The organism is Streptomyces telluris (assembly GCF_024519335.1).
Classification (GTDB): Bacteria; Actinomycetota; Actinomycetes; order Streptomycetales; family Streptomycetaceae; genus Streptomyces; species Streptomyces telluris.
In genome coordinates, this window is the sequence record NZ_JANIID010000004.1 from 57672 (window position 1) to 173014 (window position 115343).

At 73.4% G+C, this 115343-nt stretch carries 95 protein-coding genes and 1 tRNA gene (2 of these 96 cut by a window edge); 60 read left to right on the forward strand and 36 right to left on the reverse strand.

Going from position 1 to position 115343, the window contains the following annotated elements; translation table 11 throughout:
• The 5 genes from NQU55_RS06435 to NQU55_RS06455 all read right to left on the reverse strand — a co-directional run.
• Positions 1 to 2283, reverse strand: partial view of a beta-ketoacyl [acyl carrier protein] synthase domain-containing protein gene (locus tag NQU55_RS06435; RefSeq protein ID WP_256789991.1) — the 5' portion only. The gene continues 561 nt to the left of window position 1, outside the view; the window shows 2283 of its 2844 coding nt (coding positions 1-2283); its start codon is at positions 2281 to 2283; the stop codon falls past the left edge of the window.
• A 142-nt stretch (positions 2284 to 2425) separates the two neighbouring features.
• On the reverse strand, positions 2426 to 3154 hold the full coding sequence (locus tag NQU55_RS06440) for an AfsR/SARP family transcriptional regulator (protein ID WP_168094783.1): 729 nt from the start codon (positions 3152 to 3154) through the stop codon (positions 2426 to 2428).
• 364 nt (positions 3155 to 3518) lie between these two features.
• Positions 3519 to 4256, reverse strand: a complete 738-nt coding sequence (locus NQU55_RS06445) for a response regulator (RefSeq protein WP_168094784.1) — start codon at positions 4254 to 4256, stop codon at positions 3519 to 3521.
• 167 nt (positions 4257 to 4423) lie between these two features.
• Positions 4424 to 5737 carry a sensor histidine kinase gene (locus tag NQU55_RS06450; protein ID WP_168094785.1) on the reverse strand — a complete coding sequence of 438 codons (1314 nt, stop codon included), beginning with the start codon at positions 5735 to 5737 and terminating at the stop codon, positions 4424 to 4426.
• Positions 5738 to 5763: 26 nt separating this feature from the next.
• Complete coding sequence (locus tag NQU55_RS06455) at positions 5764 to 7782, reverse strand: MMPL family transporter (protein WP_168094786.1); 2019 nt, start codon at positions 7780 to 7782, stop codon at positions 5764 to 5766.
• 435 nt (positions 7783 to 8217) lie between these two features.
• On the opposite strand from NQU55_RS06455, the gene NQU55_RS06460 reads away from it, so the two are divergent.
• The gene (locus tag NQU55_RS06460; protein ID WP_308402203.1) at positions 8218 to 9117 is read left to right on the forward strand and encodes a DMT family transporter; all 900 of its coding nucleotides are present in this window, start codon (positions 8218 to 8220) and stop codon (positions 9115 to 9117) included.
• Positions 9118 to 9503: 386 nt separating this feature from the next.
• Positions 9504 to 10022 (forward strand): inorganic diphosphatase, encoded by a 519-nt coding sequence (locus NQU55_RS06465; RefSeq protein WP_256789993.1) that lies wholly within the window; start codon positions 9504 to 9506, stop codon positions 10020 to 10022.
• Positions 10023 to 10035: 13 nt separating this feature from the next.
• On the opposite strand, the gene ssgD is transcribed toward NQU55_RS06465, so the two are convergent.
• Together ssgD and NQU55_RS06475 are read right to left on the reverse strand one after the other, a co-directional pair.
• Complete coding sequence (gene ssgD, locus NQU55_RS06470; RefSeq protein WP_168091666.1) at positions 10036 to 10449, reverse strand: spore wall synthesis regulator SsgD; 414 nt, start codon at positions 10447 to 10449, stop codon at positions 10036 to 10038.
• A 309-nt stretch (positions 10450 to 10758) separates the two neighbouring features.
• The gene (locus NQU55_RS06475; protein ID WP_168091662.1) at positions 10759 to 11949 is read right to left on the reverse strand and encodes a sensor histidine kinase; all 1191 of its coding nucleotides are present in this window, start codon (positions 11947 to 11949) and stop codon (positions 10759 to 10761) included.
• 143 nt (positions 11950 to 12092) lie between these two features.
• Between NQU55_RS06475 and NQU55_RS06480 the strand changes: the two genes are divergently transcribed.
• Positions 12093 to 13172: a WD40/YVTN/BNR-like repeat-containing protein gene (locus NQU55_RS06480; protein ID WP_168091661.1), complete on the forward strand. Its 1080-nt coding sequence runs from the start codon at positions 12093 to 12095 to the stop codon at positions 13170 to 13172.
• Between the two features lie 27 nt (positions 13173 to 13199).
• On the opposite strand, the gene NQU55_RS06485 is transcribed toward NQU55_RS06480, so the two are convergent.
• Positions 13200 to 13499 (reverse strand): YciI family protein, encoded by a 300-nt coding sequence (locus NQU55_RS06485; protein WP_168091660.1) that lies wholly within the window; start codon positions 13497 to 13499, stop codon positions 13200 to 13202.
• Positions 13500 to 13543: 44 nt separating this feature from the next.
• On the opposite strand from NQU55_RS06485, the gene NQU55_RS06490 reads away from it, so the two are divergent.
• The 7 genes from NQU55_RS06490 (at position 13544) to NQU55_RS06520 (ending at position 21797) form a co-directional block, all read left to right on the forward strand.
• Positions 13544 to 14263, forward strand: coding sequence for an endonuclease V (locus NQU55_RS06490; RefSeq protein ID WP_168091659.1), 720 nt, complete (start codon positions 13544 to 13546; stop codon positions 14261 to 14263).
• A 138-nt stretch (positions 14264 to 14401) separates the two neighbouring features.
• A complete protein-coding gene (locus tag NQU55_RS06495; RefSeq protein WP_168091658.1) occupies positions 14402 to 15337 on the forward strand; it encodes a dihydrodipicolinate synthase family protein in 936 nt (311 codons plus the stop codon).
• A gap of 98 nt (positions 15338 to 15435) precedes the next feature.
• Positions 15436 to 15813, forward strand: coding sequence for an MmcQ/YjbR family DNA-binding protein (locus NQU55_RS06500; RefSeq protein WP_168091657.1), 378 nt, complete (start codon positions 15436 to 15438; stop codon positions 15811 to 15813).
• A 204-nt stretch (positions 15814 to 16017) separates the two neighbouring features.
• Positions 16018 to 17157 carry a CaiB/BaiF CoA transferase family protein gene (locus tag NQU55_RS06505; protein ID WP_168091656.1) on the forward strand — a complete coding sequence of 380 codons (1140 nt, stop codon included), beginning with the start codon at positions 16018 to 16020 and terminating at the stop codon, positions 17155 to 17157.
• Positions 17154 to 18296, forward strand: coding sequence for an acyl-CoA dehydrogenase family protein (locus NQU55_RS06510; RefSeq protein WP_168091655.1), 1143 nt, complete (start codon positions 17154 to 17156; stop codon positions 18294 to 18296). The genes NQU55_RS06505 and NQU55_RS06510 overlap by 4 nt, the downstream gene beginning before the upstream one ends.
• A gap of 45 nt (positions 18297 to 18341) precedes the next feature.
• Positions 18342 to 19559, forward strand: a complete 1218-nt coding sequence (locus NQU55_RS06515; RefSeq protein WP_168091654.1) for an acetyl-CoA C-acetyltransferase — start codon at positions 18342 to 18344, stop codon at positions 19557 to 19559.
• Between the two features lie 75 nt (positions 19560 to 19634).
• A complete protein-coding gene (locus tag NQU55_RS06520; RefSeq protein WP_168091665.1) occupies positions 19635 to 21797 on the forward strand; it encodes a 3-hydroxyacyl-CoA dehydrogenase NAD-binding domain-containing protein in 2163 nt (720 codons plus the stop codon).
• A gap of 49 nt (positions 21798 to 21846) precedes the next feature.
• Here the strand turns inward: NQU55_RS06520 and NQU55_RS06525 are convergent, their stop codons facing one another.
• Together NQU55_RS06525 and NQU55_RS06530 are read right to left on the reverse strand one after the other, a co-directional pair.
• A complete protein-coding gene (locus NQU55_RS06525) occupies positions 21847 to 22569 on the reverse strand; it encodes a MerR family transcriptional regulator (RefSeq protein ID WP_168091653.1) in 723 nt (240 codons plus the stop codon).
• Between the two features lie 164 nt (positions 22570 to 22733).
• Positions 22734 to 24245, reverse strand: a complete 1512-nt coding sequence (locus NQU55_RS06530) for a M1 family metallopeptidase (protein ID WP_256789996.1) — start codon at positions 24243 to 24245, stop codon at positions 22734 to 22736.
• Positions 24246 to 24433: 188 nt separating this feature from the next.
• On the opposite strand from NQU55_RS06530, the gene NQU55_RS06535 reads away from it, so the two are divergent.
• Both NQU55_RS06535 and NQU55_RS06540 read left to right on the forward strand, forming a co-directional pair.
• Entirely contained in the window at positions 24434 to 26392 is a 1959-nt protein-coding gene (locus NQU55_RS06535) for a Xaa-Pro dipeptidyl-peptidase (RefSeq protein WP_256789997.1), read from the forward strand.
• A 98-nt stretch (positions 26393 to 26490) separates the two neighbouring features.
• On the forward strand, positions 26491 to 28128 hold the full coding sequence (locus NQU55_RS06540; RefSeq protein ID WP_168091651.1) for an ABC-F family ATP-binding cassette domain-containing protein: 1638 nt from the start codon (positions 26491 to 26493) through the stop codon (positions 28126 to 28128).
• A gap of 114 nt (positions 28129 to 28242) precedes the next feature.
• Here NQU55_RS06540 and NQU55_RS06545 read toward each other — a convergent pair whose 3' ends face one another.
• A complete protein-coding gene (locus tag NQU55_RS06545; protein ID WP_168091650.1) occupies positions 28243 to 30642 on the reverse strand; it encodes a Tex family protein in 2400 nt (799 codons plus the stop codon).
• Positions 30643 to 30789: 147 nt separating this feature from the next.
• Positions 30790 to 31665 carry an SCO6745 family protein gene (locus tag NQU55_RS06550; protein WP_168091649.1) on the reverse strand — a complete coding sequence of 292 codons (876 nt, stop codon included), beginning with the start codon at positions 31663 to 31665 and terminating at the stop codon, positions 30790 to 30792.
• A gap of 123 nt (positions 31666 to 31788) precedes the next feature.
• On the opposite strand from NQU55_RS06550, the gene NQU55_RS06555 reads away from it, so the two are divergent.
• Entirely contained in the window at positions 31789 to 32769 is a 981-nt protein-coding gene (locus NQU55_RS06555) for a GlxA family transcriptional regulator (protein WP_168091648.1), read from the forward strand.
• Positions 32770 to 32865: 96 nt separating this feature from the next.
• Entirely contained in the window at positions 32866 to 33516 is a 651-nt protein-coding gene (locus NQU55_RS06560; protein WP_168091647.1) for a DJ-1/PfpI family protein, read from the forward strand.
• A gap of 72 nt (positions 33517 to 33588) precedes the next feature.
• Here the strand turns inward: NQU55_RS06560 and NQU55_RS06565 are convergent, their stop codons facing one another.
• Positions 33589 to 34383, reverse strand: coding sequence for an enoyl-CoA hydratase/isomerase family protein (locus NQU55_RS06565; RefSeq protein WP_168091646.1), 795 nt, complete (start codon positions 34381 to 34383; stop codon positions 33589 to 33591).
• A 252-nt stretch (positions 34384 to 34635) separates the two neighbouring features.
• Here NQU55_RS06565 and NQU55_RS06570 point away from each other — a divergent pair, with 252 nt between their 5' ends.
• Positions 34636 to 35133: an ATP-binding protein gene (locus NQU55_RS06570; RefSeq protein WP_058042604.1), complete on the forward strand. Its 498-nt coding sequence runs from the start codon at positions 34636 to 34638 to the stop codon at positions 35131 to 35133.
• On the opposite strand, the gene idi is transcribed toward NQU55_RS06570, so the two are convergent.
• The 3 genes from idi to galE all read right to left on the reverse strand — a co-directional run bounded on the left by idi (position 35108) and on the right by galE (position 37899).
• Complete coding sequence (gene idi, locus NQU55_RS06575; RefSeq protein ID WP_168091645.1) at positions 35108 to 35719, reverse strand: isopentenyl-diphosphate Delta-isomerase; 612 nt, start codon at positions 35717 to 35719, stop codon at positions 35108 to 35110. The two genes, NQU55_RS06570 and idi, sit on opposite strands and share 26 nt — an antisense overlap.
• Before the next feature lie 56 nt (positions 35720 to 35775).
• On the reverse strand, positions 35776 to 36723 hold the full coding sequence (locus tag NQU55_RS06580) for a cation diffusion facilitator family transporter (RefSeq protein ID WP_058042606.1): 948 nt from the start codon (positions 36721 to 36723) through the stop codon (positions 35776 to 35778).
• Between the two features lie 177 nt (positions 36724 to 36900).
• Positions 36901 to 37899, reverse strand: a complete 999-nt coding sequence (gene galE / locus NQU55_RS06585) for a UDP-glucose 4-epimerase GalE (protein WP_168091644.1) — start codon at positions 37897 to 37899, stop codon at positions 36901 to 36903.
• 289 nt (positions 37900 to 38188) lie between these two features.
• Between galE and NQU55_RS06590 the strand changes: the two genes are divergently transcribed.
• From NQU55_RS06590 to NQU55_RS06670, 17 genes are all read left to right on the forward strand, one after another.
• Positions 38189 to 40030, forward strand: coding sequence for a DUF5941 domain-containing protein (locus NQU55_RS06590; protein ID WP_168091663.1), 1842 nt, complete (start codon positions 38189 to 38191; stop codon positions 40028 to 40030).
• Entirely contained in the window at positions 40027 to 40764 is a 738-nt protein-coding gene (locus NQU55_RS06595) for a phosphocholine cytidylyltransferase family protein (protein WP_256789999.1), read from the forward strand. The genes NQU55_RS06590 and NQU55_RS06595 overlap by 4 nt, the downstream gene beginning before the upstream one ends.
• Positions 40752 to 41813: an iron-containing alcohol dehydrogenase family protein gene (locus tag NQU55_RS06600; RefSeq protein WP_256790000.1), complete on the forward strand. Its 1062-nt coding sequence runs from the start codon at positions 40752 to 40754 to the stop codon at positions 41811 to 41813. The genes NQU55_RS06595 and NQU55_RS06600 overlap by 13 nt, the downstream gene beginning before the upstream one ends.
• Entirely contained in the window at positions 41791 to 42576 is a 786-nt protein-coding gene (locus NQU55_RS06605; RefSeq protein WP_168093769.1) for a CDP-alcohol phosphatidyltransferase family protein, read from the forward strand. Before NQU55_RS06600 ends, NQU55_RS06605 begins: the two co-directional genes overlap by 23 nt.
• Positions 42573 to 43478 carry a glycosyltransferase family 2 protein gene (locus NQU55_RS06610; RefSeq protein WP_168093768.1) on the forward strand — a complete coding sequence of 302 codons (906 nt, stop codon included), beginning with the start codon at positions 42573 to 42575 and terminating at the stop codon, positions 43476 to 43478. The genes NQU55_RS06605 and NQU55_RS06610 overlap by 4 nt, the downstream gene beginning before the upstream one ends.
• A 78-nt stretch (positions 43479 to 43556) precedes the next feature.
• Complete coding sequence (locus tag NQU55_RS06615) at positions 43557 to 44492, forward strand: ABC transporter permease (RefSeq protein WP_168093767.1); 936 nt, start codon at positions 43557 to 43559, stop codon at positions 44490 to 44492.
• A complete protein-coding gene (locus NQU55_RS06620; RefSeq protein ID WP_168093766.1) occupies positions 44485 to 45285 on the forward strand; it encodes an ATP-binding cassette domain-containing protein in 801 nt (266 codons plus the stop codon). Before NQU55_RS06615 ends, NQU55_RS06620 begins: the two co-directional genes overlap by 8 nt.
• Before the next feature lie 463 nt (positions 45286 to 45748).
• A complete protein-coding gene (gene hpnC, locus NQU55_RS06625) occupies positions 45749 to 46624 on the forward strand; it encodes a squalene synthase HpnC (RefSeq protein WP_372504648.1) in 876 nt (291 codons plus the stop codon).
• Positions 46621 to 47571, forward strand: a complete 951-nt coding sequence (gene hpnD, locus NQU55_RS06630; RefSeq protein WP_168093764.1) for a presqualene diphosphate synthase HpnD — start codon at positions 46621 to 46623, stop codon at positions 47569 to 47571. Before hpnC ends, hpnD begins: the two co-directional genes overlap by 4 nt.
• Before the next feature lie 82 nt (positions 47572 to 47653).
• A complete protein-coding gene (gene hpnE / locus NQU55_RS06635; protein ID WP_168093763.1) occupies positions 47654 to 49105 on the forward strand; it encodes a hydroxysqualene dehydroxylase HpnE in 1452 nt (483 codons plus the stop codon).
• A gap of 116 nt (positions 49106 to 49221) precedes the next feature.
• Positions 49222 to 50241 carry a polyprenyl synthetase family protein gene (locus tag NQU55_RS06640; protein ID WP_206329511.1) on the forward strand — a complete coding sequence of 340 codons (1020 nt, stop codon included), beginning with the start codon at positions 49222 to 49224 and terminating at the stop codon, positions 50239 to 50241.
• 117 nt (positions 50242 to 50358) lie between these two features.
• A complete protein-coding gene (gene shc, locus NQU55_RS06645; protein WP_168093761.1) occupies positions 50359 to 52392 on the forward strand; it encodes a squalene--hopene cyclase in 2034 nt (677 codons plus the stop codon).
• Positions 52392 to 53042, forward strand: a complete 651-nt coding sequence (locus tag NQU55_RS06650; RefSeq protein ID WP_168093760.1) for a phosphorylase family protein — start codon at positions 52392 to 52394, stop codon at positions 53040 to 53042. Before shc ends, NQU55_RS06650 begins: the two co-directional genes overlap by 1 nt.
• Before the next feature lie 5 nt (positions 53043 to 53047).
• A complete protein-coding gene (gene hpnH, locus NQU55_RS06655; RefSeq protein ID WP_168093759.1) occupies positions 53048 to 54070 on the forward strand; it encodes an adenosyl-hopene transferase HpnH in 1023 nt (340 codons plus the stop codon).
• Between the two features lie 5 nt (positions 54071 to 54075).
• Positions 54076 to 55242, forward strand: coding sequence for a flavodoxin-dependent (E)-4-hydroxy-3-methylbut-2-enyl-diphosphate synthase (ispG, locus tag NQU55_RS06660; RefSeq protein WP_256790013.1), 1167 nt, complete (start codon positions 54076 to 54078; stop codon positions 55240 to 55242).
• 77 nt (positions 55243 to 55319) lie between these two features.
• Positions 55320 to 57248, forward strand: coding sequence for a 1-deoxy-D-xylulose-5-phosphate synthase (dxs, locus tag NQU55_RS06665; protein WP_168092619.1), 1929 nt, complete (start codon positions 55320 to 55322; stop codon positions 57246 to 57248).
• Entirely contained in the window at positions 57245 to 58660 is a 1416-nt protein-coding gene (locus NQU55_RS06670) for an aspartate aminotransferase family protein (RefSeq protein WP_168092620.1), read from the forward strand. Before dxs ends, NQU55_RS06670 begins: the two co-directional genes overlap by 4 nt.
• A gap of 91 nt (positions 58661 to 58751) precedes the next feature.
• Here the strand turns inward: NQU55_RS06670 and NQU55_RS06675 are convergent, their stop codons facing one another.
• The gene (locus NQU55_RS06675; RefSeq protein WP_256790014.1) at positions 58752 to 59558 is read right to left on the reverse strand and encodes a tyrosine-protein phosphatase; all 807 of its coding nucleotides are present in this window, start codon (positions 59556 to 59558) and stop codon (positions 58752 to 58754) included.
• 210 nt (positions 59559 to 59768) lie between these two features.
• Here NQU55_RS06675 and NQU55_RS06680 point away from each other — a divergent pair, with 210 nt between their 5' ends.
• Complete coding sequence (locus NQU55_RS06680) at positions 59769 to 60560, forward strand: SGNH/GDSL hydrolase family protein (RefSeq protein WP_058042624.1); 792 nt, start codon at positions 59769 to 59771, stop codon at positions 60558 to 60560.
• A gap of 88 nt (positions 60561 to 60648) precedes the next feature.
• On the opposite strand, the gene NQU55_RS06685 is transcribed toward NQU55_RS06680, so the two are convergent.
• Positions 60649 to 61134, reverse strand: coding sequence for an ATP-binding protein (locus tag NQU55_RS06685; protein WP_079110191.1), 486 nt, complete (start codon positions 61132 to 61134; stop codon positions 60649 to 60651).
• Between the two features lie 130 nt (positions 61135 to 61264).
• Here NQU55_RS06685 and NQU55_RS06690 point away from each other — a divergent pair, with 130 nt between their 5' ends.
• From NQU55_RS06690 to NQU55_RS06700, 3 genes are all read left to right on the forward strand, one after another.
• Positions 61265 to 62131 carry a Sco1979 family transcriptional regulator gene (locus NQU55_RS06690; RefSeq protein ID WP_168092621.1) on the forward strand — a complete coding sequence of 289 codons (867 nt, stop codon included), beginning with the start codon at positions 61265 to 61267 and terminating at the stop codon, positions 62129 to 62131.
• Positions 62132 to 62134: 3 nt separating this feature from the next.
• Positions 62135 to 62392 carry a DUF397 domain-containing protein gene (locus NQU55_RS06695; protein WP_058042627.1) on the forward strand — a complete coding sequence of 86 codons (258 nt, stop codon included), beginning with the start codon at positions 62135 to 62137 and terminating at the stop codon, positions 62390 to 62392.
• A 97-nt stretch (positions 62393 to 62489) separates the two neighbouring features.
• The gene (locus tag NQU55_RS06700; RefSeq protein ID WP_168092622.1) at positions 62490 to 63323 is read left to right on the forward strand and encodes an SAM-dependent methyltransferase; all 834 of its coding nucleotides are present in this window, start codon (positions 62490 to 62492) and stop codon (positions 63321 to 63323) included.
• On the opposite strand, the gene NQU55_RS06705 is transcribed toward NQU55_RS06700, so the two are convergent.
• Entirely contained in the window at positions 63320 to 63901 is a 582-nt protein-coding gene (locus NQU55_RS06705) for a carboxymuconolactone decarboxylase family protein (RefSeq protein ID WP_168092623.1), read from the reverse strand. The two genes, NQU55_RS06700 and NQU55_RS06705, sit on opposite strands and share 4 nt — an antisense overlap.
• 151 nt (positions 63902 to 64052) lie before the next feature.
• Between NQU55_RS06705 and NQU55_RS06710 the strand changes: the two genes are divergently transcribed.
• Entirely contained in the window at positions 64053 to 64700 is a 648-nt protein-coding gene (locus tag NQU55_RS06710) for an alpha-ketoglutarate-dependent dioxygenase AlkB family protein (RefSeq protein ID WP_168092624.1), read from the forward strand.
• A gap of 300 nt (positions 64701 to 65000) precedes the next feature.
• Complete coding sequence (locus tag NQU55_RS06715; RefSeq protein WP_168092625.1) at positions 65001 to 66176, forward strand: MBL fold metallo-hydrolase; 1176 nt, start codon at positions 65001 to 65003, stop codon at positions 66174 to 66176.
• 147 nt (positions 66177 to 66323) lie between these two features.
• Here NQU55_RS06715 and NQU55_RS06720 read toward each other — a convergent pair whose 3' ends face one another.
• A complete protein-coding gene (locus tag NQU55_RS06720; protein ID WP_168092626.1) occupies positions 66324 to 69545 on the reverse strand; it encodes an amidohydrolase family protein in 3222 nt (1073 codons plus the stop codon).
• Between the two features lie 246 nt (positions 69546 to 69791).
• On the opposite strand from NQU55_RS06720, the gene NQU55_RS06725 reads away from it, so the two are divergent.
• Positions 69792 to 69865, forward strand: a tRNA-Pro gene (locus NQU55_RS06725).
• A gap of 39 nt (positions 69866 to 69904) precedes the next feature.
• Here NQU55_RS06725 and NQU55_RS06730 read toward each other — a convergent pair.
• The 7 genes from NQU55_RS06730 to NQU55_RS06760 all read right to left on the reverse strand — a co-directional run bounded on the left by NQU55_RS06730 (position 69905) and on the right by NQU55_RS06760 (position 76115).
• Complete coding sequence (locus NQU55_RS06730; RefSeq protein ID WP_168092627.1) at positions 69905 to 71026, reverse strand: PP2C family protein-serine/threonine phosphatase; 1122 nt, start codon at positions 71024 to 71026, stop codon at positions 69905 to 69907.
• 85 nt (positions 71027 to 71111) lie between these two features.
• Positions 71112 to 71516 (reverse strand): FAD-dependent monooxygenase, encoded by a 405-nt coding sequence (locus NQU55_RS06735; protein ID WP_277355337.1) that lies wholly within the window; start codon positions 71514 to 71516, stop codon positions 71112 to 71114.
• A gap of 65 nt (positions 71517 to 71581) precedes the next feature.
• Complete coding sequence (locus tag NQU55_RS06740) at positions 71582 to 72022, reverse strand: DUF2834 domain-containing protein (protein WP_168092628.1); 441 nt, start codon at positions 72020 to 72022, stop codon at positions 71582 to 71584.
• Positions 72009 to 73568 carry a flavin-containing monooxygenase gene (locus NQU55_RS06745; RefSeq protein ID WP_256790018.1) on the reverse strand — a complete coding sequence of 520 codons (1560 nt, stop codon included), beginning with the start codon at positions 73566 to 73568 and terminating at the stop codon, positions 72009 to 72011. Before NQU55_RS06745 ends, NQU55_RS06740 begins: the two co-directional genes overlap by 14 nt.
• A complete protein-coding gene (locus tag NQU55_RS06750) occupies positions 73565 to 74467 on the reverse strand; it encodes a 1,4-dihydroxy-2-naphthoate polyprenyltransferase (protein WP_168092630.1) in 903 nt (300 codons plus the stop codon). The genes NQU55_RS06745 and NQU55_RS06750 overlap by 4 nt, the downstream gene beginning before the upstream one ends.
• Positions 74464 to 75204 carry a bifunctional 2-polyprenyl-6-hydroxyphenol methylase/3-demethylubiquinol 3-O-methyltransferase UbiG gene (gene ubiG / locus NQU55_RS06755; RefSeq protein ID WP_256790021.1) on the reverse strand — a complete coding sequence of 247 codons (741 nt, stop codon included), beginning with the start codon at positions 75202 to 75204 and terminating at the stop codon, positions 74464 to 74466. The genes NQU55_RS06750 and ubiG overlap by 4 nt, the downstream gene beginning before the upstream one ends.
• Positions 75205 to 75371: 167 nt before the next feature.
• Positions 75372 to 76115, reverse strand: coding sequence for an AraC family transcriptional regulator (locus NQU55_RS06760; protein ID WP_168092514.1), 744 nt, complete (start codon positions 76113 to 76115; stop codon positions 75372 to 75374).
• 54 nt (positions 76116 to 76169) lie between these two features.
• Between NQU55_RS06760 and NQU55_RS06765 the strand changes: the two genes are divergently transcribed.
• Positions 76170 to 77426, forward strand: a complete 1257-nt coding sequence (locus NQU55_RS06765) for an MFS transporter (RefSeq protein WP_168092515.1) — start codon at positions 76170 to 76172, stop codon at positions 77424 to 77426.
• Between the two features lie 93 nt (positions 77427 to 77519).
• Here the strand turns inward: NQU55_RS06765 and NQU55_RS06770 are convergent, their stop codons facing one another.
• Positions 77520 to 78311 carry a helix-turn-helix transcriptional regulator gene (locus tag NQU55_RS06770; RefSeq protein ID WP_168092516.1) on the reverse strand — a complete coding sequence of 264 codons (792 nt, stop codon included), beginning with the start codon at positions 78309 to 78311 and terminating at the stop codon, positions 77520 to 77522.
• Positions 78312 to 78665: 354 nt separating this feature from the next.
• On the opposite strand from NQU55_RS06770, the gene sbnA reads away from it, so the two are divergent.
• The 14 genes from sbnA to pcaB all read left to right on the forward strand — a co-directional run bounded on the left by sbnA (position 78666) and on the right by pcaB (position 95607).
• Positions 78666 to 79649 carry a 2,3-diaminopropionate biosynthesis protein SbnA gene (sbnA, locus tag NQU55_RS06775; RefSeq protein WP_168092517.1) on the forward strand — a complete coding sequence of 328 codons (984 nt, stop codon included), beginning with the start codon at positions 78666 to 78668 and terminating at the stop codon, positions 79647 to 79649.
• Positions 79646 to 80704 carry a 2,3-diaminopropionate biosynthesis protein SbnB gene (sbnB, locus tag NQU55_RS06780; RefSeq protein WP_168092518.1) on the forward strand — a complete coding sequence of 353 codons (1059 nt, stop codon included), beginning with the start codon at positions 79646 to 79648 and terminating at the stop codon, positions 80702 to 80704. Before sbnA ends, sbnB begins: the two co-directional genes overlap by 4 nt.
• Positions 80701 to 82428, forward strand: coding sequence for an amino acid adenylation domain-containing protein (locus NQU55_RS06785; protein WP_168092519.1), 1728 nt, complete (start codon positions 80701 to 80703; stop codon positions 82426 to 82428). Before sbnB ends, NQU55_RS06785 begins: the two co-directional genes overlap by 4 nt.
• Positions 82425 to 83639, forward strand: coding sequence for an acyl-CoA dehydrogenase family protein (locus NQU55_RS06790; protein ID WP_168092520.1), 1215 nt, complete (start codon positions 82425 to 82427; stop codon positions 83637 to 83639). The genes NQU55_RS06785 and NQU55_RS06790 overlap by 4 nt, the downstream gene beginning before the upstream one ends.
• A gap of 384 nt (positions 83640 to 84023) precedes the next feature.
• Entirely contained in the window at positions 84024 to 84596 is a 573-nt protein-coding gene (locus NQU55_RS06795) for a hypothetical protein (protein WP_168092521.1), read from the forward strand.
• Positions 84597 to 84642: 46 nt separating this feature from the next.
• Entirely contained in the window at positions 84643 to 84876 is a 234-nt protein-coding gene (locus NQU55_RS06800; protein WP_058042642.1) for a hypothetical protein, read from the forward strand.
• Positions 84869 to 85624 carry a thioesterase II family protein gene (locus NQU55_RS06805; protein WP_168092522.1) on the forward strand — a complete coding sequence of 252 codons (756 nt, stop codon included), beginning with the start codon at positions 84869 to 84871 and terminating at the stop codon, positions 85622 to 85624. The genes NQU55_RS06800 and NQU55_RS06805 overlap by 8 nt, the downstream gene beginning before the upstream one ends.
• Complete coding sequence (locus NQU55_RS06810) at positions 85614 to 86477, forward strand: PAS domain-containing protein (protein ID WP_168092523.1); 864 nt, start codon at positions 85614 to 85616, stop codon at positions 86475 to 86477. The genes NQU55_RS06805 and NQU55_RS06810 overlap by 11 nt, the downstream gene beginning before the upstream one ends.
• 154 nt (positions 86478 to 86631) lie before the next feature.
• The gene (locus tag NQU55_RS06815; protein WP_168092524.1) at positions 86632 to 87978 is read left to right on the forward strand and encodes a nitrate/nitrite transporter; all 1347 of its coding nucleotides are present in this window, start codon (positions 86632 to 86634) and stop codon (positions 87976 to 87978) included.
• Positions 87979 to 87988: 10 nt separating this feature from the next.
• Complete coding sequence (locus NQU55_RS06820) at positions 87989 to 90073, forward strand: molybdopterin oxidoreductase family protein (RefSeq protein ID WP_206329242.1); 2085 nt, start codon at positions 87989 to 87991, stop codon at positions 90071 to 90073.
• Positions 90070 to 91578, forward strand: coding sequence for an FAD-dependent oxidoreductase (locus tag NQU55_RS06825; protein WP_256790028.1), 1509 nt, complete (start codon positions 90070 to 90072; stop codon positions 91576 to 91578). Before NQU55_RS06820 ends, NQU55_RS06825 begins: the two co-directional genes overlap by 4 nt.
• Before the next feature lie 58 nt (positions 91579 to 91636).
• Positions 91637 to 92170, forward strand: a complete 534-nt coding sequence (gene ssuE, locus NQU55_RS06830) for an NADPH-dependent FMN reductase (protein WP_168092525.1) — start codon at positions 91637 to 91639, stop codon at positions 92168 to 92170.
• Between the two features lie 39 nt (positions 92171 to 92209).
• Entirely contained in the window at positions 92210 to 94174 is a 1965-nt protein-coding gene (locus NQU55_RS06835; protein ID WP_168092526.1) for an FAD/NAD(P)-binding protein, read from the forward strand.
• Positions 94171 to 95607 carry a 3-carboxy-cis,cis-muconate cycloisomerase gene (gene pcaB / locus NQU55_RS06840; protein ID WP_168092527.1) on the forward strand — a complete coding sequence of 479 codons (1437 nt, stop codon included), beginning with the start codon at positions 94171 to 94173 and terminating at the stop codon, positions 95605 to 95607. Before NQU55_RS06835 ends, pcaB begins: the two co-directional genes overlap by 4 nt.
• Positions 95608 to 95694: 87 nt before the next feature.
• On the opposite strand, the gene NQU55_RS06845 is transcribed toward pcaB, so the two are convergent.
• On the reverse strand, positions 95695 to 96366 hold the full coding sequence (locus NQU55_RS06845; protein ID WP_256790031.1) for a hypothetical protein: 672 nt from the start codon (positions 96364 to 96366) through the stop codon (positions 95695 to 95697).
• A gap of 238 nt (positions 96367 to 96604) precedes the next feature.
• On the opposite strand from NQU55_RS06845, the gene NQU55_RS06850 reads away from it, so the two are divergent.
• Together NQU55_RS06850 and NQU55_RS06855 are read left to right on the forward strand one after the other, a co-directional pair.
• Positions 96605 to 98653, forward strand: coding sequence for an NADPH-dependent 2,4-dienoyl-CoA reductase (locus tag NQU55_RS06850; protein ID WP_168095482.1), 2049 nt, complete (start codon positions 96605 to 96607; stop codon positions 98651 to 98653).
• A gap of 53 nt (positions 98654 to 98706) precedes the next feature.
• Positions 98707 to 99255, forward strand: coding sequence for a PadR family transcriptional regulator (locus NQU55_RS06855; protein ID WP_168095481.1), 549 nt, complete (start codon positions 98707 to 98709; stop codon positions 99253 to 99255).
• On the opposite strand, the gene NQU55_RS06860 is transcribed toward NQU55_RS06855, so the two are convergent.
• Genes NQU55_RS06860 through NQU55_RS06875 form a run of 4 tightly spaced genes read right to left on the reverse strand, consistent with a single transcriptional unit; the run spans position 99218 to position 109585 of the window.
• A complete protein-coding gene (locus NQU55_RS06860) occupies positions 99218 to 100267 on the reverse strand; it encodes a DUF6114 domain-containing protein (protein ID WP_256790118.1) in 1050 nt (349 codons plus the stop codon). The two genes, NQU55_RS06855 and NQU55_RS06860, sit on opposite strands and share 38 nt — an antisense overlap.
• On the reverse strand, positions 100267 to 100881 hold the full coding sequence (locus NQU55_RS06865; RefSeq protein WP_168095480.1) for a DUF6230 family protein: 615 nt from the start codon (positions 100879 to 100881) through the stop codon (positions 100267 to 100269). Before NQU55_RS06865 ends, NQU55_RS06860 begins: the two co-directional genes overlap by 1 nt.
• Before the next feature lie 14 nt (positions 100882 to 100895).
• Positions 100896 to 102011 (reverse strand): SDR family oxidoreductase, encoded by a 1116-nt coding sequence (locus NQU55_RS06870; protein WP_256790034.1) that lies wholly within the window; start codon positions 102009 to 102011, stop codon positions 100896 to 100898.
• Positions 102008 to 109585 carry a type I polyketide synthase gene (locus NQU55_RS06875; protein ID WP_256790035.1) on the reverse strand — a complete coding sequence of 2526 codons (7578 nt, stop codon included), beginning with the start codon at positions 109583 to 109585 and terminating at the stop codon, positions 102008 to 102010. Before NQU55_RS06875 ends, NQU55_RS06870 begins: the two co-directional genes overlap by 4 nt.
• A gap of 307 nt (positions 109586 to 109892) precedes the next feature.
• Between NQU55_RS06875 and panD the strand changes: the two genes are divergently transcribed.
• The 4 genes from panD to NQU55_RS06895 all read left to right on the forward strand — a co-directional run bounded on the left by panD (position 109893) and on the right by NQU55_RS06895 (position 113783).
• Positions 109893 to 110264 (forward strand): aspartate 1-decarboxylase, encoded by a 372-nt coding sequence (panD, locus tag NQU55_RS06880; protein WP_168096149.1) that lies wholly within the window; start codon positions 109893 to 109895, stop codon positions 110262 to 110264.
• 293 nt (positions 110265 to 110557) lie between these two features.
• Complete coding sequence (locus tag NQU55_RS06885; protein WP_256790036.1) at positions 110558 to 111709, forward strand: L,D-transpeptidase family protein; 1152 nt, start codon at positions 110558 to 110560, stop codon at positions 111707 to 111709.
• A gap of 339 nt (positions 111710 to 112048) precedes the next feature.
• Entirely contained in the window at positions 112049 to 113071 is a 1023-nt protein-coding gene (locus NQU55_RS06890; RefSeq protein ID WP_168095302.1) for a terpene synthase family protein, read from the forward strand.
• Between the two features lie 85 nt (positions 113072 to 113156).
• Complete coding sequence (locus tag NQU55_RS06895) at positions 113157 to 113783, forward strand: trimeric intracellular cation channel family protein (protein ID WP_308402205.1); 627 nt, start codon at positions 113157 to 113159, stop codon at positions 113781 to 113783.
• A gap of 95 nt (positions 113784 to 113878) precedes the next feature.
• Here NQU55_RS06895 and mtnB read toward each other — a convergent pair whose 3' ends face one another.
• The 3 genes in view from mtnB to NQU55_RS06910 are tightly spaced (each overlapping or abutting the next) and all read right to left on the reverse strand, a layout consistent with a single transcriptional unit that may run on beyond the window.
• Positions 113879 to 114511: a methylthioribulose 1-phosphate dehydratase gene (gene mtnB / locus NQU55_RS06900; protein ID WP_168095301.1), complete on the reverse strand. Its 633-nt coding sequence runs from the start codon at positions 114509 to 114511 to the stop codon at positions 113879 to 113881.
• Positions 114508 to 115233, reverse strand: coding sequence for an acireductone synthase (mtnC, locus tag NQU55_RS06905; RefSeq protein ID WP_168095300.1), 726 nt, complete (start codon positions 115231 to 115233; stop codon positions 114508 to 114510). The genes mtnB and mtnC overlap by 4 nt, the downstream gene beginning before the upstream one ends.
• On the reverse strand, positions 115230 to 115343 hold the 3' portion of the coding sequence (locus tag NQU55_RS06910; protein WP_168095299.1) for a 1,2-dihydroxy-3-keto-5-methylthiopentene dioxygenase. The gene runs 471 nt beyond the window's last position; 114 of the gene's 585 nt are visible here — the last part of the coding sequence; its start codon lies off the right edge, out of view; its stop codon occupies positions 115230 to 115232. Before NQU55_RS06910 ends, mtnC begins: the two co-directional genes overlap by 4 nt.

Consider the following 115343-nt stretch of genomic DNA (forward strand, 5'->3'; position numbering starts at 1 on the left):
CAGGAAGAGCGCGCAGCCGTCCCCCGGGGTGAAGCCGTCGGCCGCGGTGTCGAAGGGGGTGATGCGCTCGTGCGAGAGCAGCCCCAGGGCCGAGCACAACACCATGTCGCGGGCGTTGCAGGGCAGCTCGACCCCGCCCGCCAGCGCGTAGTCCACGCTGCCGGAGCGCAGCCGGCCCACGGCCACGTCCAGCGCCGCGAGCGAGGACGCGCACGCCGCCTCGATCCCCAGCGGCACGGCGTCCAGGCCGTACTCGTTGGCGATCACCGCGGCGACGCCCCCGGCGAGGGAGCCGTCGAGGTCCTCCGGCCCGCCGGGGGGCGGGTCCGCGGCGTACCGCTCGCGGACCAGGTCGAGCAGGGTGGCCACCCCGGTCGCGTCCAGGTGCCCCAGCGCCGCGAGCCCGGCGACGGCCGCCTCGACCTCGCCCAGGGCCAGGCCGGCCGCCGTGCGGCGCTCCCGCGACAGGCTCAGGTTGGTGCCCATCGCGACCAGGCCCCGGCCGGCCGGCCGCACGGCCGCGTACCCGGACCCGGCCCGCCCGCGGCGGGCCAGGAGCTCGCCGGCCACGCCCAGGGCCACCCGCTGCGCCGCGTCCATGACCGCGTAGCGGTGCGGCGGGATGCGCAGTCCCCCGGGCGGCGCCGCCGGCACCTCCACCGGGGAGCCCAGGTCGGTGTAGCTGTGGGTCAGGCTCAGCTTGCCCGGCCGGTGGTAGAGCTCCCGGTCGAGCAGGGACTCCGGCAGCGGCCCGATCCGGTCCTGCCCGGCGAGCATGGCGGCCCAGAAGGCGTCGGCGTCGGGAGCGTCGCCGAACCGGCCCCCGAAGCCCACGATCGCGACGGGCTCCGGCGCGGCGGAGGCGCGGGCGGTGCGCGGCCGGGCCGGGGCGGGCGCCGCGCCCGCCGTCTCGTGCTCCTCCAGGACGAGGTGGCAGAGCGTGCCCGTCAGCGAGGCGCCGCTGACACAGGCGCGGCGCGGTTCCCCGCCCGGCGGCGGGGCCCACTTCTGCGGCTCCGCCGGTGTGCGGAAGGGCGCGGCGGACAGGTCCTGCGCCGCCCCGGGCGGCTGCGGCGGCCGGGCCGGGAGGCGCTGGTGGTGCAGTGCCAGCGCCGCCTTGGTGACGCCGGCCAGGCCGGCGTTGGCGAAGGTGTGCCCGAGCCGGTCGCGCACGCTGCCCACCACCACGGAGCCGGGCTCCGCGTCCGCGAACACCGAGGTCAGCGCGGCGAGTTCGGCGGCCGTCTCGCGCGCCACGCCGGAGGCGCCGCACTCCACGTAGCCGATCGTGTCCGGGGAGGCGCCGCACTCCCGCAGGGCGGCCCGGGCCGTCTCCGCGCGCCGCTCCACGGACGTGGAGTAGCGGAAGACGCCCGGGCGCCCCTCGTGGTGCACCGCGCACCCGCGGACCGTCGCGTAGATGCGGTCCCCGTCGCCGACCGCGGACGACAGCCGTTTGAGCAGCAGCGCGCCCACGCCCTCGCCGAGCGCGAAGCCGTCGCCGTCCGCGGCGAAGGGCCGGGTGCGCGGCGCGACGAGGCCCTTGGCCGCGAGCGCCGCCCGCAGGTACGGGCCCTCCTCGCGCTGGCCGGTCACCACCAGCACGGCCTCCGACAGCCCGCCGCGCAGGCTGTCGAGGGCGTGCGCGATCGCCAGGAACGACGTCGCGTCGGCCGACTCCAGGGCCAGGGTGCGGCCCCGGAGCTTGAACGCGCTCGCGATCCGGGCGGGGATGGTGCTCGCCATCTCCCCGACCCGGTCGTGCGGCGAGGCGCCCAGGCGCCGCACCAGGGCCGAGCGCAGCTCGTCGGCGGCCTGCGCGGCGGTACGGGCCGAGCCGCCGAACTCCGGTGCGGACACGGCCCGTTCCAGCTCCCGGGCGTACCGGCCGCCCTCGACGCGCAGCGCGTTGGCGTACTGCCGGTCCAGGCCGGAACACACCCCCGCCACCACGTCCGTGCGCTCGGTCCGCAGCGTCCGGTCGCCGCCCTTGGCGTCCTCCAGGCACTCGCGGGCCGCCTCCAGCATCAGCAGCTGCATGCGCGTGAGCGCCCCGGCCTGCGCGGGCGGTATGCCGAACCGCGCGACATCGACCTCGATGCCGGCGAGCGACGGCGCCGGGCCGGACCCGGGATCCGGAGGGGGCTCGGTCAGGGCCCTCCAGTACGCGTCGGCTCCCCGGATGCCGGGGTAGAGCGCCGCGATGCCGACGATCGCGACGGGTTCGTTCTGCGGGGTGCGCGCGGTGCCGGTGGCACCGCGCGCGTCGGACTCGGAGTGCATGCGGGATGGCTCCAGTTGTCTCGGTGCTGCCGGGTCCGGCAACCTCTCTCCGCCACCGCGGCGCGGGGCCGGCACCGGCTGCCGGCGGTGCCGAAGCGGGCCGCGGCACCCTGAGGTGCGGTCGGGCCCCGCCCGCAGGGCGCTACGCGCTGGTCGCGAGCGGCTCGCGCCGCCCGTTCCACAGCGCGCCCGGCTGTGCCAGCGCCGGGTCCTGGGCGAGGATCTCGGCGTGGCGGCGCTGCAGCCCGGCACCCGGCTGGATGCCCAGCTGCTCGTCCAGCCGCTTGCGGGTCAGGCGGAAGCGCTCCAGTGCCTCGCTCTGCCGCCCGGACCGGTACAGCGCCAGCATCAGCAGCTCGCAGAACCGCTCGTGCAGCGGGTGCTGCGCGACGAGCTGCTGCAGTTCGGCGATCACCTGGGTGTTGTGGCCGAGCACCAGACGGGCGCTCACCAGGTCCTCCCACGCGGTCAGCCGGCGTTCCTCGAAGAGGGTCGCGGCGCTCGCGCACCGCAGCCCCTCCCCGGCGTCGAACAGGGCCGGGCCGCGCCACAGCCGCAGACCGGACTCCAGCATCCTCGCCGCCCGCTCGGGGTCGGTGGTCAGCGCGGCTCCGCCGCGGGAGGCGAGATCGAGGAATCTGTTGGCGTCGACGCACTCCGCGGGCACGTCCAGCAGGTAGCCGTTCGGGACGGCGCGCAGGACGGTCGTGCGGTGCATCGGGGTGTGTGCCTCGAGTACTTTGCGCACCCTGGTGGCCTGGGCCTGCAGGGCGTTGCGGGGATTGCCGAGGGTGGAACCGCACCACAGCTCGTCGACGAGCTCCATGTGCGACACCGCCCGACCCGCCCGGAGGGCGAGGGTGGCGAGCATGGAACGGACCTTGCTGGCCCGAATGTCGCTGCTCCTCTCCGCAACGCTGACGCGCACCGGACCGAGTATTTCAATTTGCACGAATTTCCCCCCACAGCGATTTCCGCCGGAGATCAGAACAGGAGCTTGGACAGCTTTTTCCCCCTTTCGGCGCCCAATCCTTGCAACGTGGAACAACCGGCGTCATCCATCCCCCGGCCCCTTTCCGCCCTCAACGGATGGCGGAGCCGGGCGGGCGCCTCGAACGTTCATTGAGGCGCGTGCGCGCCCGGCTCAACGCGGCGTCAACGCACGGAGGACACGGGACGCCCCCGTCGTTCCGCCCCGTGGCGTAGGGGAGGCGCCCGTTCTCTTCAGGGGGTCTTCAGGAAGAGCAGGCGCCGCCCCCGCAGCCCCCGGAGGGCGGTGCGCCCGGCACGGCGCCCGGCGTCACCAGCCCCGCCTCGTACGCGGCGATGACCAGCTGGACCCGGTCGCGGGCGCACAACTTGCCCATGATCCGGCTGACATGGGTCTTGGCGGTGAGCGGGCTGAGCCCCAGCACATCGCCCACCTCGGCGTTGTTCAGGCCCCTGGCCACCAGGGTCAGCACCTGGCGCTCGCGGACCGAGAGCACCGCCAGGCCGTTGGTCACGAAGCCGGCCGGGATGTCCGCCCTCGGCGCCCGCAGCACCCGGGCGATCAGGCGCGAGGTCGGGCCGGGCGACAGCAGCGCCTCCCCGGCGGCGATGGTCCGGATCGCCTCCAGCAGCGCCGCCGGGCGCGTGTCCTTCACCAGGAAGCCCGAGGCGCCGGCGCGCAACGCGTCGATGACGTACTCGTCGGTGTCGTACGTCGTCAGGACGAGCACCTTCACGCCGGCCATGTCCTCGTCGGCCGCGATCCGCTGGGTCGCCTCGATGCCGTCCAGGTCCGGCATCCGGATGTCCATCACCACCAGGTCCGCCCGGGAGCTGCGGGCCAGCTCGACGGCCTGCCGGCCCGTGCCCGCCTCGCCCACGACCTCCATGTCGGGTGCGGTGTCCACCAGCATCGCGAACGCGGAGCGGACGAGCCGCTGGTCGTCGGCGAGCAGGACCCGGATCGGCTGCTGCGCGTTCATCGGCCGTCCCTCCCCCCGGGGGAGGGCGGTGCTGCCGGAGTCGGTGCTGAGGTCATCGGAGTCATCCTTCGGGTGGGGACCCGCACCGCGCCCCGCGGCGCAGGTCGTTCACTGAGGCGGGTACTGCATGCACGGGCGCACGCGCTCGCCGGCGTCTCACGGCGCGCTCACCGGAGGGCGGTCCCGTCCGCGGGGGCCGACGGCAGGACCGCGGTGACCGCGAACCCGGGGCCACCGGCGCGCGGCCCGGCCTGCAGCCCTCCGCCGACGCTGCGGGCCCGCTCGCGCATCCCGACGATGCCGTAACCGCCGGTGCCGTTCGCCTCGTTCCCCGGCACGGGGTCGCGCGCAGGCGCTCCCGAACCGCCGTCGTCGAGCACGGTGACCCGCAGGGCGCCGTCGTCCCCGCCGCGCGCCACCGTCACCCAGACGCGGACCGAGGGCCCGCCGTGGCGGACCGCGTTGGTGAGCGCTTCCTGCACGATACGGTACGCAGCGGCCCCGACCGCCGGGGCCGGAACGGCCGTTGCCGCGGGATCCGCCGCGGCGTCCGCGGCGGTGCCGGGGCACGCCCCGCCGCCCCCCGCCGTCCCGCCCCGCGGGTCCGGCCCCATGTGCACCTGCAGGCTCACCCGTGCCCCGGCCGCCTCCGCCGCCCGCACCAGATCGGGCAGCCCGTCGAGGCCCGGCAGGGGCCCGTAGCCCGCGGAATCGTTCCCGCGGAGCACCTCCAGCGTCGCGCGCAGCTCCGCCCGGGCGTCCCGGCACGTGTCGGCGATCCCGTCCAGCGCCTTGGCGAGCGCCGCCCGGTCGAGCCGCTCGGGGTCGGCGACCAGGACGTGGGCCGCGACCGCCGTCTGCACCCCGATCAGGGTGATGCTGTGGGCCAGCAGGTCATGGAGGTCGCGCGCGATGTGCACGCGCTCCTCCGCGACCCTGCGCGCCGCCTCGCGCTCGCGCGTCGCCTCGGCGCGCTCCGCGCGCTCCATGATGGCCCCGACGTAATTGCGGTGCAGGCGCACCGCCTCGCCGATCAGGACGACGTCGGCGATCCAGCCGGCGCTCACCAGCGTCGGCACGATCTCGTGCCCCTTGCCGAACGCCAGCAGGACGACCGTGGCCACGCCGAAGATGCCGCCGAGGGTGAGGAAGCTGCGCTTGGGCGGGCCGACCACGGCGAGCGTGCACAGGGCCACCAGGCCCGCCGGCAGCACCGCCGTGCGGGGGTAACCCAGCGCGTAGAACGGGCCGTTCATGCAGGCGACGGCCAGCACCGTGAGCCACGGTGCTTGGCGCCGCGCCGTCAGGACGAGCGCGGCGCCGGTGAGGAGCGCCCATCCCGGGAGGTCCGGCGACCGCCGCGTGGTGACCACGAAGAGCACGCTCTGCACGGCGAGGACCGCCAGCGCGATGCCGAAGTCCTGCAGCAGGACGCTGCGTCGTACGGCCGCGTGCCGCGGCAGCAGCAGACGCGCGATCATGGGGGCAACCGGTTCCCGGGACGGCATCACGCTTCCATCGAACCCCGCGAGAGCTTCCCGGGCCACCACATCCACCTCTTCAGCAACAGGCTTGCAGAGGTGACCAGGTAGGTACGGACCAGGAAGGTGTCCAGCAGCACGCCGACCGCGATGATGAAGCCCATCTCGACCAGCGCCACCAGCGGCAGCGTCGCCAGCACGGCGAAGGTGGCCGCCAGCACGATGCCCGCGGAGGTGATGACCCCGCCGGTGGTGCGCAGCGCGGTGAGCGCCGCCTCGGACGAGTCCGCGCCCTTCAAGCGCTCCTCACGGGCGCGGTGCATCAGGAAGATGCCGTAGTCGACGCCGAGCGCGACGAGAAAGACGAACGTCAGCAGCGGCAGGCTCGGATCGAGGCCCTTGTAGCCGAGGACCGGGCCGAAGACCAGGCCGCTGAGGCCCATCGCCGCCCCCCAGGAGGCGATCACGGCGAGGACGAGCACCAGGGGCGCCACGAGGCTGCGCAGCAGGGCGATCAGCACGATCAGCACGGCGACCAGCACCAGCGGGATCACCTTGACCCGGTCGTCGGCGTTGGTGGTCGCGAGGTCCATCTGCTGGGCGGTGGGACCGCCGACGATCGCCTGTGCGCCCGGCACGCCGTGCACCGCGGCGCGCAGCGCGGTGATGGTCTTCTTCTCGCCGTCCGACTCGGGCTTGGCCACGGAGAACACCTGCAGCTCGGTGCGGTCCCCGCCGCTGCGGCCCGGCTGCACCGCGGCGACGCCCTTCGTCGCCTTGACGCGCTTCTCCACCTCGCCCGCCTGCCCGGTACGCGTCACCACGGTGATCGGCAGGCTGCTGGAGTCGGGGAAGGCCTCGGCGACCGTGCGCATCGCGGCGACCGAGTCCGGCTTCTTGAGGAAGGCGTCCTCCTGCTTCAGTGTGCCCGGCAGCTTCACCGCGCCGACCGACAGGGCCACCAGCGCCGCGACGCCGCACAGCAGCACCAGGCCCGGGCGCCGGCCCGCCGAGTTGCCCATGGCCGAGAACAGCGAACGCCGGTGCGCGGCCTCCGAACCGTAGGCCGGCACGATCGGCCAGAAGACGCGGCGGCCCAGCAGGACCAGCACCGCGGGCAGCAGCGTCAGCATGGCCGCCAGCGCGCAGAAGACGCCCACCGCCCCGACCGGCCCGAGGCCGCTGCTGCTGTTGAGGTCCGCCGCCATCAGGCACATCAGGCCCGCGACGACCGTTCCCGACGAGGCGAGCACCGCCGGACCGCAGCCGCGGATCGCGGAGACCATCGCGTCGTACGGCTGCTCGGTGCGGCGCAGCTCCTCGCGGTAGCGGGCCACCAGCAGCAGCGCGTAGTCCGTGCCCGCGCCGAAGATGAGCACCGTCATCACCGACGTGCTCATCGTCGTCACCGTCAGGTCGAAGGCTTTGATCAGCCCGTACACGCCCGCCATGGCCGCCGAGGCCGCCACGCCGACCACGCCCAGCGGCACCAGCCACAGGAAGGGGCTGCGGTAGATCAGGATGAGCAGGACGGCGACGACGCCCGCGGTGCCGATCAGCAGGGTGCCGTCGATGGACTGGAAGACCTCGTTCTGGTCGGAGGCGAGGGCCACCTGCCCGCCGAGCTCGGCCTTCAGGCCCGCGGGTTTGTCCTCCTTGACGATGTCCCGGATGCCGTCGACCGCCTTGCCCTGCGCGGCGGCGTCCGCCAGCCCGGACACCGACAACGCCGTCATCGACGTGGCACCGTCCTTGGAGACCACCGTGGGCGGCTCGCCCCCGCCCCGCAGCTCGTAGCGCCCCGCGATCCGCTTGATCTGCTCCTGCGCCGCCTTGCGGTCGCCGTCGGAGAGGCCGCCGTCGCGGTGGTACACGAGGATCGCGTCCGAGGTGTTGCCGCCCGGCAGCTTCTGCAGCAGGTGCTCGACCCTGGTGGACTCGGCGCTGGCCGGCAGGTAGTCCACCGGCCGGTCCCGCGCCGCGCCGCTGAGCTTCTCGGCGAAGGGCGCCGTGACCGCGAGCACCACGATCCACAGGGCGATCACCGCCCACGGAAGGGCGCGGCGCCTCGACCTTCCTTCGCGTGCCGGCCGCAGCCGGCCTTCCTTCCGCTGCGTTTCCGCCGCCGGAGCCATGTGTCCCGCCGCCTCCTCCGAGCCGAAATCCAATGACCCCTCCAGGATTCCGGCGCGAAGGGCCCGGCACGTCGGCCCGGAGAGCGAAGCGGAAGCTAATCCGCCGGGTGCAACTAGGGGGTTGCTACTCCCGGGGGAGTAAGGCCGGGCGGACGGCGGCCGCCGCCGGACGGATACGCAGCGTGCGCGTTCGGGGTCATCCCGTACTCCCCCGGTATGAGGGCCGGATCCATCCCCTGGGGCGACGACGGACGCGGCGGGCGCGAGGCATGGTGGAGACATGAAGGGCATGACAGGCGTGACAGGCATCAAGGGCCACGGGCCCCGGCGGTGGCGGAGAGCGGTGTGAGCCCACTCCTGCTGCCGGTGCTGCTCTGCCTGGTGTCGGCCGTGGCGTACGCGGCCGCGGCCGTCGTGCAGGAGCGCGTCGCGGCCACGACGCCGGGCGGGCCCTGCGGGCCGCTGCGCCGGCCCGGCTGGTGGGGCGCGGTCGCCCTGACCGGGCTCGGCGCGGGGCTGCACGTCCTGGCGCTCGCCTACGGGCCGCTGAGCCTGGTGCAGCCCCTGGGGGCGCTCACGATCGTCTTCGCACTGCCCCTGGCGGCGGTCTCCGCCCGCAGACCCGTCGGCGCGGCGGGGTGGCGCGGCGCCCTCCTGGCCACCGCCGGGCTCGCCGGGCTCCTCAGCCTGACCGGCCCGCCGCACGCCGAGACCCTCGACGCCGCCCAGCGGCCCGGCCTCGCCGCCGTGGCGATCGCCGGGGCGGCGGTCCTCGCACTCGGTGCGCACTGGGCGCGGCGGGCCGTCGTCCGCGGGGTGGTGCTGGCCGCGGCCGCGGGCGTCGCCTTCGGCATGGCCTCCGTCTTCACCAAGGCCGCCGCGCAGGACTGGACCTCCGGCAGGACGGAGTTCTTCGCCTTCACGGCGCTGGTCACCGCCGTCCTCGCCGCGGGCGGCATGCTCCTGTCCCAGGCCTCCTACCGCGGCGCGGGCCTGGCGGCGCCGCTGGCGACGGTGACCACCGTGAACCCCGTGGTGGCGGCGGCCGTGGGGACGGCGGTGCTGGGAGAAACGTTCCGGTACGGGGTGACGGGCGGGCTCCTGGCCGCTGCGGCCGGCACGGTCGCCATAACGGGCGTGATCACCCTCAGCCGCCTCACCCCCGCCCTCTCCACCACCACCCCCACCCCGGCGGTCCCCCACGCCCGCCGAAGACTCACCCACGCGACGGCGAAACAGGAATAGCCGACCACCGAACGGCGGACGGGGACCGGCCGACGCCGACTGGGGCTGCAGGGGCGGGGGTTACGGGGCACGCCCCCGAAATCCCTTCCGCGGCAGCGGCGATCAGCAGGGATGGTGCGGCGCGCCTGTCCATGCCGGCGTCCGGGGCACCGCAAACCCCTTCCGCCGCAACGGCGATCAGCCGCGGCAGCGCATTCCGGCGGTGCCGTGCCGGACGGGAGCCGGGGAAGACGGCCGGGCCCACCCGGCAGGTCGGCCGGGTCGGCCGCGAGCGCGACGGCCCCGCCGTTGTCCGTGAGCGCCCTCCGCGAGGAGGTATGGTCCTGGCGCGGGAAGCACGACACGATGGGCCCGTCCGTCCGGCCCACCCCCTCCGGAGGAGCCCCGTGGACTTCGACGTCGTCGTGGAGATCCCGCAAGGCAGCCGCAACAAGTACGAGATGGACCACGAGCGCGGCCGCATCCGCCTGGACCGGCTGCTGTTCACTTCGACCCGCTACCCCGCCGACTACGGCTACATCGAGCGGACCCTCGGTGCCGACGGCGAACCGCTCGACGCCCTCGTCCTGGCGGGCGAGCCGACGTTCCCGGGGATCGTCATCAGATGCCGTGCGATCGGGATGTTCCGCATGCGCGACGAGAAGGGCGAGGACGACAAGGTGCTGTGCGTGCCCTCGTCCGATCCGCGGCACGAGCACATGAGGGACCTGCGCCACCTCCCCGAGTTCGACCGGCTGGAGATCCAGCACTTCTTCGAGGTGTACAAGGAGCTCGAACCCGGCAAGTCCGTCGACGACGGCGCCCGCTGGGCGGACCGCGCCGCCGCCGAGGCGGAGATCTCCGCCTCCTACGCACGGGCCGCGGCGGCCGGCGCCGGGCAGGAGCGGGAGCGCCCGGCGCACTAGCCGCCCGTCGGGCTCAGGCCTCCCGCAAGAGCGCCGCGAGGTCCCCGTCCACGTCCAGCCGGCCGCCTTCGCTGCCGGCCGGCACCAGCGCGTAGGAGCGTGCGAGGAAGCGCCGCAGCTCGGCGGTGTCGATCTGCACCATGGCCACGCCCTCGACGGCGTGGAACTCCAGCACCGTGCGGTCCGGCCCGCACGGCCACACGTGGACGTCGCCGCCCCCGGTGGGCGCGATCAGGCCGCAGGCGAGCGTCTCGCGGGCGAAGACCCATTCCACGTCCGCCCCGTCGAGGGAGGCCACGGGCGGGAAGGCGATGTGGACGGCGAAGGGATCGGAGGGTACGTAGCGCAGCTGCGCGGGGACGGCGCGGTCCTGCGGGGCCGACGCAATGAGCCGTGCCTGGACAGCCTGGTCGATGACAGTGGACAACGCGTGCTCCCTCGCGATCGCTGTGATGTGGTGCGGGTCCTTGCGGTGGTACGGGGTGCTGGTGCGGCGGTGGTCGTGCGGGACGTGCGGGCCGTGCGGTTCGTGCTGCTCCTGCCGGCGTCCGGCCGCCGGCCGGATCCGGGAGGGATCCGCCGACTGGAGAGACGCCGTCAGAAGAGACGGCGGTTCGATCGCTGCAGTGCACATGATTCAAGCGTGACCTGCATCACGATCCTTTGATTGGAAAAGACATAAGCCGTCTCAGCCATGAAATCGCTGCCCGTGCACCACTCTGTTCACTACCGTTCACTACCGCTGCACCGGCAGTACCGCCCGCACCTCCCACCCCCCGCCGGGGACCGGCCCCGCCGTCAGGGACCCGCCGATCGCGTCCGCCCGCTCGGTGAGCCCGACCAGCCCCAGCCCCCCGGTGTCCTCGGGCGCGTGGGGCGCCGGCTGCCCCGCGGGGCCGTCGTCGCGCACGGAGACGAACAGGCGCCGCTCCTCCTCGCGCAGCGTCACGCGCACGGCCGACGCCCCGGGGCTGTGCTTGGCCACGTTGGCCAGCCCCTCGGCGACGATCCGGTGGACGGAGGCGGCCAGCTCGGGGGCCGCCGCCCCGGAGCCGAAGCGGGGGTCGACGTCCAGCTCGACCCGCACGGCGCCCGGCCCCGTCCGGCGGAACTCGTCGACCAGCGCGCTCACCGCGTCCGGGCCGGGCAGCGGCGCGCGGTGGGCCTGGTCCTGCTGCAGGACGCGCAGCAGCCGCCGGGACGAGGTCAGCGCCTCGTCGCCGGCCGCCTCGATGTCCCGCAACGAGGCGGCGACCTGCTGGTCCTTGGTGACGGTGCCGGTGGCCTTGGCCAGCAGCGTCATCGCGGCGACGTGGTGGGAGACGAAGTCGTGCAGCTCGCCCGCCAGCTCCAGGCGCTCGGCGTCGCGCGCGGCGGCCACGGCCCGGGCGCGCTCGCCGTCCCGGTGGCGCAGGCACAGGCCCGCCGAGGTGACGCCGGCGACGACCAGGGCGTAGACGACGACGGCCGCCCCGGGCGCGTCCGTGTCGCGCACGGGCGCCACCAGCACCCCGGCGGCCAGCGCGACGCCCGTCGGCACGGCGGCCCGCACCGGCGCCCGCCACGCGACGAGGGCGAGCAGCACCAGCAGGGCCGCGCTCTCGGTCAGCCCCCGGACGGGCAGGTGCTCGCCCGCGGCCATCAGGTACCCGGTCGCCGACCAGGACACCGCGATCGCCGCCGCGGCGCGCGCGGCCGGCGGGCCCCAGGGCGGCACGCACAGGGCCGCCAGCAGTCCGGCGGCCCACACCACGAGGTGGGCGTGGTGGCCGTCGGTCTGCCCGGGGTGGACGGCTCCCCGCGACAGCAGGCGGCCCTCCAGCAGCCACAGGCAGCACAGGCCGGCCAGCAGCCAGCCGGTGCGGCGGCGCCGGGCAGTCCCGGGGGCGGTCCGGGCAGGGACGAACGGCACGGATGTCGGCGTCATGCGCTTCACGCTAGGCGCGGGCCGCCGGGCGGCGGATCGCCCGTACAGCCACTCGGCACCGGCCAAAAGGATGAACGTTGGACGACCTGAAATCTGCCGCAGTCCGGTGAGCCTCCGCCGGACAGCTGCTAGCTTGCCCCGTCATGAGACGGACGCTGAGGACGTTACGCACCATCGGCGCGGCCTTGTGCGGCGCCGCACTCGCCTGCGCGGGCACCGCGCCCGCCCAAGCGGACGGCGGGCCCGCGGCCCGGGCCTGGGAGAGCCGGCACAGCGGCAGCGACGCCCGCTTCCGGGGTCTTGCGGCCGTCAGCCGCTCCACGGCGTGGGCCGCCGGCACGAAGGGGACGGTCCTGCTCACCCGCGACGGCGGGCGCAGCTGGCGAAACGTCTCGCCGCCCGGGGCGGGCGCGCTCGAATTCCGCGACGTGGAGGCGTTCGACGGCCGCCGCGCCGTCGTGCTGGCCATCGGCGAGGGCGAGGCGTCCAGGGTCTTCCGCACGGACGACGGCGGCAGCACCTGGACGGAGACCTTCCGCAACACCGATCCGAAGGCGTTCTACGACTGCCTGACCTTCTTCGACCCGCGCCACGGCATCGCCCTCGGCGACCCCGTGGACGGCCGGTTCCGCATCCTCGCCACCGGCGACGGCGGCCGCAGCTGGCGCGTTCTGCCCGGCCGGGGCATGCCGGCCGCACTCCCCGGCGAGGCCGCGTTCGCGGCGAGCGGCCAGTGCGTGGTGAGCTCCGGCAGGCACGACGCCTGGATCGCGACCGGTGGCGCCGCGTCCTCCCGCGTCCTGCACTCCGCCGACCGCGGCCGCACCTGGACCGTCGCCGGCACGCCCGTCCCCGCCGGCGACTCCGCCCGCGGCGTCTTCGGCCTCGCCTTCCGCGACCGGACGCACGGCCTGGCCGTCGGCGGCGACTACCGCACCGGGCAGCCCTCGGAGCGGGCCGCGGCCGTCAGCGGCGACGGCGGCACGACCTGGACGGCCGCCTCCCGCCCGCCCGGCTCCTACCGCTCCGGCGTCGCCTGGCTGCCGCACAGCCGCACCACGGCGCTCGCGGTCGGCCCGGCGGGCAGCGACCTCACCACGGACGGCGGCCGCACCTGGCGCGCCTTCGACACCGGCTCCTACGACACGGTGGACTGCGCGGCGGACGGCGGCTGCTGGGCGGCGGGGGAGAAGGGACGCATCGCCCGGCTCACCTCCCGGTAGCCGCGCCCGGGACGGCGGGTGCCGCGGTCAGGAGGGCAGTTCCTGCCGGTAGGACTCCAGGGCGGGGGCCGTCTTCGTCGGGATGAACTCGGTGACGGAGTACTCGCACACCCCCGCCACGGTGAACGGGTCGCTCCGCGTGATCTCCTCGATCTTCGCCCGGTCCTCCCCGACGGCGAGGATGACGCCGCCGTCCCGGGGCACCTTCCGGCCGGAGGCGATGAAGACGCCGGACGCGTAGTGCGCGTCCAGCCAGGCGACGTGCTCGGCGAGGGCGGCGTCGATGCGCTCGATCGGCGCGATGTAGGTCAGCTCCAGTACGAACATGATCGCCAGGCTAGCCGCCGGGTAGCGTGACCCGCACTATGCGCATGGCAGAGGTAACCGACGTACCGCCCGGGTGGCCCACGACCGAGGCGGAAGCGACCGCCCTCCAGGACGAGTTGCGGGGCCGCACCGTCCTGGACGAACCCGGGCCCCCGCCCGGCGAGCCGCTCGTGGCCGTCGGCGTCGACGTGGCCTACGACGACGAGCGGGACGTCGTCGTGGCCGCCGCCGTGGCCCTGGACACCGCCACCCTGAGAGTGGTGGAGGAGGCGACGGCGGTCGGCCGGGTCGCCTTCCCGTACGTGCCCGGGCTGCTCGCCTTCCGCGAGATCCCCACGGTCCTCGCCGCCCTGGAACGGCTCGGCGTCACCCCTGGCCTGGTCGTCTGCGACGGCTACGGCCTCGCCCACCCGCGCCGCTTCGGCCTCGCCAGCCACCTGGGCGTCGTGACCGGCCTGCCGACGATCGGCGTCGCCAAGAACCCCTTCACCTTCCGCCACGACGCCCCCGGGCCGCACCGCGGCGACACCTCGCCCCTCCTCGACGGCGACGAGGAAGTGGGCCGCGCTCTGCGCACCCAGCCCGGCGTCAAACCGGTCTTCGTCTCCGTCGGCCACCGCACCGGCCTCGACAACGCCACCGCCCACACCCTCGCCCTGGCCCCCGCCTTCCGCCTCCCGGAGACGACGAGAGCGGCGGACGGCCTGTGCCGGCGGGCGCTGAAGGGGCTGGTGGAAGGGAAAGGTGACGGCGTGACGGGGTGACGGGGTGACGGGGTGACGGCCGGTCACCTACCGCCCGGTGGCGGAGCCGCCCCACGGAGGCGCGCGGCGCCGACATACTGACCCCGCCCCCTCCCGAAGGCTCGGCGCGGCCCGCATCGCGCCGGAAAGGCGGTCGCCGTGGGTCTGCCCGTTCCCCTGTCCGGGGTCGTTCCACCGCTCTGCACGCCGCTGACCCCGTCCGGCGAGGTCGACACCCGTTCGCTCGGCTCGCTCGTGGAGCACGTGCTCGCCGCCGGTGCCCACGCCGTCTTCGTGCTCGGGTCCAGCGGGGAGACGGCCTACCTGGACGACGCTCGCCGCCGCACGGCGCTGAGGGCCGCCGTCGACGCCGTCGCCGGGCGGGTGCCGGTGCTCGCCGGGGTGGTCGACATGACCACCGCGCGCGTCCTGGACCACGCCCGGGCCGCCGCCGCGCTCGGCGCGGACGCGCTCGTCGCCACCGCGCCCTTCTACACCGCCACCCACCCGGTGGAGGTCCGCGACCACTTCCGCCGCATCCGGGCCGGCGCCGGGCTGCCGCTCATCGCGTACGACATCCCCTCGTCCGTCCCCACCAGGCTGGACGCCGGGATCCTCCTGCCCCTCGCCGAGGACGGGACGCTGGCCGGGCTCAAGGACAGCAGCGGCGACCTCGGCGGGCTGCGCCGGCTCCTCGTCGCGCTGCGGCGGCGCGGTCTCGACGCTTCGTTCGCCGTGCTGACGGGGTCCGAACTGGCGGTCGACGGGGCCCTGCTGGCGGGTGCGCACGGCGTCGTCCCCGGGCTGGGCAACGTGGACCCGGCCGGGTACGTACGGCTGTACGAGCACGCCCGTGCGGGCCGCTGGGCCGAGGCGGCCGCCGAACAGGACCGGCTCGCGGCGCTGTTCGCCCTCACCGGGACGGGGGACCTCGCCGGGATGAGCTGGAGCGCGTCCGCGCTCGGCGGCTTCAAGGCGGCCCTGCACCTCCTGGGGGTCATCGACTGCCCGGCGACGGCCGCCCCGCAGCACCCCCTGCCCGGCGCGGCCGTGGACGCCGTGCGGCACCACCTGGCGGAGGCCGGGCTGCTGTGATCCCCGGCGGTGCCGCAGATCCCCGGTGATGTCACACCGGCGGGCTAGCGTGTACGGGCAAGAGGCAGAGGCGCATGCGCACACCCCGGAGGCACCCCATGACCTTGTCCGCCCCTCTCAAGGCCCGCGCGAACGTGCGGCGATTCGCACTCTCGCTGCCCGGCGCCGTCGAGGAGTTCCCCTGGGAGGAGGACGCCGTCGTCAAGGTCAACAAGAAGATCTTCGTCTTCCTCGGCTCCGAGGGGAACACCGAGTCGCCGGGCATCTCGGTCAAGCTCAAGGACGAGGAGGTGCACGGCCACGCCATGGCCGTCCCCGGGGCGGCGCCCACGGCCTACGGCCTCGGCAGACACGGCTGGGTGTCGATCCCGCTCACCGGGGAGAGCGCTCCGGCGGAGGTGCTGTGCGACTGGGTGGAGGAGAGCTACCGGACCATCGCCCCCAAGCGCCTGGTCGCCGAGCTCGACGCGGGCTGAGCGGGGCCGAAGTGCGCTGCCGGGGGCGCGATGTGACGCCGCGGCCGGGGGCGAGGTCTTGTGAAAACTGGAACCTGTTCTTAGCATCGCGAGTGTGACAGCGGTTGTGTCACAGACGCCTTCTCGCACGGGCCGTCTCACCAGGGCCGTCTCTCCGAGGCCGTCTCACCGAAGTCGGGTCACACAAAGCCACAGGGGGTCCGGATGACCGGCACAGCCGGCGGTCCGCTCGACGGCGTGCGCGTCGTCGAGCTCGCGGGAATCGGGCCCGGCCCGTTCGCCGCCATGCTCCTGGCCGACCTCGGGGCCGACGTCGTCCGCGTCGACCGGCCCGGCGGCCCCGGCCTGCACATCGCCCCCTCCCGCGACGTCACCAACCGCAACAAGCGCTCGGTGACGGCCGACCTCAAGACCTCCGCAGGCCGCCGCGCGGTCCTCGACCTCGCCGCCCGGGCCGACGTGCTGATCGAGGGCTACCGGCCCGGCGTCGCCGAGCGGCTCGGCGTCGGCCCCGACGCCTGCCTCGCCCGCAACCCCCGCCTCGTCTACGGGCGGATGACCGGCTGGGGCCAGCAGGGCCCCCTCGCCGACACCGCCGGCCACGACATCGCGTACATCGCCGTCACCGGCGCCCTCGGCCTGTCCGGCCCGGCCGACGGGCCGCCCGCCTTCCCCGCCAACCTCCTCGGCGACTTCGGCGGCGGCGCGCTCTACCTGGTCGTCGGCGTCCTCGCCGCCCTCCACCACGCCCGCGCCGGCGGCACCGGCCAGGTCGTCGACGCGGCCATCGTCGACGGCACCGCCCACCTCACCGCGCTCCTCCACGGCATGCTGGCCGCCGGAGCCTGGCAGGACCGGCGCGAGGCCAACTTCTTCGACGGCGGATCGCCCTTCTACGGCACGTACGAGGCGGCCGACGGCGGCCACATGGCGGTCGGCGCCCTCGAACAGCGCTTCTACGCGGAGTTCATGGACCTCCTCGGCCTCGCCGAGCTCGCGCCCGCCCGCGACGACCCGTCCCGCTGGGACGAGCTGCGCGCCGCCGTCGCCGCCCGCTTCCGCACGCGCACCCGCGCCGAGTGGACGGCCGTCTTCGACGGCTCGGACGCCTGCGTCGCCCCCGTGCTCTCCCTGCGCGAGGCCCCCGCCCACCCGCACCTCGCCGCCCGCGGCACCTTCGTCGAGCACGCCGGCCTCACCCAGCCCGCCCCCGCCCCCCGCTTCTCCGCCACCCCCGGCTCCGTCCGCCGCCCGCCCGCGCGGCCCGGCGCGGACACCGCCGAGGTGGCGCGGGACTGGGACGTCCCCAGCCTCGAGTCGCTCCAGAAGGGCCCGCAGTCATGAAGCGCCAGATCTTCACCGCCGAGCACGAAGCCTTCCGCGAGACCGTACGGACCTTCCTCACCAAGGAGGTCGCCCCGCACTACGAGCAGTGGGAGCGCGACGGCATCGTCTCGCGCGAGGCCTGGCGGGCGGCCGGGCGCCAGGGCCTGCTCGGCCTCGCCGTGCCCGAGGAGTACGGCGGCGGGGGCACCGGCGACTTCCGCTACAGCGCCGTGCTCACCGAGGAGTTCACCCGCGCGGGGGCGGCCGGCCTCGCGATCGGGCTGCACAACGACATCGTCGGGCCGTATCTGACGGGCCTCGCCACCGACGAGCAGAAGCGGCGCTGGCTGCCCGGCTTCTGCACGGGCGAGATCATCACCGCCGTCGCGATGACGGAGCCGGGAGCCGGCTCCGACCTGCAGGGCATCCGCACCGCCGCCGAGGACCGCGGCGACCACTGGCTGCTCAACGGCTCCAAGACCTTCATCTCCAACGGCATCCTCGCCGACCTCGTGGTCGTCGTGGCGCGCACGACGCCCGAGGGCGGGGCCAAGGGCCTGAGCCTGCTCGTCGTCGAGCGCGGCATGGCCGGCTTCGAGCGCGGCCGCAACCTCGACAAGATCGGGCAGAAGGCGCAGGACACGGCCGAGCTGTTCTTCCACGACGTGCGCGTGCCCAAGGAGAACCTGCTGGGCGAGCTCAACGGCGGCTTCGTCCACCTGATGACCAACCTCGCCCAGGAGCGGATGAACATCGCCGTCGCCGGGATCGCCGCCGCCGAGCACCTGCTGGAGCTCACCACCGGCTACGTCAAGGAGCGCGAGGCCTTCGGCCGTCCGCTCGCCAAGCTGCAGCACATCCGCTTCGAGATCGCCGAGATGGCCACCGAGTGCGCCGTCACCCGCACCTTCCTGGACCGCTGCATCGCCGAGCACACCGCGGGCACGCTCGACGCCGTGCACGCCTCCATGGCCAAGTGGTGGGCGACCGAGCTGCAGAAGCGCGTCGCCGACCGCTGCCTGCAACTGCACGGCGGGTACGGATACATGGCGGAGTACCGGGTCGCCAAGGCGTTCACCGACGGCCGGATTCAGACGATCTACGGCGGCACCACCGAGATCATGAAGGAGATCATCGGCCGTTCCCTGCTCTCCTGACCCGCCCCCCCGACCAGCGTCCCCCGCCCCGAAAGGCCCACGACCTTGAGCAGCACCGAAGCGTACGTATACGACGCGATCCGCACCCCGCGCGGCCGCGGCAAGGCCAACGGCGCCCTGCACGGCACCAAGCCCGTCGACCTCGTCGTCGGCCTCATCCACGAGCTGCGCCGCCGCCTGCCCGGCCTGGACCCGGCCGCGATCGACGACATCGTGCTCGGCGTCGTGAGCCCCCTGGGCGACCAGGGCTCCGACATCGCCCGGATCGCGGCGATCGCCGCCGGCCTGCCCGACACCGTCGCCGGCGTGCAGGAGAACCGCTTCTGTGCCTCGGGCCTGGAAGCCGTCAACCTCGCCGCGGCCAAGGTCCGCTCCGGCTGGGAGGACCTCGTCCTCGCCGGCGGCGTGGAGTCGATGTCGCGGGTGCCGATGGGCTCCGACGGCGGCGCCTGGTTCAACGACCCCATGACCAGCCTCGACGTCAACTTCGTGCCCCAGGGCATCGGCGCCGACCTGATCGCCACCCTCGGCGGCTTCACCCGGCGGGACGTGGACGCCTTCGCCGCCCGCTCGCAGGAGAACGCCGTCGCCGCGTGGAAGGACGGCCGCTTCGAGCGCTCCGTGATCCCCGTGCGCGACCGCAACGGCCTGGTCGTCCTCGACCGGGACGAGCACCCCCGCCCCGGCACCACCGTCGAGACCCTGGCCGGGCTCAAGCCCTCATTCGCCGCGATCGGCGAGGCCGGCGGCTTCGACGCCGTGGCCCTGCAGCAGTACCACTGGGTCGAGAAGATCGACCACGTCCACCACGCCGGCAACTCCTCCGGCATCGTCGACGGCGCCTCCCTCGTCGCCATCGGCAACCGCGAGACCGGCGAGCGCCACGGGCTGACGCCGCGGGCCCGCATCGTCTCCGCCGCCGTCTCGGGCTCCGACCCCACCATCATGCTCACCGGCCCCGCCCCCGCCTCCCGCAAGGCGCTCGCCAAGGCCGGCCTGACCATCGGCGACATCGACCTGATCGAGGTCAACGAGGCCTTCTCGGCCGTGGTCCTGCACTTCGCCCGCGAGATGGGCATCGGCCTCGACAAGATCAACGTCAATGGCGGCGCCATCGCCCTCGGCCACCCGCTCGGCGCCACCGGCGCCATGCTGCTGGGCACCGTCATCGACGAACTCGAACGCCAGGACAAGCAGTACGGCCTGGTCACCCTCTGCGTGGGCGGCGGCATGGGCATCGCCACCGTCGTCGAGCGCGTCTAGCCTCCCGCGGGCCCCGGGCCGGCCCCCTTCCTTCTGTCCGGCGATTGAGGACAATCCCCCATGGAGAGCACCGACATGAGCGAGCGCAACACCATCCGCTGGGAGCGGAGCGACGACGGCATCGTCACCCTCGTCCTGGACGACCCCGACCAGTCCGCCAACACCATGAACAACGCCTTCAAGGCGTCCCTCACGGCGGTCGCCGACCGGCTGGAAGCCGAGAAGAATTCGGTGCGGGGCGTCGTCTTCACCTCCGCGAAGAAGACCTTCTTCGCCGGCGGCGACCTGCGCGAGCTGATCGCCGCGACCCCCGCCGACGCCGGGAGCGTCCTGGAGGGAAGCATGACGATCAAGCGCGACCTGCGCCGGATCGAGACCCTCGGCGTGCCCGTCGTCGCCGCCGTCAACGGCGCGGCCCTCGGCGGCGGCTACGAGATCGCGCTCGCCTGCCACCACCGCATCGCCCTCGACGCCCCCGGCTCGAAGATCGGCCTCCCCGAGGTCACCCTCGGCCTGCTGCCCGGAGGCGGCGGCGTCACCCGCACCGTACGGCTCCTCGGCATCACCGACGCCCTGCTGAAGGTGCTGCTGCAGGGCACGCAGTACGACCCGCGCCGCGCCCTGGAGGCCGGGCTCGTCCACGAGCTGGCGGCCGACCGCGACGAGCTCCTGGCCAAGGCGCGGGCGTTCATCGACGCGCACCCCGAGTCGCAGCAGCCCTGGGACGTCAAGGGCTACAGGATCCCCGGCGGCACCCCGGCCAGCCCGCGCTTCGCCGCGAACCTCCCGGCCTGCCCCGCCAACCTCAGGAAGCAGCTCGGCGGCGCCCCCTACCCGGCCCCGCGCAACATCCTGGCGGCCGCCGTCGAGGGCTCCCAGGTGGACTTCGAGACCGCGCAGCTCATCGAGGCCCGCTACTTCACCGAGCTGGTCACCGGCCAGACCGCGAAGAACATGATCCAGGCGTTCTTCTTCGACCTCCAGGCCGTCAACTCCGGCGCCAGCCGCCCGCGTGACGTCTCCCCCCGCCAGGTCGGCAAGGTCGCCGTCCTCGGCGCCGGCATGATGGGCGCGGGCATCGCCTACGCCTGCGCCAAGGCCGGCATCGAGGTCGTCCTGAAGGACGTCTCCGAGGAGGCGGCCCGCAAGGGCAAGGCCTACTCCGAGGGCCTGCTGGCCAAGGCCCTCGCCCGGGGCCGCACCACGGAGGCCAAGCGGGACGAGCTGCTCGCCCGGATCACCCCGACCGCCGACGTGGCCGACCTGGCGGGCTGCGACGCCGTCATCGAGGCGGTCTTCGAGGACCCGGCCCTCAAGCACAAGGTCTTCCAGGAGATCCAGCACGTCGTCGCGCCCGACGCCCTGCTGTGCTCCAACACCTCCACCCTGCCCATCACCCTCCTCGCCGAGGGCGTCGAGCGGCCCGTGGACTTCGTCGGCCTGCACTTCTTCTCGCCCGTCGACAAGATGCCGCTCGTGGAGATCATCAAGGGGGAGCGCACCGGCGACGAGGCGCTGGCCCGCGCCTTCGACCTGGTCCGGCAGATCCGCAAGACGCCCATCGTGGTCAACGACTCGCGCGGCTTCTTCACCTCGCGCGTCATCGGCCGCTTCATCAACGAGGGCGTGGCGATGATCGGCGAGGGCGCCGACCCGGCCTCGGTCGAACAGGCCGCCGCGCAGGCCGGCTACCCCGCCAAGGTGCTCTCCCTGATGGACGAGCTGACCCTCACCCTGCCCCGGAAGATCCGCGAGGAGACCCGGCGGGCCGCCGAGGCGGCCGGCGAGACCTGGATGCCGCACCCGGCGGACGCGGTCATCGACCGCATGGTCGAGGAGTTCGGACGCCCGGGGCGCAGCGGCGGCGCCGGCTTCTACGAGTACGCGGACGGCAAGCGCGCCGGGCTGTGGCCGGGGCTGCGCGAGCACTTCACGAAGAAGGACGTGGAGATCCCCTTCGAGGACATGAAGGAGCGCATGCTGTTCTCCGAGGCGCTGGACACCGTCCGCTGCCTGGAGGAGGGCGTCCTGACCTCCGTCGCGGACGCCAACATCGGCTCGATCCTCGGCATCGGCTTTCCCGGCTGGACGGGCGGCGCGGTGCAGTACATCAACGGCTACGAGGGCGGCCTGCCGGGCTTCGTGACCCGCGCCCGGGAGCTCGCGGCGACGTACGGCGACCGGTTCGAGCCGTCGGCCCTGCTGGTGGAGAAGGCGGAGAAGGGGGAACGCTTCTAGGAGGGAGTGCACCCGGGTACCCGCGGGTGCGGGTACCCGGCTGCGCGGGTCAGGAGGCGGGGCCGGCCGCCTCCTCGTAGGCCGCGCGCAGCTCCTCGTTCAGCGAGCGCTGGAACGCCGTTACCAGCGCCTGGACGACGAGCGGCTGCATGTGGGCCGACAGCGACTTCATCGCCGCGACGTCGGGCGTCCGCACCTCGTCGCGGAAGAGGCGCGTCAGCTCCCGGGCGGTGGCGCGGGCGTGCTCCAGCAGGACGGTGCGGGCGGCCAGGATCGCCTCCGGCGAGACCGGTACGTCCAGCAGCCGGACGCCCAGGTGGAGCAGGGCCGGGTCGACGAGGTAGGAGCCGGCGGCCTCGCCCCGCTGCAGGGCGTTGAGCGCGGCCAGCCGGTCGACGTCCTCCTCGGTGAGGGCGCGGCCGGCCCGCCTCTCCAGCTCCTCCCGGGTGGTCTCCTCGGCCCCGTCGGGCGTCCAGGAGGCCACGAGGGCGCGGTGGATGGCCAGGTCCTGGGGGGTGAGGCCTTCGGGGAGCCGGTTCAGGTAGCGCTCGATGGCGGCGAGCGTGAGCCCCTGGTGCTGCAGTTCTTCGATCAGCGCGAGCCGGGAGAGGTGGCCGGGCCCGTAGCGCCCGACCCGGCGCGGGCCGATCTCGGGCGGGGGCAGCAGCCCCCGGGTGCTGTAGAAGCGCACGGTGCGGACGGTCACCCCGGCCCGGGCGGCCAACTCGTCCACCGTCAGGGTCGCTTCCCCGGTCTCCGTCTCCGCGGCCATGGGCGGCACCTCGCTCTCTGTTCCGCACCTGTCGGTGTCGAACAGTATTGCTGTGCCACCGGCGCTGTGAAACCGGCGGCGGCCCGCCGTACCGCATGCGCGCGCGGGGCGGCGGCGGTACGACGGGCCTGTGTGCAGGGCCGGTCAGGATCCGTCGGGGCCGGTCAGTGCCGGTGGGCGCGCTCCGCGTCCTGGATCTTCTTCCAGGACTTGGGCGCGGTGACGCCGGCCTTGAGCGACTTCGCCGCCTTGGCGGGGGCGGTGCCGGCCGGAGCGGGCAGCGTGCTCGGCTTCGACGGCTGGAACAGCCAGGTGTCGAAGAGCGGCGCGAGCTTCTTGCCGGAGGCCTTCTCGGCGAACTTCACGAAGTCCTGCACGGAGGCGTTGCCGTAGCGGTTCTCCGTCGTCCACTGCTTCAGGATGGCGAAGAACGTCTTGTCGCCGACGGTGTTGCGCAGCGCCTGCAGGGCGACGGCGCCGCGGTTGTAGACGGCGCGGTCGAACTGGCGGTTCGCGCCCGGGTCGCCCGGCTTGACCTTCCAGAAGTCGTTGTCGGCCGGGACGCTGTTGTACACGTACTCGGCGAGCTCCTGGGCGGTGCCCTCGCCCTCCTTCTCCGACCACAGCCACTGGGCGTAGGTCGCGAAGCCCTCGTTCACCCAGATGTCGCGCCAGTCCTTGACGGAGACGCTGTCACCGAACCACTGGTGCGCGAGCTCGTGCACGACGATCTGCTGGTTGCCGCCGCTGGTGAAGGACGCCGGGCTGTAGAACGGCCGGGTCTGGGTCTCCAGCGCGTAGGACGACTTGACGTTCGGCACGTACCCGCCGACGGCGTTGAAGGGGTACGGGCCGAAGACCGTGCTGGCCCAGTCGGTGATCTCGGCGGTGCGCTCGATGCTGGCCTTGGCCGAGGGGAGGTTCTCGCCCAGGTCCTTGCTGTAGGCGTTGACGACCGGCAGGCCGCTCTCCGTCGTGCCGGTCGTGATGTCGAACTTGCCGACGGCCAGGGTCGTCAGGTAGCTCGCCTGGGGCTTGGTGGAGCGCCAGTTGTAGCGCGTCCAGCCGAGCTTGGAGGACTGGGAGGCGAGCACGCCGTTGCTGATGGCCTGGACGTCGTCCGGCACGGAGACCGACACGTCGTAGGTGGCCTTGTCGGTGGGGTGGTCGTTGCTCGGGAACCACCAGGCCGCCGACTGCGGCTCCTGGGCCACGACCGCGCCGTCCGGGGTGCGCTTCCAGGCCGTGAAGCCGTCGATCTTCACGGTGGAGGGGGTGCCGCTGTAGCGCACGACCACGCTGACGGGCTTGCCCTGCTCCAGCGGGCCGGCCGGGGTGACCTCCAGCTCGTGGGCCCCCGAGTGCTTGAACGCGGCCTTCCTGCCGCCCACCAGGACCTCGCTCACGTCGAGGGTGAAGTCGAGGTTGAAGCGGGACAGGGCCTGGGTGGGGGTGGCGAGCAGGGTCGCCGTGCCCTCCAGCCGGTCCGTCTTCGGCTGGTACTTCAGCCGCAGGTCGTAGTGCGAGACGTCGTACCCGCCGTTGCCGTCTTCCGGGTAGTACGAGTCTCCGGCGCCCGGGGCACCGGGCGTGGCGTCCGCCGCCGACGCCGGGACCGCGAGCAGCAGGAAGGCGGCAGCGGCCGTGCTCGGAACGATGAGTCTGTGACGACGCACGAGGCACTCCAACTCGTAGAGGAGAACGATCACTCGGAAGCCTATGTACTCACCGGGGAGGGGGCCATGTCCATGGGGCCTTCCGACATGTGATCGACATGCGCGCGTCATGAGGCGGTGCGGCCGTCAACTCCTGAAGCTGCCGTGACCCCTTCTGTTCCGGGCCCCGCCGGCGTTACCGTCCGCCCGTGATCAGACGACAGCGGGACGCCCGCATACCCTGGACTCCACTCGTACTGGCGGCAGTTGCCGCCCTCGTGGCGGTGCTCGTGTCGCCGCCCGGCGCCGCGCAGGCCGCCCCTCCGCGCGGCAAGGAGAGCACCCCGGTCTATTCGTACGACCGCGCCATCCGCGAATCCGTCTGGGTCGACACCCGGGTGGACGCCGACGGGGACGGCAGGTCCGACCGGGTGGCCGTCGACGTCATCCGGCCCCGGGAGGCCGCCGAAGCGGGCAGGCGGGTGCCCGTCATCATGGACGCGAGCCCGTACTACTCGTGCTGCGGCCGCGGCAACGAGAGCCAGAAGAAGACCTACGACGCGCAGGGGAAGCCGGCCGGGTTCCCGCTGTACTACGACAACTACTTCGTACCGCGCGGCTACGCCGTCGTCCTCGTCGACCTCGCCGGGACCAACCGCTCCGACGGGTGCGTCGACATCGGCGGCCGGTCCGACGTGCAGTCGGCCAAGGCCGTCGTCGACTGGCTCAACGGCCGGGCCCGCGGCTACGCCACCCGCGCGGGGAGCGAGCCCGCCACGGCCGGCTGGACCACCGGGGCCGTCGGCATGATCGGCAAGAGCTACGACGGGACCGTCGCCAACGCCGTCGCCGCGACCGGCGTCGAAGGCCTGAAGACCATCGTCCCCATCGGCGCCATCAGCTCCTGGTACGACTACTACTTCGCCCGGGGCGCGGCCCTCTACGACGGCGGCCCCGACGGCCTCTCCGACCGGATCGAGAGCCCCGAGGCCCGCGGCCGCTGCCAGGCCGTACAGCGCGAGCTCGTCGAGGGCGCCCCGCGCAACGGCGACCGGACGGCCCTGTGGGAAGCCCGCGACTACGTCAAGGACGCCGGGAACGTGCGCGCCAGCGTCTTCGCGGTCCACGGCCTGCAGGACCTCAATGTACGAACCAAGCACTTCGGCCAGTGGTGGGACGCCCTCGCGGAGAACGGCGTCGAGCGCAAGGTCTGGCTCTCCCGGGCCGGCCACGTCGACCCCTTCGACTTCCGCCGCGAGGCGTGGGTGACCACCCTGCACCGCTGGTTCGACCACTACCTCCTCGGCTACGACAACGGCGTCGAGCGCGAGCCCATGGCCGACGTCGAGCGCGCCCCCGACCAGTGGTCCACCGACCGCGTCTGGCCGCCGCGCGACACCCGCACCACCACCCTGCGACCCGCTGCCGGCCCCGTCGCGGGCGTCGGCACGCTCGGCCTGAAGCCCGCGCCGCGGGGCGCCACCGCCGAGTTCACCGACGACCCCGGGCTCAACGAGAGCGACTGGTCCGCGAGCATCGACCGCTCCACCCCAGGCAAGGCCGGCTTCGTCACCCCGCCCCTCAGCCGCGACCTGCGCCTCGCCGGCTCCTCGGCCGTGCGCCTGACGGTCACCCCGTCCACGGCCTCCGCCCACCTGTCCGCCGTCCTCGTCGACCTGGGCCCCGCCGAGATCCGCGACTACACCTCCCGCGGCGAAGGCATCCGCACCCTCGACGACCGCACCTGCTGGGGCAGCGGCAACGCCGCCGACAGCGCCTGCTACAAGCGCACCGAGGCCACGAAGGCAAAGGTCGGCCACACCGTCTTCAGCCGCGGCTGGGCCGACCTCGGCCACTGGGACGGCTCCGGCAAGGGCGGCCCCCTGACCCCCGGCAAGCCGTACACGATCACCCTCGACCTCGCCGCCGCCGACCACGTCGTCCCGGCGGGCCACCGCCTGGCCCTGATCATCGCCGGCACCGACGCCGGCCTCATCGAGCCGGCCTCCACCACCCCGCACGTGACGGTGGACCTCCGCCGCACGTCGGCAACCCTGCCCCTGGCAGGCGGCTACGCGGCCTTCACCCGCGCCACCACGGGCGGCACCCGCACGAAGCCCGCGTCACCGCGCGGCCTGGACGTGCCGTCGCTGCTCCACGTGCCGTGACCGCCGCTCCGGGCCGGGACGCGCGAGACGCCCCGGCCCGGGGCCGGAGCGAAATCCGGTACGGCCCCCTCCTCCGCTGCGGTTAAAGTCGACCCGTTATGAGTGCCACTCTCGTCGCCAAAAGCCTTGCCGCCGGACACGGCGACCGCACCCTCTTCTCCGGGCTCGACCTCGTCGTCGCGCCCGGGGACGTCATCGGTCTGGTCGGTGCCAACGGGGCCGGTAAATCCACCTTGCTGCGGCTGCTCGCCGGGCTGGACGTGCCGGAGGAGGGCGGGCTCTCACTGAGTCCGCCGACGGCCACCGTGGGGCACCTGCCGCAGGAGCCCGAGCGGCGGCCGGGGGAGACCGTGCGGGAGTTCCTCGCCCGCCGGACCGGGGTGGCCCGGGCCCAGGCCGAGCTGGACGCCGCCACGCAGGCGCTCGTCGACGGCGCACCGGGCGCCGACGACGCCTACGCCACGGGCCTCGACCGCTGGCTCGGCCTCGGCGGTGCCGACCTGGACGAGCGCGCCGAGGAGGTCGCCGCCTCGCTGGGGCTGTCCGTCGGGCTCGACCGGCCCATGACCAGCCTCTCCGGCGGCCAGGCCGCCCGCGCCGGGCTCGCCTCCCTGCTGCTGAGCCGCTACGACGTCTTCCTGCTGGACGAGCCCACCAACGACCTCGACCTCGACGGGCTCGCCCGCCTGGAGTCCTTCGTCACGGGGCTGCGCGCCGGCACGGTCGTGGTCAGCCACGACCGCGAGTTCCTGACCCGCACGGTGACCAAGGTCCTGGAGCTCGACCTCGCCCAGCAGCAGGTCCGCCTCTACGGCGGCGGCTACGCGGCCTACCTGGAGGAGCGCGAGACCGCCCGCCGGCACGCCCGCGAGGCCTACGAGGAGTACGCCGACACGCGCGCCGGCCTGGAGGACCGCGCCCGCACCCAGCGGAACTGGATGGAGAAGGGCGTCAAGAACGCCCGCCGCAAGGCCAGTGACAACGACAAGATCGGCCGCAAGTTCCGCACCGAGTCCACCGAGAAGCAGGCCGCCAAGGCCCGGCAGACCGAGCGGCTCATCGAGCGGCTGGAGGTCGTCGAGGAGCCCCGCAAGGAGTGGGAGCTGCGCATGGAGATCGCGGCGGCGCCGCGCTCCGGTGCGGTCGTGGCCACGCTGCGCGGCGCCGAGGTGCGCCGGGGGTCCTTCTCCTTCGGCCCCGCCGACCTGCAGATCGACTGGGCCGACCGGATCGCGGTGACCGGCGCCAACGGCTCCGGCAAGTCCACGCTCCTCGCGGCCCTGCTCGGCCGGCTGCCGCTGGACGCGGGGCACGCGGCGCTGGGCCCGGGCGTCGTCGTGGGCGAGGTGGACCAGGCGCGGGCCCTGTTCTTCGGCACGGAGACGCTGCTGGAGGCCTTCGGCGCGGCCGTCCCCGACCTCGCGCCCGCCGACGTCCGGACGCTGCTGGCCAAGTTCGGCCTGAAGGCCGATCACGTGCTGCGCCCGGCGGTGACCCTCTCGCCGGGCGAGCGGACGCGCTCGGCGCTGGCCCTGCTGCAGGCGCGCGGGGTCAACCTGCTGGTCCTGGACGAGCCGACCAACCACCTCGACCTGCCGGCGATCGAGCAGCTGGAGTCCGCGCTGGACTCGTACACGGGCACGCTGCTGCTGGTCACGCACGACCGCCGGATGCTGGACGCGGTCCGTACGACCCGCCGCATCGAGGTCTCGGAGGGGCGCCTCACGGAGCGCTGACGGGCGCCGCCCTCCCGTGCGGGACGGCGGCCTCCTGTACGAGCTGACGGGCGCCCTCCCATGCGCGAGGGCGCCCTCCCCGTAGGAGAGGGCGCCCTTCGGCTCGCGGCCGTCCTAGCGCAGGCCCGCCCTGCGCAGGGCTTCCGCCATCGCGTCGTTCACCGGCGGGGCGGCTTCGCGCTCGCGGGGGTTGCCGCGGCGCTGTGCGGGCGCCCCCGCACCACGACGCCCGGAGCCCCGCTCGGGCCGCGGACGCCCGCCGCCACCGGAGGCGGCACCCCCGCCGGACGCGCCGGAGGGCGCCCCCGCCTCGTCGTCCAGCCGCAGCGTCAGCGAGATCCGCTTGCGCGGGATGTCGACGTCCATGACCTTGACCCGCACGATGTCGCCGGGCTTGACCACGTCCCGCGGGTCCTTCACGAACGTCCGCGACATGGCCGACACGTGCACCAGGCCGTCCTGGTGGACGCCCACGTCCACGAACGCCCCGAACGCGGCCACGTTGGTGACGACGCCCTCCAGGATCATGCCCGGCTCCAGGTCGCCGATCTTCTCGACGCCGTCCTTGAAGCTGGCCGTCCTGAAGGCGGGCCGCGGGTCGCGGCCGGGCTTCTCCAGCTCGCGCAGGATGTCGGTGACCGTCGGCAGGCCGAAGGTGTCGTCGACGAACTCCTCCGGGCGCAGGGAGCGCAGCACGGAGGTGTTGCCGACGAGGGCGGCGACCTCGCCGCCCGTGCTCTTGACCATCTTCCGGACCACCGGATACGCCTCGGGGTGGACGCTGGAGGCGTCCAGCGGGTCGTCCCCGCCGCGGATGCGCAGGAAGCCCGCGCACTGCTCGTAGGCCTTCGGGCCGAGCCGGGCCACGTCCTTCAGCGCCCGCCGGGACCGGAAGGGGCCGTTGGAGTCGCGGTGGGCGACGATGTTCTCGGCGAGGCCGGAGCTGATGCCGGAGACGCGCGCGAGCAGCGGCGCGGACGCGGTGTTCACGTCGACGCCGACGCCGTTGACGCAGTCCTCCACGACGGCGTCGAGCGAGCGGGAGAGCTTCACCTCGGACAGGTCGTGCTGGTACTGGCCGACGCCGATCGACTTGGGGTCGATCTTGACGAGCTCGGCGAGCGGGTCCTGCAGGCGCCGGGCGATCGAGACCGCGCCGCGCAGCGAGACGTCCAGCCCGGGCAGCTCCTGCGAGGCGAACGCGGAGGCGGAGTAGACCGAGGCGCCGGCCTCGGAGACCATCACCTTGGTGAGCTTCAGCTCCGGGTGACGGGAGATCAGGTCGGCCGCCAGCCGGTCCGTCTCACGGGAGGCGGTGCCGTTGCCGATGGCGACGAGCTCCACGCCGTGCTCCCGGGCGAGCCGGGCCAGCGCGGCGAGCGAGGCGTCCCACTTGTTCTGCGGGACGTGCGGGTAGATGGTCTCGGTGGCCGCGACCTTGCCCGTGGCGTCCACGACGGCGACCTTCACGCCCGTGCGGAAGCCGGGGTCGAGGCCCATCGTGGCGCGCGTGCCGGCCGGGGCGGCGAGCAGTAGGTCGCGCAGGTTCGCCGCGAAGACGCGGACGGCCTCGTCCTCGGCGGCCTGGCGCAGCCGCAGCCGCAGGTCGATCCCGAGGTGGACGAGGACGCGCGTGCGCCAGGCCCACCGCACCGTGTCGCCCAGCCACTTGTCCGCCGGCCGGCCGCGGTCCGCGACGCCGAAGCGCTGCGCGATCATCTGCTCGTACGAGCTCGGGCCCGCGGCCGCCCGGTCCGCCTCGTCCGCCGGCTCGGGGTCCAGCGTGAGGTCGAGGACCTCCTCCTTCTCGCCGCGCAGCATCGCCAGCACGCGGTGCGAGGGCAGCTCGGTGAAGGGCTCGGCGAAGTCGAAGTAGTCGGCGAACTTCGCGCCCGCCTCCTCCTTGCCCTCGCGCACCTTCGCGGCCACGCGCCCGCGCGTCCACATGCGCTCGCGGAGCTCGCCGATGAGGTCGGCGTCCTCGCCGAAGCGCTCGGTGAGGATCGCCCGCGCGCCCTCCAGAGCCGCCGCGGGGTCCGCGACGCCCTTGTCCGCGTCGACGAAGGCGGCGGCCGCGGCGAGCGGCTCGGTGCCCGGGTCCCCGAGCAGCCCCTCCGCCAGCGGCTCCAGCCCGGCCTCGCGGGCGATCTGCGCCTTCGTGCGGCGCTTGGGCTTGAAGGGCAGGTAGATGTCCTCCAGCCGGGCCTTGGAGTCGGCGGCGCGGATGCGCGCCTCCAGGGCCTCGTCCAGCTTGCCCTGGGAGCGCACGGACTCCAGGACCGCCGTGCGGCGCTCCTCCAGCTCCCGCAGGTACCGCAGCCGCTCCTCGACGGTGCGCAGCTGCGCATCGTCGAGCATCTCGGTGGCCTCCTTGCGGTAACGGGCGATGAACGGCACGGTCGAGCCGCCGTCGAGCAAGTCGACCGCGGCCTTCACCTGCCGCTCCCGCACGCCGAGCTCCTCGGCGATCCTGCCTTCGACCGACGCCCCGGGCGACGCACCAATTGCCGTCACGATCACGCTCCGCTTTCTCTTCGGGCTGCGGTCTGCATTGTGGCAGGTGCCGCCGGCACCGCGGTGCGTGAGCCTCGCGGCGGCGCCGCCGGCGGCTGCCCGGGCACGCCCGGGGGCCCTGCCGGCGGCGCGGCCCGGGGCGCCGCGTCAGGCGTTGCCGAGCAGGTCGGCGGGGAAGGCGCCCGCGAGCATGGCCGCCTTCGCGTACTCCTTGCCCAGGGCGGTCAGGCGCTCGACGCCCGCCGCTCCCAGGTGCTCGTACGGCGCGGCGTCGAGGCGGTCCGTCTCCGCCTCCAGCTCGTCGCGCAGCGCGCCTCCCGCCTCGGTCAGCTCGCCCTCCGCGTCCAGCAGCCCGCGGGCCCGCAGCCGGTCCCGTCCGGCGGCGAGCTCGTCCTCGGTCCAGCCGCGCGTGGCGACGAGCCACTTGGTGGTCATGCCGCCGCCGGTGGCGGTGTGGCTGACGAGCGCCTCGACCGGGTCCAGACCGGCCCGTACGAGCGCCATGATGTGGCCGTCCCCGCGGTGCTCGCGCAGGAGCGTGGCGGCGTGCCAGAGCGCGAGGTGCGGCGCGCCGGGCACGGGCAGGTCGGCGTGGGCGGAGTACAGCGGGCGGCCGCCGCGGCTGCAGCCCTCGGCGGCGCGCAGGGCGAGCTCGGCGGCCTCGGCCATCTCGGGGGCGGCCACGGCGTCCTCGCCGAGCAGCCTGCGGAGCGTCGCGTCGGCCGCGCGCAGACGTGCGGCGAGGGCCTCCTGCGGGGAGACGACGTCCCAGACGCCCGGGACATGACGGGCTATCAGTTCGTGCTTGGAGTTGTAGTACGCCGCGGTGACCGTCCCGGCGCCGACGCGGCCGAGCGGGGCCGTGCGCCCGGCGATGTTCGCCGCGTTGTCGTCCTCGACGCCCAGGCCCGCCATCTCCCGCAGGTAGTCGGGGGAGAAGTACACCGTCGCGTGGAGGGCGTTGAGCCACTGGTGACAGCGGCGTCCGGCGAGCTCGGGCAGGGTCCCGTTGAGTGAGGTCATGCCCGCACGCTACCGACTGGTCGGTACGGCGGGAAGTGGTCGCCGGGCACCCGCCCCGGGGTGGCAGGAAAGGTGGGGTATTCGTCATTGCGGACAAATCCGGGGGCGATCAGCATGGAGGACATGACGCACCACCGCCCGCCCGGCCGCACCGTGCTGATCGTCCTGTTCGACGACGTCCAGAGCCTCGATGTCACCGGCCCCGCCGAGGTGTTCGCCGGCGCGGCCTGCTGGAGCGGCGACCCCGCGACGTACCGCGTGCGCACCGCGACCCTCGACGGCGGCCCCGTACGGACCAGCAGCGGCCTGCGCGTCTCGCCCGACCACGCACTCCACGACGCCCCCGCCCCGCACACCCTCCTGGTGCCCGGCGGCGAGGGCACCCGCGCCCCCGACCCCCGCCTGATCGGCTGGCTGCGCGAGCACGCGCCGCGCGCCGAGCGCGTGGTGTCGGTGTGCACCGGGGCGTTCCTGCTCGCCGCGGCCGGCCTGCTGGAGGGCCGCCGCGCCACGACCCACTGGGCGTTCTGCGCCGCCCTCGCCGCGCGCTTCCCGTCCGTGCGGGTGGAGCCGGACCCCATCTACGTACGCGACGGCAACGTCGTCACCTCGGCGGGCGTCACCGCCGGCATCGACCTCGCGCTCGCCCTCGTCGAGGACGACCTGGGGCGCGAGCCGGCGCTCGCCGTCGCCCGCAACCTCGTCGTCTTCCTGCGCCGCCCCGGCAACCAGACCCAGTTCAGCGCCCCGCTCGCCGCGCAGACCGCGCGCCGCCCGCGGCTGCGCGACGTCCAGCACTGGATCGTCGAGAACCCCGGGGCCGACCTGTCCGTCGAGGCGCTCGCGGCCCGCGCCCGGCTCTCCCCGCGGCACTTCGCCCGCGCCTTCCAGAGCGAGACCGGCATGACGCCGGGCCGCTACGTCGACCGGGTGCGCCTGGAGGCCGCCCGCCGGCAGCTGGAGGACGCCCCCGACGGTGTCGAGGAGGTCTCGCGCGCCTGCGGCTACGGCACCCCCGAGGCGATGCGGCGCGCCTTCGTCCGCGCCCTCGGCACCTCGCCCGCCGAGTACCGGCGCCGCTTCCGCCCCCTGACCCCCGCCTGACCAGCCTCCGACCTATCCGACCCATCCGACCCATCCGGCACATCCGACCTGTCTGGCACATCCGACCCATCCGATCCACCGGAACGAGGACCCACCGTGCAGATCGCCTTCCTGCTCTACCCGGGCTTCACCGCCCTCGACGCCGTCGGCCCGTTCGACACCCTCGGCCCGCTCCCCGGCGCCGAGGCCGTGCTCGTCGCCGAGCGCCGGGGTCCCGTGCGCAACGACAGCGGCAGCCTGTCCCTGGTCGCCGAGGCATCCCTCGCCGAGGTCACGGCCCCCGACATCGTCGTGGTGCCCGGCGGGCCCGACCCGAGCGGCCCGATGGCGCCCGGCCCCGTCCGGGAGTGGCTGCAGGAGGTGGACCGCACCACGACGTGGACGACGTCCGTGTGCACCGGCTCCCTGGTCCTGGCCGCCGCCGGGCTGCTGACGGGCCGTCGCGCCACCTGCCACTGGCTGAACCTGGACAGGCTCGCGGCCTTCGGGGTGGAGGCGACCGGCGAACGCGTCGTCACCGACGGCAAGTACGTCACGGCCGCCGGCGTCTCCTCAGGCATCGACATGGGGCTCACGCTCGCGGGCCGGATCGCCGGCGACCGCGTCGCGCAGTCCATCCAGCTGCTCATCGAGTACGACCCCCAGCCGCCCTACGACGCGGGCTCGCCGGAGAAGGCCCCGGCCGACCTCGTCGCCGAGTGGCGGGCCGTGGACCTGGCGCAGATGCTGACGCCCCAGGGCGATTGAGAGAGCCGCGCCCCTTCAGGGGCGCGGGGAACTGCGCGACCGGCCACAGGCGGCCTGCAGCCGCGGGAAAGCTCAGCAACCGGGAACGGGAAGGCCGGTACGGGGGTCCGGCCCCCCGTCCGCGGCCCAAGCGAACCGCGGCCGCCTGCGCTCCAGGAAAGCGGCGACGCCCTCCGCGGTGTCGCCGCTGCCGCGCTCCTGCTCCGCCCAGTGCGCGATGCGGTCCGGGGCCGCGGGGCCCGCGGCGAACTCCTTCGCCGCGGCCTGCGTCAGCAGCGAGCGCGAGGCCAGCACCTGTGCGAACTCCGCCACCCGCTTCTCCAGCGCCTCCGGCGGCCACACCTCGTCCACCAGGCCCGTCCGCAGCGCTCGCGCGGCGTCGATCAACTCGCCGGAGAAGAGCAGGTACTTGGCCGCCGAGGGGCCGGTCAGCTCCACGAGCCGCCGCGTGGAGGAGGCCCCGTAGACGATCCCCAGCTTGGCCGGGGTCACCCCGAAGGAGGCGTCCTCGGCGGCGAACCGCAGGTCGCAGGCGGCCGCCAGCTGGCAGCCGCCGCCCACGCAGTGGCCGCGCACGGCCGCGAGCGTGGGCTTGGGGAAGACCGCCAGCGCCTCTTCGGCCGCGATCGCGAGCTCCCGCGAGCGCTCGGCGCCCTCGGTGAGGGCGGAGATGTCGGCGCCCGCGCAGAACGTGCCGCCCTCGCCGGTGAGCACCAGCACCCGTACGCCCGGTTCGCCGGCGCACCGCGCCAGCAGCTCGGGCAGGGCCCGCCACATGTCCGTGGTCATGGCGTTGCGCTTGGCGGGGTTGGCGATGCGGACCGTTGCGACGCCGTCGGCGACGTCCAGGTGAAGTGCGGGCTCCATGCGCCGGATGCTATCCGGGCCCGCCGGGCGCGCCGGTGGCGTCCCCCGGCGCCGGGGTGGAACGAAGAGCTCCGGATCGTTCATGGAGCGTGGAACAGGGCGGCCAGGATCAGTCGCGTCAGTGACCGTGGCATACGCACACGATCAAACTCCGTCGATAGCCGCTGATTTGTGGTCACCCCGCCGGTACGGTCCCTCACCTTCCCAACACTCGTGGTTGCGGTCGACCATGGTGAGGGGTTGGTATCGGACATGGAAATCCTCGGGAGCGTCCCGCCCGACCCGGGGCAGGCCCCGCCCCGGCGCCCGGTCGAGTTCGACGGAGCCTGGCGCTTCACCGCTCCCGCGCTGCACTCCTCCGTCCCCCGAGCGCGGCACGCCGTGCGCGACCTCCTGCGGCACCAGCGCGTGCCGCTCTGCGAGGATCTGCTGCAGGGACTGCTGCTGATCGTCTCGGAGCTGGTCACCAACGCCGTCCAGCACGCCGCACTGCTCTCGCCCGAGGTGGCCGTGGAGGTCTCCATCGGACGGCACTGGATCCGGGTGGCCGTCGAGGACGACCACCCCTACCGGCCCAAGCCCCTGGAGGCGGACGACGAGCGCATCGGCGGCCGCGGACTGCTGCTGGTCAAGACCATCTCCGACGAGGCCGGCGGCATGTGCGACGTCGAGCACACCGCGAGCGGCGGCAAGGTGGTCTGGGCCGCCCTGCCGCTCCCCGCGCCTACCAGCCCGCCGCGTCCCCGGTGACCTCGCGCACCACGGGGCGCGCCGCATCCAGCACCGTCATGAACCACGCCGAGAAGGGAAGGCGCGCCCGCAGCGCGTCCAGCTCGGCCGGGGTCACGAACGCGGTCTCCGCGATCTCCTCCGGGGCCGGGCGCGGCTCGGCCCGCACGATTCCCACGAAGAGGTGGTTGTACTCCTGCTCGACCAGGCCCGAGTCCGGGTCGGGGTGGTTGTAGCGCACGGTTCCGGCCTCGCGCATCAGCGCGGGCGCGATCCCCAGCTCCTCGCCCGTACGGCGGGCCGCCGCCACGAACGGGGGCTCACCGGGATACGGGTGACCGCAGCACGTGTTCGACCACACGCCGGGGGAGTGGTACTTCTCCAGCGCCCGCCGCTGCAGCAGCAGCCGGCCCTCGTCGTCGAAGAGGAAGACCGAGAAGGCCCGGTGCAGTCTGCCGGGGGCGATGTGGGCGGAGAGCTTCTCCGCCGTGCCGATGGTTCTGCCGTCCTCGTCGACCAGCTCCAGCATGATCGGTTCGGCTGACTCCTCCTGGGAGGGGGCAGCGGCGGTGTCGGCGGAGAGGCCATTGGCTGGTGTGATCGGCATTGACCATCCTCGTTGTCGGTCTTCGACCCTCAAGTCTGCCGTACCCGGCCGGGGCGTCAATGACAGAGCTTCGCCTCGTGCTCCGCATGGCCGCTGGGCTCCAGCTGGAAGGTGCAGTGCTCCACGTCGAAGTGCTCGCCGAGGCAGCCCTGCAGGTCGTGGAGCATTTTCTCGTGCCCGGTGGAGTCCAGGGCCAGGTGGTCGACCACGACATGGGCGGAGAGCACCGGCATTCCGGATGTGATCGTCCACACATGGAGGTCGTGCAGGTCCTGCACCCCGGGCAGCGCCATGATGTGTGACCGGATCTCGTCCATGTCGACGTTCCGGGGCGCCGCCTCCAGCAGGACGTCGAGCGCCTCCCGCAGCAGCTTGACCGTGCGCGGCACGATCATCACCGCGATCAGCAGCGAGGCGATCGGGTCCGCCTGCGTCCAGCCCGTGGCCATGATCACCAGGGCGGAGAGCACCACCGCGAGCGACCCCAGCGCGTCCGAGAGCACCTCCAGGAACGCACCGCGCACATTGAGGCTCTCCTTCTGCCCCCGCATCAGCAGCGCCAGCGAGATCCCGTTGGCGACCACGCCCACGAGACCGAAGACGACCGTCTGCCCGCCCGGCACCTCCGTCGGGTTCGCCAGCCGCTCGATCGCCTCGAAGAGGATGAAGCCGCCCACGCCGAGCAGCAGCAGGCAGTTCAGCAGCGCCGCGAGGATCTCGGCCCGGGCGTAGCCGTAGGTGCGCCGGCTCGACGCCGGGCGGTTGGCGAAGTGGATCGCCAGCAGCGCCATCGAGACGCCCACCGCGTCCGTCGCCATGTGACCCGCCTCGGCGAACAGCGCCAGCGAACCGGTCAGCGCGCTGCCGACGACGTAGGCCAGCAGCACGGTGAGCGTGATGCCCAGGGCGATCCTGAGCCGCCCCTTGTAGGCCGCGGCCGCCGTGCCGGTCGTGCCCGGCGGGGGTCCTCCGTGCGAGTGACCGTGATCGTGCCCTGCGCCCATGAAATGCCGCCTTAAGGAAACGGGTGCCCGCCCGGCCGGCTCCTGCCGTCCGGGCACCCAGTGAACTACGGGCGGGGGGTATCGGGCAACGCGGCACTGAACACCGTTGTCATGTGCTCTGACCTGCGACGATGCCCACCGCGCCGACCTGCGGCGATCACTGCCGGGCGGCCCGCGTCAGCCGCGCGGAAGAGCCTGCCGGGCCTCCGGGTGGTGCAGGCACCAGCCCTCCCACGCGGAAGCGACCATGCTGCGCACGTCGTGCGCGGGGCTCCAGCCGAGCTCCTTCGCGATCAGCTCGTTCGATGCCACGACACGCGCCGGATCACCCGGACGGCGCGGCTCCACCAGGGGCGCCGGCTCTGTGCGGCCGGTCACCTCGGCGATCAGGCCGGCCATCTCCCGCACCGAGACGCCCTCGCCCGTGCCCACGTTCAGCGTCAGGTCGCCGGGCTCGGTCCGCTCGGCCAGCCGGCGGGCCGCCGCCAGGTGCGCGGTGGCCAGGTCCTCGATGTGGATGTAGTCACGCACGCAGGTGCCGTCCGGCGTGGCGTAGTCGTCGCCGAAGATGCGCGGGGCCTCGCCCCGGGTGAGCCGGTCGAACATCATCGGGATGATGTTGAAGATCCCCGTGTCCGCGAGCTCCGGCACCGCGGCGCCCGCCACGTTGAAGTAGCGCAGGCACGCCGTGGACAGGCCGTGCGCCTTGCCGGTGGCCCGCACCAGCCACTCGCCGGCCAGCTTGGTCTCGCCGTACGGGTTGATCGGCGCGCACGGCGTGTCCTCCGTGACGAGGTCCACATCCGGCATGCCGTAGACGGCCGCGGAGGAGGAGTACACGAAGCTGCGCACCCCGGCGGCGACCGCCGCCTCCAGCAGCACGGTCAGCCCGTGCAGGTTCTCCCGGTAGTAGAGGAGCGGCTTCTCCACCGACTCCCCGACCTGCTTCTTCGCCGCCAGGTGCACCACGCCCGTCACGCCCAGCTCCGCGAACGTACGGTCGAGCAGCTCGCGGTCCAGCACCGAGCCCCGCACCAGCACGCAGCCCGCGGGCAGCCGCTCGGCCACGCCCGCGGACAGGTCGTCCAGCACGGCGACCCGCTCGCCGGCCTGCGTCATCGCCCGGGCGACGTGCGACCCGATGTATCCGGCACCGCCTGTGATCAGCCATGTCATGACCGGCACCCTAGTGCAGGCCGGGCGGACGTCCGGTTTCGTTCACCCGACCCCCGCACCCGCCGTGCGGTCCCTCACGCTCCGCCGCGGAACCACGCGTGCCGCCCGCTCGTCCTGACTGTGGCGGGGGCCCTGTCGTCGGCAGGGTGCACGTGCGGTGAACGGGGCCTTCCGGTGATCCGATAGCCTCTGCCGACGTGCCGCCCCCGCAGGGGTCGCCGGCACGACTGCCGCCCGCCGCGTCCCGCGGCCCCGGGGCGGCCATGTCAGCCGCAAGGAGTGAGTTCGTCTGTCGACCGCCATCCTCACCGGTACGCCGCCCGCCGGCTCCTCTCTTGAGGAGGACCTGCGGTCCCTCGGCTTCGACGTCCGCGTGACGGAGGACGCCGCAGGGGCGCTGGCCGCCGTCCCGGCCACCGAGCGCGTCGCTCTGGTGGACCCCGGCTTCGTGGGGCACGTGCACGCCCTGCGGCTGGCCCTGACCGACCCCCGCTTCCCGGCCGCCGCGGTCGAGGGCGCCCTGACCGCCCAGCCGGACGCGCGTGCGTCGCTGACGCACGCGCTCAGGGCGGTCACGGACACCGGCCCGGCGGACCGGGAACCTGCGTCCCCCGCCGTGGCGGGGAGCGGGCCGGCCGCCGCGAGCCTTCCCGGCGCCGTCGCCGCCCGGCTGGAAGCCGACGGCGTCGCCGTGCACCGGCCCGAGCTCGGTGTGCTCGTCGCGGCCGTGCCCGAGGGGGACGACGCGCGGGCGAAGACCCTCGCCGAGGTCGGGGCCGTCGACGACGAGGCTGTGCGCCTGCGCAACGCCGTGAAGTCCCGCGACGGGTTCTTCACCACCTTCTGCATCAGCCCGTACTCGCGCTACCTCGCGCGCTGGTGCGCCCGCCGGGGCCTCACCCCGAACCAGGTCACCACCGCGTCCCTGCTGACCGCGCTGATCGCGGCCGGCTGCGCGGCGACCGGCACCCGCGGCGGCTTCGTCGCCGCCGGCGCGCTGCTGCTGTTCTCGTTCGTCCTCGACTGCACCGACGGCCAGCTCGCCCGCTACTCCCTGCAGTACTCCACGCTCGGCGCCTGGCTCGACGCGACCTTCGACCGTGCCAAGGAGTACGCCTTCTACGCGGGCCTGGCCCTCGGAGCGTCCCGCGGCGGCGGCCACGACGACGTGTGGGCGCTCGCGCTCGGCGCGATGGTCCTCATGACCTGCCGGCACGTCGTCGACTTCGCCTTCAACGAGGCCAACCACGACGCCACGGCCAACACGAGCCCGACGGCGGCCCTCTCCGGGCGCCTCGACAGCGTCGGCTGGACCGTCTGGGTCCGCCGCATGATCGTGCTGCCCATCGGCGAGCGCTGGGCGCTGATCGCGGTCCTCACCGCGCTCACCACGCCCCGCACCGTCTTCTACGTGCTGCTGATCGGCTGCGCCTTCGCCGCCTGCTACACCACCGCGGGCCGCGTCCTGCGCTCCCTGACCCGCAAGGCCGAGCGCACGGACCGCGCCGCACAGGCGCTGGCCGACCTCGCCGACTCCGGCCCGATCGCCGAGGTCGCCGCGGGCAGCCTGGGCCGCACGGTGCCCGGCCGCGCCTACAGCGCCCCCTTCTGGGCCGTCCTCGCCGCAGCCAGCTTGCTCCTCGGCCCGCTGGTCGCCGGCAGCGGCGGCACCTGGCGGGCCGTCCTGCAGGCCGCGGTCTACGCGATCCTCGCCGGCGTCGCCGTCGCCCAGCCCCTCAAGGGCCCCCTGGACTGGCTGGTCCCCCCGGTCTTCCGGGGAGCGGAGTACGGCATCGTCCTGGGCCTCGCGGCGCAGTCCGGGGCCCCGGGGGCCCTCCCTGCGGCTTTCGGCCTGGTGGCCGCGGTCGCCTACCATCACTACGACACGGTGTACCGCATCCGCGGTGGCACCGGCGCGCCCCCGCACCGGCTGGTGCGGGCGATCGGCGGACACGAGGGTCGCGTCCTGGCGGTCACCATCGCGGCCGCCCTGTGGCACGGCCGAGGTTTCACCATCGCGCTGACGGTCCTCGCGGCCGCCATCGCCCTCGTGGTGCTCAGCGAGAGCATCCGCTTCTGGGTGTCCTCCGGGGCACCCGCAGTACACGACGAAACAGGAGAACCCGCATGATCGGCCTCGTGCTGGCCGCCGGCGCCGGACGGCGTCTGCGTCCCTACACCGACACTCTGCCCAAGGCCCTGGTGCCGGTGGATGGTGACACGACCATCCTCGACCTCACCCTGGCCAACTTCGCCGAGATCGGTCTGACCGAGGTCGCGATCATCGTGGGCTACCGCAAGGAGGCCGTGTACGCCCGCAAGGAGGCCCTGGAGGCCAAGTACGGCCTGAGCCTCACCCTGATCGACAACGACAAGGCCGAGGAGTGGAACAACGCCTACTCCCTGTGGTGCGGCCGTGACGCCCTCAAGGACGGCGTGATCCTCGCCAACGGCGACACCGTGCACCCGGTCTCCGTGGAGAAGACCCTGCTCGCCGCCCGCGGCAACGGCCAGAAGATCATCCTCGCCCTCGACACGGTGAAGCAGCTCGCCGACGAGGAGATGAAGGTCGTCGTGGACCCCGACAAGGGCGTCCAGAAGATCACCAAACTGATGGACCCGGCCGAGGCCACCGGTGAGTACATCGGTGTCACCCTGATCGAGGGCGAGGCCGCCGCCGACCTGGCCGACGCCCTCAAGGTCACCTTCGAGCGCGACCCCGACCTCTACTACGAGGACGGCTACCAGGAGCTCGTCAACCGCGGCTTCAAGGTCGACGTGGCCCCCATCGGCGACGTCCGCTGGGTCGAGATCGACAACCACGACGACCTCGCCAAGGGCCGGGAGATCGCGTGCCAGTACTGACGAGGCTCATCCCCTCGCCGGTCGTCGTCGACATCCGGGCCGGAGCCCTCAACGATCTGGCGAGCGTCCTCGCCGATCAGCGGATCTCCAGCTCCGGCAAGCTGGCCGTCGCCATCAGCGGCGGCTCCGGGGCGGTGCTGCGCGAGCGGCTCGCCCCGGCGCTGCCCGGCGCCTCGTGGTACGAGGTGGGCGGCGGCACGCTGGACGAGGCCATCAAGCTGGCCGACGCGATGAAGTCCGGCCACTACGACGCCGTGGTGGGCCTCGGCGGCGGCAAGATCATCGACTGTGCGAAGTACGCCGCCGCGCGCATCGGCCTGCCCCTGGTGGCCGTCGCGACCAACCTCTCGCACGACGGCCTGTGCTCGCCGGTCGCGACCCTGGACAACGACGCGGGCCGCGGCTCGTACGGCGTGCCCAACCCCATCGCCGTGGTCATCGACCTCGACGTCATCCGTGAGGCCCCGGTCCGCTTCGTGCGTTCCGGCATCGGCGACGCGATCTCCAACATCTCCGCCGTGGCGGACTGGGAGCTCGCCGCCCGCGAGCGCGGCGAGGACATCGACGGCCTGGCCGCCGCCATGGCCCGGCAGGCCGGCGAGGCCGTGCTGCGCCACCCCGGCGGCGTCGGCGACGACGGCTTCCTGCAGGTGCTCGCCGAGGGCCTGGTGCTCACCGGCATCGCCATGTCGGTGGCCGGCGACAGCCGCCCCGCCTCCGGCGCCTGCCACGAGATCAACCACGCCTTCGACCTGCTCTTCCCCAAGCGGGCGGCCAGCCACGGCGAGCAGTGCGGCCTCGGAGCGGCCTTCGCGATGTACCTGCGCGGTGCCCGCGAGGAGTCCGCGCTGATGGTCGAGGTGCTGCGCCGGCACGGCCTGCCCGTGCTCCCGCAGGAGATCGGCTTCAGCGCCGAGGAGTTCGTCACGGCCGTGGAGTACGCGCCGCAGACCCGCCCCGGCCGCTACACGATCCTGGAGCACCTCGCGCTCTCCACCGACCAGATCAGGGACGCTTACGCCGACTATGCCAAAACCGTCACTAGCTGAACTCCGCCCGGTCGTCCACCCCGGCGGGCTGAAGGACCGGCGCAGCGGCGAGCACTGGGCCGGGCGCCTGTACATGCGCGAGATCTCCCTGCGCTGCACCCGGGTCCTGCTGAACACCAGGCTCACGCCCAACCAGTACACGGGCCTGATGATCCTGGCCGGCATCGCGGCGGGCGCGGCCCTGGTGATCCCGGGCCTCACCGGGGCGATCCTCGGTGCGCTGCTCATCCAGCTGTACCTGCTGCTGGACTGCGTGGACGGCGAGCTCGCGCGCTGGCGCAAGGTCACCTCCACGACCGGCGTCTATCTCGACCGGGTGGGCCACTACCTCTCCGAGGCCGCCCTGCTGGTCGGTTTCGGCATCCGTGCGGCGGACGTCCTGCACAAGGACGGCGCGGCCACGCAGTGGCAGTGGGCGTTCCTGGGCACGCTGGCCGCGCTCGGCGCCATCCTGATCAAGGCGGAGACGGACCTGGTCGACGTGGCCCGCGCCCGCAGCGGCATGGCGGCCGCCGAGGACTCCGCGGCCACGCCGCGCTCCTCGGGCATGGCCCTGGCCCGCAAGGCCGCGGCCGCGCTGAAGTTCCACCGGCTGGTCGGCGGCGTCGAGGCGTCGCTGGTGATCCTGGTGGCCGGCATCGCGGACTTCGTCCACGGCGACCTGCTGTTCACCCGTGTCGCGGTGGTCCTGCTCGCCGCCGTCGCGGTGCTGCAGACTGTGCTGCACCTCGTGTCCATCCTCGCGTCGAGCAGGCTCCGATGAACGCTCCCTCCGCTCCTCCGGTCAAGGTCGGCGCGGTTGTCCTCACCATGGGCAACCGCCCCGCGGAGCTGCGCGCCCTGCTGGAGTCGGTCGCCAAGCAGGACGGCGACCCGATCGAGGTCGTCGTCGTCGGCAACGGCTCCCCGCTGCCGCCGATCGCCGTCCCCGGCCTGACCGTGCGCACCGTCGAGCTGTCGGAGAACGTCGGCATCCCGGCCGGGCGCAACGTGGGCATCGAGGCGTTCGGGCCCGCCGGGCGCGAGGCCGACATCCTGCTGTTCCTGGACGACGACGGCCTGCTGCCCGGCCAGGACACCGCCGAGCTGTGCCGGCAGGCGTTCGCCGCCGACCCGAAGCTCGGCATCATCAGCTTCCGGATCGCCGACCCCGACACCGGCGTCACCCAGCGCCGCCACGTGCCGCGGCTGCGCGCCTCCGACCCGATGCGCTCCTCGCGGGTGACCACCTTCCTCGGCGGTGCCAACGCGGTCCGCACCCGGGTCTTCGCCGAGGTCGGCGGGCTGCCGGACGAGTTCTTCTACGCGCACGAGGAGACCGACCTCGCCTGGCGGGCCCTCGACGCGGGCTGGATGATCGACTACCGCGCGGACATGGTGCTGCACCACCCGACGACGGCGCCGAGCCGCCACGCGGTCTACCACCGCATGGTCGCCCGCAACCGCGTCTGGCTCGCCCGGCGCAACCTCCCCGCCCCGCTGGTCCCGGTCTACCTGGGGGTGTGGCTGCTGCTCACCCTGGCCCGGCGGCCGTCCCTGCCCGCGCTGCGGGCCTGGTTCGGGGGCTTCAAGGAGGGCTGGACGACTCCCTGTGGTCCACGGCGCCCCATGAAGTGGCGTACCGTGTGGCGCCTGACCCGGCTGGGTCGGCCTCCCGTGATCTGACAAGCTCTTGTCTATGAGCATCGGGCGCGGTCCGGGGCGAGCCCCCGGCAGCGCACCTTGAGGACGAAAGTGTCAACTGTGAGCGAGACAACGCACGACAGTGCGGTCGCCATGAGTGCCCCGCCATCGCCCGACGACGGACTGTCCGCCGCCGAGCTGGCCAAGAAGTACGGTCTCGCGGTCAGCGGGGCCCGCCCGAGCCTGCCGGAGTACGCCCGGCAGCTGTGGGCGCGGCGGCATTTCATCGTCGCGTTCTCCCGGGCCAAGATGACGGCCCAGTACAGCCAGGCCAAGCTGGGCCAGGTCTGGCAGGTGGCGACGCCGCTGCTGAACGCCGGCGTGTACCTGCTGATCTTCGGTCTGCTGATGCAGCAGTCCAAGGGCATGGGGATCGCCACCTACATCCCCTTCCTGGTGACCGGCGTCTTCGTCTTCACCTTCACCCAGAGCTCCGCGCTGGCGGGCGTGCGCTCCATCTCGGGCAACCTGGGGCTGGTGCGCGCCCTGCACTTCCCGCGGGCGGCCCTGCCGATCTCCTTCGCGATGCAGCAGCTCCAGCAGCTGCTGCTGTCGATGTGCGTGCTGTTCCTCTTCCTCCTCGGCTTCGGGCACATGCCCGATCCGTCGTGGGCGCTGATCATCCCCGTCCTGGTGCTGCAGTTCTTCTTCAACACCGGCCTGGCGATGGTCATGGCCCGTGCGGGCAGCAAGACGCCCGACCTGGCGCAGCTGCTGCCGTTCATCACGCGGACGTGGATGTACGCGTCCGGCGTGATGTACAACATGGTCGAGGCGCTGGAGAAGACCCACGCCCCGAAGTGGGTCATCGACGTGCTCAGCGCCAACCCGGCGGCCGTCTACATCGACCTGATGCGCTGGTCCCTGATCGACGACCACAGCCACATCCACCTGCCGCCGCATGTGTGGCTGCTGGCGGTCGGCTGGGCGGTCGTGGTCGGCGTCGGCGGCTTCGTGTACTTCTGGAAGGCTGAGGAGCAGTACGGCCGTGGCTGAACAGAACCCCACCCCCAACCCCGCCGGGACGGACGCCCGCGTGCCCACCGTGATCGCGGAGGACGTCCACATCGTCTACCGCGTCTACGGCGGCAACACCGGCCGGGGCAGCGCGACCGCCGCCCTGAACCGCATCGTCAAGCGCAAGCCGGGGGCCGGCGTGCGCGAGGTGCACGCCGTCAAGGGCGTGAGCTTCACCGCCTACCGTGGCGAGGCGATCGGCCTGATCGGCTCCAACGGCTCCGGCAAGTCCACCCTCCTCAAGGCCATCGCGGGGCTGCTGCCCACCGAGCGCGGCAAGGTCTACACCGACGGCCAGCCCTCGCTGCTGGGCGTGAACGCGGCCATGATGAACGACCTCACGGGCGAGAAGAACGTGATGCTCGGCGGTCTGGCCATGGGGATGTCGCGCGAGCAGATCCGCGAGCGCTACCAGGGCATCGTCGACTTCTCCGGGATCAACGAGAAGGGCGACTTCATCACGCTGCCCATGCGGACCTACTCGTCCGGCATGGCGGCCCGGCTGCGGTTCTCCATCGCCGCGGCCAAGGACCACGACGTGCTGATGATCGACGAGGCGCTGGCCACCGGTGACCGCTCGTTCCAGAAGCGCTCCGAGGCCCGCATCCGCGAGCTGCGCAAGCAGGCGGGCACGGTCTTCCTCGTCAGCCACAACAACAGGTCGATCCGGGACACCTGCGACCGCGTGCTGTGGCTCGAGCACGGACAGCTGCTGATGGACGGACCGACCGAGGAAGTGGTCCGGGCGTACGAGAAGGAGACGGCCCGCTAGGCGCCGTACGGGCCGGCGCGGGCCGGTTCCCGCGGGCCCTCGCCGGTGCGCTCCGGTGAGGGCCTTGACCTTTCCGTAACGATCAACTGGCTTATTGGCAGGGTTGATTCGTTGCGCGCGTGGCATTGTATGGATCAAGCACCTACCCGGCCGCACGTCGGACAGGTGTGCGGCGTACGCTGTACCGTGCTGATTTGCGGCGAAGCGTGCGATACCGGTGTATCCGCGGCTCCGGAGACGGCGTCGGATACGGCGGGACAGTGGGTGCCGAAGGGGGAGCAGGGGGCGCCGAAGGGGGTGTCTACCCTGCGGCGTGTCCGAAATAGGATGTTCTGGGTCGGCAGTGTAGAACGGGAGATGTGACGGCAATGGCTACGGAAACTCTCCAGCCCCGAGGCGTGCACGCCGTCCCCGGTCCGGGCAGCCCGCGGTGACGGCGGGGACGGACGCGCACGAGCGCGCCGTGCTCGACAAGGCCGCGCACGAGAACTTCCCCGTGGCACCCTTCTTCCTGCCGCGCGCCTGGCGGGACGACCTCATGGCCGTCTACGGGTACGCCCGCCTCGTCGACGACATCGGCGACGGCGACCTCGCCGCCGGCGGGCGCGACGCGCAGCTGCTGGGGCTCGCGGGGACGCGCGCCGACACCAGCGAGGAGCGGCTCGCGATGCTGGACGCCTTCGAGGCGGACCTGCGGCGCGTCTTCGACCGCTCCGGCACCGGCCCGAGCCACCCGCTGCTGCGCCGCCTGCGGCCCACCGTGCGCCGGTGCGGCCTGACCCCGGAGCCCTTCCTGGGGCTGATCGAGGCCAACCGGCAGGACCAGCGCGTCCGCCGCTACGGTACGTACGACGATCTGCTCGCCTACTGCGAGCTGTCCGCGAACCCCGTCGGCCGCCTCGTCCTGGGCATCACCGGCACCGCGAGCCCCGAGCGGATCCGCCGCTCGGACGCGGTCTGCACCGGGCTGCAGATCGTGGAACACCTGCAGGACGTCACCGAGGACCTCGGGCGCGACCGCGTCTACCTCCCGGCCGAGGACATGAAGCGCTTCCACGTCACCGAGGCCGACCTCGCGCGCCCGACCGGCGGCGCGTCGTTGCGCGCTCTGGTCGCGTACGAAGGGGAACGCGCCGGGGAACTGCTGAATGAAGGCACCCCCCTGGTGGGTAGCGTCCACGGCAGGTTGAAGCTGTTGCTCGCGGGGTTCGTGGGCGGGGGGAGGGCCGCGCTCCGCGCGGTCGCCGCCGCAGGACACGACGTACTGCCCGGACCGCCCAAGCCCACCAAGCTCAGCCTGCTGCGCGAGGTGGGAGCGACACTGCGAAGAGAGGGGTGAGCAGGACCGTGAACGGATCGCAGGAAGCGTCCGCACCGGTGCTCGCCGCGTACAGCTACTGCGAGGCGGTCACCGGGCAGCAGGCGGGCAACTTCAGCTACGGCATCCGGCTCCTGCCGACCGCCAAGCGGCGCGCCATGTCGGCGCTGTACGCCTTCTCGCGGCGTGTCGACGACATCGGGGACGGCCCGCTGGACGCGGGGGACAAGCACCGCCGGCTGGAGGAGACGCGCGAGCTGCTCGCGCGGATCCGGGAGGGCCGGATCGCCGAGGACGACACCGACCCGGTGGCCGTCGCGCTCAGCCATGCCGCGCGCCGCTTCCCCATCCCGCTCGGCGGGCTGGACGAACTCATCGACGGCGTTCAGATGGACGTGCGCGGCGAGTCGTACGAGACCTGGGACGACCTCGCGGTGTACTGCCGGTGTGTCGCGGGTGCCATCGGCCGGCTCTCCCTCGGCGTGTTCGGCACCGTGCCCGGCGCGCGCGATGCCGCGCGCGCCTCGGAGTACGCCGATACGCTCGGCCTGGCGCTGCAGCTCACCAACATCCTGCGCGACGTCCGCGAGGACGCGGCCAACGGCCGCACCTACCTGCCCTCCGACGACCTCGCGAAGTTCGGCTGCGCCGACGGCTTCCACTCCGCCAGGCCCCCGGCCGGCGCCGACTTCACCGGCCTCGTCCACTTCGAGGTCCGGCGCGCCCGCGCGCTCTTCGCCGAGGGCACCCGGCTGCTGCCCATGCTCGACCGGCGCAGCGGCGCCTGCGTCGCCGCCATGGCCGGCATCTACCGCCGGCTGCTCGACCGGATCGCCGAGGACCCCGAGGCGGTCCTGCGCGGCCGGGTCTCCCTGCCCGGCCGGGAGAAGGTCTACGTCGCCGTGCGCGGCCTGTCCGGACTGGACGCCCGCAGCGTCCACCGGCGGACCGCCGGGGGGCGCGCTTGATGCCCCTGGTCCGGGCCGGCAAACGGCGCGCAACCCTCCGCCCTGCGAAAACGTCCCTGAGAGCAGCCGAAGGGGTGGGCACATGACAGCCACGACAACCGGGCCCGGGCACGACCCCACCGACGGGGACGGCGCCCCGGCCGCCCGCGCGGTGGTCGTCGGCGGCGGACTCGCCGGCATCACGGCCGCGCTGGAGCTCGCCGACGCCGGCGTGCGCGTCACCCTCCTGGAGGGGCGGCCCCGGCTCGGCGGCCTCGCCTTCTCCTTCCGCCGCGGCGACCTCACCATCGACAACGGCCAGCACGTCTACCTGCGCTGCTGCACCGCCTACAGCTCGTTCCTCGACCGGATCGACGCGCTGCACCTCGCGCCCCTGCAGGACCGGCTCGACGTGCCCGTCCTCGACGTCGGCCACCCCTCCGGCAGGCCCCGCCTCGGCCGGCTGCGCCGCACCGCCCTGCCCGTCCCCCTGCACCTGGCCGCCAGCCTCGCCACGTATCCCCACCTCTCGCTCGCCGAGCGCGCCCAGGTGGGCCGTGCCGCGCTGGCCCTGCGCGGCCTCGACCCGCAGGACCCCGCCCTCGACGGCACGGACTTCGCGAGCTGGCTGCGCCGCCGCGGCCAGTCCGCCCGCACCGTCGAGGCCCTGTGGGACCTGATCGGCGTGGCCACGCTGAACGCCACCGCCGACGAGTCCTCGCTCGGCCTCGCCGCCATGGTCTTCAAGACCGCGCTGCTCACCGAGCCCGGCGCCGCCGACATCGGCTGGGCGCACGTCCCCCTCGGCGAGCTGCACGACACCCGCGCCCGCGCCGCCCTCGACAAGGCCGGCGTGCGCACCCTGCTGCGCACCCGCGCCACCGGCGTCGGCCGCGCCGCGGACGGCCTCTGGCAGGTCGACGCCGAGACGGGCCCCGGTGCGGCCGAGCGGCTCACGGCCGGCACGGTCGTGCTCGCCCTGCCGCAGCGCGAGACGCACGCCCTGCTGCCCGACGGCGCCCTGGACGAGCCGGGCCGGCTGCTGGAGATCGGCACCGCCCCCATCCTCAACCTCCACGTCGTCTACGACCGCAAGGTCCTGCGGCAGCCGTTCTTCACCGCGCTGGGCTCGCCCGTGCAGTGGGTCTTCGACCGCACGGACTCCTCCGGCCTCGCGGCGCGGGGAGAGGGCGGGCAGTACCTGGCGGTCTCCCAGTCGGCGGCGCAGGACGACATCGACCGGCCCGTGGCCGAGCTGCGGGCCCGCTATCTTCCCGAGCTGGAACGGCTGTTGCCCGCCGCACGCGGCGCCGGCGTCCGGGACTTCTTCGTGACCCGGGAGCGTACAGCGACGTTCGCCCCCACCCCGGGCGTCGGCCGGCTGCGGCCGTCCGCCCGCACGAACACGCCCGGCCTGTACCTGGCCGGCGCGTGGACCGCCACCGGCTGGCCCGCGACCATGGAGGGCGCTGTGCGCAGCGGCGTCCACGCCGCGGGTGCGGCACTCTCCGAGCTCGGCCGACCGCACGAGAGCCCCTTGCGGGAGGCGGTATGACCGAGGCGAGCCATGAAGCGTCGCGTGCCCGGACCGGGCCGCGCACGAGCACGACCACCAGAGGAGAGACCGTGACTTCGGCGATCCCAGCTGTCGACACTGCAGGCGTCAACGCCATGCTGGAGCGGGGACGGACGCTTGCCACGCCGGTGCTGCGTGCCGCCGTGGAACGGCTCGCGCCGCCCATGGACACCGTCGCCGCCTACCACTTCGGCTGGATCGACGCCGAGGGGCGGCCGGCGCACGGCGACAGCGGCAAGGCCGTCCGGCCCGCGCTCGCCCTGCTCTCGGCCGAGGCCGCCGGACGCGCCCCGGAGGTGGGCATCCCCGGCGCGGTCGCCGTGGAGCTCGTGCACAACTTCTCCCTGCTGCACGACGACCTGATGGACGGCGACGAACAGCGCCGCCACCGCGACACCGTCTGGAAGGTGTACGGGCCCGAGCAGGCCATCCTCGTCGGCGACGCCCTCTTCGCGCTTGCCAACGAGATCCTGCTGGAGCTCGGCACCGTCGAGGCCGGCCGCGCCACCCGGCGGCTGACCACCGCCACCCGCAAGCTGATCGACGGCCAGGCGCAGGACATCTCCTACGAGCACCGCGAGCGGGTCACCGTCGAGGAGTGCCTGGAGATGGAGGGCAACAAGACCGGCGCCCTCCTCGCCTGCGCGGTCTCCATCGGCGCCGTCCTGGGCGGCGCCGACGACCACACGGCCGACACCCTGGAGGCCTACGGCTACCACCTCGGCCTCGCCTTCCAGGCGGTGGACGACCTGCTCGGCATCTGGGGCGACCCGGAGGCCACCGGCAAGCAGACCTGGAGCGACCTGCGCCAGCGCAAGAAGTCGCTGCCGGTGGTCGCGGCCCTCGACGCCGGCGGCTCCGCCTCCGAGCGGCTCGCGGAGATCCTCGCGGCCGACGCCAAGCTCAGCGACGCCCAGCTCGCCGACTTCGACGAGGAAGAATTCGCCAGCCGCGCGATGTTGATCGAAGAGGCGGGCGGCCGGGAGTGGACCTCCCAGGAGGCCCGCCGCCAGCACGCGACCGCGATCGCCGCCCTCGACCGAGTTGACATGCCCGCAGAAGTCCGAGCCCAACTGGTGGCGCTCGCCGACTTCGTCGTCGTACGAAAGAGATGATTCCTATTCACCCGATCTAGCAGATCGCGGTCGCCGGCCGGCGCCAGTGTTGCGGCGCCGGCCGACGGAGCCCCCAGGAAGGCAGAGAAGGAAGCTCACTGCAAAAAAGGGGAAACCATGACAGCGACGACCGACGGAAGCACCGGGGCCCTGCCGCCCCGCGCTGCCGCGGCCACCGACAGCACCACAGCGCAACAGCACACGGCACACGGCACGGCACAGCCTCCGGTCCAGGAGGGTGAGGCGCCCGGCGCGCTCGCCGCCGCGGAGCGGGCCACGGCCCGCGCGGTCGATCACCTCCTCTCCCGCCAGGACGAGCAGGGGTGGTGGAAGGGCGACCTGGAGACCAACGTCACCATGGACGCCGAGGATCTGCTGCTCCGTCAGTTCCTGGGCGTCCGGGACGAGAAGACCACCCGCGCCGCCGCCCTCCACATCCGCTCCGAGCAGCGCTCGGACGGCACCTGGGCCACCTTCCTCGGCGGGCCCGGCGAGCTCTCCACCACCATCGAGGCCTACGTCGCCCTGCGGCTCGCCGGGGACGCCCCGGACGCCCCGCACATGGCCGCCGCCTCCGCGTGGATCCGCGAGCAGGGCGGGATCGCCGCCTCCCGGGTCTTCACCCGCATCTGGCTCGCCCTCTTCGGCTGGTGGAAGTGGGAGGACCTCCCCGAACTGCCGCCCGAGATCATGTTCCTGCCGAAGTGGTTCCCCCTCAACCTCTACGACTTCGGCCAGTGGGCCCGGCAGACCATCGTGCCCCTGACCGTCGTCTCCGCGAAGCGCCCCGTGCGCCCCGCGCCCTTCGCGCTCGACGAGCTGCACACCGACCCGGCCCGGCCGAACCCGCCGCGCCCGCTCGCCCCGGCGGCCAGCTGGGACGGCGTCTTCCAGCGGCTCGACAAGGCCCTGCACCACTACCGCCGGTTCCCGCTGGGCCGCCTGCGCCGCCTCGCGCTCGACTCGGCCGCCCGCTGGATCATCGAGCGCCAGGAGAACGACGGCTGCTGGGGCGGCATCCAGCCCCCCGCCGTCTACTCGATCATCGCCCTGCACCTCCTCGGCTACGACCTGGACCACCCCGTGCTGCGCGAGGGGCTCAAGTCGCTGGACCGTTTCGCCGTGTGGCGGGAGGACGGCAGCCGCATGATCGAGGCCTGCCAGTCCCCGGTGTGGGACACGTGCCTGGCCACCATCGCCCTCGCGGACGCCGGAGTGGCGCCTGACCACCCGGCGCTGGTCAAGGCCGCCGACTGGATGCTGGGCGAGCAGATCCACCGCACCGGCGACTGGGCGGTGCGCCGCCCCGGGCTGACCCCGGGCGGCTGGGCCTTCGAGTTCCACAACCACACCTACCCCGACATCGACGACACGGCCGAGGTCGTGCTGGCCCTCAAGCGGGTCCGCCACCCCGAGCCCGCGCGCCTGGAGACGGCCGTCCGGCGGGCCGCCCGCTGGAACCTGGGCATGCAGTCGAAGAACGGCGCCTGGGGCGCCTTCGACGCGGACAACACCAGCACGCTGCCCAACCGGCTGCCCTTCTGCGACTTCGGCGAGGTCGTCGACCCGCCGTCCGCCGACGTCACCGCGCACGTCGTCGAGATGCTCGCCTTCCTCGGCGAGCGGCACGACCCGCGCACGCGGCGCGGAGTCGAGTGGCTGCTGGCCGAACAGGAGGAGAGCGGCGCATGGTTCGGCCGCTGGGGCGTCAACTACGTCTACGGCACCGGCTCGGTGGTGCCCGCCCTCGTCGCGGCCGGCATCCCCGCCTCGCACCCGGCGATCCGCCGGGCCGTGCGCTGGCTTGAGCGCGTGCAGAACGACGACGGCGGCTGGGGCGAGGACCTGCGCTCCTACCGCGACCCCGAGTGGATCGGGCGCGGCGCCTCCACCGCCTCCCAGACGGCCTGGGCCCTGATGGCCCTGCTCGCCGCCGGGGAGCGGGAGGGCAAGGCCGTGGAGCGGGGCGTGGCCCGGCTGGTGGAGACCCAGCGCCCGGACGGGTCCTGGGACGAGCCGCACTTCACCGGCACCGGGTTCCCCTGGGACTTCTCCATCAACTACCACCTCTACCGGCAGGTCTTCCCCCTCACGGCCCTCGGCCGCTACGTGCACGGGGAGCTGTTCGCCCCCGACCGCCTGGAGGCGTGATGACGAACGGCACGGGCAGTCCCGGCCCCGCACCGCTGCTGGTCGCCTGCGCGCTCGGCATCGAGCGCCTCGCCCTGCGCGGGGGCGGCCCGGGCGGGGCGGCCGGGCCCGTGACCGTTCTGCGGACCGGCATGGGGCCGCAGGCCGCGGACCATGCCGTCACCCGGGCCCTGCGCGACCCGGCGATGCGCGAGGCCGCGGTCGTGGCCACGGGCTTCTGCGCCGGCCTGGCCCCGGGGATGCACCCCGGCGACCTGGTCGTCGCCGACGAGACCCGGGACGCCACGGGCAGCACCGAGTGCTCGGGCGTCGAGCTCCTCGCCAAGGAGCTCGCCCGTGCCGTGCCCCGGCGCGTCATCCACACCGGGCCCCTCGTCGGCTCGGACCACGTCGTGCGCGGCGCGGAGCGGGCCGCCCTGCACGCCGCGGGCGCGCTCGCCGTGGACATGGAGTCCGCGGCCACGCTCCGAAGCGCCGTGCGCGCGGGGCCGCGCCCGGTTGCGGCCGTCCGGGTGGTCGTGGACGCTCCAGAACATGAACTCGTCCGAATCGGGACGTTGCGCGGTGGAATATCGGCTTTCCGGGTTCTGCGCACCGTCCTCCCGGCTTTTATCGAATGGCACCGTTCTTTACTGCTCCCCAGGAGGTGAGCCAGATGGCCATGCCACTCCGCCAGTCCATCCGGGTGGGAACGTACCTTTTTGAACAGAAGCTCAGGAAGCGCGAGAAGTTCCCGCTGATCGTCGAGCTGGAACCGCTTTTCGCCTGCAATCTCAAGTGCGAGGGGTGCGGGAAGATCCAGCACCCCGCCGGGGTGCTCAAGCAGCGCATGCCGGTCGCACAGGCCGTCGGCGCCGTGCTGGAGTCCGGGGCGCCGATGGTCTCCATCGCGGGCGGCGAGCCTCTGATGCATCCGCAGATCCACGAGATCGTGCGCCAGCTGGTGGCGAAGCGGAAGTACGTCTTCCTTTGCACCAACGCCATGCTCCTGCGCAAGAAGATGGACAAGTTCACCCCGTCCCCCTACTTCGCGTTCGCGGTGCACATCGACGGGCTGCGCGAGCGGCACGACGAGTCCGTTGCGAAGGAGGGCGTCTTCGACGAGGCGGTGGAGGCCATCAAGGAGGCCAAGCGGCGCGGCTTCCGGGTCACCACCAACTCGACCTTCTTCAACACCGACACCCCGCAGACCATCGTCGAGGTGCTCAACTTCCTCAACGACGACCTCAAGGTCGACGAGATGATGATCTCGCCTGCCTACGCCTACGAGAAGGCTCCCGACCAGGACCACTTCCTGGGGGTCGAGCAGACCCGGGAGCTCTTCAAGAAGGCCTTCTCCGGGGGGAACCGGGCGCGCTGGCGGCTCAACCACAGCCCCTTGTTCCTGGACTTCCTGGAGGGCAAGGTCGACTTCTCCTGCACCGCCTGGGCCATCCCCAACTACTCCCTCTTCGGGTGGCAGCGCCCCTGCTATCTGATGAGCGACGGCTACGTCCCGACGTACCGGGAGCTGATCGAGGAGACCGACTGGGACAAGTACGGCCGCGGCAAGGACCCGCGCTGCGACAACTGCATGGCCCACTGCGGATACGAGCCGACCGCCGTCCTCGCCACCATGGGGTCGCTGAAGGAGTCGATCCGCGCGGCCCGCGAGAGCGTCGCCGGGAACCGGAGCTGACGGCCATGGCCTCCGCGGGACCCGTGTCCCTCGGGCTCCCCGGCGTGCCGGCCCGGCCGCTCGCGGTGCGCCGCCCCTCGCGGCGCATCCAGGTCGGGTCGGTCGCCGTGGGCGGTGACGCGCCCGTTTCGGTGCAGTCGATGACCACGACGGTCACGGCCGACGTCGGTGCCACCCTGCAGCAGATCGCGGAGCTGACGGCGTCGGGCTGCCAGATCGTGCGGGTGGCCTGCCCCTCGCAGGACGATGCGGACGCGCTGCCGGTCATCGCGAAGAAGTCGCAGATCCCGGTGATCGCGGACATCCACTTCCAGCCGAAGTACGTCTTCGCGGCGATCGACGCCGGCTGCGCGGCGGTCCGGGTGAACCCGGGGAACATCCGGCAGTTCGACGACAAGGTGAAGGAGATCGCCAAGGCGGCTTCCGATGCGGGCACCCCGATCCGTATCGGTGTGAACGCGGGGTCGCTGGACCGGCGGCTGCTGCAGAAGTACGGGAAGGCGACGCCCGAGGCGCTGGTGGAGTCCGCGCTGTGGGAGGCCTCGCTCTTCGAGGAGCACGGCTTCCGCGACATCAAGATCTCGGTCAAGCACAACGACCCGGTGGTGATGGTCAATGCGTACCGTCAGCTGGCGGCGCAGTGCGACTACCCGCTGCACCTGGGTGTGACCGAGGCCGGTCCGGCGTTCCAGGGGACGATCAAGTCGGCGGTGGCGTTCGGTGCGCTGCTGTCGGAGGGCATCGGCGACACCATCCGCGTCTCGCTGTCGGCCCCGCCGGCGGAGGAGATCAAGGTCGGCATGCAGATCCTGGAGTCCCTGGGGCTGCGCCAGCGCCGTCTGGAGATCGTCTCGTGCCCGTCCTGCGGTCGTGCGCAGGTGGACGTGTACAAGCTCGCCGATCAGGTCAGCGCGGGCCTGGAGGGCATGGAGGTGCCGTTGCGCGTCGCGGTGATGGGCTGCGTCGTCAACGGTCCGGGTGAGGCCCGTGAGGCCGATCTGGGTGTCGCTTCGGGCAATGGCAAGGGGCAGATCTTCGTCAAGGGCGAGGTCATCAAGACCGTGCCGGAGTCGAAGATCGTGGAGACCCTCATCGAGGAAGCAATGAAGATCGCCGATGCCATGGCGGCGGACGGAGCCCTTCCCGGGGCGCCGGACGTCACCGTGGCCTGAGACCGGCGACCCGCCACCGTAGGAACAGCGACCGTGCGGCCGCCCGGCCCAGGCCGCAAGACGAGGAGGGGGCCCGCGTGTCGTTGCTGGAGAACATCCGCAGTCCGCGCGACCTGAAGACCCTGGACGCCGAGGAGCTGACCGAACTGGCGGAGGAGATCCGCCACTTCCTCATCCACGCCGTCGCCAGGACCGGCGGCCACCTCGGCCCCAACCTGGGCGTGGTGGAGCTCACCATCGCCCTGCACCGCTCCTTCGACTCACCGGCCGACCGCATCCTGTGGGACACCGGCCACCAGTCGTACGTGCACAAACTGCTCACCGGCCGCCAGGACTTCTCCAAGCTGCGCGGCAAGGGCGGCCTGTCCGGCTACCCCTCGCGCGAGGAGTCCGAGCACGACGTCATCGAGAACAGCCACGCCTCGACCGTCCTCGGCTGGGCCGACGGCCTCGCCAAGGCCAACCAGGTCCTCGGCCGCTGGAACCGCCACGTCGTCGCCGTCATCGGCGACGGGGCCCTGACCGGCGGCATGGCCTGGGAGGCGCTCAACAACATAGCCGCCGCCAAGGACCGGCCGCTGATCATCGTCGTCAACGACAACGAGCGCAGCTACGCCCCCACCATCGGCGGCCTCGCGGACCACCTCGCCACGCTCCGCACGACCGACGGCTACGAACGCCTCCTGTCCTGGGGCAAGGACGCGATCCAGGGCCTGCCCGCCATCGGCAGCACCCTCTACGAGTCCCTGCACGGCGCGAAGAAGGGCTTCAAGGACGCCTTCGCCCCGCAGGGCATGTTCGAGGACCTCGGCCTGAAGTACCTCGGCCCGATAGACGGGCACGACGTCGCCGCCGTCGAATCCGCGCTGCGCCGGGCCAAGCGCTTCCACGGCCCCGTCCTCGTCCACTGCCGCACGGAGAAGGGCCGCGGCTACCAGCCCGCCCTGGAGGACGACGCCGACCGCTTCCACACCGTCGGCGTGATCGACCCGCTCACCTCCCGGCCGCTGGCCCCGGCCGCCGGCCGCTCCTGGACCTCGGTCTTCGGCGACGAGATGCTCGCCATCGGCGCCGAGCGGCCGGACGTGGTCGCCATCACCGCCGCCATGCTCCACCCCGTGGGCCTGACGAAGTTCGCCGAGGCCTTCCCCGACCGCGTCTGGGACGTCGGCATCGCCGAGCAGCACGGCGCGGTGTCCGCGGCCGGCCTCGCCACCGGCGGACTGCACCCGGTCTTCGCCGTCTACGCCACGTTCCTCAACCGCGCCTTCGACCAGGTGCTCATGGACGTCGCCCTGCACAAGTGCGGGGTGACCTTCGTCCTGGACCGGGCGGGCGTCACCGGCACCGACGGGCCCAGCCACAACGGCATGTGGGACATGTCGATCCTGCAGGTCGTCCCCGGCCTGCGGATCGCCGCCCCGCGCGACGCCGGCCAGCTGCGCGCCCAGCTGCGCGAGGCCGTCGAGGTCGAGGACGCACCCACCGTGATCCGCTTCCCGAAGGAGAGCGTCGGCGAGCCCGTCCCGGCCCTGGCCCGCGAAGGCGGCATGGACGTCATCGCCCGCCCCGCACCCGGCGCGGACGAGGCGCAGGTCCTGATCGTCGCGGTTGGCGCCATGGCCGGCGTGTGCCTGGAGGCCGCCGACCTCCTGGCCGCCCGCGGCACCCCCTGCACCGTCGTCGACCCGCGCTGGGTCAAGCCCGTCGACCCCGCACTGCCCCCGCTCGCCGCCCGCCACCGGGTCGTCGCGGTCGTCGAGGACAACAGCCGCACCGGCGGCGTCGGCTGGGCCGTCGCGCAGGCGCTGCGCGACGCCGGCGTCGACGTGCCGCTGCGCACCTTCGGCATCCCCGAGCAGTTCCTGCCGCACGCCAAGCGCGGCGAGGTCCTGGCGGACCTCGGGCTCACCCCCGCCGAGATCGCCGGCCGGATCAGCGCCGCCCTGGCCCGCAAGGAAGAAGCCGCGAAGAACCCCGCGGCCGCGAAGGAGAACGACGCATGACAGCCGACACAGCCGGTGCCGCCGCCGACGGCAAGGGCTTCGACCTCACCCGGCTCCTCGCCGAGCGCGGCGGCGAGCGGTACGACCTGCACGCCCGGCACCTCAACCACCAGCTGCCGCGCATGCTGCACACCATCGGCTTCGACAAGGTCTACGAGCGGGCCGAGGGCGCCTACTTCTGGGACGCCGACGGGCAGGACTACCTCGACATGCTCGCCGGCTTCGGGGTGATGGGCGTCGGCCGGCACCACCCCGTCGTCCGCAAGGCGCTGCACGACGTCCTCGACGCCTCGCTCGCCGACCTCACCCGCTTCGACTGCCAGCCGCTGCCCGGCCTCCTCGCCGAGAAGCTGCTGTCCTACGCGCCGCACCTGGACCGGGTGTTCTTCGGCAACAGCGGCACCGAGGCGGTGGAGACGGCCCTGAAGTTCGCCCGGTACGCGACGGGCAGGCCGCGGGTCCTCTACTGCTCCCACGCCTTCCACGGCCTGACCACCGGCTCGCTCTCCGTCAACGGCGAGGACGGCTTCCGGGACGGCTTCGCGCCCCTGCTGCCCGACACGGCGATCCCGCTCGGCGACCTCGCCGCCCTGGAGCGGGAGCTCGCCCGCGGCGACGTGGCGGCCTTCGTCGTCGAACCGATCCAGGGCAAGGGCGTCCTGGAGCCGCCCGCCGGCTTCCTGCGCGCCGCGCAGGAGCTGCTCCACCGGCACAAGGCGCTGCTCATCGCCGACGAGGTGCAGACCGGCATCGGCCGCACCGGCGACTTCTTCGCCTACCAGCACGAGGCGGGCGTCGAGCCGGACCTGGTCTGCGTGGCCAAGGCCCTCTCGGGCGGCTACGTGCCCGTCGGCGCCACCCTCGGCAAGGACTGGATCTTCAAGAAGGTCTACTCCTCCATGGACCGCGTCCTGGTGCACTCCGCGAGCTTCGGCTCCAACGCGCAGGCGATGGCGGCCGGGCTCGCGGTGCTCTCCGTGATGGAGGACGAGCAGATCGTCGCCAACGCCCGGCGCACGGGCGAGCTGCTGCGCAGCCGGCTGGCCGCCCTCGTCGGCAAGTACGAGCTGCTGCACGACGTCCGCGGCCGGGGCATGATGATCGGCATCGAGTTCGGCAAGCCGTCCTCGCTGGGGCTGCGCAGCCGCTGGGCCATGCTCCAGGCGGCGCGCAAGGGCCTCTTCGCGCAGATGGTCGTGGTGCCGCTGCTGCAGAAGCACCGCATCCTCACCCAGGTCTCCGGCGACCACCTGGAGGTGATCAAGCTGATCCCGCCGCTGGTCATCGGGGAGCGCGAGGTGCACCGCTTCGTGGACGCCTTCACTGCGGTCATGGACGACGCCCACGGCGGGGGCGGCCTGCTGTGGGACTTCGGGCGGACGCTGGTGAAGCAGGCGGTGGCGAACCGCTGACGTACCCGCGCTGGGAGACCAGGTGAAAATTCGGCCGTCCGGCGTCTGAGGACCGGGGTCTGAGGACCGGGGTCCGGGGCAGAGCCCCGTGTCAGTCCGTGAGGAGCCGGTCCTGCAACCGCCGCCGGGCCGCCGGGCCGAGCCCGAGCCCGTCGGCCAGGTAACGGTCGGCCGTGCCCCACGTGGCGTCAATCTCGTCGAACGCCGCGTGGAGGTACGCGGCGCGCGCCTCGAACATCGGCGACAGCAGCTCCGCGATCTCCCGGTCCTCGGGCCCCGTCGACTCCGGGGCGCGCCGCATCCGGTAGCGCCGGTGCGGCGCGTTCGACTCCAGGTAGTCGGCTTCGATCACGTCGCGGCCGACGCCCAGGGCGAGCAGGGTGACCGCGACGGACAGCCCGGCGCGGTCCTTCCCGGCCGCGCAGTGCATCAGCGCCGGCACGCTGTCGTCGGCGAGGGCGCGCAGGACGTGGCCGAGCTCGGCCGTGCGGCCCGTGACGACCTCCCGGTACGTCTCGGCCATCCGCTCGGCGGCCTTGCCGTCGGCCAGCACCGTCCGCAGGTGCCCGAGGTTGCGGGCGCGCACCATGTTCCAGAACTCGGCGCCGTGGGCCGGGTCGTTGAGGGGGAGGTTGACGTTCCGGACGCCGGTGAGCTCGACGTCCGGCCCGTCGAGCGCGATGTCGGCGTCGTTGCGGAAGTCGAAGACCGTGTGCAGGCCGAGCGAGCCGAGGAAGCGCGCGTCGTCCTCGGTGGCGTGGGCGAGGTGCCCGCTGCGGAAGAGGACGCCGTGCCGTACCCGCCGCCCGCCGGCGGCCGGCAGACCGCCGAGGTCGCGGAAGTTGCGCACCCCCGCCAGCTCGGGCTCGGTGGACGGCACATGCGGCGTCTGCGTCACGGGCGCTCCCAGGGCTAGGCCGCCGGCACTGCTCGCCGGCGAAGCGGTTCAACGACCTTACGACACCGGTTGTACGGGCTACCGCCCCGCTGCGGTAGCCGCGCCGACGTATTCCGCATACACGGACTTCTCGGGGTGGGATACATCACGGCACGTCAACCCCTGGTTACGGTGGCGTAGGTCACTCCCCGCGAGGAAAGATGTACCGACGTGGCAGACGATTCGAATTCATTCAGCAAGAGCGCGATCGGGTCGTACGCAGCCGTCGGGGACAGCTTCACCGAAGGCGTCGGCGACCCGGGGCCGGACGACACCTTCATCGGCTGGGCCGACCGACTGGCCGTACTCCTCTCCGACCAGCGCGCCGAGCACGACTTCCGCTACGCCAACCTCGCCGTGCGCGGCCGGCTCCTGGACCAGATCGTCGCGGAGCAGGTGCCCCGGGCCAAGGAGCTCGGCCCGGACCTCGTGACGTTCTGCGCGGGCGGCAATGACATCCTGCGCCCGGGCAGCGACCCGGACGCCGTGGCCGAGCGCTACGAGAAGGCCGTCGCCGAGCTGGCCTCCTCCGTGGGCACCGTCCTGCTGTGCACCGGCTTCGACACCCGCGGGATGCCCGTGCTGCGGCACCTGCGCGGCAAGATCGCGACGTACACGGCCCACGTCCGGGCCATCGCGGACCGGCACGGCTGCCCGGTCCTGGACCTGTGGTCGCTGCGCTCGGTGCAGGACCGCCGGGCCTGGAGCGACGACCGGCTCCACCTCTCGCCCGACGGGCACACGCGGGTCGCCCTGCGGGCCGCCCAGGTGCTCGGCCTGGAGGTGCCGGCCGACCCGGACCAGGCCTGGCCGGACGAGGACCACCGCTCGCCCGCCGAGGTGCGGCGCGACAACATCCACTGGGCGCGCGAGCACCTGGTGCCGTGGATCGGCCGCCGGCTGCGCGGCGAGTCCTCGGGGGACCACGTGGAGCCCAAGCGGCCGGACCTGCTGCCGCTGTAGTGCCTTTGCGGTGCGTAGTGCGTAGTTCGTATTTCGCAGCGCCTTTTGCAGTGCCTATTGCAGCGCCTTCAGGCCGCCGGGATGCCTTTCAGGGGGAGAGCCGCCCGGCGGCGAGGTCGGCCCAGACGACACGGCCCCGGCCGCTGTCGTCGGGCCGGACCCCCCATGCCTGCGACAGCGCGCCCACGAGCAGCAGGCCCCGGCCGCTCTCCTCGTCCGTCCCGCTGCAGCGGGCCCGCGGCTCCGTCGGGGTGCGGCCCTGGTCGCCCACCTCTATGCGCAGATGCGCACCGAGCACCCTCAGCTGACAGCTGACGTTCGCGCTGTCCGTGTGCCGGACCGCGTTGGTGAAGAGCTCCGACACCACCAACTGGGCGTCGTCGCACGCCACTTCGTCGATGCCCCACTCCCGCAACTGTGCGAGGACCCGTTTTCGCGCGGCGGCCACTGAGGCGCCACGGGCCGGGAAGTGGAAGGCGTCCTGCAGACGTACGGCCATGGAACAGCCGAAGCGCCCGAGCGAAGGTGCGTCATGGGAGGGGACCACGCCGTAACTATGTGCGATACGGCTCATGTGTGGCAAGGTTCAATCTGCAAATTGCAGAATCGTCAGATCAGTCTGTCGGCTCCGGGGGGTGCGTGACAGACTGCTGGCATATGACAAGTGGGCATATGCCAATCGGCGGGCATGGAGGGGGAGAACAGTGGCGGAAGCGCGTCCGGCGGGCGCACCGACCGTCCTGCGGGTCGTGCTCGGCAAACGGCTGCACGACCTGCGGGAGAAGGCCGGGCTCTCCTACGAGCAGGCGGGCCGCGCCCTGGACGTCACCCACGCCACCGTCCGCAGGATGGAGAAGGCCGAAGTCGGCCTGAAGCTCCCCTACGTGGAGAAGCTCCTGCGCGTCTACGGCGTGAGCGACGCCGAGGAGGTGGAGGGCTTCCTCGCCCTCGCCCGCGAGGCCAACCGCCCCGGCTGGTGGCACCGCTTCCGGGACGTCCTGCCCGAGTGGTTCAGCGCGTTCGTCAGCCTGGAGGGCGAGGCCAACCTCATCCGGGCCTACGAACCGCACTACGTCCCGGGCCTGCTGCAGACCGAGCGCTACGCACGCACCGTGCTCCGCGCCGGCATGCCGCACGCCCCGGAGGCGGACGTCGAGCGCGCGGTCGCCGTCCGCCGGGAGCGCCAGTCGCTGCTGACCCGCGAGGGCGCGCCGCTGCTGTGGGTGGTGATCGACGAGACGGTGCTCCGCCGTCCCATCGGCGGGCCGGACATCATGCGCGAGCAGGTCGCCCGCCTCGCCGAGGCCACCGCCATGCCCAACGTACGGCTGCAGATCATGCCGTTCGCCGCCGGGCCGCACCCGGCGATGTACGGACCGTTCCACATCTTCCGGTTCCCGCTCCCGGAGCTGCCGGACATCGCCTACGCCGAAAACCTCGTCGGCGCCTCGTACTTCGACCAGCGCGACGACGTCTCGGCCTTCCTGGAGGCGCTCGACCGCATGTGCGCGCAGGCCGCGCCGGCACACACCACCGAGGCAATCCTGGGTGGGATTCGTAAGGAGATCTGAACCATGGATCGCATCTACAACGGCATGCCCGCCACCGACCTCGGCACCGAGGGGTGGAGCAAGCCGTGGAGCGGCGGCAACGGGGGCTCGTGCGTCGAGGCCCTGCGGCTGGGCGACGGCCGGATCGCCCTGCGCCAGTCCACCGACCCCGGTGGCCCCGCGCTGATCTACACGCGTCACGAGATGGAGAGCTTCATCAACGGCGCCAAGGCGGGCGCGGCGGACTTCCTGCTCGCCGGCTCCGGCGCCGCCTGCGAATGACCTCGCAGGGAACGCCCGCGGCACCGCCGGGCGGCCTGTGCCGCCCGCGCGCCGCGGCGTCACCCCCTACCGCGCAACCAACCGAACGGAGCACCGCATGAGCCAGCAGGGCTTCGCGGCCGAGGACATCGACACCAGCCGGCCGCACCCGGCGCGGATGTACGACTACTACCTCGGCGGCTGGGACAACTACGAGGTCGACCGGCAGGCCGCCGAGCACGTCATCCAGGCGCACCCGCAGGTCCGGCTCTCCGCCCGGGCCAACCGGGCGTTCCTGCAGCGCGCTGTGCGGGAGGTCGTCCGCGGCGGCGTCCGCCAGATCATCGACGTCGGCACGGGCATCCCCACCTCGCCCAACACCCACGAGGTGGCCCGGGAGATCGCACCGGACGTCCGGGTGGCCTACGTCGACAACGACCCGATCGTCGCCACCCACGCGGGCGCCAAGCTCACCGGCACCGGGCAGGCCGGCTTCGTCCTCGGCGACGTGCGCGACCCGGAGGCGATCCTGGCCCGCCCCGAGGTCCGCGAGCTGATCGACTTCGGCGAGCCGGTGGCCCTGCTGCTCGTCGCCGTCCTGCACTTCGTCACCGACGAGGAGGACCCCGCCGGCATCGTCGCGGCCTTCGCCGACGCGCTGCCCGCCGGCAGCCACCTCGTGCTCTCCCACGCCACGGCCGAGCCGTACGAGGGCTACGCGGACGGCTACACGGACGTCAAGGCCCGCGACCGCGTCGTCGGCACGTACAAGAGCGCCACCGCAGGCCTCAACCTGCGCGACCGCGCCGCCGTCGAGCCGCTCTTCGGGGACTTCGAGCTCCTGGACCCGGGCCTGGTCCGGGTGCCGCTGTGGCGGCCGGACGGACTGGTTCCGGGCCCCGCGGAGCTCAACGACACGATCTTCTACGGGGGAGTGGGCCGCAAGGGCTAGCCCGCCGCCGGGGCCGTGCCCGCCTGCGGGCGGGCCGGGACGTCGCAGCTGTCCTTGAAGCCCTGGCTGTGCAGGCCGAGCGCCGCGTTCGTGCGCGAGCGGAGGTTCTCCACCGCGATCATCGCGGTCAGTTCGACGAACGCGGCGTCGCCCAGGCGCAGCCGCAGCCGCTCCGCCAGGTCGTCCTCGACGGCCGGCGGGGTGGCCGTCATCGCCTCGGCGTACTCCAGCACGTCCCGCTCCAGCGGGGTGTACCGGTCGCTGTCCCGCCACACCGGGATGTCGCGCAGCTTCTCGTGCGCCATCCCGTGCCCGCGGTTGACCCAGTAGCCGAAGTCCATGCACCACGAGCAGCCGATCACCGCCGCCGACGCCATCTCGGCCAGCGCCTTCAGCTGCGGGTCCAGCTTCTTCCAGCGGGCCAGCGACATCTCGAAGCGGGCCGTCGTCAGCAGCACGCGCCGGTTGTGGGCGGCGGCCATGAGCGGCTCCAGCACCTTGCCGTGGGTGCGCCTGCTGTACCACTGCACGAGCCGGACCAGCGGGGTGCGGTCGGGGGTGAGCGAGATCCTGGCCATGACGAATCCTCCATCGGGACGGGGCGGGCTTGCCTCTGCCCGTACGACGGACCGTGCCCGCGGATCCGTGACATCCCGAGCCGCCGTCCGGGTGAGACGCCCGTCACACCGTCCGGCGGGAGGCCGGGGGAGCCGCCCTAGGCTGGGCGGCATGGACGACGAGCTCTTCCCCCGGCCCCGGGCCGAGGTCGCCCCGGGAGCGGTCCACGTCCCCGGCTGGCTGGACCTCGCGGCCCAGCGGCGCCTGCTCGCCGCCTGCCGCACGTGGGCGCGGCCCCCGGCCGGCCTGCGGACCGTCCGCATGCCGACCGGCGGGCAGATGTCCGTGCGCACCGTCTGCCTCGGCTGGCACTGGTACCCCTACGGATACGCCCGCACCGTCGTGGACGGGGACGGCGCACCGGTCAAGCCGTTCCCCACCTGGCTGGGGCGGATGGCCGTGCGGGCCGTCGCCGACGCGTACGGCACGGAGCCGGAGCCCGCCGCGTACGACATCGCGCTGGTCAACTTCTACGACGGCCACGCGAAGATGGGCATGCACCAGGACGCGGACGAGAAGTCGGCGGCCCCGGTCGTCTCCCTGAGCCTCGGCGACAGCTGCGTCTTCCGCTTCGGCACCCCCGGCGGCCGCGGGCGTCCCTGGACCGACGTCGAACTGCGCAGCGGCGACCTCTTCGTCTTCGGAGGCCCCTCGCGCCTCGCCTTCCACGGGGTGCCGCGCACCCGTCCCGGCACCGCCCCCGCCGCGCTCGGCCTCACCGGTCGGCTGAACCTCACGCTCCGTGTGAGTGGGCTCTGAAAAGACGGTGCGGGGATTTCGTGCGTTCCTCGGAAGAAGCCCTGCACAGAAGGCCGGTGGCGTTGATGCACGGGAAAATTCACGTGCATCTGCGCGCGCGACCCTGCACAGTGGATCCCCGGCACTGCGCCGGCCGCGCGTCCGGGCTCATATCACGGGGGTGAGCCCGGAGGCGCGGACAGCCGGGCGTTCACCGGCGCCTCGGAAGATGGCGGCCGGGCCGTCACGCAGGGGCCGCCGCGAGCCCGCCGGGCAGGGGCGGATAATGGCAGGACCTGCCGCAATCGCCCTGGAGGTGCCGTGACCGGCTCCCGCCCGACAAGCTCACCGCTCGACGCCCTGCGCCCGGCCGCATTCGGCGCGGACCCGTCCGGGGAGCGGATGGCGCGCATCCGGCGGTCACCGAACTTCGCCGACGGCGTGTTCACCAACCCCGTCGGCGCCGAGCGCACCCCCTCGGCCGCCATGCTGAAGTTCCTGCCCACGTACTTCCGCGCGGAGCAGCGGGCCCGCCGGGCGCCCGGCGGCACCGTGCCGGTCCACCCGACCACCGTGGCCGACCTCGCCGTCCCCGCAGCCTCCGGGCTGCGGCTGACCTGGATGGGCCACTCCAGCGTCCTCGCCGAGATCGACGGCGCCCGTGTGCTCTTCGACCCCGTCTGGTCGGAGCGCTGCTCCCCCTTCGCCTTCGCCGGCCCCAGGCGGCTGCACCCGGTGCCGGTGCCGCTGAGGGAGACCGGCCCCGTGGACGCCGTGGTCATCTCCCACGACCACTACGACCACCTGGACATGGCGACCGTACGGGCCCTGTCCCGCGGCAGCGGCGCGCACTTCGTCGTACCGCTGGGCGTCGGCGCCCACCTCGAACACTGGGGCGTGCCGGCGGGGCGGATCACCGAGCTCGACTGGCACGAGACGGCCCGCGTCGCCGGCCTGTCCTTCACCGCCACCTCCGCCCGGCACTTCTGCGGCAGGGCGCTGCGCAATACCCAGCACACCCTCTGGGCCTCCTGGGTCGTGGCCGGCTCCGAGCACCGGATCTTCCACAGCGGCGACACCGGATACTTCCCCGGCTTCGCGGACATCGGCGCGCAGTACGGCCCGTTCGACGCCACCATGATCCAGATCGGTGCCTACTCCGAGTTCTGGCCCGACATCCACATGACGCCGGACGAGGGCCTGCAGGCCCACGCCGACCTGCAGGGCGACGCCGCCCGCGGGGTGATGCTGCCCATCCACTGGGGCACCTTCAACCTCGCCCCGCACCCCTGGGAGGAGCCCGCCGAGGGCTCCGTCGCCGCGGCCGCCCGCCACGGGGCCCGGGTCGCGATCCCGCGACCCGGGCAGCCGTTCGAACCGGCGGACGGGCTGCCTGCCGATCACTGGTGGCGGGCGGTGGCGGTACGTCCGGTGGCGGCGGCCGAGGAGACGGCGGTGCGCGGCACCGCGAGGCCGAAGGTGTCTGTGAGGGCCTGACGGCCCGGTGGCCGGGCCCGGCCGGGCACCGCCGGATGCGTCCGCCGGCGGTTGCTCGCCGCTGCGGCGGGAGAGAAGGGGCCGACGCTGCCCCGGCCCCCGGCCCCCCGGATCCGGGTCTGCGGGGGCCCCGGGGGTACCGCGTTCTCAGAAGTGCAGCTCCACGTCGCAGCAGGAGTCGCGCCGGAGCTGCCGCGACACCTCCAGCCACGCGTCGGCGGCGGCCCGCACCCCGGGCGGTGCCGCCGGAGCGTCGTGCGCGCCGTACGCCTCGACGAGCCGCGCCTGCTCGTAGGGAACCCCGCCGCGCAGCACCGAAGCGGTCCGCACCAGCGCGTCGAAGTCCGCGAACGGGTCACCGTCCACCACGGTCACGTCCGCGAGCTTGCCGGGCTCCAGCGTGCCCAGGTCCCGGTCCGCGCCGAAGACCCGGGCGGGCAGCACGGTCGCGGTCCGCAGCGCCTGCGCCGCGGACAGCCCGTAGCGGTGCAGCGCGCGCAGCCCCATGTGCAGGGCGAGGCCCACGGGCACCAGCGGCGCGTCCGTCCCCAGGGCCACCGTGCCGCCGCCCGCCAGCACCCGCCGGTAGACGCCGATCTCGCGTTCCAGGGTGGCCAGCTGGTCGGCGGTCGGCCGGGCGGCCGCGGTCTTGCGGACCACCTCCACGTCCCACGGCGGCATCAGCTTCGTCACCCGCGGGTCCTGCGCCAGCGCCGGCGCCTCGCCCAGCAGCGGCACCGAGGTGAAGATCGTGGCGACGAGGTGGAAGTCCCCGTGCGTGTAGATCTCCTCCACGTCCTGGTAGGCGCGCCCCGACGCGCTCGTCGCGTGCCCGAACTCCAGCCGCTGCGTGGCCTGCAGGTGCGTCGTCAGGTCTTGACCGAGCTGGACGCCCGGCGACAGCAGATGGCTGCCGACGCGCACCCCGAGCCGCTCGTGCGCGAAGCGGGCCGCCTCCTCCATCACCCAGCCGGGCGCACGGACGTAGGTCTTGACGAAGTCCCAGTCGAGGGCCTCGGCGCGGGACAGGGACCGGTGCAGCCCTTCGCGGGTGCGGTGCGCCCGGCCCATGCTGTACGCGACGCGCGAGCCGTCGAGCAGCTCCCCGGTGGTCAGCATCCGCGGCCCGGCCAGCTCGCCCGCCGCCACGGCCTCGCGGATGCGCGCCTGCTCGTAGGCGCCGCCGCCGAAGGAGACCGCGGTGGTGATCCCGTAGGCCAGCTGCAGCGCCGTCTGCCGGCCGCCGTAGGTGTTCTGGTACGGGTGGGTGTGGGCGTCCCACAGGCCGGGGATCACCGTGCCGGAGGAGGCGTCGACGGTGCGGACGGCCGCGCGCCGTGCCCGGTGGGGTTCGACGGCGTCGATCCGCCCGCCGCGGACCACCAGGTCGACGTCCTCGCGGACGGCATCCCCGGTGCCGTCCCAGAACCGGCCGGCGTGCACGACGGTGTCGGCGGGGACCGGGCGCCGGTAGTCGAGGGGGATGCGGAGCGTACGGGTGGAGGCGTCGTGGACGTCGAGGAGGCGCAGCCGGCCGTCGGCGGCCAGGTAGAGGATCTTCCGGGAGTCCCCCGACCAGGAGGGGTGGTCGGCCGCGTCGTCCGTGAGCCGGCGCGGCTCGCCGTCCGGGGTGCCGTCGGGCCGCACGGGCAGCAGCCACAGGGCGGACTCGGAGATCACCGCCATGTGGCGGCCGTCGGGCGACCAGACGGGCCCGCAGTCGTAGCGGTCGGCGATCGAGACGTGCGGGGCGAGCGCGTGCAGGCGGGCGCCGCCGTCGGTGGTGTCGACGACCCGGATGAGGTTGTACCCCTCGCGGAACCGCTGGTTCAGCCGGTTGCGGTCGCACAGGGCGACGTAGCGCCCGTCCGGGGACCAGCTCGGTCTGCCGGGCAGCCCGCCGCCGCCCAGCGGGGAGGCGAGCACCCGGTCCGTGCCGGCGGCGAGGTCGCGCACCACGAGCGCGCCGGTCAGGTCCAGGGCGGCCAGCCGCCGGCCGTCGGGGGACAGCACGGGATAGGCGCGGCCGCCCCCGGCCAGCTCGGTCTCCTCGCCGGAGTCGAGATCGTGACGGCGCGCGGCGAGCAGGCCGCCGCGGTCGTCGGCGTAGACCAGGGACCGGCCGTCGGGGCTCCAGACGGGCCCGAAGACGTAGCGCGTGGGATCGGAGGTCACGACCCGGCGCGGCGGCCTCCCGCCGGTGACGTCGGCGACCCAGAGCGCGTTGAGCGCGGCGAAGGCGACCCGGCGGGCGTCGGGCGAGAGGGCCGGCAGGTGCAGGGAGCGGACGCCGTGCACGCCGCCGCCGTCGAGGTCGTACCGCTTGGTGCGGTAGCGCGGCCGGGCGACGGGCAGGCGGCCGAGGAAGGGGATGACGCGGGCTTCCTGCGGCGCCTTCGGGCGGACGACCCGGAACGCGCCGCCGACGGTCAGCAGCAGCTCGTCGGCCGAGATCCAGCGGGGCGGGACGGGCTCGACGTCCCCGTCGACCGGGACGGGCGCACCGTCGACGACCAGGGTGCAGCCGGCCTTGGGCGCGGCGGTCGTGCGCAGGTAGGCCAGGCGCCCGTCCGGCGCGACGGCCGGGGTCATGACCTGCGCGGCCTCCGTCTCGGTGTGCTCGGCCCGCACCGGCCCGTGCCCGTCGGCGGGGACGGACGCGATCGTGCGGGCCTCCAGGGCGGTCCCGGCGACGCGGGCGCGGACGAACAGCAGCCGCGAGCCGTCCGGCGACCACACGGGGTCGAAGTCCTCCCACGCGCCGTCCTGCAGCGGCCCCTCCTGCCCGGCCACCCCGGTGACCCGCGTGAGCGCACCGCTGCGCACGTCCACCACCCACACCCGGTACGGGCTGCCCGCCACCGGGTCGCCGCCCCGCTCGGAGGCGAAGGCGATCCGCGTGCCGTCCGGCGACCACGCGGGCCCGCGGTCGTCCCAGGGCCCGTCCGTGACCTGCCGCAGCCCGCTGCCGTCGGGCCGCAGCGTCCAGATGTGGAAGCCACCGCCCCGGTAGGCGCAGACGGCCAGCCGCCGGCCGTCGGGCGCGTGCACGGGCCGGGTCGGCTCCAGATCGGCCGGGGTGATCGCGACGGCCTCCCCGCCCTTGCGGGGCAGGGACCACAGCACGTTCTGCACCTCGGCGACCAGCCGGTCCCCGGCGGGGGAGAGGCTCGCCGCCCCGTTGGTGGCGGCCGTGAAGGACAGCACCCCGCCCCCGGCGGGCGCCGCCGCGGCCACCGCCGCCGGCAGCGCCCCCGCGACCCCGGCCGCCGCCGCGGTACCGGCCGCGGCCTGCAGGAACCTGCGCCGGGAGAGGGCGGAACGGGAGGGGAGGGGCGAACGGGGGGCCGGAACGTCCGAGGTGGCCAACTGTCCTCCTGGGCAAGGGGAGTTGCAGCGCAGCGCGAGCGGCGTCGGGAGCCCGATGCTCCCACGGGGGACGGGAGGGTGGTCAACACCGCGGGGTGTGGGAGGGGGCGGCAGCGGCCGCCAAGCCCTGCAAAAGGGATATTCCACACCGATCGCCCCATGGAAGCCGTGCGCGATCACCCCGTGAAGTGCGGTATTGTTCTCGTGCGCGGTCGGCAAGGGCGAGAGCCCGGGCCGGGCAAGCACCGGGACGTGGCGCAGTTTGGTAGCGCACTTGACTGGGGGTCAAGGGGTCGTGGGTTCAAATCCCGCCGTCCCGACACGGTGCAACAGCCCGCTGAGCAGGAAGAAATTCCAGCTCAGCGGGCTTTGTCGTGTTCCGGGGCCGGTCGGTCGGTGCGCAGGCACACGGCCAGGGCGGCGATGTCGTCGTCGAGGCCTCCGTTGCTGAAGCGGAGGAGGTCGCGGTGGAGGCCGTCCAGGAGTTCGCGGGGCTGGGCCGGGGGCCGGTGGCTCATCCAGTCCGCCAGCGGGAAGAAGGCGCCGGTGCGGTCGCGGGCCTCGGTGACGCCGTCGGTGTAGAGGAGCAGCTGGTCGTCTGCGGTGAAGTCGAAGGTGTCGATGCTGTAGCAATCGCCGATCAGGTCCGCGAGGTTGAGGAGCGGTGACGGCGAGGAGGGGTTCAGGACGCGCAGGCCCCCGGGGCTCAGTAGCAGCGGCGGGGGGTGCCCGCAGTTGAGGATCCTGATGCGGCTCTCCCCGTACGGGATCTCGACGAGGACGGCGGTGGTGAAGCGCTCCATCAGGTCGTCGGGGGGGAAGGAGGCGTTGTAGCGGGTGCTGCTGGCCTCCAGGCGGCGTGCGACGCCGCCCAGGTCGGGCTCGTCGTGGGCGGCCTCCCGGAAGGAGTTGACCACCGCCGCGGCCGTTCCCACCGCGGCCAGGCCCTTGCCCCGCACGTCGCCGATGAGCAGCCGGACCCCGTACTGCGTGCTGACCGCCTCGTAGAAGTCGCCGCCGATGCGGGCCTCCGCGGCGGCGGCGAGGTAGAGCGCCTCGATCTCGACGCCGCCGAAGCGGCGCGGCATCGGGCTCAGGACCACCTTCTGCGCCGCGTCGGCGACGAGCCGGACCTGGAAGAGGGCCTGCTCGCGCTGGAGCCGGACGTGGCTGCCGTAGGCGGCGGCCACGGTGACCGCGACGATGCCCGCCACCGTGTACCACGCCCCCAGGCCGGGGAACACGAGGCTGAGGCCGATCATGAGCAGGAAGCAGACCGTCCCCAGCAGCACGGTGGGCAGGACGGGCCACATGGCCGCCGCGAGGGCGGGGGCCGCGGGCAGGATGCGGCTGAAGGCCATGTCCGGGGGCGTGGAGTACGCCAGGCCGGCGATGACCACGGTCAGGATCACCGGGGACAGCAGGACGAGGGGCCCCGGGCCGTGGGGACTACGGAGTCGCAGCTGTCCAGGCTTGACCATGATGCATAGCATATCCAGGCAATACGGATATATGGGGCCTTCGGGGATGGATTTACCCCCACCTGGAGTACCCGCTCCGCCTGCCTCATGCCGGTGCGGACAGGGCCCTTCGGTAGCCGGACAGGGCCGCTGCGGCGCCGCTCAGGGGGAAGCGGGCGCCGAGGTGGCCGTCCGGGCGGAGGAGAAGCCGGTGGGGCCGTCGGGGCGGTAGAGGCGGGCCGCCCTCGGCGCGCCGAATGCTCCCGCGGCGTCGCGGTGGACCGGGCCGGGCAGGGCGCCGGGGGCCGGCCCCGCCGGGGTGCGCCTCGTGGGGGCTCCCGGCGAGCGGGCCGCCCCAGTGGCCGACGAGCAGCTGGGCCTCGCGCAGGGTCACGGTCAGCGGGGCGTCCGGGTTGCCGGTGTTCATGCCCTGGGCGCCGGCGGGCGGGTGGATGCGGGCGGCGTCGCCCGCGCCCGGGACCGGTCTCCGGACCCGTCCCGTACCTCCCATGGTCGCCCGGCGGACTGCGCCCGGCGCCGGGCCGGTCGCGCGTCCGCCGCCCACGGGTCCCGCCGTCAGCGCCCCGCCCCGCTCATCACCCCACGGGCCGCCGCCCCGGCGGCAGGCCGCCGCCCCTCCTCGCCCGCAGCCGCGATCTTCAGCTGGCGGACGTACATGAAGACCGCGAAGCTCACGCACAGCGCCAGTGCCGGGGCGCCGACGATGTACGCCCACACGTACCGGATCCCCAGCCGCCGCGACTCGACGATCATGAAGGCCGCCAGGCCCAGCCAGATCAGCACCAGGTCCGCGTAGATGAACTGGGACGCCAGGTTCGTCAGCGCGTCGTGGAGGAAGTGCCGGATGACGCCGACCGCGCCGTCCGCCCCGTCGTCGATGGCCCGCCGCACGAAGGCGACGGCCAGTGCTCCCATGGCGACGAGGCCGACGAGGGCGAACAACGCGTAGAAGACGCACAGCGCGCGGTCCCTGCCGCGCACTTCACCGAGTCGCATCACGCCGGCCTCCAGGTCGGTCGCAGGGGTTGTTGCGGCGGGAGTCGTAGCGGTAGTCGTCGAGGTCGAAGTGCCGGGCCCGCCACGCGGCTTCGTAGGTGCTGGCGGGACGGACCGCCGGCGCGTCCCCGCGCTCGTCGAAGTAGTAGCTGTTCGAACGCCGGCAACTCTCGTGCAGGAAGACCGTGTCCGGCTGCCGGCGCAGCGTCCTGCGGAAGGACTCGTCGTGCTTCTCCGGGCGGACGACCGCCTCCGTGGCGCGCCGCCGCCGGGCCTCCCCGATCACCCGCAGCGCGTGGGTGACCTGGTAGTCGATCATCCCGAACCACGATCCGCCGGTGAAGGAGTACGGCCCGACGATGAACCACAGGTTCGGGAAGCCCTTGACGGACGTGCCTTCGTAGGACTGGAAGCGCTCGGTGCGCCAGAACTCCCTGAGCTCGCGGCCGCCCCTGCCGTGCGTGGGGAAGGGCGGCAGGTTCTCCAGGGTCTGGAACCCGGTGGCCAGCACCAGGACGTCGAACCGCTGCTCCTCGCCGTCCGCCGTGCGGATGCCGGTCCCGGTGATCTCCTCGATGGGCTCGGTGACGAGCCGGACGTTGTCGCGGGTGAAGGCGCGCCAGTAGCCCTTGCCGAACGACGGCCGCTTGCAGCCGAGCCGGTACGCGGGAAGGAGCTTGCCCATCAGCTCGCGGTCGCCCCTGACCTGGCGGCGCAGGTAGAGCCGGGACGCGGCCTCGCCCGCCTTCACCAGGAAGGGGAACCGGCGGTAGTGGATCATCGCGATGACGAAGCCGACCTCCGTCGCGGTGTCGGTGACCAGCCGGACCGCCCGCTGCGTCCACGGAGCCGCCCGGAACAGCCGGCGGACCGCGGCGGGCAGCGTGAAGTCCGGCTTGGGGAAGACCCAGACGGGGGTGCGCTGGTAGACGTGGAGGTGCTCCACCCGGGGCGCGATCTCCGGGACCAGCTGGATCGCCGAGGCGCCCGTGCCGATCAGCCCCACGCTCCGGCCGTCCAGTTCCAGGGAGTGGTCCCACGTCGCGGTGTGGACGACGTCGCCCTTGAACCGGTCCAGCCCCTCGATGGCGGGCGCCTTGGGCTTGGTGAGCCAGCCCGTGGCGCAGATGACGAACCGCGCCGTGACCGTCGTGCCGTCCTCCAGGAACACCTGCCACAGGTGCTCCGCCTCGTCGTAGACGGCCCGCACCACCCTGGCGCCGAAGCGCATGCGGGGCCGGAGGCCGTACTTCTCCACGCAGTGGTCCGCGTACGCCTTCAGTTCCGCTCCGGCGGGGAAGGCCCGGGACCACGACGGGAAGGGCTCGAAGGCGAAGGAGTAGGAGAAGGCGGTGATGTCCACGGCGATGCCGGGATAGGTGTTGGCGTTCCAGGAGCCGCCGGCGCCGTCCTGCTCGTCGATGACGGCGAAGTCCTCGACGCCGGCCCGGCGCAGGCCGATCGCCGCGCCGATGCCGGCGAATCCGGCGCCGATCACCAGCACTTCGTGGTCGGGGACCATCGGTGCGCCCTTCCCGCCGGTCACCGGGACAGGCCGATCGCCAGCACGGCCCCGAACGCGAGCAGCAGCACGCACGTGTGCTCCAGCGCCGGTATCAGGTCGCTTCCGCGGGCCCCGCTCAGCACCCGGCGCAGCGGGAAGACCGCGGAGGGGACGGCGGCGATCACGAGCGCGGCCCAGGGGCGTGCGGTGGACAGCAGGAGCGCGGACGCGAAGGCGGCGGCGACGCACAGCGCGTAGTACACGCGGGTGCGCCTCTCGCCCAGCAGCACGGCGACGGTGATCTTCCCCGCGGCGGCGTCGGTCCGGATGTCGCGCAGGTTGTTCGTCGTCAGCAGCGCGCAGGAGAGCAGGCCCATGGGGACGGACGCGCCGAGGGCGAGCGGGGGGACGTGTCCCAGCTGGATGCCGGTCGTGGCGGACACCATGACGACGCCGTGGAAGAGGAAGATGCTGAGGTCGCCGAGCGCCCGGTAGCCGTAGGGCCGGGGGCCGCCGGTGTAGAACCAGCCGGCGAGCCCGCAGTACGCGGTGAGCGGGATCATCCACCAGGAGACCGTCACGGCCATGACCGCGCCGGTCACGATCGCGACGGCGTACAGCAGCATTCCGGCGCGCAGCACCTGCCGGGGCGTCGCCTGCCCGGAGCCGACCAGGCGGGTGGGCCCCAGCCGTTCGTCGTCGGTTCCCCGGATGCCGTCGCTGTAGTCGTTGAAGTAGTTCGTGCCGATGACGAAGCCCAGCATGAACAGCAGGGTCAGGGCGGTGCGCCACCAGAGGACCTGGCCGAGCGAGTGCGCGACGCCCGTGCCCACGGCGATGGGCGCCAGGGTCACGGGGAGGGTCTTCAGCCGGGCGCCCCTCACCCAGGTCCGCACGGTGCCCGGGGCCGGCCGCCGGTGCGCGGTCACCGGGGCGGTCATCGCTTCGTCCCCACGCCCAGATAGAGGACGTCGGTGGACTTGGTGGGGATCATACGAACCTCCTCGCGTCGTTTGACGACGTAACGGGCCAGGTCGCGCAGGTGCGGGCGCAGCCCCAGCAGCCGGAGTTCCACGCCGTGCGCCCGCGCGACCCTGACCAGCCGCTCCCGGTTGACGAAGAGGCGGTGGTCGTGGGTGCCGCGCGGGGGCCTGCCCGGGAGGGGGAGGTTCTCGGCGAGGGTGATGGCGACCAGCCGGGCCAGGCCGGTGTCGGGGATGGTGTCGACGATCAGCGTGCCGCCGGGGCGCAGGACCCGGCACAGCTCCGACACCACGACGAAGGGTTCCGGGACGTGTTCGAGGCACTGCCCGGCCGTGACGACGTCGAACGACGCGTCGGTGAAGGGGAGCCGGGTGATGTCGGCCCGGAACACCGCGTCGTAGCCGTGCTGCCGGGCCTCCCGGAGCGCCATGGCGGACAGGTCCACGCCGAAGACGCGGTATCCCTTGCCCGCCAGGTGCGGGCCGAACAGGCCGCCCCCGCAGGCGACGTCCAGCAGCCGGGGCGGCTCGCTCCCGTCGCCCGCCGCCGGGCCGGGAGCGGTCGCGGGGTCGGGGACGAACGCGGCGCGGGCCCGCGCGATCCAGCCCAGCGGTGCGAGCGCTCCGCGCGGATCCCACCACTGGCCGGCGAGACCGTCGTAATCGGTGAGGAAATTTCGTCTGTACCCAGCCACGACCACCGTCCGGGGAAGGGGGATCCGAGCCGAAGGTTTCTGGCTCGAAAGGCTAGGGAGAGAGCCACGGGGCCACCAGGGAGCGGGCCCTGATGCCGGGTGAGCCCGTCACCTGTGACCTGGGTCACAGTCGGGTGGGTTGGCGTTCCGGTACGCCCACCGCTTCGCTAACGGGGCTGGTGGGAGCCCGGGGTGTGGCCGAAGGCGCGGCGGAAGACGTCGATGAAGGCGCTGGCGGACGACCAGCCGCACATGTGGGCCACGGTGGTCACCGGGGTGTTCTCCGCCAGCAGGATCAGGGCGTGGTAGAGCCGCAGCTGGGTGCGCCACTGAGGGAAGGTCATGCCGAGGTCGGCCTTGAAGAGCCGGGACAGGGTGCGGTCGCTCGCGCCGACCTCCTTGCCCAGGGCGGCGAGGGTGCGGTCGTCGGTCGGGTCGGCCTGCAGGATCGCGCACAGCGCCTTGAGTCGCGGCGCGGTGGGCGCAGGCAGGTGCACGGGCTCCTGCTGCGAGGCCCGCAACTGGTCGAGCAGGACGGCCCGCAGGCGCCCGCGCTCGGGACTTTCGTCGTCCGGCGCGCGGGTGTAGGCGAGGATCAGCTCACGCAGCAGCGGGCCGACGGTCAGCACGGTCGGCTCGTCCAGGCCGAGCGGGTTGTCGGTCGCGGGCAGGCCGACCAGGTGCAGGTCCAGCCCCCCGTGCGCCTGATGGGCGTGGACGGTACCGGCGGGCACCCAGATGGCGCGGGTGGCCGGGGCGATCCAGGAGCCCGCGTCGGTGGTGATGGCCAGGACGCCGCGGGCGGCGTAGACGATCTGGTGGTCGTCGTGGCGGTGGGCGTCGATGGCGGCTCCGGGGGCCAGCCACTGCATGCGGGTCGGCGCGACCGGCTCATGGCGGATGTTCTTCATCGATTGGCAGATTATCGGAAGTGCGACACGGTGCCGAGCGGTGAACATGATGAGGTGCCAAGGAACAAAGCGATCCTCCTCCTCTCGGTCGGGCATGCCTGTGTGGACGTCTACCAGGGTGCGGTGGCCGCGCTCGTGCCGTTCTTCGTCGCCGAGCGCGACTACACGTACGCCGCGGCATCGGGCATCGTGCTCGCCGCGTCGCTGCTGTCCTCCGTGGCGCAACCGCTGTTCGGCGTGCTCACCGACCGGTGGGCGATGCCCTGGCTGCTGCCCCTGAGCACGTTCCTCGGCGGGCTGGGGATCGCTCTGAGCGGCCTCGGCGGGTCCTACGCGCTGACGCTGGTGTTCGTGGCCGTCTCCGGGGTCGGCGTCGCGGCGTACCACCCCGAGTCCGCCCGCGTCGCGCGCGTCGCCAGCAAGGGCAGTCACACCGCGATGGGCTGGTTCTCGCTCGGCGGCAACCTCGGCTTCGCCGTCGCCCCCCTGATGGTCGCGGGGGTCATGACCGCCGGAGGCCTGCGACTCACACCGCTGTTCGTGGTGCCCGCCCTCGCCGGCAGCGTGCTGTGCCTCCTCGTCGTACGCATGCTGGACAGGACGTCAGGGACAGGCGCCCGCAAGGCCGTTGCGGCGGAAGGCGCCGACGACAGGGCTTCGTTCGTGAAGCTGGCGCTGGCGGTGGTCTGCCGGTCCATCGTGTTCATCGGGCTGAGCACGTTCATCTCGTTCTACACCCAGCAGCGCACGGGTGGCGGTACGGCGGCCGGCACCGCGGCGCTGTGCGTGCTCTACCTGGGCGGCGCGGTCGGCACGGTGCTGGGTGGCAACCTGGCCAACCGGTGGGACCGGGTCACCGTCGTGCGCGGGGCGTACCTGATGACCGTCGCCGCCGTCGCGGGCATCGTCTACGCCCCCGGCCCGGTGATCTACCTGTTCGTGGCCCTCACTTCGGCCGGGCTCTACATCCCCTTCTCGCTGCAGGTCACCCTCGGCCAGGACTACCTCCCCTCGCGCGTCGGCACCGCCAGCGGGATCACCCTCGGCCTGACCGTGAGCATCGGCGGCCTCGTCAGCCCGGTCATCGGCAGCGTCGCCGACGCCACCTCCTTGCAGACGGCCCTGGCCCCCCTGATCGCGATGCCCGCCCTGGCCTGGCTGCTCTTCCGGACCCTGCCCGAGCCGGTCGTGCCGAAGCCGGCGGCACCGGCTCCGGCGCCTTCGGCCGGAGCGGCTCCGGCCCCCGTGCAACAGGGAGCGGCGGCCACCCCCGAGGCCGAGCTCTCCCCCTCCCGGCGGGACGCCCGTTGAGGGCCCCTGCCCGCCGGCCGCGGAAGCCTCCGGGCCCTCACCGGCCCGGAGGCTCCCGTCCGTTCCGGCGCCCCGGCGCTCCCGGGGTCCGGCTCACGGCGGGCTGTGGCCGGTGTCCGCTGCCGACGCCAGCATCCGGTCCCGGTAGGCACCCGGCGTGACGTGGACGAACTCCTTGAAGCGGGCGATGAACACGCTCGGCGAGGTGAACCCGCACAGGTGGGCCGTATTGGTGACCGACTCGCCGTTGGCGAGGTGGGCCAGTGAGGCGACCAGGCGGACGAGGGTCCGCCACTGCGGGAAGGACATCCCCAGCTCGGCCTTGATCAGCCGGCGCAGGGTGCGCTGACTGGTCCCGAGGTCCCGCGCGTGGTCGTCGAGACTGCGGCCGTCGGCGGGGGCGTTGATCAGCGCACTGCTCATCGCCAGCAGCCGCGGGTCGCGGGGAGTGGGCAGCGACAGCGCGTTGGACTGGTGCTTCTCGCTGCGGAGTTCGTAGCGCAGCACGTTCTCCAGCGCGGACCGCATCCGGGCCGGCCGGTCCGGTTCGGACAGCGCGGTCAGCACGTGCCGGGCCAGCGGGGTCAGGTTCACCACCGTGGGGCGGTCGCCGGCCCGGGCCCGCAGCAGCGGGTAGGCCAGCATGATCGTCGACACGAGGCTCCGGGTGTGGGCGCGGTGCGAGTGTTCGAGCCCCGGCGGGATGACGACGGCGCGGTCCGGGGCGGCGACGACCCAGGTTCCCAGTGCCGTGATCACGGCCAGGACGCCGGTGTGCGGAACGACGACCTGCGTGTGCTCGTGCCGGTGCGGAGGGACGGTCTCGTCCGGGCGCAGGACGAAGCGCCGGACGACATCTTGATCATGGCCGTTATGAAGTATCACCTGGCCGATTATTCACTACCGACCGAACAGACGGTTTTGAGAAGCTCCAGGGCAGGGGGGTGCAGAAAGACATTCGAACGGATTCCACGACTTTCCTCGGGGCGCGATCTCCGCGTCCGTAACGTTTTCCGGACCCGACCAGCCGGATAAACGCCCGGGGTGACCGGCGGTGCCGCGCCGGCCGAGCCCTTACCTTTCCATTCTCAGAGCTTCAGCGCGCCCATTCATCGCCCTTTCCGCACATGCGACACATGATGTGGTCCGGGCTGATCCAGCATGCCCTGCGGACCACGACTCGCTTTGCCGTGGATTGTTTCGGCGATCCCTGCAGAGGAATGGAAGTGAACGCAACGCATGACCTTCATCACCGCTGCCCACGAGCTGCTCGAGAGCGATGTCTACATCGATTTGCGGCCCACTCTCGGCATACCGCTCCACCTCAAATGCGAAGGCTTCAACTTCGCCGGATCCATAAAAATCGTCCCGGCCGCATGGATGGTCGCCACCGCGGAACGCGAGGGCGTCATCGGCCCCGACTCCATTCTGATCGAGTCCTCTTCCGGCAATCTCGGCGTGGCTCTGGCCGTGACCGCCGCGTCGAAAGGGCTGCGCTTCGTCTGCGTCACCGACCCCAACTGCAACCCCGCCACGGTCAACCTCATGCGGGCCCTGGGCGCCGAGGTCGTCATCGTCGGCGAACCCGACGCCACCGGCGGTTACCTGGCCGCCCGCAAGGCCTACGTGCGAAAGCGCTGCCGGGAGGACCCCGCCTACGTCTGGCTCAACCAGTACGAGAACCCGGCCAACTGGGCGGCGCACTACGAGAACACCGCCCCCTTCATCGCCAAGCAGTTCCCCGACCTCGACACCCTGTTCATCGGCACGGGCACCGGAGGCACCCTCATGGGCTGTGCCCGCTACTTCCGCGAACACCGGCCTCAGGTTCGCATCATCGCCGTCGACAGCGTCGGCTCGGTCAGCTTCGCAGGAACCCCGGGGCCACGGCACATCCCCGGACTCGGCGCCGGCACGCCGATGCCGCTGATCGACCCGGAACTCACCGGCGACCTCGTCGACGAGGTCATCCGCGTCCACGAGATCGACACCATCCGCACCTGCCGCCGGCTCGCCGCGCGCGGGATGCTCCTGGGCGGTTCCTCGGGAACGGTCGTCAGCGCCGCCTCCCGGTGGCTCGCCCGGCACCGCACCCCCGTCCGCACCGCCGTCGCCATCGCCCCCGACCTGGGGGAGCGCTACGTCGACACCATCTACGACGACACGTGGGTCACTCATCACTACGGCCACGACGACGTCCACTCACTCCTGGAGAACCATTGAGCGACCAGGCAGGAATCCCAGAATTCTCCGTCGTCCCGGGCCGCACCGTGCACCGGGTGCTCGACGGCCGGCAGCGGGAAATCACCGAACTCGTCGAAAAGGCCTACCTTCTGCACGGCGAGGCCCGCACCATCAATCCGCCCTCCTACTTCCTGCGTTTTCCCGACCGGCCCACCGCCCGCATCATCGCCCTGCCCGCCTCGGTCGGCGGCGACCGCCCGGTCGACGGCATCAAGTGGATCTCCAGCTTTCCCGCCAACCTGGACCGGGGCATTCCCCGGGCCTCCGCCGTCCTCGTTCTCAACGACCCGGACACGGGATATCCGTACGCGTGCCTGGAGAGCTCCATCATCAGCGCCGTGCGCACCGCAGCATCCGCCGCGGTCGCGGCCCGGGCCCTTATCGGAGGGCGCTCCGCACGCCGTGTGGGATATCTTGGCACCGGGCTCATCGCCCGCTATCTGCACACCTATCTCTCCGCACTGGACCTGGCCCCCGAAGAATTCGGCGTCCACGACCTGTCGGCGGATTACGCCCGTAGTTTCGCGGATTATCTGGGCACCGCCGCCGGCACCGCGGCCGTACGCGTCCACGATTCCGCCGAGGAACTCGTCCGCTCCTCCGACGTGGTCGTCTGCGCCACCACGGCGGCCACGCCGCACCTCCTCGACCCGTCCTGGTTCGCCCACCACCCGCTGGTGCTGCACGTGTCCCTGCGGGACCTCGGCACGGACGTCATCCTCGACAGCGTCAACGTCGTCGACGACGTCGAGCACGTCCTCAAGGCGAACACCTCGGTCCACCTCGCCGAGCAGCTGACCGGCGGCCGTGACTTCCTGGACGGCACGCTGTACGACGTCCTCACCGGCAGGACGGCCGTCCCCGACGACCGCACCGTGGTCTTCTCGCCCTTCGGCCTGGGCGTGCTCGACCTCGCGGTCGGCGAACACGTCTTCACCCGGGCCCGGGAACAGGGCGAACTCTCCGTGGTCGACGGCTTCTTCCACGACCTGCAGCGCCACGGCAGCCCGGGCACGGAGGCGGTGACCCGATGACGACGTCACAGGACACGCAGCCGGGCACGCGGCAGGACGCGCCGCAGGACACCGGGCGCGCGGTGCACGTCCGCGCCGAACTCCCCCTGGCACCCGGCACGGTGGACCGGGCCAACGCCCTGGCCCTGCGCAAGGCCCAGGACGCCGACACGCGGACGGGCGTGCTGGAGTACGTCATCCGGCACGCAGAGCAGGCCCCCGGCCGTCCCGCCGTCACCGAGGGCGAACGGACGCTGACCTACGGGCAGTTGCTGGAGCGGGTCGCCGCGATGCGGGACGCCCTGCTCTCCCGGGGCGTGCGCGCCGGTGACGTGGTCGCCGCCGTGGGCCCCCGCAGCACCGGCACGCCCGTCGTCTTCCTCGCCCTGGAGAGCCTGGGCGCCTCCTACCTGCCCGTCGACCCGGGCTGGCCCGAGGGCCGGGTCCGGGACGTGCTCAACCGCAGCCGGGCCGCGCTGCTGCTGGACTACTCCGGGGCGGCCGGCGACGCGGGCGGGACGCGCGCCGCGACCGCGGCCGCCGCGGCCGAGGAGATCCCCACGCTGCGACCGCAGGCCGACGGCGCGCCGGGATCCGCCGCGCGGCTGCCCCGGAACACGGCCGACCGCTCCCGCGAAACCCGCTACACCATCTTCACCTCGGGAACCACCGGCCGCCCCAAGGGCGCCACGGTCGAGCACCAGGGCATGCTCAATCACCTCTGGGCCAAGGTCACCGACCTGTCCCTGGGCCCCGACGACGTGGTGGCCTTCACGGCCCCGCTGGTGTTCGACATCTCGATCTGGCAGATGCTCTGCCCGCTGCTGGCGGGCGGGCGGCTCGTGGTCGTCGACGACAGCGCCATGCGCTTCCCGCGATGGCTCGTCGGCACCCTGGACACCGCGGGCGTGACGGTCGTCGAACTCGTCCCCACCGTCGTCGGCTGGCTCGTCGACGAGGCGCAGCGCCTGGGCGGCGGACTGCTGCGGCGACTGCGCTGGCTGCTGTCCACCGGCGAGGAGCTCCACCCCGCCGTGGCGGCACGGGTCCTCGACGGCCTCCCGCACGTGGCCGTGGTCAACGCCTACGGGCCCACCGAGTGCTCCGACGACGTCACCCACCACCTGGTGACCTCCGCCGACCTCGCCCGCCCCCGGCTCCCGGTCGGCTCACCCGTCGTCAACACCGCGCTCTACCTGCTGGTGCGCGGCGCGGACGACATCTGGCGGGCGGCCGAACCGGGGGAGAGCGGCGAGCTGTTCGTCGGCGGGACCGGCGTGGGGCTCGGCTACCTCAACGACCCCGGCACCACCGACCGCGCCTTCTTCCGCGACCCCTTCGACCCGGCCTCGGCGACCGGGCGGCTCTACCGCACCGGCGACCTGGCGCGCTTCGACGAGGGGCTCGTGCACTACCTCGGCCGCAGCGACCGGCAGGTGAAGGTCGCCGGCGTGCGCATGGAGCTCGACGAGATCGAAGCCGTCCTGAGCCGGCACCCGGCCGTCGACAAGTGCGCCGTCACGGTCTCCGGCGAGGGCGACCTCGCCGAACTGGTCGCCCACTACTGCCTGCGCGGCCCGGCGTCGCCGGAGGCGCTGGAGGAGGCCCTGGGCGCGGCTTTGCCGCGGCCGATGGTGCCGCGGCGCTGGCGGGAGTGGGACGCACTGCCCCTGACACCCAACGGAAAGATCGACCACCGGTCGCTGCAGGCGGCCGCCGCCACTCCCCGGAAAGAGGCGCGATGACCACGGCAGCCGTGAAGAGGACGAAGACCCCCGCGGACGGCGGCGGACCGGCGGGCGGCACACCGACCCTCGCGGAACGGGCCGCGGCGGTGGCCCGCGTCGCCGAACAGGACCTCGCGCGCACCGAACGCGACGCGGTCTTCCCCGAGCAGGCGCTCGCGGAGATGCGCCGCACCGGACTGCTCGGCCTCCTCGTGCCCGCCGCCGACGGGGGCCTCGGCGGCACGGTCGCCGACCTCGTCGACGTCAGCATGATCCTGGGGCGCACCGACATGTCGGTGGCGATGATCTTCGCGATGCACTGTCAGCAGTCGGAGGCGATCGTGCGCCACGCGCAGTCGCCCCTGCGCGAGGAACTGCTGCCCCTGCTGGCGTCCGGGGACCTCTACCTGGCCTCGGTCACCACCGAACTCGGCAAGGGCGGGCACCTGTTCAGGTCGTACGCCCCGCTGCGCGAGGCCGACGGGACCCTGGAGATCGACCGGACCGCGCCGATCGTGACCGGCGGCACCGTGGCGGACGGCTTCCTCATCACGATGCGCAGCCCCGAGGCCACCGCGGACCACCACGTCTCCCTGGTCTACGCCCACCGCCGGCAGCTGCGCGTGGAGAGCGCCGGGCAGTGGTGCCCGATGGGCATGCGCGCGAGCCACAGCCTCCCGCTGACCCTCACCGGCTCCGTCCCGGCCCACCAGGTGCTCGGCGAGCACGGCGCCTTCCACCGGATCGCCCAGGGCGTGTTCGGCCCGCTGGCCCACCTCGGCTGGTCGGCGGCCTGGCTGGGCACGGCCTGCGGGGCCCTGTCCCGGGTCCTGCACCTGCTGCGCGACCCCAAGGTCCGCAAACGGTTCGACCTCGGCTCGGAGCTGTTCCTGACCCGGCTGTCCCGGTCCCGGCAGCGGCTCGACGGCGTCCACGCCCTGCTGCGGCGCACGCAGGAGCTGGTCGCGGGGGAGACGGACCTGTCCGCACCGGGCGTCCAGCTGCTGCTGAACAACCTCAAGATCACCGCCGCCGAGGAGTGCCACGCGGCCGTCAACGACCTCGTCGACGCCGTCGGCCTGCGCCACGGCTACCTCCAGGACTCGCCGACCCGGCTGGAGAAGTCCCTGCGCGACCTGCGCTCGGCGGCGCTGAACTACAGCAACGACCGCCTGCATCTGGCGGACGGGCAGCTGTGCCTGCTCGACCCGGACGTGAACTTCGCCTGATCAGCCTGCGGGCAGCCTGTCCGCGGCATGCCGGCGCGCCACGGAGCGGCCCGTGAGGGCCCGCCCGGACGGCTCCGCGCCCGCCTTCTCCCTGCGCACGGCGCTCGCCTGCGCCGCTTCCCGGCCGTACGGCGACTGTACGGCGGCCGTGCGCCGGCCGGTTCCCGCGCCCTTTCCGTGCCCTCCGCCGCGCCGGAAAAACAACGGGGCAATGCAGTAATTCAGTAATGCGGTTATGTGGCACAGTCATGCCTTAATTCTGTGCGGCAAATGAATCACCGATTCGACAAAAGGCCGGGATGAAAATCCTTGCGCCGGTCGGGGAAAACCCGTTAACGTCGAATCACGAACCCCACCCGAACCGAATTCTCCGAGGGGCCCACTATGCCCGGAAACACCACGGAAAACTCGACCGAGAACTGGACGACCGCGCTGCGCTACATCGCAGGGCGAAAGGCCGCCGAGGAGTCCCTGGGATTCCTCGCCCACATCAGCGCCACCGTGCGCGGCACCGTCGGCGCGGCGGACGTCGTACCGGCGGCGGCCAAGGCGTGCGTCCCCTTCATGGCCTCAGCGGTCTCGCTGGACGCCCCGGCGACGCACTCCGGGCCCGTCGTCCAGTCCCCGGCCGAGTTCTCGGCGGCGCTGGACGGCGTACGCGCCCTGGCCCTGAAGGGCTCCGGCCCCCAGCTCGTGATCAGCGGGCACGAGGGGACGGCCAAGCAGACGGACCCGGCCCACCTGGAGCTGCTGCGCGAGTGGGGGGCCGACTCGGCGGTGGCCCTCTCGCTGGACTACCGGGGCGTTCCCGGGGGCCACCTCGTCCTCGTGCGGGGCGAGGCGCACCGCCGGGGCCCGCTCGGCCCGGGCGACCTCGCCCTCGTCTCCGAAGTGGCCGACCGGATCGCGGCGTTCAACGCCTTCGCCACGCACGCGGCGGCCGGGGCGGGCCGGTAATCCCGTACGCGGGTGTCAGACAGTCGAAAAGAATAAGGAGCGGTTTATGCCGGCGAGCTGGACAGATGTGCGCTCCTGGATCCTCGAACGCAATCCCGACCTGACGGACCTGGACCAGGAAACCGACATCATCGAGACGCGGATCATCAATTCCCTGCAGTTCGTGGAGCTCGTCCTCTACGTCGAGGAACTGCGCGGCACGATGCTCCAGTCCAACGAGGTCGATCTCGATGCCTTCCGCACCCTCAAGGGCATCGAGAAGAACTTCCTCCATGTCTGAACGGGCCTATGTCGTGCAGGGGAGCCTCGAAGAGGCCACCGACGTCGTGGTCTTCCTGCCGCCCGCCGGCAGCGTCACGTCGCCGTACCTCCCGATCGGGTCCCGGCTGCCGGCCGCACTGCCGGCGGTGCACTGCGAAATACCCGGCCGCGGCCGCCTGGCGCACGACGAGGCACCCGCCTCGGTGCACGGCGCCGTGGGCCGGTGGGCCGGCGAACTCGCCGCGCTGCTTCCCGGACGGCGGCTGCACGTGTTCGGCCACAGCCTGGGAGCGCTGTTCGCGTACGAGCTCACGGCCCTGCTCGAAGCCCGGCCCGACGGCGGGGCCGAAGTCGCCACCCTGCTCGTCTCCGGCTCCCGTGAGCCGGGAAGCGCGCCCCGTTCCCTGGTGGTCCACGCGTTCGCGGCCCTGCGCCGGGAACAGCGGCCGGCGGACCGGGAGGGCGACACCGAGGGCGCCCGCCTGCTGGACGACCTCCGGATGCGCCGGGAACACCGGACCTCCGGGCAGCGGCTCCGCGCACCCCTCGCACTGTTCTGCGGACGTGCCGACGCATTCGCCCGGCCCGCGGAAATGCTCGAATGGAAAAGCTTTACCAGCGGTCCTTTTCTGGGAATGTTTACATTCAATGGCGGACATGATTACCATCTGTCCGGCCGGCAGGAAATAGCCGCGACAATCGGCAGAATCGTGAATCGTCATCCGAATTCGAATTCAGAAGACCTGGGAGTCAGAAATGACAGCTGAAAACGTCACCATCCCCTCCACCGACCAGCTGATCGACGTCATCGGGAACAGCTCGGTGGGCATCGCGGTCACCGACGGCTCCGGCGCCGTCGTCCTGCACAACAAGGCGCTCTCCGTCCTCATGGGCGGGGAGACCTCCCACCTCGGCGAGCGGATCCTGTCCGGCGGTGCGGGCGAGGACCTGGCCGGGCTGCTGGAGCGGCTGAAGAAGGACGGCCGGATCGAGCACGCCGCGGTCACCTTCCGCAGCGCCGCCGGCAAGGACCGCGCGGTCCGCGTCAACGCGGTGCTGACGGGCGAGGGCGCCGGCACCCGCATCCACTGGGTGAGCCGCCCGGAGCTCGGCGAGCGGCTGCCGGTCTCCAGCACCAGCACCGAGGACGCGGCCCTGTCCGACGCCATGGCCTGGATCCGCGCGGTCGACGAGTGCGCCCACCCGTCCCTGGCCCCGGCCAAGGACAAGGAAGCGGTGATGCGCGAGTTCTACCAGGTGGCGCCGGTGGCGATCCACCTGATCGGGGTCAACGGCAACGTCATGCACGCCAACCCCGCGGACGTCGCCCTGGTCGACTACACCGCGACGCCGACCGAGTACGTCGGCGGTCACATCCGCAAGATCTACGAGGACCAGGGCCTGCTCGACGACTTCCTCTCCCGCTGGGACGAGGACTCGCCGATCATCAACTTCCGCGCGAACTTCGTCACCAAGGACGGGGAGCCGCGGCCGGTGCTGATCTTCTCGACGGCGCAGGCCGAGGGCGGCAGCGTCAGCAACACCCGCTGCTTCGTCTTCAACGACCCCGAGCCGGGCCGCGCCCGCGACACCATCAGCGCGTTCGGCTGGCCGGCCTGATCGCCGGGCGGGTGGGGCGCGGCATCCGCCGCGCCCCACCCGCCCGTTCTTCTACTGCTCACTGCTCACTGCTCACCGCGCAATCCATCAAGTCATCACTGCACGTCTCGATTCGCTTATCACGCGTCCCGATCGGTGGGGGAAGGAATATCCGATGACCCAGGTGCAGGACAGGTCACCGTCGTTACTGGCGAATTGGGACCCGGAGGACGAGCGCTTCTGGCGCGAGACGGGCAGCAGGGTCGCCCGCCGCAATCTCGTGGTGTCCATCGTCAATGAGCACATAGGCTTCTCGGTCTTCACCCTGTGGTCGGTGCTCGTGCTCTTCCTCGGGCCGGACAACGGGTTCTCCTTCAGTGCCTCGGACAAGTTCCTGCTCATCAGCATCCCGACGGCGGTCGGAGCCCTGATGCGGCTGCCCTACGGATATCTGGTGACCCGGTTCGGCGGGCGCAACTGGACGGTGTTCGCCGGGCTGGTCCTGCTCGTGCCGACCGCGCTGGCGGCGGTGTTCGTCCGGCTGCCCGGCACGCCGCTGTGGGTGTTCGTGCTGGTGGCGGCCACCGCCGGAATCGGCGGCGGGAACTTCGCCTCGTCGATGTGCAACATCCACGCCTTCTACCCGCGGCACCGGCAGGGATGGGCGCTGGGCCTGAACGCCGGCGGCGGCAACCTCGGCGTGGTGACCGCCCAGCTGGCGGGCCTCGCCGTGCTCGCGGCGGCCGGCGACACGCACCCGGTCTACCTGGTCTCGCTCTACATGCCGCTGATCGTGCTCGCCGCCGTCGCCGCGGCCCTGTGGATGGACAACCTGCCGACGCTGCAGCACCAGGGGTCGGCGCAGCGGGCGGCGCTGCGCAACAAGCACACGTGGATGCTGTCCCTGCTGTACGTGACGACGTTCGGTTCGTTCATCGGCTTCGGGTTCGCGTTCGGGCTGGTGCTGAAGGAGCAGTTCGGCTTCACCGCGCTGCAGGCAGCGTCGGTGACGTTCCTCGGCCCGCTGCTGGGATCCCTCGCGCGCCCCGTCGGCGGGCGCTGGGCCGACCGGTGGGGCGGGGCGCGGGTCACGCTGTGGATGCTGCTGGCGATGACGGCCGGGACCGCGTTCCTGTACCTGGCCACGGAGGCGTCCTCGTCCCTGGCGTTCATCATCGCGTCCACCGTGCTCATCACGTTCGCCGGCATCGGCAACGGCTCGACGTACCGGATGATCCCCGAGGTGTTCGCGGGGCGGGCGGACGGTGCGGCGGGCTCCCCGGCCGGCCCGTCCTCCCAGGCCTCCAGCGCGGTGATCGCGATCGCCGGCGCGGTGGGCGCGCTGGGCGGGGTGCTCATCAACCTGGCGTTCAGGTTCTCCTTCGGCGCCGCCGGCTCGGCCGGCCCGGCCATCGCGGGGTTCCTCGTCTTCTACGCGGCCTGCGTCCTCGTGGTGCGCGCGGTCTACCTGCGCAAGGACCGGCCGGCCGCGGCCGACCGGCCCCGCCCGGAACCGGCGTGAGGAGCCGAGGATGACACGGACCCACTGCCCGTACTGCGCGCTGCAGTGCGGGACCCGGCTGGAGGTCTCGCCCCAGGGGCTGACGGTCTCCCCGGACGAGGACTTCCCCGTCAACGCGGGCCGTCTGTGCATGAAGGGGTGGACGGCACCCCGGGTGCTGTCCGCGGCGGACCGGCTGACCTCGCCGCTGATGCGGCCGCAGCCGGGGGCGGAGCAGCGGCAGGTGCCGTGGGAGACCGCGCTGGACCACGTCGGCGCGGAGCTCCGCAGGATCGCCCGCGCACACGGCCCGGACGCCGTGGCGGTGTTCGGGGGCGGCGGGCTGACCAACGAGAAGGCCTACACGCTGGGCAAGTTCGCGAGGGTCGCGCTGGGCACCTCGCAGATCGACTACAACGGCCGGTTCTGCATGTCCTCGGCCGCGGCGGCCGGATCCGCGGCGTTCGGACTGGACCGGGGCCTGCCGTTCCCGGTGACCGACCTGGCCTCGGCCGAGGTGGTCCTACTGGCCGGGGCGAACGTCGCGGAGACCATGCCGCCGCTCATGCAGCACCTGGCCCGCGCCGACCTGATCGTCGTGGACCCCCGGCGGTCGGCGACGGCCGAGCGCGCGGCGCTGCACCTGAGCCCCGCCCCGGGCACGGACCTGGCGCTCGCCCTGGGCCTGCTGCACGTCGCGGTCGTGGACGGGCACGTGGACCGCGACTACGTCGCGCGGCGCACGACCGGGTTCGACGAGGCATGGCGGCGGGCCGCCGAGTGGTGGCCGGAGCGCACCGAGCGGGTGACCGGAGTGCCGGTCGCCGACCAGTACGCCGCGGTGCGCATGCTCGCCGCGGCGAAGCGCCGGTACGTCCTCACCGGCCGCGGCGCGGAGCAGCACTCCAAGGGCACCGACACCGTCTCGTCCTACATCAACCTGGCGCTGGCGCTGGGCATGCCGGGCAGGGAGGGTTCGGGCTACGGGTGCCTGACCGGCCAGGGCAACGGGCAGGGCGGCCGCGAGCACGGCCAGAAGGCCGACCAGCTGCCCGGCTACCGCAAGATCACCGACCCGGCGGCCCGGGAACACGTGGCCGGCGTATGGGGCGTAGACCCCGGCGACCTGCCGGGAGCGGGCCCCAGCGGCTACGAGCTCCTGGACTCCCTGGGCCGGCCGGGCGGGCCGCGGGCGCTGCTGGTGTTCGGTTCGAACCCGGTGGTGTCGGCGCCCGCGGCCCGGCGGATCACCGACCGGCTCGCCGCGCTGGACCTGCTGGTGGTGGCCGACTTCGTGCCGTCGGAGACCGCGCGGCTGGCCGACGTGGTGCTGCCGGTGACGCAGTGGGCCGAGGAGGAAGGAACCATGACCAACCTCGAAGGGCGGGTGCTGCGGCGCCGCCGCGCGGTCGACCCGCCGCCGGGCGTGCGCACCGACCTGTGGGTCCTGCGCGAACTCGCCGGCCGGCTCGGTCAGCCCGCCCACCGCTTCCCCGACGACCCCGGCGAGGTCTTCGCCGAGCTGCGGCGCGCCTCGCAGGGCGGGGCCGCGGACTACTCGGGCATCGAACCGCAGCACCTGGAGGGCCGGGCGGAGCCGGCGCACTGGCCGTTCCCCGCCGGCGGCTCGCCGACGCCGCGGCTGTTCCTGGAGCGCTTCGCCCACGACGACGGCCGCGCCCGGTTCCGGGCGGTCGCCCACCGCGACGCCGCGGAACTGCCCGACGGCGCCTACCCGCTGCACGCCACCACGGGCCGGGTGCTCGCGCACTACCAGAGCGGGGCCCAGACCCGCCGCGTCCCCGAGTCCGTGGAAGCCGACGGGGAGGCGTTCGTGGAGGTCCACCCCGACACCGCCCGCCGCAGCGGGCTGACCGCGGGCGGACTGGCCCGCGTCGTCTCCCGGCGCGGCGCGACCGTCGCACGGGTCCGCACGGTGGCCTCGCTGCGCACCGACACCGTGTTCCTGCCGTTCCACTTCCCCGGCGCCGGAAGGGCCAACCTGATCACCAACCCCGCGCTGGACCCGGTGTCGCGGATGCCGGAGTTCAAGGTCTGTTCCGTACGGCTGGAGCCGCTGGGCTCCGGCGCCGCGACCGGCAGCGGTGCGCTGTGAACCGCATCGTCATCGTCGGCAACGGCCCGGCCGGGCACCGGCTCGCCGAACTGCTGCGCACGCGCGCCCCCCGGGCCGCCGTCACCGTCCTGGGCGCGGAGGCCGAACCCGCCTACAACCGGGTGCTGCTGCCCTCGGTGATCTCCGGGAAGCTCTCCCCCGAGCAGACGTACCTCACGGGCCACGACAGCGGCACCGTCACCGTCCGCAGGGGAGCCGTCGTGACCGGGATCGACCGGGAACGGCGCACGGTGCGCACCGGCGACGGGCTGCTGCACCCCTACGACGAGCTCGTGCTGGCCACCGGCGCGCGCTGCTTCCTGCCGCCCCTGCCCGGCCTGACCGGCGCCGGGGGCGGCCCCGCCGACGGCGTGGTGGCCCTGCGCACCCTGGCCGACTGCCGGCGTCTGGAGGACCTCCTGCCCCGTGCGGGCAGCATCGTCGTCCTGGGCGGCGGCGTGCTCGGCCTGGAGGTCGCCCGCGCCCTCGGCGACCGGGGCCACGGCGTCGACGTGGTGCACATGGGACCACATGTGATGGAGCGTCAGCTCGATGCGCCCGCCGGGAAGACCCTGGCCGGCGTGCTCGAACGCCTCGGCATCCGCATCCACACCGGCCGGGCGGCCGCCTCCTGGACCGGCGGCCGGCTCGTCCTCGACGACGGGTCGAGCCTGCCCGCCGACCTGGTCGTCGTCTCCGCGGGCGTCCAGCCCAACACCGAGCTGGCCCGGGCCGCCGGGCTCGATGTCGGCCGCGGCATCGTCGTGGACGACCACATGCGCACCAGCGACCCCCGCATCCACGCACTGGGCGACTGCGCGGAGCACGCCGGGCTGGTCCCCGGCCTCATCGCCCCCGCCTGGGAGCAGGCCGAGACCCTCGCCGAAGCCCTCACCGGGGGAGACCGCCCCTACACCGCCACCCGTACCGTCACCCGCCTCAAGGCCCGCGGCGTCGACCTCGCCGTCATCGGCGACGGCAACCACGCCCTCCCCGGCGCCGAGGTCGTCACGCTGGCCGACCCGGCCCGTGGCCAGTACGCCCGCCTGGCCCTGCAGGACGAGCGCGTCGTCGGCGCCATCCTGCTCGGCTTCCCCTCCTCCGTGGCCGCCGTCAGCCAGCTCTACGACGCCGGCGCGCCCACCCCCGTCGACCGGCTCTCCCTGCTGGCCGGACGGGCCGTCGCCGGACGGGCGGACGCTCCCGGAGACCTCCCCGACGAGGCCGTCGTCTGCCGCTGCAACAACGTCACCAAGCGGGCCCTCGTGGCCGGCTGGCGCGGCGGGGCCCGTACCCCGGACGCCCTGTCCCGCGTCACGCGTGCCTCCACCGGCTGCGGCGGCTGCGCCGGGGCGGTCGACGGCATCTGCCGGTGGCTCGACGCGACGCGCGCGGTGCAGGGCGAGCCCGGCGACGCCCGCTCGGGCGATGCCGGTGCCGCATTCGCCCCGGCAGTGGAACAACGGCCGGATGCGCAGCAGCTGAAAGAGCTCCTCGTCCGCTGACCTGTAACCCCAGGAACACCTGAGAAAACCTCTATCGCGACACTTCCTAGGAGCGGCCGTGTCCAAAGTCCTGGTAATTTCCGGCAGTCCGTCTCCGACCTCCAAGACCGAAATGGTCGGCGATCTGGTGGCGGAGCGGCTTGCCGAATACGAATGGAACGCCGCGCACCTGAGGGTCCGTACGCTGCCCGCGGCGGCGCTGCTCAACGCGGACCGCTCGGACCCGGCGATCGCCGAGGCGGCCGAGCAGGTCGCCCGGGCCGACGGGATCGTCCTGGCCACACCGACCTACAAGGCGAGCTACTCCGGGCTGCTCAAGGTCTTCCTGGACCTGCTCCCGCAGTTCGGCTTCACCGGCAAGGTCGTGCTGCCGCTGGCCACCGGCGGCAGCACGGCTCACGTCCTCGTCCTGGACTACGCGTTGCGGCCGGTCGTGCAGTCGCTCGGCGCGCGCCACGTCGTGCAGAGCTTCTTCCTGCTGGACAAGCACCTGGACTGCAGCAGCGGCAGCCCCAGCATTCTGCCCGAGAGCACGGAAATGCTCGACGGCGTGATCGAGCAGTTCCGCAAAGCACTGATCGCGGCACCCTGACCGGACGGCGTGAGAGCCGTGCTAAGGAGCAAGCTGAACATGGCGTCATCCGAATCTGAGACCAGGTCCATTGCCGTGATCGGGGCCGGCCCGCGCGGCCTCTCGGTCATCGAGAGAATATGCGTCAACGCACCGGCCGTGATCCCCGGTGTTCCCGTCACCCTTGAGGTCGTCGAGCCCTTCGCCGCCGGATCCGGCAGGGTCTGGCGGACGGACCAGCCGCACGACCTGCTGATGAACACGGTGGCCTCCCAGATCACGATCTTCACGGACGAGAGCGTCGAGCTGGAGGGCCCGGTGGCCACGGGGCCGAGCCTTCACGAATGGGCCCGGGCGCTCTCCTCCACCGACCGGGGGGACGCCTACGCGGCGGCCGTGCGGCAGGAAGCCGCGCGGCTGGGTCCCGACACCTATCCGTCGAGGGCTTTCTACGGCGCCTACTTGGAGTGGGCCTACGAGCACATCGTCGCTGCCGCACCGGAACAGGTCACCGTGCACCGGCACAGGGCCGTGGCGGTCCGGCTCGCCGACGGCGCCGACGGCCGGCAGGAAGTCGAGCTGGACGACGGAGCCGTCCTGTCCGGGCTCGATGCGGTCGTTCTCGCGCAAGGGCACACGGACGCCGCTCCGTCGGGCCCCGAGCGCGTGCTCGCGGACCATGCGGAACGTCACGGCAGCGTGTACGTCCCGCCGTCCAATCCCGCCGACGCCGACCTGACCGGCTTGTCTCCCGGTTCCGTCGTCGCCCTGCGCGGCCTCGGGCTCAACTTCTTCGACTACATGGCCCTCCTGACCACCGGCCGGGGCGGGACGTTCCGCCCGGGCGACCGGGGGCTCGTCTACGAGCCGTCGGGGGCGGAGCCGCGGCTCGTCGCCGGATCCCGGCGCGGGATCCCCCACCACGCGCGGGGCGAGAACGAGAAGGGCGTGTCCGAGCGCCACTCTCCGCTCTTCCTGACACCCGACGTCATCGACCGGTTCAGGAAGCGGGCGGCAACGGGCCGCCCGGCCGACTTCCGCAGGGACATATGGCCGCTGGCGAGCAAGGAAGTTGAAGGAACCTACTACGCCGCCTTGATCGCACTGCGGGAGGACCATGACGTCGCCGGGGAATTCCTCACGCGGTACGCCAAGGTGGTCGCCGCCGCCGAGCCGGAGGAGCCGCTGCTGCTGGAGTTCTCGGTCGGCCGTGAGGACCACTGGGACTGGAACCGTCTCCAGCAACCGTACGAGGGACAGGATTTCCAGGGAATCGCCGGCTTCAACACCTGGCTGGTCGGTCACCTGCGCGCCGACGCCGCCATGGCGTCGCAGGGCAATGTGACCAACCCGCTCAAGGCGGCCCTGGACGTTCTGCGCGACCTCCGCAACGAGATACGTCTCATCGTCGACCACGGGGGAATCACGGGCAGTTCCTACCGGGCCGACCTGGACCACTGGTACACGCCCTTGAACGCCTTCCTCTCCATCGGCCCTCCGGTGCGGCGCATCCAGGAGATGACCGCGCTCGTCGAGGCCGGCGTCCTCACCCTCGTGGGCCCGGGAATGACCGTGAGGGCCGACGCGGAGACGGGCGGGTTCGCCGTCACGTCCCGTCTCACCCGGGCGGCGGACCCCGTGCGCGTGGCGGCCCTCGTCGAGGCCAGGCTTCCCGAGCCGGACCTCCGCACGACCCGGGACCCCCTGATGAGCGACCTCCTGGCGGCCGGCCGGTGCCGCCCGTACGACATCGGCGATCCGTCCGGTCCCGGCTACCGGACGGGTGGCTTGAGCGTCACCGGCCGCCCGTACCGAGTGATCGACGCGGGCGGGCGCCCGCACCCCGCCCGGTTCGCCTACGGGATCCCCACGGAACACGTCCACTGGGTCACGGCCGCAGGCGTGCGGCCGGGGGTGAACTCCGTGACGCTCGGCGACTCCGACGCCATCGCCCGGGCGGCGCTGACCGCACGCGCCACCCGCCCCGCAGCAGTCCTCCGTCATGAAGGGAACCGCCCCGTATGAACACGCCTGCACCTGAGCCGCCGGACGCCGCTCGGGACCTGGACGCCGGCCTGCTGTCCACCGTCCGCGCGGGAACTCCTGCCGAGGCGCTGCTCGGTGACGCCGCCTGGCTCCGGGCGATGCTCGATGCGGAGGTGGCCCTGGCCCGGTCCCAGGCCCGCCTCGGCGTGATCCCGCAGGCGTCGGCCGACGCCATCGCCTCCGTCGCAAACAAGGGACGCTTCGACCTCGTCTCCCTGGCGGTCAGGGCGCGCGAAGCCGCCAATCCGGTGGTCGCCCTCGTCGGAGACCTCACGCGGGCGGTGGCGGCCGAGGACCCGGCCGCGGCCGAACACGTCCACTTCGGCAGTACGAGCCAGGACATCCTGGACTCCGCGGCCATGCTGGTCACCGCGCGCGCACTCGACCTGGTCCTGAAGGACCTGACCCGGGTGGGCCGGGCCCTGGCCGCCCTGGCCGCGGCCCACCGTGACACCCCGATGGCCGCCCGCACACTCACCCAGCACGCCGTGCCGACCACCTTCGGCCTCAAGGCGGCGGGCTGGATGCATGCCGTCGGGGAAGCCGAGGACCGGCTGCGCTCGTCCCGGGCCCGGCTGCCCGTGCAACTGGGCGGTGCCGCCGGGACCATGGCCGCCTACCAGGAGGTCGCCGCGCTGAACGGCGCCCCCGGGGACGCCCTTTCGGCGCTGTCGCTCTCGGCGGAGTTCGCCCGGGAGCTGGGCCTGGCCGACCCCGTCCTGCCCTGGCACACGGCACGCATCCCCGTGGCGGGCCTGGGCGGCGACCTGGCCCTGCTGGCGGGTTCCCTGGGCAAGTTCGGCCTCGACGTGCAGAACATGGTGCGCACCGAGGTGGGGGAGGCCGCAGAACCCTTCGTGGACGGCCGCGGGAGCTCCTCGGCGATGCCCCAGAAGCGCAACCCCGTCCTGTCCGCGCTGCTGGTCTCCGCCGGTCTGCAGATGCCGGGCTACGTGTCCGTCCTCCACCAGGCCATGCTGGCCGAGGACGAGCGGCCGGCCGGCGCCTGGCACGCGGAATGGCAGCCGCTCCGCGAGGCGCTCCGGCTGGCCGGCGGTGCCGCGCACACCGCGGCCGAGCTCGCGGAGGGCCTGACCGCCGCACCCGGCAGGATGGCGGAGAACCTGACCCTGACCCGGGGGCAGGTGGTCGCCGAGCGCCTGGCCGTCCACCTGGCGGCGGGCATGGGCAAGGCGGAGGCGAAGAAGCACATCACCCGGGTCGCGGCCGAAGCGATGGCCGGCGGCGGTTCCTTCGCGGAGGCCGCGGCCGCCGACGCCGTCATCGGCCGGCACCTCTCGCCGGAGGCCCTGGCCAAGCTCCTCGATCCGACGCGGTACGCGGGCAGTGCGGGGGAACTGGTCGACAGGGCGCTCGGTCACCACCGGGCGCGCACGGGGGAGTGCGCCTGAGCCGACCGCTGCGCGCCGCCCGGCGGACGGGGGTGCCGCCGGGCGGGGCCGGGTGGGAAACGGTCGGCCCCGGGGCCGGCGCCGGGATCAGCGCTGGGCGGTGAACGCCTTGCCGGCCTTGCTGCCGGAGGAGCAGGACGCCTTCTCCGCCGACGTCATCTTGCGGGTCTTGACGACCACCGCGTTGCTCTGCCCGTCCGTGCCGTTCTTGGCGGGGCCGGTGATGGTGTCGGGGACGTACCAGTAGTAGTGGCCCCACTTGGGGCTGTCGTAGTGGGTCTGCCAGGTGCCCGAGACGGTCTGCATCACCTGGGCGCGGGAGATCCAGCCCACCTCGCCGGGCTTGACCGTCATGTTCAGGGAGCTGTTCTCCTCGTGGGAACTGGACCAGGAGTGGCCGTAGTTCGCGGTGACGCTGACGTCGACGATGCCCGCGATCTTGCCGCCGGCCGTGACGGAGACGCCCACGGAGTCGGTCGAGCCGACCGAGTCGGACCAGCCCATCGACTGCGTGGCGTCCGAGGTGCTGCAGTTGTAGAGCGAGTTGGAGACCTGGCGGAACTCGCCGAGGAAGGCCTTGCCGAGCACCGGGTCGTTGAAGCTGCACTTCCCTTCGCCCGACGCGCAGTCGGCTATGAGCTCCTTGCGGGTGGGCTCGTCGGCGGCGGCCGCCGGCAGGGCCATGGCCGCCGTCATTCCGAGTGCGGCCACCGAAAGGGCCGCCAGTCTGCCGCCGTTGCGCATGACGCGTGAGTTCAACGTGATCCCGTGCCTCTCAACTTGCTTGATGGAACCAGGGGTTCCGGTGTTGATCCAGAGACTGGTGCATGGATTGAGTCAACTACACCAAGGGTTGGTAAAGTTGTAGTTGATCATGAAATGTTCCACTTGGTACACCTTTCTCCCAGTAACCCATCGAGATCCTTATGCAACTTGTTGCAAAAGCGGATCCGGTGTTCTAGAACTAGAGGGGACGACACCGCGAGGAAGGCCCCCGATGAGTCCCTCCAGCCCGGCCGCCCAGGCGGCCCCGTACCCGCACCTCCTGCGCCCCCTCGACCTGGGGTTCACCACGCTGCCCAACCGCGTGATCATGGGATCCATGCACGTCGGGCTGGAGGAGGCCGAGCGGGGCTTCGAGCGGATGGCGGCCTTCTACGCCGCCCGGGCCCGCGGCGGAGCCGGGCTGATCGTCACCGGAGGCATCGCCCCCAACGACCGGGGGCGCCCCTGGGCGGGCGGGGCCCGGCTGGCCACGGCGGCCGAGGCCGAGGAGCACCGGGTCGTGACCGACGCCGTGCACCGCGAGGGCGGCCGGATCGCCCTGCAGATCCTCCACTTCGGCCGGTACGCCCACCACCCCGACCTGGTCGCGCCCAGCGCCGTGCAGGCGCCCATCAGCCCGTACGTCCCGCACGCCCTCACCGACGAGGAGGTCGAGGCGACCGTCGAGGACTTCGTGCGGACCGCGGAGCTCGCCCGGGACGCCGGCTACGACGGCGTCGAGATCATGGGCTCCGAGGGCTACCTGATCAACGAGTTCATCGCGGCCGCGACCAACCGGCGCACCGACCGCTGGGGCGGCTCGTACGAGAACCGCATCCGCTTCCCCCTGGAGATCGTCCGGCGCACCCGCGAGCGCCTCGGGCCCTCCTTCATCCTGATCTACCGGCTCTCGATGCTCGACCTCGTGCCCGGCGGCTCCTCCCTGGACGAGGTGATCACCCTCGCCCGGGAGGTCGAGGCCGCCGGCGCCACGATCATCAACACCGGCATCGGCTGGCACGAGGCCCGCATCCCGACCATCGCCACCTCCGTGCCGCGCGGCGCGTACGCCTGGGTGACGAAGAAGGTCATGGGGTCCGTCTCCGTCCCCCTGGTCACCACCAACCGCATCAACACCCCCGAGGTCGCCGAGCAGCTGCTCGCCGAGGGCCACGCCGACCTCGTCTCGCTGGCCCGCCCCTTCCTCGCCGACCCGGACTTCGTCGCCAAGGCCCGCGCGGACCGGGCGGACGCGATCAACACCTGCATCGGCTGCAACCAGGCCTGTCTCGACCACACCTTCAGCGGGAAGATCACCTCCTGCCTGGTCAACCCGCGCGCCTGCCACGAGACCGAGCTCGTCCTCGCGCCCACCCGGCGCCGCAAGCGCATCGGCGTCGTCGGCGCGGGCCCCGCCGGGCTCGCCTTCGCGGTCTCGGCGGCGGAGCGCGGCCACGCCGTGACGCTCTACGACGCGGCCGCGGAGATCGGCGGGCAGCTCAACGTCGCCAAGCGGGTCCCGGGCAAGGAGGAGTTCGGCGAGACCCTGCGCTACTTCCGCACCCAGCTCGCCCAGCACGGCGTGGACGTCCGCCTGAACACCACCGTCACCGCCGCGGACCTCACGGGCCGGGCCTACGACGAGGTCGTCATCGCCACCGGCGTCACCCCCCGCACCCCGGACATCCCCGGCGCGGACCACCCCAGCGTCGTCGGCTACCTCGACGTCCTGCGCGACGGGGCCGAGGCCGGCGAGCGCGTGGCCGTCGTCGGCGCGGGCGGCATCGGCTTCGACGTCGCCGCCCACCTCACCGACAGCGGCGAGGACGCGAGCCTGGACGCCGAGACGTACTTCCGCCACTGGGGCGTCGACACCGGATACCGCACGCCCGGCGGGCTCGGCGAGGCCCGCCGGCCCGAGCCGCCGCGCACCGTGCACCTGCTCCAGCGCAAGACCAGCAAGGTCGGCGCGGGCCTGGGCAAGACCACCGGCTGGATCCACCGCACCGAGCTCAAGCACCGCGGCGTGACCATGGTCGCCGGCGTCACCTACGACCGCATCGACGACGAAGGCCTGCACATCACGGTCGACGGCGCGTCCACCGTCCTGCCGGTCGACACGGTCGTGCTCTGCACCGGGCAGGAGCCGCGGCGAGACCTGTACGAGGAACTGCGCGCGGCCGGGCAGTCCGTCCACCTCATCGGCGGCGCGGACGTGGCCGCCGAGCTCGACGCCAAGCGGGCCGTCCGCCAGGGCACCGAACTCGCGGCGGAGATCTGACGCGAGGACGCACCCGGGGGCCGGGCGAGGGGCCCGGTCCCTAGGATGCGGGCATGTCCCTCCCGCACGCGATCCTCACCGCGCTCCTCGAGAAGCCCTCCTCGGGACTGGAGCTCGCCCGCCGCTTCGACCGGTCGATCGGCTACTTCTGGTCCGCCACGCACCAGCAGATCTACCGGGAGCTGGGGAAGCTCGAAGAGGCGGGGCTGATCCGGGCCCTGCCCGCCGGTGCCCCCGCCCGCGGGCAGAAGAAGGAGTACGAGGTCCTGCCCGCGGGCCGCGACGCGCTCACCGCCTGGGTCTCCGGGACCGACGCCCCCCGGCCCGTGCGCGACCCGCTCCTGCTGCGCCTGCGCGCGGCGGCCGTCGTGGGCACGGGCGGCCTGGAGGAGGAGCTGCGGCGCCACCTGGACCTGCACCGGCGCCAGCTCGCGGAGTACCGGGCCATCGAGGAGCGCGACTTCCCCCCGGAGCGCGACGCCGAGGAGGACCGGCTGCGCCACGCGGTGCTGCGCGGCGGCATCGGCCTGGAGACCTTCTGGACCGAGTGGCTCGCCGAGACCCTCACCGCGCTCGGGGAGCAGGAGCAGGAACAGGAGTAGTGGGAGGAACAGGAGTAGGAGGAGGGGGAGCGGACGGACGGACGGGCCCCAGCCCCAGGCCGTCCGCGGCGATGGTGCCGCTCGTGACCAGTGCCTGCTCGGCGGTGACGTCCGTCATGAAGACGAACGGCGGCGCCACCGGCGGCACGGGCAGCCGGTCCGGGGTGAAGGTGAGGCACAGGACGCCCTGGACGCAGCCGGTCAGGCGGGTGAGGTACAGCGTCACCCGCCCGCCGAGCCTCAGTTCGTCGGCGCTCAGGGACAGTTCGGCGCCGCCCCCGTCCCGCGTCCGCAGCCGGTAGTCGGCCAGCGACGCGGCCCGCATGCTCAGCACCATGGCCCGGCGCGGGCCGCCCGCCGTCGGGACGTGGGCGACGCGGGCCAGCGTGAAGCCGGACGGGGCGAACCGGGTGGTGGTCACCGTCGGCGGCGTGCGCGCGGCGGTCACGGCGCCGGGAGCCGGCGGGCGCGGGCCGGGCGCGGGGGCGCCCATCGCCGCGAGGAGCACCAGGGGGAGGGCCACCGCCAGCGTCTTCGGCGGCTGCGCCGTGCCGCGCGGGGGCTCCGCGGGCCCCGGCGGGGGCTGTTGCGCGAGCACCGGCTCCGGCTGCGGCCCGGCCGGCTCAGGTCGCCGCGGCGTCCACGCGAAGCCCATCGCCCCGCCCGCGATCCCCAGCAGCATGCCGGCGAAGAACCCCCCTAGGTTCGTCACGGCGAAGGACAGCACCGACAGGATCACCGCGTGCACGCCGACGTAGTGGTGGGTGTGCGGCAGGAACCACAGGAAGAGGCCCGCCGCGACGAGTGCGACGCCGATGCCGAGGGCGGCGATGCCACCGAGCCCCAGGCCGAGGAGCACGGCCAGCGGTGCCAGCGGCACCGCGGCGATCTCGGCGCCGGCGAGGACGAGCAGGGCCCCGGCCCAGAACGGCCGGGTCCGCCGCCAGCGCCGCCAGGCGGACGGCCCGGACGGCCATGGCCGCGGGAAGCCCCCGAGGGCCGGTCGCGGGATCAGAAGCACGCCTTTCCGTCCAGGCTCACGTTCAGCGCGAGCCCCTTGAGCTTGAAGTCGCCCCCGGTCGCGGAGCGGGCGTGGGAGCGCACCCCGGTCACCGAGACCTCCGAGGCCTGCAGCCCGAACTGCCCGGGCTTTCCCCGCACTCCGGGCACGGTGTCCAGCGTGGAGGCGTCCCGGCCGATCTCCACCCGGCCGAAGGAGGCGTCGCCGGTCAGGTCCTCGCTGTCGAGGACCAGGTTGCTCGCACGGACGGCACCGGCCTTCCCGCCGGCCGTCAGCTTGAACACCACCGGCCCCAGCGGCGTCGGGACCTGCGCGGACTGGCAGATGTCGGAGAGCGTGGCGTTCCCGATGCCCAGCAGCGCCACCGGCCGGGCCGCGCCGTCCGCGGAGCGGTCGACCTCGACGAAGGACGCGAGGCCGTTGCTCGACAGCTCGCCCGACGACACCTGGAAGGCCGACCCGGACACGGCGAACGACGACGCCAGGACGCCCTCCGCCATCCCGACCGCCATCACGGCGACGGCCGCCAGCGCCGGAACGGCGAGGACCGCCGCCTTCCGCCACGCCGTCCTGCCTTCGGGGGGCCTGCGGTTGTCCTCGTTCACGGTGGGCCTTCCTGTCAGCCGTGCAGGGGGATGCGGACGTTCAGGGCGGCCCGGACGTAGGCGCCGTCGACGGGGGCGGGCGGCGGCAGGCCGGGCAGGGCGTCGCGCAGCGGGGTCCCGTCGTCGGCCCGGCTGCGCCAGTCGCGCCCGAAGAAGCTCTCCAGGATCGGGTTGACCTGCTGCTCCACGAGGTTGGGGCGGTCGACCGAGGGCCGGAGCACCAGCTCGACGCCGGGCAGCAGCTCGCCGACGGCCGCGACCAGCACCGGCGCGGGCGTGTCCACGGGGTGGACCACCGGGTAGGCCGTGACGCCGGGCGGGTGCGGCAGGCGCGCGAGACGGACCATGGCGTCGACGGCGTACTCGACGGGGACGATGTTCAGGCGGGAGGCGGAGTCGCCCACCAGCCGCAGACGCACGCGCGGCACGCCGGCGTGCCTGCGCAGCAAGGCGCCCCGCAGGAGCGGCGGGGCCTGCCCGACGAGGTCGCGCAGGACCGTGCCGAGGACGGACAGGGGCTGCTGGGCAGCGCCTTCGGGGACGGGCCGGGCGGTGGCCAGGAGGCTCGGGCGCAGGACGAGGGCCGTGCGCCGCCGCCGGCCGGCCCACTCCTGCACGACGCCCTCGGCCTGCCGCTTGGTCCGTTCGTAGCCCGTGACGGCCTCGCCCAGCGGCGAGGCCGTCACGGCAGGGGCGTCGTCGCGGGCGACGTAGGCGGTGCTGACGTACAGGAACGGGGCGCCCGCCGGGGCGCGGTCGGCGAGTTCGGTGAGGTGGCGGGTGCCGGTGACGTTGACGGGCGTGAGCGTGTCCACGGTGGCCATCAGGGACAGGGCCGCGGCGCAGTGCCAGACGGCCTCGGCCTCCGCGGCGAGCCGGTCGTGGGCCGCGGGCTCCAGCCCCAGGCCGGGCCGGGTCAGGTCCACGGGCACGGCGGTCAGCAGCGCGCGCGCCCGGGCCAGTTCGGCGTCGTCGGCGCCGCAGTCGCGCAGCGCCTTCTCCAGCCGGGCGGCCAGGGGCAGGCCGGCGGCGTCGCGGCCGAGGGCCGCCACGGGCCGGCCGCCGCCCAGCAGCGCCCGGAGCAGCCGGGAGCCGAGGAAGCCCGTGGCGCCGGTGATCAGGACGGTCACGCGTCACCCGCCTTCCGGCCGCCGTTCAGGGCGGGGAGCCTGCCGGGCAGGGCCGGCAGCGCCGGGAGCCCCTCCGGCGGCGTGCCCGCCCGGGCCTGTTTGAGGAGGTGGGGCAGGACGGTCTCGGTGATGCCGCGGACGGAGCCGTCGGAGTGCAGCAGCTCCATGACCGGCACCTCCTGGTTGAGGTGCTTGCGGAACTTGGCGAGCATCTCCATCCCCATGAGCGAGTCCATGCCGTACTGCTGCAGCGGCCGGTGCCGGTCGACCTCCTCCGGCGGCATGCGCAGCGTGTCGGCGACCATGGACGTGATCAGGTCCTCGACGAGGAGCCGGCCCTCGGCGGCGGAGGCGCCCGCGAGCCGTTCCAGGAGCTCTTCCAGGTGCCAGGTGGTGCCCTCGACGGTGGTGGGCAGGACGGCGGCGAAGCGGGGGCTGTTCGAGGACGGCAGGAGCGTCATGACGCGGCCCCAGTCCAGGCGGGCGAACGCGGCCCGCTCCGTCCGCCCGGCGAGCATCCCCTCCAGCGCGGTCAGGGCGTCGCCCGGATCGACGGGAAGGGCGCCGAAGGCGCTCAGGACGGGGGTCAGGTTGTTGCGGGCGACATAGCCGACGCGGTCGATGGCGCCCCAGGCCACGGCCAGGCCGGGGCGGCCCGCGGCCCGCCGCGCCCGCACGAGCGCTTCCATCGCGAGGTTGGCCGCCGCGTAGGCGCTCTGGTGCGCGATCCCGACGGCGGCGCTGATGGAGGAGTAGACGACGAAGTCCGCCTGCGGGCACAGCTCGTCCAGCAGGAGGGCCCCGGTCCACTTCGGGGCGAGGACGGAGCGGAGCCGTTCGTCGGTGAGCTCCGTCAGGGCGTCGTCGTCGAGGTGCATTGCCGCGTGCACGACCGTCCGGACGGGACGGCCCTCCGCTTCGAGCTCCGCCAGGAGCCGGCGCACGGCCGGCGCGTCACCGATGTCGACGGCGTGGGCCCGCGCGTCGACGCCCTGTGCGCGCAGCCCGGCCAGCAGTTCTCCGGCCTCGGGCGCCTCCTCGCCCCGCCGGCTGACGAGGTCCAGCCGGCGGGCGCCGTGCGCGGCGAGCCACCGCGCGGTCTCCGCGCCGAAGCCGCCCAGGCCGCCGGTGACGAGGCAGGTCCCGTCGGCGGCGAGCCGCAGGGGGCGGGGGGCGCGGTGGACGGGGACCGGCTCGTCGAACGTGATCACGACCTTGCCCAGGTGCTTGGAGTGCTGCAGGAGCCGGAACGCCTCCTCGACGCGGTGGGCGGGATAGACCAGGTGGGGCAGCGGAACGTAGTCGCCGGCGCGGATGTGCGCGAGGACCTCGTCGAAGACGGCCGCCGCGTGGCCGGGGTCCTGCCAGGCCAGGTTGGCGGCGTCCACGACGCAGTGCACGGCGTTCCCCGCCAGCGCCTTCTGCAGCATGCGCCGGTTGCCCAGGACGTCCCGCTTGCCGAGCTCGACGAACCGGCCGCAGGGGGCCAGCAGTTCGCGGGTACGGGCCGCGGCCTCGCCGCTGAGGGAGTTGAGCACGACGTCGACGCCGCGCCCGCCCGTGTGCTCGCGGACCCGCTCGGCGAAGGCGTGCGTGCGTGAGTCCAGCGCCAGCTCGGCGCCCAGGGCGCGCGCCAGGTCCCGCTTGAGAGGGCTGCCCGCCGTCGCGAAGAACCGGGCGCCCACGAGCCGGGCGTACTGGGCCGCCGCCATGCCGACGCCTCCGGCGGCCCCGTGGACGAGGAGCGTCTCGCCCGGCCGGAGGCGGGCGAGGTGCTTGAGGCTGTGCTGGACGGTGAAGAACACCGCAGGCAAGGTGGCCGCTTCCCCGAACGTCATGCCGTCGGGGACCGGGCGCACCGCGGCGGCCGGGATCCGCACGTGGGAGGCGAAGGCCCCGGGGAACAGGCCGAAGACCCGGTCGCCCACGGACAGGCCTGCGACGTCCTCTCCCACGGCGGTGACCACCCCGGCCCCTTCCAGGCCCAGATAGGCCTCCGAGGAGACGCCCTCCTCGGCCACCGGTGGCAGCAGGCCCGTCGCGACCATCACGTCGCGGTAGTTGAGCGCCGCGGCGCGCACCGCGACGACCACGTCCGTGGGCCCCGGGTCGGCGACGTTCGTCTCGGCCCACCGCAGCCCGTAGGCCATGCCCTGGTCCAGGAGGTGCAGCCGGTAGCGGATCCCGCCGTCCGGGGCGGCCGGTTCGGCGGGCGGAGCGGCCCGCTCGAAGCGGGGGACGAACCGGCCGCCCCGGGTCAGGGCGACCTCGTCCTCGTCCTGCCCGCCCTCGGGCGCCGCGGCGAGGAGCTCGCGGGCCAGCCGCGCCGCGTCCCCGGCCGGGCCGGCTCCGCGGTCGAGGGAGACGCGCCGCACGGTGACGGACGTTTCGTTGGCCAGCGTACGGGTCACGCCCCACGCGGCGGCCTGGCCGGGGAAGGCCGGCCGTTCCGGCGGAGGCAGGGCCCCGCTGGGGTGGGTGACCAGGACGAAGTGCCGTCCGGGAGCGCCCCGCGGTGCCCGACCGGCCAGGGCCGGGGCCAGGGAGCGCAGTGCGGCGGCCCGGCGCACGGCCAGTTCCGTGCAGGCGGCGGGGTCGCCCTCGGCGGCCCGGTCCGGGGCGGCGCTCAGCAGAAGGGCGATCGCTGCCGGAGGTGCCTGCCCGAGGAGGTCCTGCCATCCCTCCGTGCCCTCCGGCAGGGGCACCACGCGTGCCGCCGTGCAGCCCGCGGCGGTCAGTTCCGCGGCCACGTGTGTTCCCAGGGCGCTCTCGGCGGCGTCCTCGGTGACGAGGAGCCAGGAGTCCCGGACGGGCGGCCCGGTGGGGACGGTCGGCGGGGCTCCGCCCGCCACCGGGGTACGGGCGAGGAGCACGGAGAAGTGCTCGCTCGCGGGTGCGCTCGCGGCGCTCACCTGCACCACGTCCGCGAAGCCGCTCCCGGACAGCACGTCCGGCCACCGCTCGCGGGCCAGCAGGATGGATTCCGGGCGGAGCGCGGTGTCGCGGGCCGCCCAGAAGTTTTCCAGGGTGCCGAACACCAGCGCCAGGACGGGGGGTTCGTGGACCTCCAGGGCGAGCAGGTGTCCCCCGGGGGCGAGCTGCCGGGCCAGCCGTCGCAGGCTCTCCCGCAGGTCCAGCGCCGTGTGCAGCGCGACGCCGGCGACGACGACGTCGAAGGAGCCCTCGGCGAAGCCCTGTTCCTCCGGTTCGGCGTTCAGGTCGAAGGCACGGTAGGTGACGAGGGGGTCGTAGCGGCCGAGGCGGTCCCGGGCCGGGGGGAAGAACGCGGCGGAGACGTCGCTGAAGACGTACTGGGCGCGGCCGTCCAGCAGCGGCAGGAGGTGCACGGCCAGCCCGCCCGTACCGGCACCCACCTCCAGGATGCGCAGCGGCCGGTCGGCGGGCCAGGCGCGGATCAGCGCGCCCAGCAGCTCGGCGACCATGCGGTTGTGGGCCGCCACCGGAGGGTTGATGTCGTAGTACTGCTGGACCAGCTCCGGGCCGCTGTCCTGGAACAGCAGCTCCAGCGCGTCCCGCCGCCCGCACAGCAGATCCGGCAGTTGCAGGGCGAAGCGCAGGTTGAGGGCGTGCGAGGGGAGGTAGTCGGCGAGCCCGGACACCTCGCGCGGGCCCGGCACCGTCCCGGTTCCCAGCAATCGCCAGCCCTCCCCGGCGGGCGCCAGCAGCCCCTCCTTCTCCGCCGTGCGTGCCAGCAGCCGCACCAGCCGCTCGTGCCGCGGCAGCACTCCCGCCGCACGGAGGTCGGCGAACGTGAACTCGTCCCGCCCCGGCAGTAGTTGGGCGAAGGCCTTGGCCGCGCCGGCCCCGGTGACCCGCTGCAGGAAGGTATGCGCCTTCCCGTACCGCCCGGCCCACGCCCCGGTCCGCAGCCGCTCCAGCCCTTCCTCCGCCGCCGCGGCCACCTCGTGTGGCGACGGCGGCGCCCACGCCGGCACCGGCTGACCGGGCAGCGGCGCTGCGCGCAGAACCATGGCGAACTCCTCGCCCCGGTCCCCGGCCGGCAGGACCAGCCGCTGCAGGCGGCAGCCGGTCAGCTCCAGCGCCACCGCGCCGTCCTCGCCGGTGACCGTGACGTCCCACACGGCCTCGCGCGCGGTGCGCGAACGCTGCCGTACGTGCACCAGCCCGTCGGCGGCAGGCCGCGCCCACATGCGGACGCCGTCCACTCCCGACGGCAGGTAGCCGGTCTCCGCGCCCGCCAGCAGCGGTGCCCCCGCCTGCAAGGCGCCGTCGAGCAGCGCGGGATGGACCACGTAGCCGCCGTAGCCGTCGTCCGGCGGGTCGCAGTGGTAGGCGGCGAGGACCTCGCCGTCCCCGGTGTGCAGCTCGCGCAGCACCCGGAACGCCGGGCCGTACGCAAGACCGGCCGCGGCTGTTACGGCGTAATGCTCCTCGCCGGGGACGCAGCCGGTCATCCGCCGCCGCACCTGCGCCACGTCCACCGGCTCCGGCCGGGCCGCGGTGGCGCGCCGGACCCGGCCGCGGGCGTGCAGCCGCCAGCCGCCCGTGTCACCGGTGCGGCTGGCGACGCGGACGATGCCGTCCTCGTCGCTCAGGGACGTCGTCAGGCGGACGTCCATCGCCGCGTCCCAGGCCAGGGGCAGGGCGCGGGTGATCTCCAGGTCGTCGATCTCGGCCGGGCCGCCGAAGGCCTCCCGCCCGGCGGCCAGGGCCAGCTCCACGAACCCGGTGGCGGGCATCACCACGGACCCGGCGACGCGGTGGTCGGCCAGCCACGGGGTGCGGGTGCGCTCGACGGGCGTGTGCCACGTGGGCTCCAGCACCGGTGCGCGCTCGCCCAGCAGCGGGTGCACCAGGACCCCGTCGCCGCTGGTGCGCACCCAGTACTCCGGCGTGCCGTGCCAGTACGGCTCGCGCTGCCAGGGGTAGGGCGGCAGGTCCGCGACGAAGCCGGGCCCGGGGAACCAGCGTTCCGCCGCACCGGCGTCCCCGGCGGCCAGCAGCCGTGCCGCGGCCCGGCGCACGGCCGCCCCGTCGCACCGCTCGCGGGTCACGGGGGAGACGACGGGGAACGGGCCGCCCGGGGTCTCGGAGGCGATACGGTGCAGCGCGCCGGCCAGCCCCGGCTGCGGGGCGATCTCCACCACGGCCGCGAGCCCGGCCTCCGCCGCCCGCGCCACCGCCTCCGCGAACCGCACCGGCCGGCGGGCGTTGTGCCACCAGTACGCGGCGTCCAGCTGCCCGTCCGTGACGGTCCCGCCCGTCACCGTGGAGTACATCGGCACCCGCGGCAGGTGCGCGACCAGACCTGCCAGCCCCACCCGCAGCGGCTCCTCGATCGGGTCCATCGCCGCGCTGTGGAAGCCGTGGTCGACGCCGAGCTCGCGGAACGGCACCTCCCGTGCGGCCAGTTCCCGCCCCAGCGACCGCAGTGCCTCGGCCTGCCCGGAGACGGTCACGTCCCGGGCGCTGTTGACGGCCGCGAGCTCCAGCAGCCCCTCGTACGCGGCGATCGCCTCCCGGGCCTCCTCCTCGCCCAGCCCGATCGCGGCCATGCGGCCCGTCCCGGCCGTCGCGGCCTGCGCCCGGCTGCGTTCGGCGACCACCCGCGCCGCGCCCGGCAGGTCGAGCGCCCCGCTCACGCACGCCGCCGCCACCTCGCCGACGCTGTGCCCCAGCACGGCGGCCGGGACCGTCCCGTACCCGGCCAGCAGGGCCACCAGACCGAGCTGGTAGGCGAACAGCGCGGGCTGGGCGAAAGCGGTGTCCGACATCCGCCCCGCCAACCGCTCCGCCGTCCCCTCCTGAGGACTCTCCGCCAGCAGCTCCGCCACCGACCAGCCCAGCAGCGGTTCCAGGTGCCGGTCCGCCTCCTCGACCGCCGTGCGGAAGAGGGGCTCCTGCGCCATCAGCGCGGCTCCCATGCCCGGCCACTGCGTGCCGTTGCCGCAGAAGACGAAGACGAGGCCACCCGAGGGCGGCCGTTCGGCGTGCACGGAGGCGGCGGCCTGCGCCGTCTCGTCCCCGGCCAGCGCCTCCAGCTGCCCGGCCGCCTCCTCCGGGCCGCCGGCCAGGACGGCCGCGCGGTGCGGGTGCCGGGTCCGCCGCCGGGAGGCGGTCCAGCACAGGTCGTAGAAGTCCTCCTCCGGCGTGTCCCGCACGTGGGCGGCGAGCGCCCGGGCGGCCTCGGTCAGGGCCCGGCGGGTGCGTCCCGACACCACCAGCGGCAGCGGGCCCTGCCGCGCGGGAACCGCCGCGCGCCGCCGCTGCGGCGCGGAGCCCAGCACCACGTGCGCGTTCGCACCGCCGAAGCCGAAGCTGTTCACGCCCACCACGCCGCCGTCGCAGGCCGCCACCGGGCGCATGCCGCCGACCGGGCAGAGGTTCAGCCCCGCGAAGTCGATCTCCGGGTTGACGGGGTCGCCGTGCAGCGAGGCCGGGATCAGGCCGTGCCGCAGCACCAGCATCCCCTTGAACAGGCCGGCCATCCCCGAAGCGGGCTCCGCGTGCCCCATGTTGGTCTTCACCGACCCGATCGGCAGCGGCCCGTTCGTCCGCGGGACGCCCAGCGCCGCACCGACCGCCCGGCACTCCAGGGGGTCGCCGACCGGGGTGCCCGTGCCGTGCGCCTCGAAGTACAGCACCTGGTCGGGTCCGGTCCCGGCCCGCTCGTACACCTCCCGCAGCAGCCGCTGCTGCATCTCCGTGCTCGGCACCGTCATCCCCGAGGTGCCGCCGTCGCAGTTGGCCCCGCTGCCCGCGATCACCGCGTGCACCCGGTCGCCGTCCGCGAGCGCGTCGGGCAGCCGCTTGAGGACCACGATCCCGCCGCCCTCGGCCCGCACGTAGCCGTCGGCCCCCGCGGAGAACGTCGCGCAGCGCCCGCGCGGTGAGAGCATCAGCGTGCGGGAGAAGCCGACGAAGTGGTACGGGCTGAGGAGCAGGTTCGCGCCGCCCGCGAGGGCGATCCGGCTGCGGCCCGAGCGCAGCGTCTCGCACGCCTGGTGCACGGCGGTGAGCGAGGAGGAACAGGCGGTGTCCACCGCGATGCTGGGGCCCCGCAGGTCGAAGACGTAACTCAGCCGGTTCGCGGCGATCGACAGCGCCGAGCCGCTCATCGCGTACGCGGTGATCTCCTCGACCCGGGCCATCTGCAGGCCCCCGTACGACATGTCGCTGATGCCGACGAACACCGCCGTGTCCGAGCCGGCCAGGCCGGCCGGGTCGATGCCCGCGTCGTCGAACGCCTCGGCCGTCATCTCCAGCAGCATCCGCTGCTGGGGGTCCATGTGCCGGGCCTCGCGCGGCGAGATCCCGAAGTACTCCGGATCGAAGCCGGACAGGTCCCCGAGGTAGCCGCCCGCCATCGTGTACGCCTTGCCCGGCCGCTCCAGGTCCGGGTCGCAGAAGCGGGCCGCGTCGATCCGGTCCGCCGGCGGGGCCGGGCTGATCAGGTCTCTCTCCTCGGCGAGGGCGGTCCACAGCCCGCGGAGGTCCGTGATGCCGCCGGGCAGGCGGCAGGCCGCGCCCACGACGGCCAGGGGGACGGAGGGATCGGAAGGTGCGACGGACCGGGCGGCGGTGTGCTCCATGGACCACTCCTGCACGGGGGACGAGCCTGGCAGAGCCGGAACCAGAGGCCTTTCCAGCCTCGCCGCCGATAGTGAACTACCCGCCGGTTTCACTCGTTTGACAGGGAGCGGGGCGCTTCAAGCCGGGGCAGTGGAGCACCGCCCTCCGCCCGGCTGGCCCCTGCGCCCGGCGCGCGAGCCCGGCGGGCGGGGGGCCCGCGCCCGCCCGGGCGCCGGGCCGTCCGTGCCTCCGTGAGTCGTTATAGGGTGCGATGACCGCCCTTGACCTGCACAAGCAGGCAGGGAGCAGACATTCCAGGAGTTCTCCATGCTGCGTACCATGCTCAAGTCCAAGATCCACCGCGCGACGGTCACCGGGGCCGACCTGAACTACATAGGTTCCCTGACGCTCGACCCCGTGCTGATGGAGCAGGCCGACCTGCTGCCCGGCGAGCAGGTGCACATCGTCGACGTGAACAACGGCTCGCGGCTCGAGACCTACGTCATCGAGGGCGAGCGGGGCTCGGGCGTCGTGTGCATCAACGGTGCCGCCGCCCGGCTCGTCGCCCCCGGCGACATCGTGATCATCATCGCCTACGCCTCGGTCGAGGACGCCGAGGCCCGCGACCTCAAGCCGCGCGTGGTCTTCGTCGACGGCGAGAACAAGGCGCTCAGCGTCGGCGACGACCCGTCGGTCTGACCGCCTCGGCCGCCGGAGCCGCTGGAGCCGCACGGAACCGCCTGAGTCTGCGGCTCCGTGCGGCTCCGTGCGGCCGGCGGCCGCGACCGCCCGCTCCGTCCTGCCCCCGGCCCACTGGCCGTCAACTCCCGGGCAAGGGCGAAACAGTCGATCAGACCTTCTGATGCACAAATGTTTCTTTTCTTCCTGCAACCGTACAAGCGTATGGATCATCTGTAGAAGCGAAGGCCACATCCAGAAGCCAGAAAGGTCGTCTCACCGTGCACGTCGGACCGGGTCGTCGCTCCGCCCTGTTGGCATCCGCCGCTCTCGCGGGCTCTCTGGTGCTCACCGCCTGCTCGGGAGGCTCGGGCGGGGGCGGTAGTGACGCGGGCCCCGAGCCGAAGATCACCGTCAGCCCCGGCGAGGGCAAGGACGTCAAGCTCGGCTCGCAGATATCCGTCAAGGCCGAGGGCGGGAAGCTGACCGAAGTCGAGGTCAAGGACGCCAAGGGCGAGAAGGTCTCCGGGCGGATGGCCGACGACGGCGCCACCTGGACCGCCGACGGCAAGGTCGGCCCGAAGAACACCTACACCGTGCGCTCCAAGGCGAAGGGCGGCAAGGACGGCAAGGGCAAGGAAGCCTCCTCGACCGCCACCTTCACCACGCAGGGCGCGCCCAGCGTCAACAAGCTCACCAACACCCCGGGCAACGGGCAGACCGTCGGCACCGGCATGCCCGTCTCCATCCTCTTCGACCACCCGGTCGACAAGAGCAAGCGCGCCGAGATAGAGAAGTCCCTGACCGTCACCTCGACGCCCAAGGTCGAGGGCGCCTGGGGCTGGGTCAAGGACTGGTCCGGCCAGGACCGCATCGACTGGCGGCCCAAGACCTACTGGCCCGCCGGGACCAAGGTCAACGTGAAGGGCCTGCTGGCGGGCGTCGACTCGGGCGAGGGCGGCTGGTTCGCGAAGAACTACGCCTGGGACTTCTCCATAGGTGCCGACCACAAGGCCGTCATCGACGTCCCCTCGCACACCCTCACGATGCTGGAGAACGGCAAGGCCGTCGGCACCATCAAGGGCTCCGCCGGCTCCCCGGTGGACCCCACCCGCGGCGGCATCCACACCGTCCGCAGCAAGAACGCCGACGAGACCATGGACTCCTCCACCATCGGCCACGGCAACGAGTGGATGCTCGAATCCAAGTGGGTCACGCACCTGACCGCCTCGGGCACCTTCCTGCACTCGGCGCCCTGGAACCGGTCCATCGGCGTGGAGAACAACAGCCACGGCTGCTTCGGCATGACGACCTCCGACGCGAAGAAGGTCTACGACTTCCTCCCCATCGGCTCCACCGTCGAGGTCAAGAACACCACCAGCACCAAGGTCACCGACCCCGGCAACGGCCTGTCGGTCTGGCAGGAGAGCTGGGAGCAGTGGCAGAAGCGCAGCGCCCTGAAGTAAGGCCGGGGGTACGGTGGACGGCGATGCTTTCCGGCCGTCCGTGAGAGTGCGGGGCGCGGCCGGGGCGGCTGCGCCCCGCAATGCTCTGACCTGCGCGGCGGGGCGCGTGGAGCGTGGGCTAAGGCCGGTGTCCTATGCAGTGGGCGGTCCGTGCGCCCGACGGCCCCAATGCACCCCATGGAACATATGGTTGTCGTTTTAATGGTTGTGCCAAGAGGGCAGCACTCTGCCAGGCCCGCCCGGGAACGCAGAGGGGCGGAGCGGATGCTCCGTGCAGGCCGGGCCCGGACCGGAAGGATCGAGATCGGCTCAGCACGGCTCTGAAGGAGGCTGGCCTCGATGCCACAGGACATCGCCCTGGACATTCCTTTCCCCAAGCGGCTGAACCCCTACGTGGAGGTGGCACGGGCACGGAACGAGCACTGGCTGGTCTCCACCGGTCTTCTCAGCAGCCCGCACAACCTCGAGCGGTACCGCACCTGGCGCATCGAGCGGCTGGCCGCCGGCTTCCTCCCCGGAGTCGGCGTCAACGACCTGACCTTCGGCCTCGCCGTACAGAGCTTCTTCTTCTTTTTCGACGATCTCTTCGACAGCGGGCTCGGCGAGGACCCCGCCGCCACCTACGAGATCTGCCACGAAATGGCGGCCCTCGCCCGCCAGGAGCCCGGCGCCGCCGGCATCACCCCCTCCTTCCCGCTCGCGCGCGTCTGGACCGAGCTGTGGCTCCAGGCCCAGCTCGGCATGTCGGCCGCCTGGCGGGCCCGGGCCGTACGGCACTGGGAGGAGTACTTCCTCACCTATGTGTCCGAGGCGGTCAACCGCCGCAGCGGCACGGTCCTCGGCATGGACCCGTACATGAAGCTGCGCCGCCTCGGCATCGGCAGCGAGGTCGTCGTGGACGTCTCCGAGCGCTGCGGGCACTTCGAGGCGCCCGCCGAGATCCACCAGAGCATGTGCGTCCTGGAGGCCCGGGCCATCACCGCCGAGGTCGTCACCCTCACCAACGACCTGCACTCCCTGGAGAAGGACCTGGCCAACGGCGAGCTGAACAACGCCGTCCTGCTGCTCGGCCTGGAACACGGGTGCGACCGCGCGGAGGCCATCGTCCACGTCCAGCGCATGATCCGCCGCCGCACCACCCGGTTCCTGCAACTGGAGGCCGAGGCCGCCCGGCTCTGCGAGGTCTTCGGACTCTCCCCCGAACAGCGCGAGAACACCCGCCTCTTCCTCGACGCCAACCGCGCCTGCATGCGCGGCAACCTCGACTGGAGCAACGAGAGCGGCCGCTACAGCGAGCTCGGCGTCCTGCACGTCAACCGCTCCCGCCGGATAGAGGACGTGGTCGCCCGCACCGCGGAGTGAGCGCCGCGCCGCGGCCGGGGAACTCGTCCCTTCGGCCGAGGCGGCTCCGGCCGATCGGCCGAGGCGGCGGGGGAGCCGCGGATGCTTGGCTGGAGGGATGCTGCACCTGCTCTACCTGGCCGGGATCGCCGCCTTCGCGGCCAGTGGCGTCCTCGCCGCGCACCGCGCCCGGCTCGACCCCTTCGGCGGGCTCGTCCTCGCCTTCGCCGCCGCCGTCTCCGGCGGCACCCTGCGCGACCTCATCCTCGACCGGCACCCGCTGTACTGGACCCACGACTGGATCCTGCTCACCGTCATCGCCGTCACGGCCGTGGCGACCATGCTCTTCCTCCACCACCGCGAACTGCCGCGCCGCTCCCTGATGACCGTCGACGCCGTCGGCCTCGCCGTCGTCACGGTGATCGGCGCGCGGGCCGCGCTCGACGCGGGCGTCACCCCGTTCGCCGCGGTCATCCTCGCCGTCGCCACCGGGGTGACCGGGGAGGTCGTCCGCGACGTCCTGTGCGGGGAGTTCCCGCCACTGCTGCTGCGCGAGGAGGTCTACGCCACCGCGGCGCTGCTCGGCGCCGTCTGCTACCTGGTCCTGGACCGGCTCGGCACCGGACCGACGGCCGCCGCCGTCGTGGCCGCGTCGCTCGTGTTCGCGGTGCGCATGGGGGCGCTGCACTACGGCCTCCACCTGCCCCGCCTCGCCGGCCGCCCGCGGGCGTAGGGCTTGCGGGGCCCGGGACTTTCGGGGCTCGGGGCTTGCAGGGCCCGGGACTTGCCGGGCTCGGGGCTTGCCGGGCCCGGGGTCGCCCGCCGGGCTCAGCGGCCGCCGGCCGGCCCCGGCCCCTGCAGGAGCTCCAGCTCCAGCAGCCACTCCACGATCTCGGTCCGGTGCCGGGCCTCGCGCGGATCCGCACCCCACGCGTACAGCCCGTGCCCGGCCACGACCACCGCGGGCATCCGCGGCTCGCGGGCGGCCGCCAGCCGGTCGCCCAGCACCCGCATGTCCTGGCTGTTGCCGATCACCGGCAGGACGACCTCCGGCCCGTCGGCCGGGAGCCCGAGCCCCTTCAGCATCTCCAGGTCCTTCAGCACGATGCCCCCCGGCCGGCGACGGGCCATCGCCACCGACGCGACCGTGTGCACGTGCACGACCGCGCCCGCGCCCGTCAGCCGGGCCACCCGCGCGTGCAGCGCCGCCTCCGCCGAGGGCCTGCCGCCCGCCACGGCCGCGCCGTCGCCGTCGATCAGCACCACGTCGGCGGCCGTCAGTTCGCCCTTGTCGAGCGCGCTCGCCGTGACCGCCAGGCGCAGCGGCTCCCGGCCGGTGACCACCGACAGGTTCCCCGAGGTGCCGCGCATCCAGCCGAACGACGCGAAGCGGGCCGCCTCCGCGGCCAGGGCCGCACCCGCCTCCGCCAGGCCCGGAAGCCCCGCGCCGGCGCCGGTCACGGCCCGCTCCCCGCCCGCGCGACGTCGATGCCGGCGAACGAACCGGCCTCCGGGTGCCCGCCCGTGCCCTGCGCGTAGTACGGCTCGCCCGGGCGCCGCACGCCCGCCGTGAGCCAGCCCGCCGTCCGCGCCGCGTCCAGCTCCGCGGGCCGGTCCGAGAGGAACAGGGTCCGGCCCGGCGGCGCCCCGATGGCCTCGGAGATGGCCCGGTAGGAGCCCGGCGACTGCTTCGGCCCGGCGTTCTCCGTGTCGTACAACCCGTCCACCAGCGGCAGCAGATCGCCCTGCGCGCTGTGCCCGAACCACGCGCGCTGCGCCGCCACCGACCCGGACGAGTACACGTGCAGCCGCACCCCGCCCGCGCGCCACCGCCGCAGGGCCGGCACCACGTCCTCGTAGAAGTGCGAGACCAGCTCGCCGCGGGCGAACCCCTCCGACCACACGATGCCCTGCAGGGTCTTCAGCGGCGTGGCCTTGCGGTCCTCGTCCAGCCAGGAGTTGAGGGCCTGCACGATGCGCGGGGCGTCCGCGGCCGGCTCCCCCAGGAGCGCACGGACCTGCTCGGCGGCGCGCCGCACCGCGGGCTCGGCGGCCCGCTCGGTGAGCAGGGAGCCGAACCGGCTGCGCGAGTACGGGTAGAGCACGTCCACGACGAAGCCCGTGGCGCTCGTCGTGCCCTCGATGTCCAGGACCACGCAGTCCGCCGCGAAGCGCAGGCTCATGCCGCCCGCCCGGCGCGCAGCTCGTCGAAGGAGGGGAAGCGGGAGGCGATGTCGCTGCCGGTGAAGGAGGCGGCCCAGCCGTCCGGCACGTGGAAGAAGCGGATCGCGGT

Excerpts from the sequence above, each read along its gene's own strand:
- NQU55_RS06490 (WP_168091659.1), top strand. The coding sequence starts at position 13,544 with ATGGCAGAGGTAACCGACGTACCGCCCGGGTGGCCCACGACCGAGGCG.
- NQU55_RS06540 (WP_168091651.1), top strand. The coding sequence starts at position 26,491 with ATGAGTGCCACTCTCGTCGCCAAAAGCCTTGCCGCCGGACACGGCGAC.
- mtnC (WP_168095300.1), bottom strand. The coding sequence starts at position 115,233 with ATGAGCCTGCGCTTCGCGGCGGACTGCGTGGTCCTGGACATCGAGGGC.
- NQU55_RS06605 (WP_168093769.1), top strand. The coding sequence starts at position 41,791 with ATGCCAAAACCGTCACTAGCTGAACTCCGCCCGGTCGTCCACCCCGGC.
- NQU55_RS06580 (WP_058042606.1), bottom strand. The coding sequence starts at position 36,723 with ATGGGCGCAGGGCACGATCACGGTCACTCGCACGGAGGACCCCCGCCG.
- NQU55_RS06640 (WP_206329511.1), top strand. The coding sequence starts at position 49,222 with ATGCTGGAGCGGGGACGGACGCTTGCCACGCCGGTGCTGCGTGCCGCC.
- NQU55_RS06685 (WP_079110191.1), bottom strand. The coding sequence starts at position 61,134 with ATGAGCCGTATCGCACATAGTTACGGCGTGGTCCCCTCCCATGACGCA.
- pcaB (WP_168092527.1), top strand. The coding sequence starts at position 94,171 with ATGAACACGCCTGCACCTGAGCCGCCGGACGCCGCTCGGGACCTGGAC.
- sbnA (WP_168092517.1), top strand. The coding sequence starts at position 78,666 with ATGACCTTCATCACCGCTGCCCACGAGCTGCTCGAGAGCGATGTCTAC.
- NQU55_RS06835 (WP_168092526.1), top strand. The coding sequence starts at position 92,210 with ATGGCGTCATCCGAATCTGAGACCAGGTCCATTGCCGTGATCGGGGCC.
- idi (WP_168091645.1), bottom strand. The coding sequence starts at position 35,719 with ATGCCGATCACACCAGCCAATGGCCTCTCCGCCGACACCGCCGCTGCC.
- NQU55_RS06800 (WP_058042642.1), top strand. The coding sequence starts at position 84,643 with ATGCCGGCGAGCTGGACAGATGTGCGCTCCTGGATCCTCGAACGCAAT.
- NQU55_RS06695 (WP_058042627.1), top strand. The coding sequence starts at position 62,135 with ATGGATCGCATCTACAACGGCATGCCCGCCACCGACCTCGGCACCGAG.
- NQU55_RS06650 (WP_168093760.1), top strand. The coding sequence starts at position 52,392 with ATGACGAACGGCACGGGCAGTCCCGGCCCCGCACCGCTGCTGGTCGCC.
- shc (WP_168093761.1), top strand. The coding sequence starts at position 50,359 with ATGACAGCGACGACCGACGGAAGCACCGGGGCCCTGCCGCCCCGCGCT.
- NQU55_RS06730 (WP_168092627.1), bottom strand. The coding sequence starts at position 71,026 with ATGGTCAAGCCTGGACAGCTGCGACTCCGTAGTCCCCACGGCCCGGGG.
- NQU55_RS06485 (WP_168091660.1), bottom strand. The coding sequence starts at position 13,499 with ATGTTCGTACTGGAGCTGACCTACATCGCGCCGATCGAGCGCATCGAC.
- NQU55_RS06750 (WP_168092630.1), bottom strand. The coding sequence starts at position 74,467 with ATGACCGCCCCGGTGACCGCGCACCGGCGGCCGGCCCCGGGCACCGTG.
- NQU55_RS06570 (WP_058042604.1), top strand. The coding sequence starts at position 34,636 with ATGGAAATCCTCGGGAGCGTCCCGCCCGACCCGGGGCAGGCCCCGCCC.
- NQU55_RS06475 (WP_168091662.1), bottom strand. The coding sequence starts at position 11,949 with ATGACGCCGACATCCGTGCCGTTCGTCCCTGCCCGGACCGCCCCCGGG.
- NQU55_RS06735 (WP_277355337.1), bottom strand. The coding sequence starts at position 71,516 with ATGGGAGGTACGGGACGGGTCCGGAGACCGGTCCCGGGCGCGGGCGAC.
- NQU55_RS06710 (WP_168092624.1), top strand. The coding sequence starts at position 64,053 with ATGGACGACGAGCTCTTCCCCCGGCCCCGGGCCGAGGTCGCCCCGGGA.
- NQU55_RS06480 (WP_168091661.1), top strand. The coding sequence starts at position 12,093 with ATGAGACGGACGCTGAGGACGTTACGCACCATCGGCGCGGCCTTGTGC.
- ispG (WP_256790013.1), top strand. The coding sequence starts at position 54,076 with ATGGCCTCCGCGGGACCCGTGTCCCTCGGGCTCCCCGGCGTGCCGGCC.
- NQU55_RS06525 (WP_168091653.1), bottom strand. The coding sequence starts at position 22,569 with ATGGCCGCGGAGACGGAGACCGGGGAAGCGACCCTGACGGTGGACGAG.
- NQU55_RS06740 (WP_168092628.1), bottom strand. The coding sequence starts at position 72,022 with ATGCGACTCGGTGAAGTGCGCGGCAGGGACCGCGCGCTGTGCGTCTTC.
- NQU55_RS06790 (WP_168092520.1), top strand. The coding sequence starts at position 82,425 with ATGACCACGGCAGCCGTGAAGAGGACGAAGACCCCCGCGGACGGCGGC.
- NQU55_RS06670 (WP_168092620.1), top strand. The coding sequence starts at position 57,245 with ATGACAGCCGACACAGCCGGTGCCGCCGCCGACGGCAAGGGCTTCGAC.
- NQU55_RS06785 (WP_168092519.1), top strand. The coding sequence starts at position 80,701 with ATGACGACGTCACAGGACACGCAGCCGGGCACGCGGCAGGACGCGCCG.
- NQU55_RS06595 (WP_256789999.1), top strand. The coding sequence starts at position 40,027 with ATGATCGGCCTCGTGCTGGCCGCCGGCGCCGGACGGCGTCTGCGTCCC.
- hpnE (WP_168093763.1), top strand. The coding sequence starts at position 47,654 with ATGACAGCCACGACAACCGGGCCCGGGCACGACCCCACCGACGGGGAC.
- NQU55_RS06815 (WP_168092524.1), top strand. The coding sequence starts at position 86,632 with ATGACCCAGGTGCAGGACAGGTCACCGTCGTTACTGGCGAATTGGGAC.
- NQU55_RS06505 (WP_168091656.1), top strand. The coding sequence starts at position 16,018 with ATGACCGGCACAGCCGGCGGTCCGCTCGACGGCGTGCGCGTCGTCGAG.
- NQU55_RS06820 (WP_206329242.1), top strand. The coding sequence starts at position 87,989 with ATGACACGGACCCACTGCCCGTACTGCGCGCTGCAGTGCGGGACCCGG.
- NQU55_RS06875 (WP_256790035.1), bottom strand. The coding sequence starts at position 109,585 with ATGGAGCACACCGCCGCCCGGTCCGTCGCACCTTCCGATCCCTCCGTC.
- NQU55_RS06440 (WP_168094783.1), bottom strand. The coding sequence starts at position 3,154 with ATGCTCGCCACCCTCGCCCTCCGGGCGGGTCGGGCGGTGTCGCACATG.
- NQU55_RS06810 (WP_168092523.1), top strand. The coding sequence starts at position 85,614 with ATGACAGCTGAAAACGTCACCATCCCCTCCACCGACCAGCTGATCGAC.
- NQU55_RS06555 (WP_168091648.1), top strand. The coding sequence starts at position 31,789 with ATGACGCACCACCGCCCGCCCGGCCGCACCGTGCTGATCGTCCTGTTC.
- NQU55_RS06850 (WP_168095482.1), top strand. The coding sequence starts at position 96,605 with ATGAGTCCCTCCAGCCCGGCCGCCCAGGCGGCCCCGTACCCGCACCTC.
- NQU55_RS06445 (WP_168094784.1), bottom strand. The coding sequence starts at position 4,256 with ATGAACGCGCAGCAGCCGATCCGGGTCCTGCTCGCCGACGACCAGCGG.
- galE (WP_168091644.1), bottom strand. The coding sequence starts at position 37,899 with ATGACATGGCTGATCACAGGCGGTGCCGGATACATCGGGTCGCACGTC.
- NQU55_RS06855 (WP_168095481.1), top strand. The coding sequence starts at position 98,707 with ATGTCCCTCCCGCACGCGATCCTCACCGCGCTCCTCGAGAAGCCCTCC.
- hpnH (WP_168093759.1), top strand. The coding sequence starts at position 53,048 with ATGGCCATGCCACTCCGCCAGTCCATCCGGGTGGGAACGTACCTTTTT.
- NQU55_RS06550 (WP_168091649.1), bottom strand. The coding sequence starts at position 31,665 with ATGACCTCACTCAACGGGACCCTGCCCGAGCTCGCCGGACGCCGCTGT.
- NQU55_RS06700 (WP_168092622.1), top strand. The coding sequence starts at position 62,490 with ATGAGCCAGCAGGGCTTCGCGGCCGAGGACATCGACACCAGCCGGCCG.
- NQU55_RS06610 (WP_168093768.1), top strand. The coding sequence starts at position 42,573 with ATGAACGCTCCCTCCGCTCCTCCGGTCAAGGTCGGCGCGGTTGTCCTC.
- NQU55_RS06705 (WP_168092623.1), bottom strand. The coding sequence starts at position 63,901 with ATGGCCAGGATCTCGCTCACCCCCGACCGCACCCCGCTGGTCCGGCTC.
- NQU55_RS06805 (WP_168092522.1), top strand. The coding sequence starts at position 84,869 with ATGTCTGAACGGGCCTATGTCGTGCAGGGGAGCCTCGAAGAGGCCACC.
- NQU55_RS06760 (WP_168092514.1), bottom strand. The coding sequence starts at position 76,115 with ATGAAGAACATCCGCCATGAGCCGGTCGCGCCGACCCGCATGCAGTGG.
- NQU55_RS06565 (WP_168091646.1), bottom strand. The coding sequence starts at position 34,383 with ATGGAGCCCGCACTTCACCTGGACGTCGCCGACGGCGTCGCAACGGTC.
- NQU55_RS06795 (WP_168092521.1), top strand. The coding sequence starts at position 84,024 with ATGCCCGGAAACACCACGGAAAACTCGACCGAGAACTGGACGACCGCG.
- NQU55_RS06520 (WP_168091665.1), top strand. The coding sequence starts at position 19,635 with ATGAGCGAGCGCAACACCATCCGCTGGGAGCGGAGCGACGACGGCATC.
- NQU55_RS06450 (WP_168094785.1), bottom strand. The coding sequence starts at position 5,737 with ATGATCGCGCGTCTGCTGCTGCCGCGGCACGCGGCCGTACGACGCAGC.
- NQU55_RS06510 (WP_168091655.1), top strand. The coding sequence starts at position 17,154 with ATGAAGCGCCAGATCTTCACCGCCGAGCACGAAGCCTTCCGCGAGACC.
- NQU55_RS06890 (WP_168095302.1), top strand. The coding sequence starts at position 112,049 with ATGCCACAGGACATCGCCCTGGACATTCCTTTCCCCAAGCGGCTGAAC.
- NQU55_RS06500 (WP_168091657.1), top strand. The coding sequence starts at position 15,436 with ATGACCTTGTCCGCCCCTCTCAAGGCCCGCGCGAACGTGCGGCGATTC.
- panD (WP_168096149.1), top strand. The coding sequence starts at position 109,893 with ATGCTGCGTACCATGCTCAAGTCCAAGATCCACCGCGCGACGGTCACC.